Source organism: Chryseobacterium limigenitum, assembly GCF_900114875.1.
GTDB lineage: Bacteria > Bacteroidota > Bacteroidia > Flavobacteriales > Weeksellaceae > Chryseobacterium > Chryseobacterium limigenitum.
The window spans coordinates 1-115,343 of the sequence record NZ_FPKW01000004.1; the positions used below are offsets into that span (position 1 = coordinate 1).

A 115,343-nucleotide genomic window follows, 5' to 3' on the forward strand; every position below is an offset into this window, starting at 1 on the left:
CATTACCTTATGATGCAGCAAGTTTTACCAATTATACTTTAGTGCCTTTTGGAGGTACCACAGGTGAGGTTGTAATTCCAAATGATGGAAATTATATTACAACTGTACGTTGGTGGGGCATAACAGATATTGCATCGGGTTGGACGAGTGCTTATATAAGATTGGTAAAAAAAGATGGAGTGACCAATGCATTATCAACATTGGATGAAATTGAATACTATACACCAGTGAAAGGTACAGCAAATTCAGATGCTTTTACATTTTCGGTTAATTTGGTAGGAGTTGGTTTAAAAGCCGGTGATAAGATAATAATATACATACGCCCTTCAGTTGGTAATGGAAATTGGAAAACCGGATCGGTGGGAACAACCACAGTATGGAATCCTAGTCTGCTGGTAAGTCAGCAATAATGTTATTTTATCATATGATAAGAAAATTTAGTAGACATTTAAATTTTTCGAGGTGTGATTAAATAATTCGAAAAATATTACTAAGACAAAATTCTTAAAATAAATCAAATATTATGTATGCAATTAATCATGCGGCAACAGCCTTGCTCATAAAGAAAAAACAACCGACCGCGCCAATGTTTTTATTACTGGTATCCGTTCAGCTAATGGAAATATTTTGGGTGATTTTTAATTATTTTGGCTGGGAACATTTTTCAGTTTTAAATGGTAAAATGCATCTTGATTTTTTGCCCTATTCACACTCTTTGTTTTCTGGCGTGGCGGTAGCTTTAATTTCATTTGCGATTATCAATTGGGGATATAATAACCGGAAACTTGCAATTGCTTTTTCAATTGGAGTCTTATCACATGTTATTATTGATATGGTATTTCACGAAAAAGATATTCGTCTTTCACCGTTTTCGGACAAACCTGTTTGGGGATTAGGAATTATAGATTATCCACTTTTGAATTTTGTGCTTGAGTTAATGTACGGAATATTCTGTTGGTGGTATTTCAAAGGAAGCAAAGCGTTGCTGATAGTCATTTTGGTATTTAATATTACAGATTTACCAATGATGCTGGGGCATGGCGATGCACTGAAATCTTTTGAGAAATACCCATTTATTCTTCCTTCCTTCATTCTTTTTCAAATTTTAATTACTTGGTATTTTGTATGGAGATATAGTAGAAAACTAAAAGGAAGGCTATAATAATTTCTGTTAGTTGGTAAAAACAGATTTTTTTTAGGAAGAATCCAGCTCATATTTAATTATGGGCTGGATTTATTTATATTACAATTTGTCTTTTTTGATCTACCATCCTAAATAATAATCAGGGCTCAACCAAATCGGACGATGCATTCCAAAATGTTCCTGAAGCATTTTTTCGGCCTCACAGAAAGCGCCTTCTACCCAGCCTTGCTGATCGGAATATGCTTCTCCGATAATATGAATCTGCTCATCAGCAACAGGTTTTCTCATGTATGGCATCACATTTTCAACCGAATATCCTGCTTTCCATGCGTGATATCCTGCGCCGAAAGGTTCATCTGTCCAGTCTTTAAAATAGGTTACGTAAGGATCTGGAATCGTTATATCCGGGCCATGCAATTCTCTAAGCTGATTCATTAATTCATCCACCATTAATTGAGTAGCCTGAACATCATCCAATTGATGCAATTCTTTCAATGATGCAGATTTGGCAGGTTTTACTTCAAAAAGTAGCTTGTCATCAGTCAGTGCTTTCCAGAAAGTCTCGGTTTCCATATCTCCGTAACTTCCCAACAGCATTGAGTTATTAGTTTCAGGATCTGTACCGAAATAATAACATTGTCTCATCGGTAAATCGGTGATAGAATGTCCGGAATCAATTTTTAATTCTTTCCACCAAGGATATTGGAAGCCCATTAATATTTTAAACGCAGGTTCCATAATCACCGAACGAATATTTTTATTGATCACAGAATTTTCATTAATATCAAAAAAGAAATTATTCTGATCTAAAAGCTCCAGAGATTTTCTAGGCATCGCAAGAATCAGCTTGTTTGCATAGACATTCCATGTCGTGTTGGTTTTCAGATTAAGAAAAGTCAGTTGGTATTTATGAGTATTTTTTAAGGCATGCTCTTTGGTGAAAGTAAGTAGCTTATTTTCAGACCAAATACAGGCTCCATCATGCTCCATATAAGAATTGGCGACTGCATACGCAATGCTGTCATAACCTTCTTCAATGGTTTTATAAATAGTTCCGGCAGAGAAATCCCCAACCATGTAAGGAAACGCTTCCGCAGAGTTCCAATTGATGGTGTTTGAGTAATATCCGCCCGCATTGGCTACAAATTCATATCCTTCCTGCGAAATTTGATCTTTAATTAAATTCCAGAATCCTAGATCATTCACTTTACGCTGATCGTAAGGAGAATTAGGAAAATTATAGACCAATTTGGGTTTGATATCATCCCAGTCTTTGCTTGTTAATTTAAAACTGTAATCGTAAACACTATTTCCTTTGATGATTTTATCTGCGTATTTTTTAGCTACCCACGGATCTGCCATTAAAACATCATAAATAATCTTGTTAAAAAGCTGATCTGAACTAAAACCATCATCATCATCATTCAGATAATAACGGGTTTCCAGTTTTTTACCTTCTTTCTGAGCCACATCCCACGCATCTTGTTTGAATCGTTCTTTTCTGAGATACATTAATAGCTTTGTAGGATCGCCCATCGGAAATGGAACGGGAGTCATTTTATCTTTCAGAACGGGAATACGTTTGTCCGGATCTGCTTCAGAAAGAGGGTAGCCTTCAATTAATGTCGTTACAATTTCCTGAGAGGTCAGGTAGCGCATACCTCCCAGTTCGCCCCAGAAATTCATTCCGGGCATCACTACAGATTCTAATCTTCCGCCAAGCTTATTATTCATATCGAAAATTTGTACCTGGTCGGCAGTATATTTTTTATCGGTTACTAAACGGTAAGCGGTGTATAATCCGGAAGTTCCGGCACCGATAATAGCGACTTCAATTTTTAAATCAGGATGCATTCCTGGATTTAATGGGGTGTTTTTATTCATGATGTAATAGTTTTAAATGGCTTTAAAGAATTTGCGTCCTAATTGGAAATGAGAAATATCGAAATCCGTATGTCCGTCCAAGGCAAGATCAGACATGATTTTTCCTAAAAATGGGGTGAATTTTGCAGCCCATCCGGTGGCATATACTACAATGTTTTTATAATTGGGGACATATTTTGGAGCAAAATCAATCAACAGTTCTTTGTTGGGTATGGTACTCAGGGCAATAAGGCACGTTGAGGTATATTCAGGTTCTGTATTCAGGCCTGTCATGTGTTCTTTTATCCATTCAGAAGTATAGGCAAGTTCTTGCGGATTTGGAATTAAAGTTCTGTCACTAGGCTCTTCTAAAGGATTAATAACAAAGTCCGGCGCCACACGAATATATTCCGGATGATCCCACTCAACCGATGGAAAACCATAAAATTCGTTCCCGTTTTTTCCTACAGGATTCTGGAAAACAAACCATGTCGGATATTGAATAGATGGATCAGTTTTTTTGAAATAAGCCGAAGACATATTCCAATACGTAGCTTCTATTTTAAAATCTAATAAATTGATTACACTGTTGATATACGGCCCAGGAATAATTGCCAGTTTTTTAGCAATGTAAATTCCGTTAGGAGTTGTGATTTCAAAGAGTTCACCATTTTGTTTGATGTCAAGTACGGGTGAATCCTCTCTCAATTCAACAGTTTCCTGCTTTTTGCATAAACTTAAAAGCGTTTCAATTGTTGCTTTAAAATTAATACTGGCTCCATCCGGCTGAAAAAGTCCGGTATAGTTTTCAGGTAAATTTCTAAAATGATATTGATCTTCAATTTCCTTTGCAGTTAAGGTTGTGTAAGGAACATTTAAAGCTTTGAGGGCTTTTTCCGCTTCAGCAATATTTCCTTCGGTGGAATGTACTTCTGGATCTCCAAACCAGAGGGTGCCTACTTTATCAAGCAGTGATGTTTCGGTTTCTTTTTCTAATTCATCCCAATAAGGCTGTGCATCCAAGGCCATCTGTACCATATATTCTTCAGGATATGGGATTCGGAATTGGCGCGATACTCCTGCTGAACTTCCAAGTTGATTCACAAAAGTAAACTGCTCAAGAACTAAAGTCTTTGCTTTGCGTTTGCCTAGATGGTACGCAGTGGCCAGACCAATTGCTCCTCCGCCAATAACAATTACGTCGTAGTTTTCAGTATTCATGGTTATTTGTTTTTAGGTTTTATGCTGTTTTGAGACAAGTAAAGAATACAATATTTGAAAGATTAAATTTTAATCCTTATGTACAGGGATTTTCAAGCACATTATTGTTGTCTTTACTGTGTATTTCAAAGTAACAAAGAAGACGGAAAATGTGGTAGAGTAGAAATAATGAATTACAGCTTTAAGTAGAAATACTTAATGAAGTTTGGTAGAAAGAGCGCATGAGAGAAGATGAAAAAGGAATTTTTTTTTGTTGGGACATCGCAAAGGCGCAAAGGTTTTTAATCTTTATGCAGATGTTAAGGCGCGAGAAAATCGAAGATTTTCGACAAGCATTAGATGTAAACAGTACAAATTTTATCGCAGATAAAATCCTTGCGTCTTAAAACAATATTTTATTTATAATTTGCGCCTTTGCGATGTACCAACTCTTCAAAATATAAATTTTAATTAAATATTCAATTTTTACTCCAATTGATTATCAAATTTTCTGAGAGTCTGAATTGTAGGCAGTGGCTTTATGTTGATTTTCCTTTCGTTTTTCTTAATGGTTTTATCTGAACCTAATAATTGGGCTATTTCGGTTCTTGTTCCTTTTATAAGATCAAATTCGGTTTCTGTGGTTGTATTTTTGCCATCCCAACTAACTTTTGCAAGATTGATTAATTCAAATTTTCCGTTATTGAAAAGGAATTTATGTTGATTTTTAACATCTTTAATTTCAGAATAGAGAATGAAATAACCATCTTCAATAAAAACGTCCGGAACTTGATCTCCGCCATATTTGCCGTTCGGATATTGAGGATTCATTATTTCTGTTGAAGAAACTATTAATTTAAATTTTTTATTCGGCTGTTGGAAAAATATTTCCAGTTTTAAAGGCTGTTCAGCATCAATAGTATCCATCGAAATAGTTACTTTATCCTTCAAACCATCTTTATTAAGGTCGCCCAATTCTTCTCGTACTTGCACAAAATGATGCTGTATTTCTTTTTGCTGCGAATAGGTAAGAATTCCGGCAAGAACTGAAATAATCAATACTATATTTTTCATGCTTTTAAAATACATGAAATTATTTCATCATTTTGTGCTTTCTGAATAAATTTGTTAAAGTTGATCTTTAAATCAATTTTGTTCTGGGAACAGAATTTTTTCTTCTTCTGTTCTCTGTACAGCATTAACATACTACAGAAAATGTATTACCCTATACTGTTACGAAATAAAATAGTATTTAATTAAGATCATAATTAGCGATCACTAAACCTAAAATGAAATGAACGTAGTCCTGTTCTGCATCTTTTCTGTTGATCAGTCTGTTTTTATAATCGTAAGAATTTAATACATTTATCAATTTCTGGTAAGTTTCAAAATTATTATCTTTAATTTTTACCCTTACATTCCCGTCCCTTGTTTCGATGATTTCATTCTCCAAAGTTCTGATTTTAAACAGAGCATGACATAATTTTGGAGCGAAACGCATCTTTCCGACATACCTTTCAACTACGTTTACCTTGAATGACTCGAATACGATTGTATTGAAAACAATATTAGAGTTAGGTTCCTGCGTATTGAGCTCAAGTTTATAATTCATTAAATTTATTTTTTACAAATTTAGGTAGAAGTAAAAAAAAAACAAAATAAAATTTTCAATTTAAATAATTGAAAATTTGTATGGGCTTTACAATAAATACAAACTAAATTCTATAATAGCAATTATAGATATCTCTCAGGTTATATTTTAAAAGTGAATAATGAAGTAATTATTTTTATTAAAATCTTTGAAAAGCACCATCAATAAAGAGATTTTAAAGATACTGTTTTTATGTCTGTCTATCATAATATTGAAAATATTCATTAAAATTTGAAATAGGATGTATATATTTTGTCACGATTTTGAACATTTTAAATAGCCTTTTTGATAGTAATAAGATTTTCATTGTTATAATTTTACACTTATAATGATGAAAAGAAAAAATAGAATCTTACTGCTTCATATCGCGTTCCTTTTTGCGGTATTATGTACAGGTTTTCACCTTTTTAAAAGTGAAAAGCATTCTTTTTCTATCAACAATAATCAAGGTAAATTTTTACAGAAAGCAAATACACAAGCTGAGGTTGATGTTTATAATTTATCAGATATACAGGATGAATTTGCGTTGGAGGATCGCGATAAATCATTTATTGATGTTGAGATCTTTTTAGAAAGATGGATTGCGAATATATTTAGAATTCATAATTCTTCTTCCCAGCCTGTTATTGCTCATAACTATTCATTTATTACTTTACCCAGGTATATACTTTACCATTCTTTGCAGATACCTGGCTGTTAATTTCTTTTTATATCCATAACTAATTCCGATTAGTCCGTATTCAATAACGGATAAGGGATTCGTACGTCCAATTTCAATTTTTCTGATACTTTGATTTGCCTTTTCTATGAGGCAGAGAAGATAAGATATGTCCAATTTTAAATAAAAACATTTATGCATTTAACACCAAGAGAAACAGAGAAGCTGATGCTTTATATGGCAGGCGAACTTGCTCTGAAAAGAAAAGCAAGAGGTCTTAAATTAAATTACCCCGAATCCATTGCTCTGATCAGCCATTTTTTACTGGAAGGCGCAAGAGACGGTAAAAGAGTGGCGGAACTCATGCAGGAAGGCGCGCAGATTCTTACGATAGATGATGTAATGCCGGGAGTGGCAGATATGATCCATGATGTTCAGATCGAGGCAACTTTTCCGGATGGAACCAAATTAGTAACCGTGCACAACCCAATTCGTTAATCCAAATTATTATGAAAGAAAAAAATAAAAAAAGTACCATCTCTAATGAAAGTGTAGAGACGGTAGATATAAAAGTAATTAATGCAGAAGATCTTCTTGTTCAGAAAACTGTGATACCGGGAGAAATTTTTGTCAAGGAGGGAATTATTATCTGCAATGAAGGCAGAGAAACCGTAAAAATAAAAGTGATCAATACGGGAGACCGTCCTATTCAGGTAGGTTCGCATTTTCATTTTTTTGAAATAAATAAGGCTATGAGCTTTGACCGGGAAAAGGCTTTCGGAAAGAGACTGAATATTGTTGCAAGTACAGCCGTACGATTCGAGCCGGGAGAAGAAAAGGAAGTTGAGCTTGTAGAAATAGGAGGAAATAAAAAGGCAATGGGCTTCAATAATCTTGTTGATGGGTCTGTAGATTCAGCGACTCAAAAAGAAGAAAGCCTAGCTAAAGCCAATCAATTAAATTTTAAAAATCTGTAACATGAGTTTAAACGTAGACAGAAAACAATATGCCAATATATTAGGTCCAACCGCAGGAGACAGAATCAGATTGGGCGATACAGAACTAATTATTGAGATCGAAAAAGATTTCACCCATTATGGTGATGAAGCCGTTTTTGGAGGTGGAAAAACGGTTCGTGACGGAATGGGACAAAACGTTACTGCCAAAAGAACTGAAGGTGTTTTGGATCTTTGTATCACCGGCGCAACAATTATCGACCATTGGGGAATTGTAAAGGCAGATATCGGAATTAAGGACGGCAAAATTGTAGGAATTGGCAAAGCCGGAAATCCCGACACAATGGATGGTGTAACTCCAAATATGATCATCGGAGCTTCTACGGAAGTTCATGGCGGAAAAGGATATATCGTAACAGCGGGAGGAATTGACACCCATATTCATTTTATCTGCCCTCAACAAATTGAAACATCTCTTTACAGCGGAATTACAACAATGATCGGTGGCGGAACAGGCCCAAATGACGGAACCAACGCAACAACCGTTACTCCCGGAAAATTCAATATGCAGAAAATGTTGGAAGCTGCAGAAGAATATCCTATGAATTTAGGTTTCTTCGGAAAAGGAAACTGTTCTGCAGAAGAACCGATTGAAGAACAGGTAGAAGCAGGAGCATTAGGTGTAAAAATTCATGAAGACTGGGGAGCGACCCCTGCAACGATTGACGCTGCTTTAAAAGTTGCAGATAAATATGATGTTCAGGTGGCAATACACACAGATACCTTAAATGAAGGCGGCTTTTTGGAAGACACGATGAGAGCGATCAACGGAAGAGTAATTCACACTTTCCATACAGAAGGCGCAGGAGGGGGGCATGCTCCGGATATCATCAAGGCAGCGATGTATCCAAACGTTTTACCGGCTTCCACGAATCCTACACGTCCTTATACGATCAATACAATTGATGAGCATTTGGATATGTTGATGGTTTGCCACCATTTAAGTAAAAATATTCCTGAAGATGTAGCGTTTGCAGATTCACGTATTCGTCCGGAAACGATTGCTGCTGAAGATATTTTGCATGATATCGGAGTGTTCAGTATTATGAGTTCCGATTCTCAGGCGATGGGAAGACCGGGAGAAGTGATTACCAGAACATGGCAGACGGCGAGCAAAATGAAAGATCAGCGCGGACAGTTGGAAGAAGATGAAAATACTGCTCATGATAACTTCCGTGCAAAGCGTTATGTGGCGAAATATACCATCAATCCGGCTATTGCTCACGGTATTTCAGAATATGTGGGTTCAATTGAAGCTGGAAAATTAGCTGATTTAGTGATCTGGAAACCTGCATTATTCGGAGTAAAACCTGAAATGATCGTAAAAGGAGGTTTCGTAATTGCTGCAAAAATGGGAGATCCAAACGCTTCGATTCCGACGCCGCAACCTGTTATCTACAGAAATATGTTTGGAGCCCACGGTCGTGCAAAGTATGGAACCTGTGCCAATTTTGTTTCTCAAATTTCAATTGATAACGGAACAATTGCTGAATATAAATTAGAAAAAATGATTCTTCCTGTGAAAAACTGTAGAAATATTTCAAAAAAGGATCTTATTCATAATGATAAAACTCCGGTAATTGAGGTGAATCCTGAAAATTATAAAGTAACAGTTGATGGCGTGCATATTACTTGTGAGCCGGCAGAAAAGTTACCATTAACACAATTGTATTATTTATTTTAAGAACAAACCCTGCCTTATAGGTTGCTAAAGCCTATAAGGTTTATCTCAAAAAAAAAAATTAAATAATAACAGAATTAAAATTAAGAATGAGAAACTTTAATAAAACTATTTTTTCTTTTGCAATAGCAGGAATATCGATGTTATCAGGGAAAATGAACGGACAGTTTTTAGGGGGAATGAGGTTGAAAAGCGATGAAGCAGGCCCAAAAGGACAATTCATGGTTTACGGTTCATTGGATTATTCAAAAATTACAACGCCTTCAAGCACAAGTAGTACAGTTTCAAGTGCGCCAATCGGATTGGGGTATTTTATCAATAACAATGACGTTATCGGGGTAAATTATGCTTACTCACAAAATGCTGTAAATCATAACGTTGTATATAAACAGAATGAAACCGGAATTTGGTACAGTCCATCATTAGCGCTTGGAAAATATTTTTTACTGATTGCTCAGATTGATGCTCACTACGTTTGGGGACAACAAGTTTCAACAACTGTAGAATCAATGGAAAACTTTAATGGATACCGTCTTCGTGCTTATCCTTTGATTGGAGTTGTTCTAGGCGGAGGTTGGGCACTCAAGTTCAAGTTTGCAGAGCTCTCTATGTTGCAGACCAAGGCAAAAGAAGGCTGGACAAAAACTTATGTGGCAGGAATTAGCGGTTCAACATTCGGAGTAGGAATTTCCAAAAATCTTGACTTCAGAAAAAAAGCTAAAAAGGATGATAATTAACGAAACTTTAGGTAACATTTCAGAGAAGACTGTTGTCGAAAAATTAATAGATTATCTTGATCTTGAATGGTTTGAATCCACAAAAAGAATTCAACGTAAAAAAACACGTCAGGGAAAAGATATTGCGATTAAATTTCTTAGAGAGGGTCAGCGCCTCAGAGAAGGCGATATTCTTTATGAAAGTGAAGAAGAGCTCATTGTTGTCAATATTTTGGAGACAGAAGCAATTGTAATTTCTCCGGATTCTATGTTGGAAATGGGAACAGTCTGTTATGAAATTGGAAACAAACATATTCCACTTTTTATACAGGAAAATAAAGTCCTGTTGCCTTTTGAAATGCCGATGTACAGATGGCTGGAAGTAAGTGGTTTTAAACCTGAAAAACAAACTGTAAAGCTGTTGAATCTTCTCAAATCGAATGTAGAACCTCACGGACACGGAAGTTTAGGCTCATCAATTTTTACTAAAATTTTAAAAATGGCAGCTCCAAAAGATGAATAACATGAAATTTTTAGCCAGCTTATTACATATTTCGGATCCAACTTTACCGATCGGAGGGTACACCCATTCCAACGGACTGGAAACGTATGTACAAAAAAGAATTGTACACAACAGAGAAACCGCGCAGGAATTTGTAGAAAATATGCTCAAATATAACCTGAAATACAACGACGGAGCTTTTGTAAAATTGGCGTTTGAAGCTACAGAATCTAAAGATTTAAAAACAATTTTAAGTCTGGATCAGGAATGTAACGCGTTGAAATGTCCGAAAGAAATTCGTCAGGCGAGTCAGAAATTAGGGTTGCGTTTAATCAAAATATTCAAAAGACATGAAAATTTTGAATTTATGGAAGCTTATGAAAAAGCCGTTCAAAATCGTGAAGCGAATTCTCACTACAGCATCGTCTTCGGAATGTATGCGAGTTTATTGAAAATTCCTCTTCAGGAAGCGCTTTTCGGGTTTTACTATACTTCTTCTGCAGGAATAATTACGAATGCAGTAAAGTTAGTTCCTCTTGGACAGCTTGACGGACAAGATATTCTGTTCAAACTATATCCGATAATGGAAGAAACAGCGCAGGAAACGATAGAACTCGACAGAGATTTAGTCGGTCTTTGCAACACCTCTTTCGATATTCGTTGTATGCAACATGAAAGGCTATATTCAAGGCTTTACATGTCTTAAAAAGTGAATTGTCAATCGTCAATTGTCAATGTATGTAAAATTCACTTATTGACCATTCACAATTGACTTCTTCGCTGAGTAAAACGCCCTTGCGAACTTAAAAATATTCATAACTAAAATCAAAAAAATCCTTGCGGACTTTGCGATAAAAATAAAAAACAGAAACAATTTAAAATGGAAAATAGAAAATATATAAAAGTAGGAGTAGCCGGACCTGTAGGTTCAGGAAAAACAGCTTTATTGGAAAGATTAAGCAGAAAATTATACGGAACGTATGATCTTGGAGTAATTACCAATGACATTTATACCAAAGAAGATGCGGAATTTATGGCTAAAAACAGTCTTCTTCCTCATGATAGAATTATCGGGGTAGAAACGGGTGGTTGCCCTCACACAGCGATTCGTGAAGATGCAAGTATGAATCTGGAAGCGGTAGATGAATTGGCAGCCCGTTTTCCGGAGATCGAACTAATTTTTATCGAAAGTGGAGGTGACAACCTATCGGCTACGTTCAGTCCGGATCTTGCAGATGTTACCATTTTCATTATTGATGTGGCAGAAGGTGAAAAAATTCCAAGAAAAGGAGGTCCCGGTATTACGAGATCTGATTTGTTGATTATCAATAAAATAGATTTGGCGCCTCACGTTGGAGCAAGCCTTGAAGTAATGGAAAACGATGCCAGAAGAATGAGAAGCGGAACTCCATTCGTATTTACCAATCTTAAAACTGATGAAGGACTTGATAAAGTGATCGGTTGGGTAAAAAAATACGCCTTATTGGAAGAAATCGAAGAACCGAATCTTGTAAGATAAATGGATAGTCGCTTACATATCATAGCCGGACACAAGGCCGGGAAATCCTACGTGAAAGATCTTTTTGTATCGCCTCCTTTCCGTGTAGTTTCTGTGGGACAGCGGAAAAATGATAACAAACTATATCAGATCATAATGAGTTCTTCCCCCGGAATTCTGGATGGCGACCGCTATCAGCTGGATATTGAGTTGGAAAAAGGTTCTGCCTTACAGCTTCAGTCGCAGTCTTATCAAAGATTATTCAATATGAAGGATGAAGCCGTTCAGCAGTTGAATATTTCTATGGAAGATAATACTTCTTTTGCCTATGTTCCACACCCTGTGGTTCCGCATGAAGATTCGAATTTTAAAAGTAAAGCAAACATCAATATTGGTGAAAACAGTCAGGTAATTATGGCTGAGATCATCACTTGTGGACGAAAGCATTACGGAGAACTTTTCAAGCTTAAAAAATTTCAGAATCTCACAGAAATTTACCATAAAGATAAATTAATGGTGAAAGATAATGTATTGATTCAGCCTGATTTGATTCCTATTAAAAGCATCGGAAATCTGGAAGAATATACCCATCAGGGAACTCTTATTTTTTATACAACTAAAAAGAATGTCGATAAAAACGAACTGATCGAGATCATCTATACTCAAATAGAATCCCAACATGAAATGGAAATTGGTATTTCAGCAATGGAAGATAACGGATTTATCATCAGAGCATTGGGAAATGGCGGAGAAGTAATGTATAATTTTTTCCGTAAAGTTCAGGAAATCCTTTGGGAATTAGAATAAATAAAATTAAAAAATGAATGCAACTATTTGGGCATTAATGCTGAGTGCCATATCCATAAGTTTTATCCATACCGCAACGGGACCGGATCATTATTTGCCATTTATTGTTTTATCAAAATCAAAAAAATGGAGTAGAAGCAGAACTATTCTGTTAACGATTGCCTGTGGTTTTGGTCATGTTCTGAGTTCTCTTGTTATAGGCGCGATCGGAGTTTTTCTTGGATGGCAGCTTAATCAGTTTGCATGGTTTCAGGATATTAGAGGGAACATTTCGGGATGGGCATTACTTATTTTTGGGATCGCTTACCTTATTTATGGATTGATTCAGGCAGCTAGAAATAAACCTCACAAACATTTCGATGTATTGGGAGACGATGTTTACGTTTATGAGCACAATCACACCGAAATGGTAATGCCGCAAAGCAGAATAAAAGTGACGCCTTTTGTCTTGTTCATGATCTTTGTAATGGGACCGAGCGAACCGCTTACTCCGCTTCTTTTTTATTCAGGATTAAACCGTTCTGTAACTGAAATTCTGGCATTGGTACTTCCGTTTACATTAACAACAGTTGCTACAATGTTGGGGATGGTTTTACTCGGCAGATATGGATATTCAACTTTATTCAATACCGAAAAACTGGAACGTTATATGGGCGTAATAAGTGGAGCAGTAGTTACGATATGCGGCGTAGGAATGGTCTTTTTAGGCTGGTAGCGAATGGGGTAATAGTCAAAAGTCAATAGTGAATTTGCTTCGCTTGTCAATACAAGGATCAAATTTACTGGCAACGCCAAATTGACTATTCAACATTCACAATTTTCGTCTAAATCATTTATCATTTATCATCTATCAATTATCATTTATAAATTAAATTATGGATAAATTTTTTGAAAAAATCCCTTTTATAGATAATATTTTAAAAGGAATCGGGCAGATCATGCTTCAGGAAAACAGATGGACAGGCATCCTGTTCCTTATCGGGATCTTTATGGGAAGCTGGGAAGGCGGCATCGCTGTTCTTTTGTCTACAAGTGTCGGAACATTCACCGCAATGAAGCTGAATTACGATAAATCTGAAATAAATGCAGGATTATACGGTTTCAGTGCAGCTTTGGTGGGCGTTGCTTTGTCTTTCATCTTTCAGACAACGATTTTAATATGGATTCTTATTATTTTGGGTGGAGCATTGGCAACAATTATTCAGCATTTTTTTATTGCTAAAAAGATTCCGGTGTTTACTTTTCCATTCATCATTATCATCTGGGCAAGTGTTTTTGTGTTGCATCATTTTACGCATATTCCGCCATCAGAATTGATCAGTGCAAAAGCCGAAAACCTTGATTATGATGAGGTAATAACTCCAATTAATGGTTTTGGAGAAGTTATTTTCCAAGGTGGAATATTATCTGGAATAATTTTCTTTTTAGCCGTTTTCATCAGCTCACCCGCAGCAGCTTTATATGGCTTTGCCGGCTCTGTTTTGGGAGCTTATGTTTCTCATATCAACGGAGAACCTGTTGCGGAGGTTCATATGGGATTATTCGGTTTTAATGCCGTGCTTTCTGCCATTGTTTTTTCGGGTTTCAAAAAAACGGACGGATTTTGGGTGTTGATATCTGTATTAATTACGGTAGGAATCGATGATTTATTGATTGATAATCATGTTCTTACTGAGTTCGGCGGAGTGCTTACCTTCCCTTTTGTTGCAGGAACATGGATTACTTTATTAATTCAGAAAATTTTTATCTCTAAAAAAGAAAATTAAAATATCTAATAATGAGCTTGTTTAAATTTTTATTAACCACAAAAGATACAAAAGATTAACACATTAGTATTTTAAGTTAATTAATAGACCGTAAATAAAGAACACATTAGTTTTAAAAATCTTTGATTTTTATTCTTTTGAGAACTTTGTTTTATGATAATTAAAAAGAAGTTATGTATTCTAATAGCTTTTGTCCCTTTTGTGGTTAAAAATATAAAAGTTTAAGCATGTTTTTAAATCATTCAAAAAGAATATCAATGAAGAGAACTCAAACAATAGTTGCTTTTCTGGCCTTAATGATGAACGGAATTGTTCTGGCGCAGGAAAAAAGCTCAGAAAAGCAACTATTTATTAAAGATACAGACGATAAATTTCCTATTAATGATGCCTTGATAAAATATAATCATGGGAATGACCATACGCATTCGGGATCTGACGGATCATTTAAATTTAATGTTCAGTCATTTCCGGATACTTTGGTGATTAGTCATAGCGGATATGATGAGATTAAATTGTTGGTTAATAGTGATGAAGATAAAAATAAAGTTATTTTTCTTCAACATAAACCTTTTCAGATCTCCGAGGTAGAGATCAGTCACAGTTCGTTTCTTTCGGCAATCACAAAGGTTGATCTGAATAAATTTCCTGTAAATTCTGCTCAGGATCTGTTGCGAAAAGTTCCTGGATTGTTCATTGCCCAACATGCAGGAGGAGGAAAAGCAGAACAGCTTTTTTTAAGAGGTTTTGATGCTGATCACGGCACTGATATCAGCGTAAATGTAGACGGAATGCCTGTGAATATTGTCTCCCATGCTCATGGACAGGGATATTCGGATCTCCATTTTATCATTCCTGAAACGGTTAATAATATTGATTTCGGAAAAGGAGCGTATTACATGGATCGCGGAGATTTTGATACGGCAGGATATGTAGATTTTCAGACATATGATAAACTGAAAAACAGCATGGTAAAGCTGGAAGGAGGTTCTTTTAATTCAAAAAGGATGTTGGGAATGTTCAATATCATCAATGATCCGAATAAAAGACAAAACGCTTATGTTGCCGCAGAATACAATTATACTGATGGCCCGTTTGATGTAAAACAAAACTTCAACAGGGTAAATATTTTCGCAAAATACAACCAATGGATTACCGATAAAGATTATTTTAATATTCAGTTTTCTACATTCAATTCTTCATGGAATGCTTCAGGACAGATCCCTGAATGTGCCATAAATGAAGGTATTATTGACCGATGGGGAAGCATTGATCCTACGGAAGGCGGAAGTACCTCGCGCACCAATCTTCAGATGAATTACAAACATATCATTTCTCCATCTGAACAGATTGAAGCGATGGCTTGGTATTCCAAGTATAATTTTAATCTGTATTCTGACTTTACTTTTTATTTGAAAGATAAAGATCACGGCGATGAAATCGAGCAGAAAGACGGCAGAAATATATACGGAACTGAAATTAAATATACCAAAAGTTTTTCTTTGCCAAACAGCTCATTAAACTGGATATCGGGAGTAGGATTCCGAAGTGATGACATTAATACATTACAGCTTAATCATGTGTATCACAGAGATCTATTATTAGATAAAATGGCTGATGTGAACGGAACAGAAACCAATCTCCATGCTTATTCCGGATTAATCTGGAAAACAGGAAAATGGACGATTAATCCTGCCTTGAGAGTAGATCATTTCATATTCAATATGCATAATTTATTGGATTATGAGCAGCTGCCTTCGGGACAGTCATCTGAGGGAACAAGATTAAGTCCAAAACTTAATTTTTCCTACGCTTCTAATGACAAGATTATGTGGTTCCTTAAAACAGGAATGGGATTCCATTCCAATGATATGAGAGTGGTTGTTCAGAAAAAAGATGCGAAGACTTTACCATATTCTATCGGCGGAGATCTTGGAGTTAGATTACATCCTTTCAAATCATTAATTATTACGCCAACGATATGGTATCTGGCTTTACAACAGGAATTTGTATATGTAGGAGATGATGCGGTTGTAGAACCTTCCGGAAGATCAAGACGGTATGGAGCAGATTTGGGAATCCGCTTTCAACCGTTGGAAAATTTATATTTGAATGCTGATATCAATTATTCTCATGCCCGATTTGTTGACGAGAAAAAAGGAGAAGATTATGTTCCGCTAGCTCCAATAGTAACAAGCACAGGATCTATAAACTGGGATTTTCTGGATGGATTTTCTTTGGGATTACAATACCGTTATTTGGGAGGTCGACCGGCAGTTGAAGATAACAGCCTTCGTACGAAAGCCTATTTTGTGAATGATCTTGTACTTTCTTACAATCGTGCAAAATGGGGTGCCAGTCTGCAGATCAATAACCTGCTTAACGTAAAATGGAATGAAGCACAATTTGCCACAGAAACCCAACTGAAAAATGAAGCCGAACCAATCACGGACATTACCTACACTCCCGGGATTCCTTTCGGAATAAAAATGGGTGTGTTTTATAAGTTTTAAATAGGATTTCAGGAGTAAATTTGTATAACGATAGATATGATAATTAACTGATATGGAGGTACTTTCCAATTTTCAATATAAAAAGCTTTTTCTCCCGAATATTACAGAGAAAATATTGTCTAACAACGCAGATATACAGCTTTACAGGCTTGAGGATTATCTTAAAGGTATTCTCATGCCTGTAATCCCTTACCGGACCACTTTTAATTTTATCATTTTTATTACAAATGGTCATATTAAGCAGTATTTGGACAATCAGGAATTTCAGGCGGAGAAAGGTGGAGTTATTTTTATCAAGCAAGGGACAATTACCGCAACCATAGAATTGTCTGATGATGCTGAAGGTTTTTTCCTGGCGTATGAAAATAATATTGTATCCGAGCAGGAATTGCCCAAGCATAAAACAAGCATTTTTTTCATACCTCCTTTCCTGAATTTGGATACACTTACGTATGTGACAGTCACCCAGCTTCTTACCATTATGGAGCAGGAGTTGTGGCTTAACGGATTAAATCTGAATGAAATAATTATCACGATGCTCCATCTTATTTTAGTTAAAATTTTAAGTACAGATTCCAGTAGCCATCATAGATCCGCCAGCCGTCCAATGGAATTATCTCTTCAGTTTCGGGAGATTCTGTTTAAATATCATGTGGGTGAAAAAAGAGTTGCTTTTTACGCAGATAAACTGTCTGTTACAGAAAATTATCTCACTAAATGTATAAAAAATGTAACCCAAAAGTCACCCAAACAATGGATTAACGAAATGGATATTAATTACAGCAAAGCATTATTGCATTCACGTAAAGATATAGCGGAGATTGCGTATGAACTTAATTTCCATACAGCTTCCCATTTTACACAACTTTTTAAGAAAATTACAGGAATTACACCTAAAGAATACAGAACGCAATTCTTGAGAAATAAAATGATCATCTCCTAAGTTAATTCTAATTAATATTCTTCTTTTTCGAAAATTGATGAGTTTAAGATATAAAGTCTTTAAATAGTAGTATTTAAGGTTTTTTTTATTTGTGAACAATCAATAAAAGATCCAAAAATTGAAGAAAAGATATCATTACAGAATTAATATTCAGTTTTTTATTTATATCAAGGCAATAATTTCGACATCAAAATGTTTTTATTCCAAGTTGATATTTATCTTTGCGGTGAAATATTCTGAAATATGATTGTTAATGAGAAAAACTGACAGTTTTTTGCTCGATTGATTTCCTATTTCATCTATTTAATTAATACCAAGAAACTTTATTAATATTAAAAAAATCTACTACATTAAAAAATAATAAACTGAATGCAAACATCTTTTTTTAAAATCGCGGCTGCTTCGGCTGCGCTCTGTTTCAGTACTTTAGCTGTTGCGCAGCAGAAATATTCGGTAAGCGGAACCGTAAAAGACAAAAAAAACGGAGAATTACTGATCGGAGTGACCGTAAAAGTAGCTGAGGATCCATCAATAAACGTTGTAGCCAATGAATACGGATTCTATTCTTTATCCCTGCCGGAGGGTAATTACAGAATGATCATTTCTTATCCGGGTTACAAAGATTTTGAACAGAATATAAAAGTTGATCAGAATATCAAGCTCGATCTTCCTTTAATTCAGGAAGAAAAACAGGAAAGAACAGCCAATATCGATGAGGTTATTATTTCCGGGGTTAAAAAGGATAAAAACCTTTCGACCGCTCAGATGGGTACGGAAACTTTAAGTATCAAAAATATAGAAAAACTGCCTGTTTTATTTGGTGAAAAAGATGTGATGAAGACGATCCAGCTTTTACCGGGAATTAAAAGTAACGGTGAAGGAAGCAGCGGATTCAGTGTAAGAGGAGGTGCGACAGACCAAAACTTAATATTATTGGATGAAGCGCCTGTTTATAATGCTTCGCATTTGCTTGGATTTTTCAGTACATTTAACAGTGATGCGCTGAAAGATGCAAGTATTATTAAAGGAAACAGTCCTGCACAATATGGGGGACGTCTTTCTTCGGTGATGGATGTTAAAATGAAGGACGGAAATAATAAAGATTATAACGTTAACGGAGGAATTGGTTTAATTAGCAGCAGACTGAGTGTGGAAGGGCCAATTCAAAAGGAAAAATCGTCGTTCATTGTTTCCGGAAGAAGAACGTATGCTGATTTATTTTTGAAATCAACCGACGATTTTAAAGACAGTAAACTATATTTTTATGATTTAAATCTAAAAGCAAATTATCAGGTTAATGAAAACAACCGTCTTTATTTATCGGGATATTTTGGAAGAGATGTGTTGGGAATAGGAAAGACCTTTGCAACAGATTGGGGAAATACGACGGCAACACTTCGTTGGAACAGCATTATTAATAGTAAATTATTTTCCAACACCTCTTTAATTTACAGTAACTATAATTATAAAGTAAGCTTACAAAGCAACGACAATACATTCGGACTGGATTCTCAGATTGAAGACTGGAATCTTAAACAGGATTTCACATGGTTTGCAGGGAATAAACATTCGGTTCGTTTTGGCTTACAGTCTATCTATCATACGATTACGCCAAGCAGTGCTTCAGGGACGAGTGTGAGTAGTTTTCCGAGAAATCCGAGATCTTCATGGGAAAATGCAGTCTATATCAATGATGACTTTAAGGCAACCGAAAAACTGACCGTTAATTATGGTTTAAGACTTTCAAGTTTCAGCGTTTTAGGTGGTGATACATTTAATAGTTATGAAAACGGAGTTCTTACAGACAGCAGATTTTTAGAAAAAGGAAAATTCGGGAAAACATATGTAAATCTTGAACCAAGAATTACAGCAAATTACAGAATCAATGAAGTAAGCAGTGTAAAAGGAGGATACGCCCGCAATACTCAAAATCTGCACCTTTTGAGTAACAGTACCAGCGGAAATCCTACCGATCAATGGATTGGAAGCAGCTACAGCGTAAAACCTGAAATTGCAGATCAGGTGAGTTTAGGATACAGCAGGAATTTCAAAAACAATAATTATGAGATTAATGCGGAGGTGTATTATAAATCAATGCAAAATCAGATCGACTTTAAAAATGGGGCACAGATCTCATTTGATACCGCAGCAGACGTTGAAAGCGAATTGCTGTTTGGTAAAGGAAGAGCCTATGGTTTAGAACTAATTGCTAAAAAGAAAAGCGGTAAACTTACAGGCTGGATTTCCTACACTTTATCAAAAACAGAAAGGAAAATAGACGGTATCAACGATAATGAATGGTATAACGCCAGAATGGATAAAACCCACGATCTTTCTATTGTTGCAACGTATGAACTGAATAAAAAATGGTCTCTTTCAGGATTATTTGTTTACAGTACAGGAAATGCAGTGACTTTCCCAACAGGAAAATATGAGCTGAACGGGCAGACTATATTTCAGTACAGCAGCCGTAATGCTGACAGAATGCCGGCTTATCACAGAATTGATCTGAGCGCAACGTACGAACCGGAATCTACAAAGCGTTTCAAAGGTTCTTGGTCATTCGGAATTTATAATGTTTATGGTCGTGAGAATGCCTACACGATTACTTTTGAAGATAATCCGAACAATCCGGGTACGACTCGCGCTATGCAGACGTCATTATTCCGTTGGGTACCAAACATCACTTACAATTTCAAATTTTAAATCATGAAGAATACATTTTTTATCATATTATCCCTGTTTTTATTAACGTCTTGCGAAAAAGAGATCGATTTAGACCTTGATAACAAAGGCGGAAACATAGTCATAGAAGCCAATATAACCAATCAGCCCGGCCCCTATTTTGTGAGAATAACAAAATCTGTGGCCTTTACAGAAAATAATCAGTATCCTGCAGTTACCAATGCTCAGGTTGTTTTAAGTGATAATACTGGTCAGACAGAAACTTTACAATATGTTGGCGACGGAAAATATAAAACCACAGCTTTCAACGGTGTCGTGGGAAGAACTTATACATTGAAAATTCAGGCAGAAGGAAAAGAATATACTGCCCAAAGCACGATGCCTCAAGAGGTAAATTTCGAAGGTCTAGAGCAGGATTCTTTTGTGTTTGGAGGGACAACAACCTATACACTTTTACCTGTTTTTACCGATCCTCAGGCATTAGGGAACCGCTATCTTTTTAATTTTACAGTTAATGATAAGCCTAAAAAGACATTCGAAGTTTTTTCTGATAACGTGAATAACGGATTGCCAAATCAGCGTCCTCTGTTTCTTCCTAACGATGACGGTGATGAACCGGATGATGTTTTAGTCGTGGCCGGAGATACAATTCATGTTGAAATGCAGAGTATTGACAATAATATTTTCACGTATTACAGCGCTCTTCTTCAGATCTCGGGAGATGGCGGTCCCGGTGGGGGTGTTACGCCTTCCAATCCTCCGAGCAATATTAATAACGGAGCTTTGGGATATTTTTCAGCGCATACGGTTAGTAAGAGAAGTGTTGTGATTGAGTAGTAATATTTTGAGAAAAATTTAATGAGATCCTGACGAAAGTCGGGATTTTTTTATTGAACTTGTTTAAACCACAAAAGGCACAAAAGACTGAACATATTACTTATTTAAGTTCATGATGAACTGCAAACAAGAACACATAAGTTTTTAAAAATCTTTGATTTTTATCTTTTGAGGGCTTTTGTTTTCAAAACGGTTAAATTTTAAAATGTTCAATCATGGCTTTTGTATCTTTTGTGGTTTAAGTAAAAAGTTTAAACGGGCTTATTTTAATCTGAATTAAAAGTTCTAAAACAAAAAATGCCTCCAAATTAATGAAGGCAATTTCTTTTATAATGTTTTTAAAACCTTTGTGGCATTTTCATTTTTAGGATTTATTTCCAATACTTTTTGATAATTCTGTTTGGCTTTTTCCTTTTGTCCGGCTCCCAGATAAGCTTCTCCTAGACTGTCGTATACATTTTCGCTTTTAGGATAGAGTAGAGTATTCACCCGGAAGACATCGATGGCTTTTGTAACTTCTTTTTGTTGAAGCAGAGCGTAACCGACACCATTTAAATAACCTTCGGAAAGCAGATTGTGATCGGTATCTTCAGTTTTTGCTTTTTGATATAATTGTAAACCTTTATCAAAATTTCCTTCCAAAATAAGCTCTAAAGGAGTCTTTTCATCACTGCTCATTTGTGGATTTTTCGACCGGATGGTCTTGTCCCCCAGAATTTGTATCAATTCTCTCTTTCCGGTTTTCCTATTTTTTATAAATTTAAATTGAAAATCCCAATCCCGAATTGCAAAAGTGTCTTCACCTACTTTAATAAGTTCTGTTGGAGTTTCTGTATTATTGATCGCCATTAGCTTTTTATTCTCCTGATAAACTTTATAAAAACCATACTTATCAGATCGGTAACGACCAATATTATTGCTAAAATCTTTTTCAGTTGTAGGCAGTATTTTATTGATTGAATTCACGTAATTCGGCCACTGATAAACGTTTGCAACCGAGCGTACAAGCTCTTCAATAAATGCAGGCTTGTTGGTATTCGTTAAAACGACAATTCCGTCACCGCTGGTTTTATTTCCTATAGATTTGCTGGAAAATCCCTCATTCCAGCCACCGTGACTGAAGTAGACCTTGCCGTTTCTATTTTCCAGAAAAATACCTAATCCCATGTATGGATCAATAAACGGAGTTGTAAATTCGGCAGCTGTTTTTTTAGAAATAACTGTCTGGCTTTTATTGCCCAGCGTATTTTGAATATCAATCACAAACTTTGCATAATCTTCTGCAGTTGTCCACAAACCTGCAGCGGCCAATTCAGGATAAATGTGATATTTTCCTTGAACTCTGGCTCCTTTTTCATCATAAGCTGTAGCCGCAAATTGAGCTTGAGCTTCCGATAAAGGTTGAGAGAAAGTACTGTTTTTCATATTTAGAGGTGAAAGTACTTTTTCAGTCAATATTGATGCAAAATCTTTTCCTTCAAGGTCTATCAAGATTTGTTGCAAGACGCAATATCCACCGCCGGCGTAACGAAAAGGTGTTCCGGGAAGTTTATTGACAACAACTGCCTGAGAATTGGCCGGAGCTTGTCCATTCAAGACCTGTACTAATGTCGGAATAGGTTGGCCAACTTGGTAACCAGCAAATCCGCTTACGGTAAAACCTGCAGTATGACTGACAATATTTTTGAGACTTACTTTCTTTTGCTTTGTGAATTCATTTTCAGGAACTTTCCATGATTTCAGATAAGAATTCACATCTGCATTTGGATCCAGTTTTCCCATTTCCACTTCTTTTAGCGCAGCGTAAGCACTTACCGGTTTACTCATAGATGCCGCCTGAAATAACGTGTTGGAACTCACAGGGGTTTTTGATTCTACATCTGCAAATCCGTATGTTTTGCTCCAGATCACTTTAGAATTTTTAATGACAGCGATGCTTACTCCCGGAACATTGTAATATTTCATACGAGACTCTAAAGTCCAGAGAGGTTCACCCTGAAACCGCACAACAGGCATCAATCCTGATTCTACTTTAGCAATTTCATTTTTTAATTGAGAGTCTGTTTGTGCCGAAAAAGGACTTGCCATCATTCCGAAAACGAGAACAGTATAAAAAGGAGTTTTAGCCTTCATTCTATTTTTAATTTGATTGGCTAAAAATAGATAAGTTTTACGAATATTAAATAAAATGTTTTCTGTGTTATTTTAATAATTGATAATTATTTACTATCATGGAGGTTATCCGAGAAGAATTGTTGCTATTAAAGTTGATTATAAAAGAAAATATTGATAAATCAGGATAATTAACACAACTTTAACTTCTGTTGTCAATTTTCCCGACATCTATATCCGTGCAGAAAGCCGTACTTTGCAATATAATAAAAGAACGATAAAATGGGGTTATTTGATATGTTTACGCAGGAGATCGCAATGGATCTCGGAACCGCTAATACATTAATCATACATAATAACAAGATTGTTATTGATCAACCCTCCATTGTTGCTATAGACAGAACAACAGGAAAGCCCATTGCAGTTGGCGAACAAGCCAAATTAATGCAGGGGAAGACCCACGAAAATATTAAAACAATCCGCCCTTTAAAAGATGGAGTTATTGCCGATTTTCATGCTTCGGAGCATATGATCAAGGAATTTATCAAACAAATTCCGGGGATCAGAGGAAGGTTTATTCAGCCTGCACTTAGAATTGTTATCTGTATTCCTTCCGGAATCACCGAAGTTGAAAAAAGAGCTGTTAAAGACTCTGCATTAAAGGTAAATGCCAAGGAAGTAAAGTTGATCTATGAACCAATGGCAGCCGCTATTGGAGCAGGTATTGACGTACAGAGTCCTGAGGGAAATATGATTGTTGATATAGGTGGCGGAACTACCGAAATAGCTGTTGTTGCGCTTGGAGGAATTGTTTGTGACAAGTCTTTAAAAATTGCCGGTGATGTGTTTACCAATGATATTTCTTACTTTTTAAGATCATATCATAACTTATATATTGGAGAGCGAACTGCCGAAAGAATTAAAATTGAAATAGGTTCTGCACTGGAGGAACTGGATTATCCTTTAGAAGACATTCCTGTACAGGGAAGAGATCTAATTACGGGTAAGCCAAAAGAGATCATGATTAATTATAAAGAGATCTTCAAAGCTTTGGATAAATCTATCATGAGGATTGAAGATGCCGTAATGGAAACACTTTCTCTTACTCCGCCGGAACTGGCTGCAGATATCTACAAAACAGGTATTTATCTTGCCGGAGGTGGTGCTTTGTTAAACGGATTGGCGGACAGACTGCACAAAAAAACAGGACTTCCTGTATGTGTTGCAGAAGATCCTTTGAGAGCCGTTGTTCGTGGAACAGGAATCGCACTTAAAAATATCAATAAGTTTAGATTTTTAATGAGCAGTTAATTTTTTAATAACTTATTTTCGATTTGTACTGTTTTTATTTGATTAGTAACAGGTGTCAACGCGATATTAAAGGTTTATTTTAACTATAATAGAAAATATAAATCCTGACTAAAGTTGGGGTTTATATTCATATGTCTTCTAGCTGAGTGAAATCGAAGATTCGACGTAGTCAAACGCCCTTGCGAACTTAAAAACAGTTAGTAGTCAAAGAAAACATTGCGCTCTTTGCGTTAAAAAAAGCAGATAGAATGATTTTAAGCATATTTTCAAGAAATTCAGTTATTATTTAATGCATAATTAATCGTAAACTCATATTTTTACAGTGAATTAGTTGATGGGAATTTAGAGGCCAAGAATTATTTTAATGAATATAAAAATGATCAAAAAACCTTTACACAATTTCCATATTCCTGTGATGGGATTAGCGTATACGATAGACAGTCCTATTCGTGTCGCGCAATACGGAATTTCTTCCGTTGTTTCTATAATTGATGATGAAATTATAGAGAAAATGAAAAACTTTTATAATGAAAAATTCAATTTAAATTATTCAAGTATTTCAACAAAAATAGACGACTACCGTGCCAAAAGAATTACTGCTTATCTGGACATGGTGGACGACATCGTTAATGAAAAGTTTGACGCTTTCAAAGAAGAGATTGCAAAAAACAAAACAGCTTTGAAGAACTTTGTGGATATGCTTCCCAATACTTCAGAGCTGAAAAACGGGTTACAGAATCTTCTGAATCAAAAAGAAAGTTTTACATCTTCGATCAAACATTTTATTGAAAAAAATCTTGCTCCCGGGAGTATAGATGTCAATATCATGACGAAAGTTGATAAGGATAACTTCAAAAAAAATGAGCAGTTACCTGTCATATACAACGATGCTCATGCTTCTTTGCGCGGTTTTGCCAACAGTAAATTATCTTCTTCCGTGGTGCTTTCCGCGGGAATGAATCCTCGTTTGTACAGTTATATTGAAGAATTTAACGACTTTTTTCCTGATGAAAATGGTTTTCTGAAAAAGAAAATTATCTTGAAGGTGAGCGATTTTCGTTCTGCGATGATTCAGGGGAATTTTTTGGCTAAAAAAGGACTTTGGGTTTCTGAATACAGAATAGAATCCGGTTTAAACTGTGGTGGTCATGCTTTTGCAACAGAAGGTCTCTTGCTTGGCCCGATCATGGAAGAATTTAAACAGAAAAAAAACGAACTGATAGATTCTGCCCATGCTTTAATGCTCAATGCTTTACAGCAAAAAGGGAAAATTACAGTTTCTGAGCCTTTGGAAATGAAAATCACCGTTCAGGGTGGAGTAGGAACATCGGAAGAACATGATTTTTTACTTAAAACCTATGATGTAAACAGTGTCGGTTGGGGCTCCCCGTTTCTACTCGTTCCGGAAGCTACTTCAGTTGATCAGGAAACGCGGGAATTACTTTTAAATTCTAAAGAAAATGATTTTTATTTAAGTAATCTTTCGCCTTTGGGAGTGCCTTTTAATACCGTAAGAGGAACGTCCAACGAGATTTTTAGACAAAACAAAAACAATAAAAAACGTTATGGAAGTTCATGTCCTAAAAAATTATTGGCTTTAAGTAAAGAATTTTCGGCTGAAGGAATTTGTACAGCTTCAAAAAAATATCAGGATATTAAACTTGAAATTTTAGAAGCAGAAAAACATCAAATAACAAAGGAACAATTCAAAAAAAGAAAGGAAGACATTACTGAAAAAGCGTGTTTATGTGTAGGTTTGGTAAACGCTGCCTACATGGAGCAAAAGTTGGAAATAAAAGGAGAAAAGCAGGGCGTGGTGATCTGTCCGGGGCCAAATCTTGCTTTTTTTGATAAAGAAGTTTCTCTTTCGCAGATGGTACAGCATATTTACGGAAATACCAATATCCTTCCCGATAATGCCCGTCCAAATATGTTCATCAACGAATTGAAAATGTATATTGATCACTTGAAAAAAGAAGTTTCAGATTTCTCAGGAACAGTGACAAAATCACAGGATAAAAAATGGAAAACCTTTAAAGAAAATCTGTTTGAGGGAATTTCGTATTATGAAAGTCTGTTTACTCGATCAAATTTCTTTCAATCAGAATTAAATACAATTAATAATCAGCTTCAACACTATAAAATGATGCTTTCGGGGATTGAACTTCCAATATTTGAAAAATAATATAAAATCTTATACTTTAAGTCTGTTTAAACTTTTTGTTTTAACCACAAAAGAGACAAAAGTTATTATTAAACCATTCAAAGTTTAGATATGTTGAAAACAAAAGCCCTCAAAAGAATAAAAATCCAAGATTTTTAAAAACTTATGTGTTCTTATTTACTGTTAATTATGAACTTAAATAAAATAATATGTTTAATCTTTTGCTTCTTTTGTGGTTAAAATAAAAAGTTTAGACAAGTTTTTTATCAAAAAGCAAAACCTTCAAATTAAGATTTGAAGGTTTTTGAATTTCCCATTTAAAGTTCTTATCATTGCACTTATGAAAAAGATGATGTGTATACTGCTGTTTTTTGCGTCTATGTGCGTGTTTTCTCAAATCAAGGCGAAAATTATCGGTATAAAAGATGGAGATACTGTTGTCGCTTTACTGGCAGACAAAACTCAGGAAATTTTACGTTTGGCAGAGGTAGATTGTCCCGAAAAGAAGCAGCCTTTTGGGAATAATGCCAAACAATTTACAAGTTCTGAAGTCTTTGGAAAAGAGGTTATATTTTACAGAATTAAAAAAGACAGATACCGAAGAACAATTGCTAAAATATTTTATGATGACGACAAATATCTTTCTGCTGAAATCATCAAATCAGGCTATGGATGGTGGTATTTTAAAGCTTCAAAAAATAGTAAGCTGAAGGAATATGAAATTTTAGCAAAGAAACAGAAACGAGGTTTATGGTCAGATAAAAATGCAATATCACCGTGGGATTTTAGGAAAATAAAGATAGAAAAATCGAAAGCTGCTAAATTAAAAATAAAAACCTCCGAATTAAATTCAGAGGTTTAGTATTTAAAAATTAACTTTCTTTAAGTCCTTGCGTCACATCTAATCCTTCCATCACATCTAAACTTTGAAACTTTTGTTGCAGTTGCATGGTTTCAGGTACTTTTACCATAGAATTAACCGTAACGTGAGGCCAGTTAACAGGCTGTGCAGATCCTGTAGCCGGGAAAACCAGATTAATCGTCTGAGAATACTGTAATATCTGACTTGGATTTCCTGCGCTGTCTACAATATCTTCAATCCAGAAGGTTGCATCCATTTTTGTAGCGTTTACATTGGTCTGGATAAACGGGATATTCAAAATTCCTCCGTTGGCATCGGGTGTGTCGGTAGACATTTGAATAACAGTCATATTGCTCACTCCGCCTGTTCCTACTAAAGCTTCCAATGTAGATTCAAGGAAAGCATTTGGATTAACTTGATTGAACGGCGCAAACTGCGGATTTCCGATAATCTGATCCGAATAACCAAGCTGAGTGATTCTGTCACCATTCAGTAAAGTTGGAATTGAAGAAGCCGGACTAAAAAAATCTGTTCCCGGATTACCCACCTCAACTGAGCTTCCAAGCGCCAACAATGAATTTCCGTGAGGAATGGTCGACATACGGGCAATCGTGTATCCTCCGTTTGGCTGACCTAAGTTTAAAAATAATCCCGTCTCAACATGAATCGTTGATCCTGCAGGAAAACCACGCTCGTTGCAAAAGCTACTGTCGCAAGCACTTACGATTTGCTGTTCATACAAAAGACCGAAGATCATTTGTTCTACTTGCTGTCCGTTTACGACAGGACCACGATTTCCGGCCTGTACGACAACAGGATTAAAGGTCAGTGTTTCTGTGTAAGGAATGACTTCAAAAACAAATCCTTTATCCTGTCCGGGAACAGAAATAGTATTCCAACCCGCTGAAATAGCTGTTGCAGGAACGTCGACGTTTTTCCAGGTTCCTACCAATGGTGCCAAAGCGCCAAGATCCGAGGCAGAAACTTTTTCAAGAGGAAGGACTTGCGCCCCTAAGGTTAAGCCTCTCATTTTGCTTTCTAGATTCATAATTTTTAGTTTTTAAGGTTAAAAGTTTTTAGTTTACATTAAATATAATAAGCTCTCGTCTGGATTGCAGCCGGAGCCGACATACTCGTACGAACAGCAAAAGCAGGCGTATCTCCGATTAGGAACTCAATATCGGTTTTCATTGGATGATCAGAATTTCCGTAGGTCATTTGTACACGTTTTTTGCTTTCTTCTGAGTTTAAAAAATGAAGATTGGTTGGCTGAAGAATATTCCAGCGGCAGCCGATTAATTTTCCTTCAAACTTTCCATATTCTGTGATAGGAGAGAAAGCTGATATTTCAGGAATTAGATTCGCAACATCTGCAACACAAGTGAAAATTGATTCTTTACTGTCAGTTGGATCATTACAGGTTACTGTCCATGTATTTTGGCCGGGAACGTTTAATGAAGGGAGATTGGTGGTAAATGTAGTTTTGAATTTCGGCTCGCCAAATAATTCGATTCCGGCTTTGATGGCCATATCAGCGTCACAAGGAACCCAAACACGTTTGTGTCCCATTAGCTTTGTCTGTTCTTCACCACGAAGGTATTCTTCTGCAGTTACAAAGGCAACGGCATCTTTTTGAGATTCAGGATAAGAAACGATGTTCAATTCAATTTCCTGAGTGGTGCTTGATCCGTTGGGAAATTGCCCTGTATAATTTTGAAAATTAAAACTTACCAAAGCTTTTCCATCGAAATCTGCGGCGATGAGTCCTGTGTTTTCAAGGTATTTTAAAACTTTTTCGCGGTCAATAAGAAAGGCAACCTCAATATTAAAAAGGGTTGCGTAATAGAATGGTAATCCAAATCCTGATGGAATTGGAGGTAATTGATTGCTCATGATAAATTGGGTTTTTAGTTTTTTAGTTTTAAAATTTAAAAACCTTATAGGTTTCTGAAACCTATAAGGTTGAGTAGTGTTTATTTGAATTAATAATACTAAATCAAAATTTTATTCTTTATGATATGGACATCCTGAAGGTGGATTGGCAATGCGCTCAGAAACTGCAGCAGTTGTTGTCATGCTCATTGCAGGAGGCGCATTGAAAAATTCCTGTTCGATTATTTTTCTCTGATCCGCAGGAATATCCTCGATTTTACGAAGCGTATTCACCTGAATGTGCGGCCAGCTTGTTGTACCGCCATCATTTCCAAAATCAAACTCGAAAAATATAATTTGTTCATATTGTAGCTGAAGAATTTCTTTTCCATCTTCAATTACAGTTTCGATCCAAAGATTAAAATCTATTTCAACTGTCGGTACAAAACGATTAACAAAAGGAACGTTTAAAATTCCACCTTGCGCTCCAGTTTTCATTTTTGATGATAACTGAACAAGTACATAATTGGCGACATTTTGTCCGCTCAATGTGTCTCTTAATCTCATATCCGGTCTTACGCAATAAGGATATAGCTCATCTGCCAATATTCTCTGCGTATAAATTTTGTTTGAGCCCGGGTCATTTTCATCATTTAAAGTCTCGTGAACCCATGCCGGAGCCGGTTCGTCAAGGTTAATAGCACCTCCGGCACCTCCCATTGTCGGGGAAATAGCAAGATGAGGAGGATCCCAAGTTGCAATACCGGTAGGAAATTGCGGAGCGCCGTTTCTAAGGTAATATACTTTATTATCTTTACTTTCAGGGGTAATATCTCCCAATACCGTAATCGTGCTTCCGTGAGGGATAACTCCACTTCTTGAGATCGAATAATCAGGAATAAAATAAGGTCCTGTAATTCCATCCATTGGCTTTATTTCTTGTGCCGGAATAATTTCATAATATTGCTGTCCTTCTTTTAATTGGCTCAAAAGAATGTATGAAGAGTTACCGTTTTCGTCTCTTACTTCAACCAAAGGTTCGTTTCTGTATTCTCCTTTATATCCGTATTTTTCAAAATCTTCATTAGAAAAGGCATGAATTCCACGGTCTCTTTTGATGGTTTCTTCAGTTGCAGCATAATTATAAACGTCGCTTAACCAAAGATACATTCCGTTTTCTTCGTGAATTCCGGCGTATTGTAAATTCGGATTTCCTTCTACTTTATTTACGCTTTTAATGGTTTGATCGTATTTTACAGCACCACAAAATAATTCCGTTGCACCACCACGATTACGAACACCACCGGGAACGATTTCGAATGTTAATTTTTCGATATATTCTTCCGTATCAAAACTGAATTTTCCTGGAATTGTATTTTGGTTGGTTCCCGGAGAAGGCATAATTGTTGTGTGAATTCCACTTCCTAATGATGGACGGTCGATATTTTTATTGTAATTAGCATTATAGCTTACCCACGTTCCATTTAATGCTTCTAAAACACCATACTTTACATTATTCGCAATATCCTGTAAATTTTCTTCTCTAAAAGGCGTAACCGGATCGTCAATCAAAAGTTTCGAGTATCCTTCCATTAAATTGGCAAGATAACCTTGCTGATCCTGACTTGGTTGTGGTGCTCTTAAAAATTCACTTCCTTTTTCAAGACTTTCCTTTTTTCTTTTTAACATGATATATTGTTTTTATGGTTATTAATTAAGTTGTTTAAAACTCGTAAGATTTAACCGCAAAAGAAGCAAAAGCTCTTATTGATTTATTAAAACTGTTATTTAGAAATCAAAAGTTCATCAAAGCATAAAAATCAATGATTTTTAGAAACTTATGTGTTCTTATATACGCTTTAATGATTAACTTAAAATAACTAAAGTGTTAATCTTTTGTTTCTTTTGACTCCGTCGAATCTTCGATTTGTGGTTAAAAATTTTAATAAATTTAAGTTGTTGGATATTCAAAAGTTGGTCCTGCATTGTATTGAGAATCCAATGGTTGGCTCATCAATCCGATAGCCTGCTCTTTCAAAGCATACATATACATAATTGATTTTTCTAACTCTTTGGCGTCGCCTTCCACAGCAGCCTGAATCGCATCCAATAAATTTTTATAGGTTTGATTAAATGCTTTTCCTTGCGCATACAATTGTGGATTCGACTGATAATCTGCCATTTTAGGGTTTGGTTTCATCGGATAGGCAGCGTTCCAATCTACTGGCAGTGCTTTTCCGACAGGTGGAGTAGTGACAGGCATCATTCCGTTTTCGTCCATAAAGGGTTTATAGTTTCCATCCAAATAATAATGTTCATGGAAAATTTCTTTAAATCTGAAATAATGTGCCAATTCCATCCCTTCTTCAAACTGAGAAGGATCAACATCAAAAATGGTATCATCTGCGCCTTCACCCTGACCTTTAATTTCCTGAAAAACAGCAATGACTCCTGATAAAGCTTCAACAGCATGTAATTTTCCGCCACTTCCGTAATACTGCTCCGGACGGATCTGTTTTGCCGGATTTCCTGTGAAAATTCCTCCTGTATTTAATTCTTCAAATGTTTGAGGTAATTTTCCGTTGGCTTTGTAATAAGCAATGATTTGAAAAACAACGATATAAAAGAATAAAACATCATAATATTCACCAATCGTATGAACATTTTCCATGATGAAACCTTTCATATTTTCTAAAGTCCAGAAGTTATTTTCCTCTACTGATGCACTTTTAAGCAAGGATTGATTTTCTTCAATATGATCATATACCGGAGCTTTTACCAATGGGCTGCTCGGACTTTCAATGGCGATAAATGTCGCGATACTGTTTGTAGAAAACGTTTCCAATCCTACGAAGAAATCAACATTCATAGGTAATTTCATTGGATAAGTAGGGTAGTTTTGAGGCTTGTTTACGGATGGCTGAATATTCACGGCATTCATCACGTTACAAACCATGATCATATGAAGCATTTCTTCCACGGCAACACTTCTGATGATTTGTGAAGCTAATAGATTCGTCCCATCTTTAATGGAATACAAAGCCGTAAGATAAGGTGGAATTGTTGAATGCTCAATAAGAATCGCTGTTTGTAAAAGGTCTTGTAAAACAGAACGGTAATTCATGTTTTCTAGACTACTTTTTTTAGATGAGGGAGCTATTTTTGCATCTAATTTGTCGACGCTGATCTCCTGCAAAACTGATCCGAACTGAGAACTCAAATAATCATTAAATTCTTTGGTCTGATTATTCAGTAATAAATTGGTTAATGTTTTACTGTGATATTTTAGTCCTTCCAGCCAATCTTCTTTGCTGATTTTTGTGTCGAATAATAAAGAATGTAAAGAAATTGCTTCTTCAACAATGGTATTTTTGTCGAAAGCACCTTTTAATAAAATTTGTTCAGGTTCTGCTTTATTGATTAATCTTTGTCTCATGGTTTCAGTTTTTAAATTTGTTTTCTAAATCACTCAGAATAGATTCTACCGAACGAATCGTGAATGCTGATAAGGTTAAAGTAGGGTTCGAAGTTCCCAAAGTCGTCATATTTCCTGCACCAACGATGTATAAATTCGGGTGATCCCAAGATTTACAATAGCTGTTGGTTACAGAATCATCTGCATTGTCGCCCATTCTGTGAGTTCCTACGATGTGGCCGGCTCCGTTGTAAGAATACCTTACGTTGTTGTAGATAAAAGTGTTTTTGTCTGCTTCGGTATATTTGGTGAAATCATCGATATTCAACCTTTTAAACATTTGATCGGAAGCTAATTTTGCCTGTTCCATTGCTTTCATTTCATATTCCGTCAGTTCATAATTAATGACAGGACGGGGAATTCCCAAAGCATCCAGATATTGATCATTGATGGTCACTCTATTATTCGGATTGGGTAATTGTTCGATCTCAAAATGAAATAAAACCTGTCTTGAAAGTCTGTAAGTCAAAGCTTCTTTCAATTCAGCTCCAAAAAGACCTTGTCCCAAAAACTCTGAAAGATCTGATCCCGGAGAAAATGCAGGCCAGCTCCATCCCCAATTGTCAAGTGGAGAAATCCACGCTGAGAATTCACTTCTGAAATTCCCGTCACGGAAAGACGAAATATTGGTCGTAGAACCCGGCCCTCTGTATGAATATATCGGCTCTGGAAATAATCCCCAAGTCAGCATCACCATATGATCCATCAAGTTTCTTCCTACCTGATCGCTTCTGTTGGCAACGGTTTTTTCAATTTTTTGTCCGTTTTCGATAACCGTATATTTTGAATTCAGTAAAATTTTCGGATTTTCAAAAGCATTGGCTGCAAGAATCACAATTGAATCTGAGGTGTCAACAACTTCTTCCACAAAATCTGTTTTCTCTTTAGAAATATATCTTCTCAAATGAATTTTTGAAATTTTCTCCCGGTCTGCCTGATCAACACTCAATTTGTACACAACACTCTGTGCCTGAACGCTGATGAATTTGTGTTTTTGAAGATTTTCGTTTTTATTGAACTTATACAATGCTTTTTTCAAGGTTTTCAACGCATTATATTTTGCCTGAACGGGGCAGATTGGAACACATGAAGCATTTCCTTCGCAACGTTCTCCCATGTATGGATTCCAGACAGAGCCCAGTGCTTTATATTCTTCGTTTTCAATATTATTTAATGATAATTTATATCCCGAATCTGTAGAATTGGCTTTAATGATTTTTGCTTTTCCGTAAGCCGGATTGGGCGTAGAATTTCTTCCCTGAGGAGATGGAACCATCGTTAACGGAAACTCTTCAAAATTTAATTGAACACTGGTTCCTGCAAGACCATTGATGATCTTTTGATCCATATAACTCTGAGGAATTTCGTCCATCGGAAAAACATAATCTTTACCGTAATAATCTTCCATACTTTCCGAAATCGGATATTCCTGAGCTGAGACATTTCCTGAAACACCAATCTCAAATTCGGCCATTTCATAGTACGGTTTTAGAGCATCGTAATCGATTGGCCAGTTGATAGGTGTTTTAACCTCAGAATCAGGTTTATTGATTTCAATGCCATATTTTTCAGTCAGTCTGAAATCATTCGGAAGCATTCTTGGAGTGGTTCCCAACCAGTGAAGCGTTGTTCCGCCACCAATTCTGATGGCATCACTTGCAAACGGCATCGGACCAAACTGAACCAAGTATCCTTTTTTATCCGGAAACGGAGGAATAATTTTTTCCATGTCCAAAACATCCGGTGATGGAGCCTGTTTTAAATTTGGATAAGGAGAATTCGGAACTTTGGCTTCCTCCATATAAAATTTACGGATGTACTCGTTGTAGGTTGTCAATGATGACGATGAGTCCAGTTCTAATCCGGCTTCCAGTCCGGCTTCGTACATTAAAATTGATAATTCTCTTACGTTTTCAGGATTGTCAATTTCTGCACGGTAAACCATTTTGCCTTTTTCTGTATCAAAAACATGATCGGTCAGAAGTTTAGCGATCAATGATCCTGCGATCCCCGTTCCTACGATGACCACATCTTTTTTGAATTCTATATTGCTCATGAGTTGCTGTTTACAGGTTGAACGGCCCAAGATTTGAAACCAGGTTGTTTTGCTCCCGGTGGATGGGCGTGCATAACAGTCCAGACCAGACTTTCTTTGTAGGATAATTCATTCACATAAGCGCCTTCCCAAGTTCCCAGATACCACATCGTGATGATATTGTTCGACATATCCTGCATTCCCGGATCTGCCATAATTTCGGATTGGATAGCGTTTCTCAATTGATCCTGACTGAAAGAATTTTCAAGGATAGATTTTGAAACGTTCAGAAATTCTAGGAATGTTGCGGTTTCTATTTGACCTAAAATATGTTTGTAATAGGTCTCCGCCAAACCGGTGGATTGCAGCTCGTTCGCAGAAAATCCGGTGAGAGTTCCTGAAATCGACATAAACACGTCGTAGTAGTAATCATCGACGTTGAGGATTTTGTTAATAATCATTTCGTTTAAATTTTGATGGTTAAAGTTTTTTAAATGACAGTTATCATTTTATATTTTGAAGCATTGCTTATTTGCCATAATTATCAGTTTTTGTTTATTCAAATGTAAAGAGTTGGAATTGTTTTAATTTCAGTATTTCTACTTAATTTGTATCTCCTTAATGTTATTTAAAATCAGTCTAGATAAGGCTTGAATTGAATTTTTCTGTATTAAAATTACATAATTTATCACTTAGTAGAGATAAAAATATTTAACATAATAAATTTTGTTTTTAGACTAAATAAAATTTATTTTCAATTAAGATTTTATGAAAATTAATTAAATTGACCTTAATTTCATAAAAAATGACTTTACATAAAATATCTATTACATTTTTCACAATATTAAGTGATGCAGTTACAGCGCAAAGCAGTAAAAAGCAAATGTGAAAGTTGATTCGGGACGAATTTCAATTTGATGAAAGACCCTATAAATATTTAATGAAAGGCATTTTGCGTCGGGTACTTTTATTTCTTAAAACTTGTTTGTTATGGTAAATTTTTAGTTTTCAAAACTTGCTGAATATATCCGGAAATTATTTTCGTATTTCCACTATAATGATGGTTTCCCGGAATATGTTTCATGTGATAATTATTACTCAAATTGATTTCATGATAAGGAAAATGAGCATATTCAAAATCACTTAGAATCAATGTTACAGGAGCATCAGTCATTTTATTAATCTCAGGAGTGACGAGCATACTGCCTTTTGGCTCCATCCCGAAATATTCATTAAGATGGATTTTAAAATCGGTGGTTTTTGAAGGGCCAATGATAAAAACATGCTGAATTTTATTTTTAAGATCATCCGTAAAGTAGTTGTAAACAAAAGGCGTGACATCGGCTCCAAAAGAGTAGCCTATCAAAATGACCTTTTGATTTTTTCGTCCCTGAAGCTGTTTATCGATGTAGCTTTCAATCGCAGAAGAAGTCTGTTCCGGAGTTTTTTTGTTCCAGAAATAGTTTTTTGTATTTAAACCGAAAACATCATATCCCATCATATAAAAATCATTGGCAAGTCCTTTTGAAAAAGAGTTGAAACCCGCATCACCACTGAGATAAAAGATAATCGGTTTATCCGTATTTGAATTCCATGAAGTGATGTTGAAATCATCTTTGGACATACAGGAGTTCAATAAAAAAAATCCCGCAAAAGAAAGTATTCTCAAAATAAACTTGAATGCATCTTTCATGGTTTCATAACTTTATTAAGAGAAGCAGGAATTTGTATTAAATCGAAATCACTGTTGTACACCAGATATTTATTTTCCCATGTATTGGCATACTTTTCCTTAAAATTTCTAAGGGTCTGATATGATTTAAAGCTTCCAACTCTCTGGTAAACAAATTGTAAGGCATCTTCTGCCGCATTGCTCGGTTCCTGCATTCCCGCCATGGGAGTCATTCCCATATTTATATATTTCAGGTCTTTGATTTTGGCGTATTCCACCAATTTTACGATAAGTAAATCTACGCTGCCACTTGGAGCATCTTCCGTTTTTCGGATCATATCGTAACTGCATTCGTCTGGAGCACAGTAAGGTATGATGTTGAGAAAAGCAACACACTTACGATCAGTATCAAAAATAAGGATAAGGTCCTGAAATTTTGCTGTTTCGGAGTCAAACATTCCTTCCGCAAAAACAATTTCTTTTTTATCGGATTCTGTTAACCAAAGATCAGATACTTTTTTTATTTGCTCAACAATATTTTCGGAGTGGGGAGCATATAATATTTCGGCTTTGTAACCTGCTTTTTCCAAACCATTAATGCCGTTTCGTATTGATTTTCTGTCTTTTCCGGTCAGGCTGAATTTTTCTGCATCCAATATAGCATCCTGCCCGATAAAAAGTTTTTGTTTTTTTAATGGATTAAAATGAATCAATCCGCTTTCATCAACCCGATAATAGCAGGTTTTTAAATTATTTTTCTGGCAGTAATGATCAAACTCATTGATAAGGTCTGTTTTATCGTTTTCGGGGCATACAGGTTCTTCCAGCACAACAGCAAATCCGTTGGCAGTTCTGAAAGCCACAAATCCGTGGATATCTTCCGAAAAATAAAACTGCTTTTCCTGAGTAAGTTTAAAATAATCCAACGAAGAGTTTCCGTATTCTTTAACCAGATTTTCCGCATTACTGGAATTTTCGGAATCGTCTTGTTCTTTATGAATATTCATCCTGTAAAATGAAAAAATAAGGATCAACCAGAAAGCAGCACCTAGAATATAATTAAGATTTTGAAAATCTCTTGCAAATGGAGTGTTTGAAATAAGCCCCGAATCTTTAAATAATAAAAATGTATGTAAAGTATAATAAACAGCTTGTTCTTTGGTGAAATTAATTCCAAAATGATTTTCACTGATAAAATAGAATGCGAGACAGTCAAAAATAAAAATAATGGCAAAAATCCCTAAAAACCTGCTGAAACCTCTATGTATCGACATTCTTTTTGCTCTTAATATATATTCCTTTCGGCTGTATAATAAAAGTCCCAACGTGAGTAGTGCAAATAAAGCTTCTTCATAATCCAGTGCTTTTGTCAGGTTGAAAACTACCGATGTAATTGTAAGAACAACAGCAAAATACCATGCTCTTTTAGATCCACGGAAAAGATTAGCCGAAGTCACCAGAAGCAGAATTCCGGAAATAAGCGTCAGTATTTTGGAAAGATGAATCGCTTCCAGTGGAAGATAGTTTTTAAGAATATGAATCCTGTCTGCAAGAGCCGGAGTGATCACAGAAAGAATATTGATGATTCCTAATAAAAAAATCATAAACACAGGCAATACCCTCGCAAAAAGCTTTCTTCCGCTCCAGAGATAGGAAATAATTCCCAACACAAGAGGAAGCCAGAATTCAAAAAAACGGTATACCAACGTAACGCCCAACCCATCGGAATGACTGTATCCAAAATTAGCGAGGATAAAAGTTAAAGAAAATTCTACCGCTCCCAATCCGCGGAGAAACGGAGAAACGATCATAAGCAATACAGAAACCACATACGAAATCGCCGCCGCAGAAAATGAAGCAGGAACACCAAACGCATACATCGCAATCAAAAGGTGAAAAACACCACAACATTCGATCGCTATTGAAACAAGAACTGTGAGCCAGAAATATTTTTTATCAACTTCACTGTTAAATATTTCTTCCGCAGAATTGATTATTTTAGGAAATTTTTTCTCAAAAAATCTATACGCAGCGTTTTTTCTTCGGAATGAAATAAAAATAAAATAACAAAGTACAAGAACGCCTGTCAGCACTGCAATACCGATCCAGCTGTCTCCGAAATTTTTATTGATAAACACAGCATAAGCAATAAGAGGAATTCCGACGATGAGAACAGTTAACAATCCCACAAAGCCATAAACAACACTCGCCTGATGAATTTTAGAGGATTTATAACCTTTGGTTCGTATATTTCTCGGAAGATAAGCCAGAGAACTCACGCCGCCGGCTGGCAAAAAGATGCTCAGAAAATTTCGTTTTAAAAATAAACCAATGGCGTCAGGTAATTTTACATCCAATCCAGTGCTCCGGAAACTTGTGACATACATTAATCCCTGAAGAGCAATATATATTAATGTTAATGCAGCTCCGGATAATATCCAGTAGAGATCAGCATTACGAAGTTCAGGACCAATAGATGCCATTTCATGTCTTTCACTCCTGAAAAATACGAATGCCAGAAGTAAGATAATAACAGCCAAAGCTTCTTTCCAGCCGACTTGCTTAATGATTTTTGATATTTTATTAATCTTCATAAATGTGTTGGAGTAACGTATGTAAAAACCCTTTAATAAAAATAAATAAAAAATCTTTTAATAATCAATTATCTTTTAATAATATATGCTACTGTTTAGTAATCTTTCATTTTAATTCTAAAATAATAATAATAATAAATTGAATTAACGAACTGTGAAACAGTAATATGTGGCGATTTTATTGTGAGATGAGAAACTATTTATGGATATGATAATTTAATATCAGCATTTTATCAATTATTTTCTCATTTTGATAAAATTCTATGCTTTAGTCATTAAAATGGTGAAAAAAAAATATTGTTTAATGTCATTTTTATACTAAAAAGCATATTATTTTAAAAACATTTTCAAAAAAAATAAAATAATTTCTTGATTTTCTTATCATATTTTTAATGATAATATCAATTTATTTTAGTCTTAATTTATTTTAATCTAAATGTCTATTTATTAATCTCTTTGTAAAAATATATCATCGTTTTTATGATAACCTTATCATATTTTTAATGGTATTGTTATCATAAAAAATAGATATGTAATATGTTGATAAGCAGTAGGTAGTGATAATTTTATTTTTTTATCTCGATTGAATTTTTATATTTGTCATGTTACGTAAATGTTAACATAGAAATGATTCCGAATTTTATTCATACGTATGTTTCTGTCGACTGTGTTGTTTTTGGTTTCGACCTTGAAAATCGACTGAACATTTTATTGGTACAGCGTCGCATGGACGATGTGCCTGCAGAAAGACAAAGAAAATTGCCGGGTAGTTTAATACTCAGCGATGAAGATGTAGACGATGCAGCTCAACGAGTGCTTCATGAATTAACGGGTATTAAGAAAATGGTTCTTAAACAGTTTAAATGTTTTGCAGATCCGTTACGGGCAAGTAATCAGGATGATATAAAGTGGATGGATACAGAGTATAAACATCACATAGACAGGATCATTACGGTGGCTTATCTTTCTCTCTGTAAGATCGACCACAAGATTAACAGTACGAAATACGATACGGTAGACTGGCATCCGATCGATGAAGTTCCGTCGTTGCCGTTTGACCATAATAAAATCATCAGTGAATCTTTAATTGAGATCAGAAAATGGATAGAATCCGACTTCTCAATTATTTTCGAATTGTTACCGAAAAGATTCACGATAAGACAATTGTATCAATTGTATAGCGCTTTAAGTGAAAAACGGATCGACATTAAAAATTTTCACAAGAAGATTTCATCGTTCAGCTACATTATCCCGTTGGAGGAGATAGAAACCAATGTTTCGCATCGCGCTGCAAGATATTACAGATTTGATGCTAAAATTTATAAGAAAAATAATACCAGACTAATAAAATAATACCTTTTTTGAAATTATGTATTTACTAGGATACGACATTGGCAGTTCTTCTGTAAAAGTTTGTCTCATTGAGGCATCCAGCGGAAAAATTATAGCATCAGACTTTTCGCCTAAAAAAGAGATGAAAATCACTGCTGTAAATCCCGGTTGGGCAGAACAAAACCCTGCTGACTGGTGGTTGAATTTAAAGCTGGCTCACGAAGCTGTCATGCATGAATCCGGCATCAATGCAGAAGATATTAAAGGAATTGGTATTACCTGGCAGATGCACGGTTTGATTTTAGTAGATAAAGATCAGAACCTTTTAAGACCTTCAATTATCTGGTGCGACAGCCGTGCTGTTCCGTATGGTGAAAAGGCTTTCAAAGAAATTGGAGAAGAGAAATGTTTATCGCATTTACTGAATTCTCCGGGAAATTTTACCGCATCAAAATTAGCCTGGGTTAAAGAAAATGAACCTGAAATTTTCGAAAAAATTGACAAAATAATGCTTCCGGGAGATTACATCGCGATGAGACTTTCAGGGGAAATCGGAATGACCATTGAAGGTTTGTCAGAAGGAATTTTCTGGGATTTTAAAAACAATCGTATTTCAGAAGACGTAATTAATTACTACGGAATTCCAAAAAGCTTTTTCCCTGAAATTATCCCAACTTTCGGAATTCAGTCAACCGTTTCTGCGACGGCGGCAAAGGAATTAGGTTTAAAAGAAGGAACTCCTATTTCTTACAGGGCAGGTGATCAGCCGAATAATGCATTGTCATTAAATGTTTTCAATCCGGGCGAGATCGCTTCAACAGCCGGAACTTCAGGCGTTGTTTATGGTGTTTTAGATCAGCTTGAATATGATAAATTATCGAGAGTAAATACGTTTGCACACGTTAATTACACGCCGGAACAGACCAGATTAGGCGTTTTATTGTGCATCAACGGAACAGGAATTCTAAATTCTTGGTTAAAACATAATTTTGCGACTTCACTTTCTTCTTATGGAGATATGAACGACTTGGCATCGCTTTCACCGATCGGTTCTAAAGGTTTAAGTATCATTCCTTTCGGAAACGGAGCCGAAAGAGTGCTTGAAAATAAAGATACAAGCTGTTCGATGCACGGAATTAATTTTAATATTCATTCAAAAGGAGATATTCTGCGCGCAGCCCAGGAAGGAATCGTATTTTCCTACGAATACGGAATGGATATCATGCGAAATATCGGCATGGATATTCAGGTGATTCGTGCAGGAAACGCCAATATGTTTTTAAGTTCGATTTTCCGTCAGACACTTTCGAGTGTGAGCAATGCGGTGATTGAGCTTTACGATACTGACGGAGCGGTAGGTGCAGCAAGAGCTGCAGGAATGGGAATTGGTTTCTACGCCGATTCTAAAGAAGCCTTTTCATCCCTTGAAAAAATTGCTGTCATCGAGCCGGAACACGAAAAAAGAGATCAATATTTAGAAGCCTACTCAAGATGGATGAGACATCTTAACGAAATAGTATAATCCACGTTACAACGGAGTTTTCCATTGTACTTACTGACCTTTTCCAGATCAGTGAGCGGGGAATTTCTACGCAAAATTTTAAAACTAAACTAAAAATTAAAACAAAATATATGAGCACTTTAACAGGTACAAAGGAATATTTTCCGGGAATAGATCAAATCAAATTTGAAGGTAAAGAAAGCAGAAATCCAATGGCATTTCGCTATTATGATGCCGAAAAAATCATAATGGGAAAACCGATGAAAGACTGGACGCGTTTTGCAATGGCTTGGTGGCATACGCTATGTGCCAACGGAAGTGATCCATTTGGAGGGTCAACCATTCACCATCCTTGGGACGCAGGAAGTGATGCGGTTTCCAGAGCTATGCAAAAGATGGATGCCGGTTTTGAATTTATGTCTAAAATAGGCTTTCAATACTATTGTTTCCACGATATCGATCTGGTAGATCCTGCCAATAACTGGAAGGATTATGAAAAAAATCTTCAAACTATCGTTAAATACGCAAAGCAAAAGCAACAGGAAACAGGAATTAAGCTTTTATGGGGAACAGCCAACGTTTTTACGCATGAAAGATACATGAACGGAGCTTCTACCAACCCAAACTTTGACGTAGTTGCTTGTGCCGGAACTCAGGTTAAAAATTCTATTGACGCAACGATTGCTCTTGGCGGAGAAAATTATGTTTTCTGGGGTGGAAGAGAAGGTTATATGAGTCTTTTAAACACAGATATGAAGCGTGAAAAAGATCATTTGGCACGTTTTCTTTCAATGTCTCGTGATTATGCCCGTCAGCAAGGTTTTAAAGGAACTTTTTTGATTGAACCAAAACCGATGGAGCCTACAAAACACCAGTACGACTACGATTCTGAAACGGTAATAGGATTTTTGAGACATTACGGATTAGATAAAGATTTTAAATTAAATATCGAAGTGAATCACGCAACATTGGCAGGTCACACTTTTGAGCACGAACTTCAGGCTGCTGTTGATGCAGGACTTTTAGGAAGTATCGATGCCAACCGTGGAGATTATCAGAATGGTTGGGATACAGACCAGTTTCCGATTGATTATTATGATATGGTTCAGGCTTGGTTAGTACTTCTTCCGGCAGGCGGTTTAGGAAATGGCGGAGTAAATTTTGATGCGAAAATCAGAAGAAATTCTACAGATCCGGAAGATTTATTTATCTCTCATATTTCAGGGATGGATGTTTTTGCAAAAGGACTTTTGGCCGCTGCAGATATTCTTGAAAATTCAGATTATAAAAAATTAAGGACTGACCGTTATTCTTCTTTTGACAACGGAAACGGTAAAGCTTTCGAAAGCGGAGCTCTTACGTTGGAAGATCTTCAGAGAATTGCCCACGAAACAGGCGAACCTCAGCCAAAAAGCGGAAAACAGGAATTGTTTGAAGCGATCGTGAATATGTATATCTAATATCAGTAAAAAGGCTGCTAAACACTAAGGATTTTTACAAATTACAATAAGTGAGCCTATTTAAACTATTAAAATTTAACCACAAAAGTCACAAAAGTTATTTGGATAGTTAACTGTTTTAAATGATTAGAAAACAACAGTTAATCAAAGAATAAAAATCGAAGATTTTTTAAACTTATGTGTTCTTATTTGCTGCTTATTGATAAGCTTAAAAAGCAGTAAGTTAATCTTTTGTGTCTAAAATAAAAGTTTTAAAAAGCTTATTAACAGCCCTTTTTATTCAACCCTAATTTTTAAAAAATAATAATTATGAACCGATTTTATTTTGCCAAAACAAATAAGGCTGCATTGTTTTTTGCAATGGCTTTATTGCCTTCTGGCTTAGTGTATTCCCAGGTTAAAAAAGATACTGTTGAAAAAGAGAAGAAGATAGATGAGGTTGTTATAATAGGATATGGAAAGCAGAGAAAAGAAGCCGTAACGGGGTCTGTAGTATCTGTGAAAGGTGATGTGATGAGAGAAGTACCTTCTGCGAATGTGAGTCAGGCATTGCAGGGAAGAATAGCAGGAGTTGATATTGCGCAGACTTCCAGTAAACCGGGAGCTCCGATGCAGATCAGAATCCGAGGAACGCGTTCTCTGACGGCAGATAACGATCCGTTAATTGTATTGGACGGAATTCCTTTTCCGGGATCATTGGCAGATATCAGCCCAAACGATATTCAGAGCATGGACATCCTGAAAGATGCTTCTGCAACGGCAATCTATGGATCTCGTGGAGCGAATGGAGTAATTTTAATTACAACTAAAACAGGAAGAAAAAACCAAAGAGCAACCTTCAGTTATAATACGTATACAGGAATTACATCTGTTTTTTCTAAATATCCGATGATGGATGCGCAAAAATTCATGAAACTTCGTGATGATGCCGGACTTTTCACGCAATACGGAGCCGATGAATCAAGAGATACCAATACAGACTGGCAAGACCTGATGTATAAAAACGGGATCGTTACGAATCATGATATTGGAATTTCCGGAGGTACGGAAAAAAGTTCGTACAACTTTGGAATGAGCTATTACAACGAACAATCTGTTCTTCCCGGACAAAATTTTGAAAGATTTAATATAAGAGGAAGTCTTGATCAGGATTTGGGTAAATATTTCAGGGTGGGGATCACAACAAACAATGCGTATACGGTGAATAATGGGGGGAATTTGGGTCTTTACAATACATTAAGCACAACCCCGATCGCTAATCCTTACAGAGCCGACGGAAGTCTGAAAGAACGCGTTGTCATGTCTGCAGATACCCAATATGTGTATACAAGAGACGGCATCGAAAATTTAGGAGATGCTTGGGTTGATAAGGCAATTGCATTCAGTTCTTACAACAATTTCTTTGGTGAATTTAAAATTCCTTGGGTTAAAGGCTTAACATTAAGATCTAATGTAGGTTTAAACTTTAAAACAACCAATACAGGAAGCTATACGGGGCAGGGCGTTTTCAGTTCAGAACCTAATAACTTATCTACAGCTTCTATCGGAAATTCTTTATTAACGCATTGGGTAAACGAAAATATTTTGACGTATGACAGAACTTTTGCAGGAAAACATAAAGTGAATGTGGTTGCTTTACAGTCTCAGGAACAGAGAAAATACAACAGCTCTTTTATCTCAGCAAGAGATATCCCTGCGGATGCATTCCAGTTTTATAATTTGGGACATGCAGAAGGAGAAGTTACAATAAATCCGGATTATCAATCCTATTATAAAAGAGGCCTTAAATCCTGGATGGGACGTGTAATGTATGATTATGACGGGCGTTACATGTTTACAGCTACCATTAGAGGAGATGCTTCTTCAGTTTTGGCTCCGGGGCATCAGTGGAATATCTACAACGCATTTTCTGTAGGCTGGAATATTTCAAAAGAAAAATTCTTAAGAGATTCTAAATTTGTTAATAATTTAAAACTTCGCTTTGGATATGGTGAAACTTCCAATCAGGCAGTTCCTCCTTACTCAACATTAGGGCTTTTATCTACTTCGCCCTATAACTTTGGAAATGCCAATGCTATTGGATATTATGTATCTCGTTTACCTAATCCCGAATTAGGGTGGGAGTTTTCTGAAACATTGAATTATGGTTTAGACTTCGGATTATTTAATAACAGATTAACCGGTACGGTCGAATATTATACAACGAACACTAAAAATCTGCTTTTGGATGTTAAAATGCCTGCTTCTTCAGGAGTTGATGTTTATACAGGAAACGTAGGTTCTACCAGCAATAAAGGAATTGAAATTTCATTAAATGGATCGATCATAAATAATCCTAATGGCTTTTCATGGGATTTTGGAGTTAATTTTTATGCCAATAGAAATAAAATTACCTCTCTGTCTTCCGGAGAAACCAGAAATGCAACAAACTGGTGGTTTGTAGGGCAGTCGATCAATTCAATTTATGATTATCAGTACGTTGGATTATGGCAGCTGGGCGATCCTTATATGAGTATTTTGGAACCCGGAGATCCTAAACTTATTGAAGGTTCCATCAAAGTTTTATACACAGGAGGGTATAATGCAGATGGTACTCCGATGAGAGCCATCAATGCAGATGACAGACAGGTTATGAATACAGATCCCGATTTTCAGGGAGGTTTTAATACAAGATTGGCATACAAAAACTTTGACTTAAGTTTTGTCGGAGCTTTCAAAAGCGGAGGTATCCTGATCAGTACATTATACGGAACAACAGGTTATCTGAACATGATGAACGGACGAAGAAACAACGTTGATGTAGACTATTGGACTCCTGAAAACACCGATGCCTACTATCCAAGACCGGGAAGTATTCAGAGTAATAACAACCCTAAATATGGCAGCACACTGGCTTATTTTGATGCTTCATATCTTAAGATCAGAACAATAACTTTAGGATATAATTTTACTCAGGGAGTTTTCAAAAAAGCAGGAATCAGCAAAATGAGAATCTATGCAACGGTCACCAATCCATTCGTATTTTTCTCACCTTATCATAAAGCTTCAGGAATGGATCCTGAAACAAATTCTTATGGTAACGAGAACCAGGCAGTTACGAATGAAATTCCAACAAGATTCTTAACCATCGGAACCAATACACCGTCTCTTAGAAACTATATGATTGGTTTAAACTTAACATTCTAAAAATTAATCAAATGAAAAAGTTCAGAATAAATACAGCCGCAAAAATCTTGTTATGCACCGTAGTACTTTCAAGCTGTTCAGATATATTGGAGGAAGAACCGAGAAATATTTATACACCGGAATATTTTGAGACAGAATCCGGGGTTTTAGGAGGAGTTACCTCAATGTATGCCCATTTACGATACATTTACGGAAACGGATATTGGTTAAATGCCTGCGAAACGGGAACTGACGAATACACCTACGGCCACGCCGGAGACGGTAATTTCAAAGATATGGATATGTCAGGAGCAGGAAATTTAACTCCCTCTTCCAGCCGTGCTGATGTTTTGTGGAATAATGCTTTCAGAAATATCAATACCGCCAACGGAGTGATCCAGAAAGGTTCAGGAGTCGGAGTTTCAGATGCAATCATTGCAGAAGCAAGGTTCTTCAGAGCATTTGATTATTTGATGTTGGCTCAGACATTTGGAGGAGTTCCTTTAGATTTAGGTTCGGGAGAATTGGCTTTTAATATCAGTACTTTCAGAGGTTCAAAAAGAAATACGGTTTCTGAGGTTTATACTAAAGCAATATTTCCGGATCTAATAAAAGCAGTTCAGGATTTACCTGTTGGAGCACGTGTTACAGGCGGAGTAACGAAAACTGTGGCCAGATTGTTTTTGGCTAAAGCTTATCTTACTTACGGATGGTGGCTTCAGAATCCAAACGGAATTCCGACCTATCCTCAGACGGATAGAGTAGATCCCAACGGTCACAATCCGCAATGGTATTTCCAACAGGCTTATGATATTGCTTTGGAAGGTATCAATGCACCAGGAGCATATGGTTTACAGGCAACGTATTACGATGTGAATTTAGCTCAGAATGACAGAAATAAAGAGATGCTTCTTTATGCAGATCACACAGAATCTAGTGAATATTATGATGGATCAAGCCATTCATACAACACAGGCGCCTCTCCCGGAAATTTTGCAGCTTGGATGACAACCTGGGATTATACTTTCCTTGAAAGTTCACCAACTCCGCAATGGACAGGCTCTCCTGTAAGAACTGTACAGCGAGAAGCAGCACAAGCATACGGAAGACCGTGGAAAACAATGGCTCCAACCATTGAAGTGGTGAAAAATACTTTTGCCAATAAAACGCAGGATTCAAGATATGACGGTACTTTTGTGACTACTTTCCGCGGAAACTGGAACAAAGCCGGAATTTCAACTCCAACATTATACAATGCCAACGGATTACCTGTACAGCCGGGAAGCGCTGTCCTTACTTTCTTAAATGACGATCCTGCTCAAACCATTGATTATTCTAATTCTGTCTACAAAAGCAACGTAGGTGCAGGAGTTCTTCCGGGAAGAGCAGATTATGTGATCGCTCCAAGCGGAATCAGCAGATATGCTTACCCAAATCTCTGGAAAATAGGAACCTACAGAACTGACAACGGAACAGGCCTTGGACAGCCAAACGGTGGAATTACACGTCCGTTTCCTGTTGCAAAATTCTCTGAATTTTACTTCATAGCAGCAGAAGCAGCGGTAAAAGGGGCTTCAGGAGCAGTGAGCCCTAGAGATTTAATTAACGTGATCAGAGCAAGAGCCGGAAAATGGCGTTGGGACAACAACGGAAATGTAGCAAAAGTAGAAGATAACAGTGGCGCAATGATCGCCGCAACGCCTTCAACAATCACCATAGACTATATTTTAGCTGAAAGGTCAAGAGAATATTACGGCGAGGGTTACAGATGGTTTGATCTGGTACGAACTCAAAGATGGAGTGATATCGCAAAAACATACAGCATCGGAGGAACAGCAGTTGGAAATCATACCGCTCAGACGTACACCAGAAACATACCGAATTATCTGTATTTAAGACCAATTCCCCAGGGACAGATGGATGCCATGGATATGAGTTCTGCAGAATTGGCAGCTTATCAGAATCCCGGATATTAGATAGATTTTAAAATAAAATTTTTACATTCATATCAGCAGCAAAGTGGGCGATTCATTCCCGCCTGCTTTGTTTAATGAATAAAATGCTTGAAAATGATGAATATCTACAAAGAGTTATCATTGGAAAATCTTTGTGAACCTTGTTCAATAGAACGCCTTTGCGAAATTAAAAACATAAGTAATTCAAAGAGAATCTTGTGTTAAAAATAATTAAAACAGATATTCAAAAAAAGTTTAGATAAAATTGAAAATCAAAAATTATGGAAAAAACATGGCGTTGGTTTGGTAAAAAAGACAAGATTAAATTAAATATGCTTCGTCAGATTGGTGTTCAAGGTATTGTTTCGGCACTTCATGACGTTTCGAACGGAGAAATCTGGTCTTTTGAAGCCATTAATGAATATAAAAACTATATCGAAAGTTTCGGACTTCGCTGGTCGGTCGTAGAAAGCCTTCCCGTAAGCGAATCCATCAAATATGGAGGTGAAAACAGAGATCAGTTGATTGATAATTACATCAAAAGCCTCGAAAATCTTGGAAAAGCAGGCGTTACAACCGTCTGTTACAACTTTATGCCTGTTCTCGATTGGGCGCGTACCGATCTTTATCATGAATGGGAAGACGGTTCGTCATCTTTATATTTCGACAAAGCCAAATTCGCTTATTTTGAAATTTATATTTTAGAAAGAGAAGGAGCTGCAAAAGATTATACTCCTGAGATTCTTGCTAAAGTTGAAGAGTTAAAAAAGATAATCACTGAAGAGCAAAAAAACAATTTAATTGATTCAATTATCGTTAAAACACAAGGCTTCGTCAACGGAAATATTAAAGAAGGCGATCAAAATCCCGTAGCTATTTTTAAAAATTTACTTTCATTATATGATGGAATTGATAAAGATCAGCTTCGTCAAAACATGAAATATTTCCTCGAAAAAATAATGCCTGTCTGTGAAAAATGGAATATCCAAATGTGTGTACATCCTGATGATCCGCCGTTTTCTTTATTAGGTTTACCAAGAATCGTGACTTGCGAAGAAGACATTGACTGGTTTTTAAACGCCGTCGGCAATCCTCACAACGGATTGACATTCTGCACAGGTTCTCTTAGCGCAGGATTACAAAATGACGTTCCGAAATTGGCTCAAAAATATGCTTCCCGTACAAAATTCGTTCACCTCAGAAGCACCAATGTTTTTGAAAACGGAGATTTCATCGAAGCCCATCATTTAGAAGGCAGAGGAAAAATCATCGAAGTCATTCGAATATTTGAAAAGGAAAATCCATCCTTACCTATGCGTATCGATCATGGTCGATTGTTAACCGATGATATTGATAAAGGCTACAATCCCGGCTATTCATTTCTGGGAAGAATGCTTGCTTTAGGACAAATTGAAGGAGTAATGGCAGCCGTAAAAACCGAAATTAAATCAAAGTAGGTAGTTCCGAAAGGGACGAATTAACAAAGAATAGATTGCTATCCTATCAAATTTATAAGATCAAAAACCATCAACCATTAACCATCAACTAACAACTACAAAGCAATGAACGAAATATTCAGCATAAAAGATAAAGTAGCAGTCATCACAGGAGCTTCCGGAGTTTTAGGCGGAACTCTAGCCAAAAGTTTCATTAAGGCAGGCGCAAAAGTAGTAGCTTTAGGAAGAAATCAGGAAAAATTGGATGCTCGAGTGAAAGAATTAAAGCAATCTGGCGGTGAAGCTTTTGCCGTTGAAGCCAATGTCATGAATATCGAAAGCCTTGAAAATGCGTCAAAAGAAATCCTTGAAAAATATGGTAAAATAGACATTTTGCTCAATATTGCAGGTGGAAATATTCCTGCGGCAACACTTTCTCCCGATCAGTCATTTTTTGATCAGAATTTGGATGGATGGGATGAGGTGACCAATCTCAACATCAACGGAACTGTTTATCCAAGTTATGTTTTCGGAAAAGTGATGGCAAAACAGGGAAGCGGAAGTATTGTCAATATTTCGTCGATGGCGGCGTATTCTGCGATTACGAGAGTGGCGGGATATTCTGCTGCAAAGTCGGCAATTACCAATTTTACGCAATGGCTGGCTTCAGATGTAGCCTTGAAATTTGGAGATAAAATTCGCGTAAATGCCATTGCACCAGGATTTTTTATAGGTGATCAAAATCGTGCAATCTTATTAAATCCGGACGGTTCTTTAACGGATCGAAGCAAAAAAGTTATCGCAAAAACCCCAATGGGACGCTTCGGTGATGCCGAAGAGCTGAACGGAGCGGTACAATTCCTTTGTTCGGATGCTGCAAGCTTCATTACAGGAGCTTTATTGCCTATTGATGGAGGCTTCAGTGCATTCAGCGGAGTGTAAATTAATCACAATCAATTTTATATAGTTACAAACAAGGTCATTCATTTTTGCTTTACTAGACCTTGTTTTTTTAAACGACGACCTAAGAAGCTGGAGCGTAAAGAAAATTCAAATTTAATCCGTTAAAAAATTCCCACTGTTTGAGTGCGGGACAAAAATTTTGACGAAGAACAAATATTAAATCCGCACGAGTTTTGGGAATTTTAGGAGTAAATTTTAATTTTTAGTGGAAGATTCTAGTCTTGAATTTTTGGTTCATTTTGTTTCAAGACAAAAGAACTGATAAAAAATAAAACAAACTATAAATTATATGAATCAGTTATTTGTAATAAATAAATTGGCTTTGGTTGCTGTCTTTGCTTTATTTTCATTTGAAAATATTTCTGCACAAATTTTCTCAGATTTTAACTACAAAGGAAGTGACAAAATATATTCAGAAAATCCTCTTAATGAAGATGAATTTTATTCCCCGATTCTTCAGGGTTGTTATCCAGATCCGAGTATCACAAGAAAAGGGAGCGATTATTATATGGTAAATTCTTCATTTTCAATGTTTCCGGGAGTTCCGATTTTTCATTCTAATGATTTGGTGAATTGGAAGCAAATCGGTCATGTTTTGGATAGACCTTCTCAGTTGAAAGTAGAAAAAGCCGGATTTTCTGAGGGAATTTATGCTCCGGATATCAAGTATAATCAATACAACGACACTTTTTACATGGTTACCACTCAGATTGCGAGTGGAATCGGAAATATGATGGTAAAAACAAAAGATCCAAAAAAGGGATGGAGTGAAGTTCAAAAACTGAATTTTGATGGTATTGATCCTTCCATTTTTTTTGATGATGACGGAAAAGCGTACATCGTTCATAATGACGCGCCACCAAGAGGAACCGAGCAATACAGCGGTCACCGCGTGATCAAAATTTGGGACTATGATTTGGGAAAAGACCAGATTGTTGCCGGAAGCGATAAAATCATTGTGAATGGTGGAGTAGATATCACGCAAAAACCAATTTGGATCGAAGGGCCGCATCTTTACAAAAAGAATGGGAAATATTTTCTCATGTGCGCAGAAGGTGGAACAGGAGGAAATCACAGCGAAGTAATTTTCATGAGCAACAGCCCGAAGGGGCCGTTTATTCCGGCTGGAAATAATCCTATTCTTACACAACGATATTTTCCAAAAGACAGAAAAGATAAAGTAGATTGGGCAGGTCATGCAGATTTAGTAGAAACTCCTGATGGAAAGTATTACGGAGTCTTTTTAGGCGTTCGCCCCAATGAAAAAAATCGGGTGAATACGGGTAGAGAAACCTTTATTCTTCCAGTAGACTGGAGCGGAACGTATCCTGTTTTTCAAAATGGGTTGGTTCCGATGAAGCCTATTTTAAAAATCCCAAACGGAATTAAAAACCAAACAGGTCAAAACGGATTTTTTCCGAACGGGAATTTTACTTTTTCAGATCATTTAAACAATAAATTGGATGATCGTTGGATTGCCATGCGAGGTGCGCGTGAGAATTTTATAAATATTACTAAAAATGGAGTTAAAATTAATCCTTTCACAACTAATATTAAAGCTAAAGCTCCTGTTTCTGCATTATTTCACAGGCAGCAACACGCTTCTTTTGAAGCAACGGTGAGTCTGGATTTTAAGCCAAAATCAGAAAAAGATTTAGCCGGAATCACTTGCTATCAAAGTGAAAATTCTAATTATGTTTTCGGGTTGACGAAAAAAGACAAGGATTTTTATCTGGTATTGGAAAGAACGGAAAAAGGAAATTCAAAATTGATTTCGAGCGAAAAAATTTCACTTTCAAAAAATATAAAACTTCAGGTTGTTGCGGAAGGAGATGATTATCAATTTAATTATTCTCTGGATGGAAATAATTTCATCAATCTGGGCGGAAAAGTTTCGGGTGATATCTTGTCGACGGATGTTGCAGGTGGTTTTACAGGCAGCTTGATTGGCTTGTACTCAACTTCATCGAATGATATTCAACCTTAATTTTTTATTAATTCATAAATTAAATAGTATGAATTCTTTATTTAAGTCAGTTACAATGTTAGTTTTCATTTTATTCTTTGGAATTAAGATAAAATCTACACAGCCATTTATCACCACAGAAAAAAGTTCAGAAACTATTGTATTGGAAGATAAATCGGCAAAAATTTCATTCTATTCAGACAAAGCAATTGATAAAGGAATTTTAAGAGCTATTAATAATCTTCAGTCTGACTTTCAAAAAGTAACAGGCAGTTTGCCTAATCTTTTAAATCAAATTCCAGCTTCTCAATCTCCGTTGATCATCATCGGAACTGTCGGGACAAATTCGATAATTGATGAATTAATTAAAAAGAAAAAAATTAATGAAAATGAACTAAAAGGTAAACGAGAAAAATATATCATTCAGAATATAAAAGATTTCAACGGAGTTTCAGAAATGATCGTTATCGCAGGAAGTGACAAGCGCGGAACTATTTATGGAATTTATGAATTTTCAAAGCAAATAGGCATTTCGCCCTGGTATTATTGGGCAGATGTTCCTGTGAAACAAAAGGAAAGTCTCTATTTCAAAAAAGGAATTTATACAGACGGTGAGCCTGCTGTAGAATATCGCGGAATTTTTTTAAACGATGAAGAACCTTCTTTGGGAAGTTGGGCGAGAGCAACATTTGGCGGGATTAATTCTAAATTTTACGAAAAAGTTTTTGAATTAATTCTCCGATTAAAAGGAAATTACATTTGGCCTGCAATGTGGGGGAAAGCTTTCTATGATGATGACCCCGAAAACGGAGTATTGGCTGATGAAATGGGAATTGTCATGGGAACTTCACACCACGAACCAATGGTATTGGCACAAACCGACTGGCATCGATACATCAAAAAGAATAATTTACCGAATATTTGGGATTACGCTAAAAATTCGGACGTTCTTCAGCAATTCTGGAAATCAGGAATCGAACGAAGTAAAAACTGGGAAAAGCTTGTCACGGTTGGAATGCGTGGTGATGGAGACGAAGCAATGGGAGACAAAACCAATATTTTATTATTGGAGAAAATTGTAAAGGATCAAAGAAAAATTATAGAAAAAGTTACAGGAAAAAAAGCAGAAAAAACAGCGCAGGTTTGGGCTTTGTATAAAGAAGTTCAGGATTATTTTGATGAAGGAATGAGAGTTCCGGATGATGTAATTTTACTGTTCTGTGATGATAATTGGGGGAATGTCCGAAAACTTCCAAACCTGTCTAAACCTTTACACAAAGGAGGTTACGGGATGTATTATCATTTTGATTACGTGGGCGGGCCAAGAAATTCGAAATGGATCAATATAAGTCCGATTCAAAGAGTTTGGGAGCAAATGAATTTAACGTATGAACATAATGTCAATAAGCTTTGGGTAGTAAATGTGGGAGATTTAAAACCAATGGAATTTCCAATTAATTTTTTTATGGAAATGGCTTGGAATCCCAATCAATTCAATGCTGAAAATCTTTTAGAATACACTGAAAAATGGAGTTCGGAACAGTTTGCTTCAACATATTCTAAAGAAATCGCAAGAATGATCAATTTATACGCAAAATACAATCGTCGTGTAACTCCGGAAACTTTAAATTCCGAAACCTACAGTCTTGAAAATTACAATGAATTTGAAACGGTTGTGAATGATTATGAAAAACTGTCTCTTGATGCAAACAGGCTTTATAATGAGCTTCCTAATGAATATAAAGACGCTTATTTTCAATTGGTTCTTTATCCGATCGATGCCTGCAGTAATTTGTATGAGCTTTATTTTAATGTGGCAAAAAACCATCAATTAGCTTCTAAAAAAGATATAAAAGCAAATGATTTTGCAGATAAAGCAAAGAAAAACTTTGAATATGATTCTATTTTACAAAATAAATACAACAATAAAGTTTCTGACGGAAAATGGCAGCATATGATGGATCAAACCAGAATTGGTTATACAAACTGGCAACAGCCGGATAAAAATACAATACCTGAAGTATTTTACGTTTCCAAAAGCGAAAAAAATACAGTATTTAAGGAAAAAGATGGCTACATTTCCATTGAAGCTGAAAATTTTTCACATCAGAATAATTCAGACAGAATTCAGTGGAAAATCATTCCCGATTTTGGAAAAACATTGTCCGGAATTACCACTTTTCCTCAAAATATTAATCCAAAAGAAAATGAAGATATCTATCTGGAATATGATGTTGATTTTACTTCAACAGGCACTTTTGAAGTTCAATTATTACTTGCGCCAACACTTAATTTCAACAATAACAAAGGACTTCGATATGAAATTTCGTTTGACGGAGAAAAACCACAGATCGTCAATTTTAATGAACATTATCGTGGCGAATTGGGACAATGGCAGTCTGAGCATATTATAAAATCCTCTACAAAACATACCATAACAAAATCGGGTAGGCATACTTTGCGTTTTAGGGTACTGGAAGCAGGAATTGTTTTAGAAAAAATCCTGATCAATACTGGAGGATTGAAGCCTTCATATTTGGGAGCTCCTGAAAGCGTCAATTAAATTAAAATTCAATATCCAAATAAAAATTTATCAAGAATTACTCAAAAAATGGAAAAAATTAAAGTTTCAGATTTTGGAATAACAAAAGAAGGCAGCCAAATAAAGAAATATACCCTAACCAATAAAAATGGAATGAAAGTCGAAATCATCAATTATGGTGGAATCGTCATCTCACTTACAGCTCCTGACAGAAAAGGAAATTTCGAAGATGTAGTTTTAGGCTTTATAAATCCTGAAGATTATTTTAATGAAAATTCTTACTTTTTCGGAGCAATTATCGGAAGATTTGCCAACAGAATTGCACACGGAAAATTCAGTTTGAATGGGAATATTTTTAATTTAAATAAGAATAATGGCGAAAACCATCTTCATGGCGGAGATAACGGATTTTTTACAAGAATTTGGAAGGCAGAAATAATTCCAAACTCTCAAACGCTTAAGCTTTCATACATCAGTAAAGATGGAGAAGAAGGCTATCCGGGAGAACTTGCGACTAATGTTTTTTATACTTTAACAGATCAAAATGCGCTCAAAATTTCTTATGAAGCAACGACGGATCAGCCTACGGTTGTTAATTTGACGCATCATTCATATTTCAATCTTTCGGGGGATCTTTCACGAGAAATTACAGATCATGAGCTTCAAATTGATGCTGAGCAATTTATTCCCATTAACAAATCGTCTATTCCTGAAGATGATTTTGAAAATGTTGCAGAAACACCTTTTGATTTCAGAAATTTTAAAGCGATCGGGAAAGATATTGATACTGAAAATGAGCAGTTGCAACGAGCAAATGGCTATGATCATTGTTGGGTTTTGAACGGAAATGGAATGAGATCGGTTGCTTCGCTTTATCATCCTAAAACTGGTCGGAAATTAAATGTATCAACAGATCAGCCGGGTATTCAGGTTTATTCCGGGAATTTTTTAGATGGAAAATTTGAAACGAAAACGGGCGGGAAAAATAATCAACGAACAGGAGTTTGTCTTGAAACACAGCATTTTCCGGACTCACCAAACAGAAATTCTTTTCCATCTGTAGAGCTTAAACTGGGAGAAAAATATTCAACAACAACAGTTTATCAATTTTCAGTAGAATAATATCATATGAAACATCTGAATTTTGGACTTGCTGTATTAGTTTTCAGTGATTTTTAACAGAGTAATTAATGAAAATTTTGTTTGAAATTGATTAAAATGACATGAAGTAAATGTTAAATTAATGTTAAAATTCTGTTTGAGTAATTGACTCTCTTTAAAGCCCAAATTCATGACGGTTATTGTTAAAAATATGATAAGCTGGTCTGTTAAATTTTGAAGCATAAGTTTAAAATATTTGTAAGTGTATTTTCTAATGCAGAATTAGGGTTTTTCAATGTTTAGCCTAATCTTATTTTTAATGATAAGTCAGACGTCATTTATGAATTTTTTTGATGATTTATTTCTAGAATTTGACTGCAAAAATATTCACGAGACAAAAACAGTTTTATATATAGATACTTTCTTTTATTTTTAAAAAACTTGAAATATTTATTTAATTAAAATGAATTTTAGAAAATGTTTTTAAATATTATTTAATTTTTTGATGAATTTGATAAAAAGGTTATTAAAATAAGATATCCATATTATGAATGTAAATAAAGCTTTTATCCTTTCCGGAATTTTTCTTTCGTTTTTTATACACGCGCAGGAAATTCCTCGTTTGCAGAAAAAGGGTACGGCGACACAGCTTGTCGTGGGTAAAAAACCATTTTTGATTTTAGGGGGTGAGTTGGGAAATTCTTCCGCATCATCTTTTCTGGATATCGAAAGAGATTTTCCGAAGCTTCAGCAAATGGGACTTAATACGGTTTTGGTGCCTGCTTACTGGGATTTGATTGAGCCTGAAGAAGGAAAATTTGATTTTGGTTTAATTGATAAAACGATTGATCAGGCAAGAAAAAACAATCTGAAAGTTGTCTTTTTATGGTTCGGTTCTTATAAAAATTCGATGAGCTGTTATGCTCCGCTTTGGTTAAAAAAAGACTACAAAAAGTATCCCAGAGCGTATTCAAAAGTGGGAAAACCAATGGAAATTGCAAGTTCATTCTCTGAAAATGTTTTAAAAGCAGACAATAAAGTTTTCTGTGAATTGATGAAACATATTTCTTTGGTTGATAAAACGCAGGGAACGGTAATTATGGTTCAGGTTGAAAACGAAATCGGAATGCTGGAAGGGGCACGAGATTATTCAAAAGAAGCGAATGCAACTTTCAATAATCAAGTTCCAGAAGCACTGATGAAATTTTTAACTAAAAATAAAAAAGAACTTCATCCTTCATTGCTTGAAAAATGGGGGAAGCAAGGTTTTAAAACCAAAGGAAACTGGCAGGAAATTTTTGGAAATGATTTGTATACAGATGAATTATTTACGTCTTATTATTATGCTCAATATGTAGAAAAATTAGCAAAAACAGCCCGTTCCATTCATAATATTCCGCTGTATGTAAATGCCGCTATGAACAGCAGAAACAGGCTTCCGGGAGAATATCCTGCAGGTGGGCCACTGGCTCATTTAATTGATATTTGGCATGCCGGAGCACCGAGTATAGATATGCTTTCTCCGGATTTATACGATGGAGATTTTACAAGTTGGTCGGCAAAATACAGACTTCACCACAATCCGTTGTTTGTTCCGGAGATTAAAATGACTCAAAATAACGGGGTGCAGGCTTTCTATGCTTTTGGTGAACATGATGCGATAGGCTATAGTCCTTTTTCTATAGAAAATAATTCTGAATCAGGAAGTAAAAGACTGTCAGAAGCTTATTCAAAATTAAAACAATTAATGCCTGTTTTGACTAAATATCAAGGACAAGGGCAGTCAAAGGGTTTATTATTCGACCAGAAAAATACTGAACGAATGATCAATTATGATGATTTAAAAATTACAGCAAGACATTTTTTTAGTCTGCCTTGGGATCCTCGATCAAAAGATGGAAGCATCTGGCCTGAAGGCGGAGGATTAATTTTAAGACTGGCAAAAGACGAATATATCGTTGCAGGAAGCGGAATTGTCGTGGAATTTGACAAGGAAAACGAGAAAAAAGAAATTCAAACTAAAGATTTGGGTGAAGACGGGTTTGCAGCTCAGGGAGGGAAAAATCAGACTCAAAATACTTGGAACGGAGGAAAAAGAGTCGGGATTGGGTCTGTAGATGAGATCAGTATTGATGAAACCGGAAAATTTATCCCGATAAGAAGATTAAATGGTGATCAGACACACCAGGGAAGGCACGTCCGTATCGGCGTTGATGATTTTCAAATTCTTCATGTAAAATTGTATGAATATCAATAAAGAGTGCCAAAGGACGATTTAACAAAGAATAGGATAAAATCCTATTAAAAAGAATAAACAATGAATAAAATTAAATTTTTCAGCATCATACTATTTTTCATCAGCATTTGCTTTGTTGATGCTAAAATACAACTTCCCGCTTTAGTTTCAGACGGGATGGTTTTACAGAGAGGTCAGAAAATAAAGATCTGGGGGCAGGCTGATTCAGGAGAAAAAGTTGAAGTAAATTTTCAAAATAAAAAATATAATACGGTTGCTGACAATTCTGGAAGCTGGAAAATCACACTTCCTGAAATGAAATCTGGGGGGCCTTTCACAATGACCATCAATGAAATTATACTGAAAAATATTTTAATTGGTGATGTGTATTTGTGTTCCGGTCAGTCTAATATGGAGCTTCCGATGCGCAGGGTAAAAACTTTATATCCGCAGGAATTGCAGAATGCTGATACCGAAAATATTCGCTTTTTTACGGTTCCTCAAAAGTATAATTTTAAAATAGCTCAGGAGAATTTGGATGGCGGTGTTTGGCAAGAAACAACTCCTCAAAACATTCAGAATTTCTCTGCAGTAGCCTATTTTTTTGCAAAAGAAATGTATCAGTATAATAAAGTTCCGGTGGGAATTATTAATTCGAGTTTGGGCGGGTCACCCATTCAGGCTTGGATGGATGAATCTTCACTCAAAAAATATCCCGAATATATAATAGAAGCTCAAAAATGGCGAAATGATGAACTGATTTCTCAAACCGAATCTTCAGAAAAAGCGTTGAGTAAAGCTTGGTATGCAGAATTAGACAATTTAGATGCAGGAATTAAAAATCATTGGGAAAAGTTTGATTTAAATGATTTCGACTGGAAAAAAATGAATGTTCCCGGCTCTTGGGAAGATATAGAAAAACCGTTTGATGGAAGTATTTGGTTCAGAAAAGAAATATTTCTTCCAAAAGGAGCTGAAAAAAATACAGCATTTCTAAATTTAGGAAGAATTAAAGATGCTGATGTAACTTATATTAATGGTAAAAAAGTTGGCAATGTTACTTACGAATATCCTCCGCGTTGGTACGATATTCCAGCCGGAGTTTTAAAGGAAGGGAAAAACATTATCGCAGTAAGAATCACCAATGGAAGCGGAAAAGGAGAGTTTATAAAAGATAAAGACTATTTTCTGCAAATCCGTTCAGAAAAAATAGATTTAAAAGGTGAATGGAAATATAAAATCGGAGCAATCATGAACAGACCGGCTCCAGGACAGACTTTCATCAGATGGAAACCAACGGGATTATATAATGCTATGTTGAATCCTTTAATCCAATATCCAATAAAAGCAGTTTTATGGTATCAGGGGGAAAGTAATACGGCAAAACCTCTGGAATACCAGGATTTATTATCTACCATGATTGTAGATTGGCGAAATAAATGGAATCAGAAAAGCTTACCTTTTTTCATCGTTCAATTAGCCAATTTTATGGAAACAAAATCTGAGCCAGCAGAAAGTAATTGGGCGGAATTAAGGGAGCTGCAAAGAAAAGTTTCCCAAACCATTCCAAATACCGGACTTGCCGTAACCATCGACATTGGAGAATGGAATGATATTCATCCGTTAAACAAAAAAGAGGTTGGGAAAAGACTTTCATTGCAGGCTGAGAAAATTCTTTTTGATAAAAATATTATCGCAGAAGGACCCGTTTATCAATCAATAAAAATTGAGGGAAATAAAATAATTCTTTCATTTAAAAAAGAAACAGATAATTTTTCTTCCGTTTCAGAATTAAAAGGTTTCGCTATCAAAGAAAAAGAAGGGATTTTCAAATGGGCAAAAGCAAAAATGGAAGGCAATAAAATCATCGTCTGGAATGATGAAATTAAAAATCCGATTGCAGTCCGATACGCCTGGGCAGACAATCCGGAAGGAAATCTGAAAAATAAAAACGGTTTACCCGCATCTCCTTTCTCCACAGAATAATTAGCAGAAATAAAATCGGATCAATAAAATATATAAAACAAAATAGACTTTAGATTTTAACGGACTGTTTTTTAGTCTGATATCTAACTTCTATTGTCTAAAATCTAAATTTATATGAACAATTCACAAAAAATATCGGTAGCCGAAAAAATAGGGTACAGCTTAGGTGATCTGGCTGCCAACCTTGTATTTCAGACCTTGGTAACTTATCTGGCATATTTTTATACTGATATTTATGGCTTAAAACCTGAAGATGCTTCAGTCATTACATTGATTGTAGGATTGATCGCGGGCTTTGGTTTCAATCCGCTGATTGGTGCTTTGGCAGACAGAACGCAGACAAAATGGGGCAAGTTCCGTCCATGGATCTTGTTTACAGCTGTTCCGCTTGGTGTGGCGGCAATGCTGGCTTTCAGTACACCGGATTTCTCGTATAAAGGGAAAATCATTTACGCTGCGGTTACTTATTCCATTTTATTGCTTTTATATGCTTCAAATAATTTGCCTTATTCGGCATTAAGTGGCGTTATTACAGGCGATATGAGCGAAAGAAATAGTATTTCTTCTTACCGTTTTGTGGCAGTAATGTTTTCACAGTTCTTTGTTCAGGTTTTCATGTTACCGATTATTTTATCAATCGGAAACGGTGACAAAGCGGCTGGAATTGAGGTTGTAATGACTTGGCTCGCCATAATCGGAAGTGTGATGCTGTTGATCACCTTTTTTACGACAAAAGAAAGGGTAGTTCCCAATGCAGATCAGAAATCAAACTTAAAAGATGACTTAAAAGATTTATCTAAAAATAAACCGTGGATCATTATGTTAACGGTTACTGCTTTGATATTCATTACATTGGCGATGAAAGGAGGTTCGTACGTCTATTACTTTAATAATTACGTGGATGAAACGAGTTTAAAGAATTTTATTTCTCCAATTACCTCGTTTTTTGATTCTATTGGAATGAACTTTTTTGGTGAAAATGCTAAGTCTGCAGGATTTGGATTATTCAATGCAGGTGGGATCATCATGATGATCGTAGGAATTACATTTTCTAAAAGATTTGCCGATAAATACGGGAAAAGAGATGTGTTTATGGCATCATTATTTATCTCAACATTATTCGTTTTGGTATTTATTTTATATCCTCCAAAAGCAGTTGGAATGATGTTTTTATCACAAATTGCACACGGCTTTTTCTATGGAATCAGTACCCCTGTTTTGTGGGCGATGATTGCTGATGTAGCCGATTATTCGGAATGGAAAAATAAAAGAAGAGCAACCGCCATTATTTTTTCTGCGATGATGGTCGGGTTAAAAGTTGGCTTGAGCATTGGAAGCTCATTAGTTGCTTTAATTATTGGGAAATACGGCTATATTTCTACAAAAGGAAATCAAAATGTCATTCAGCCGGAAACCGTTGCAGCAGGTGCTAAAATGCTGGTGAGTATATTTCCTGCTATTCCATTTTTCCTCGCTTGCGGATTGCTTTTCTTTTATAAGATCAACAAAAAATTGGAGGTTCAGATTGAAAAAGAATTAGCAGAAAGAAGAAATAAAAATTAGAAACATGAAACGTATTATTTTATTTGGCTTAATGACTTTGGCAGTTTCAAATGTAAATGCTCAAAAGTCTGATATTTCTTTAAAAAAAGCTTTTCAGGATAAATTCTATATCGGAACGACGATGAATCTTGAACAAATTCATGGAACAGATCAAAAATCAATAGATATTATTAAGAAACAGTTCAGTTCTATTGTGGCTGAAAACTGTATGAAAAGTATGTATCTACAACCTCAGGAAGGGAAATTTTTCTTCGATGATGCCGATAAATTCGTTGAGTTCGGAGAGAAAAACGAGATGTTTATCATTGGTCACACGCTGATCTGGCATTCCCAGGTTCCCGATTGGTTTTTTGTTGATAAAAACGGTAAAAATGTTTCTCCTGAAGTCTTAAAACAGAGAATGAAAAACCACATTACAACCATTGTTTCACGATACAAAGGAAGAGTAAAAGGTTGGGATGTTGTGAATGAAGCGATTATGGAAGACGGTTCTTACCGAAAATCTAAGTTTTACGAAATTTTAGGGGAAGAATTTATTCCATTAGCCTTCAAATATGCTCAGGAAGCCGATCCAGAAGCAGAATTATATTACAACGATTATAATGAATGGTATCCTGAAAAAGTAAAAACGGTCACTCAAATAGTTCAAAATTTAAAATCAAAAGGAATCCGGATCGACGGAGTGGGAATGCAGGCCCATGTCGGAATGGATTCACCCTCAATCAACGAATATGAAGAAGCAATTGTTGCCTATTCCGAAAGTGGAGTAAAAGTAAATATTACCGAATTGGATATCAGCGCACTTCCTTCACCGTGGGGAACTTCTGCAAATATTGCGGATAAAGTTGAATATGACGAAAAAATGAACCCTTATAAAAAAGGTCTTCCGGCTGATGTACAATCAAAATGGGAAAACCGGTATCTTGATTTCTTTCAATTATTTTTAAAACATAAAAAGGACATCAGAAGAGTAACATTATGGGGCTTAACGGATTCTCAATCCTGGAAAAATGATTTCCCCATAAAAGGCAGAACAGATTACCCATTATTATTTGACCGTCAGTACAAAGCAAAACCTATTTTCGAAAAAATAATAAAACTATCAACAGAAATTAAATAGAATTAAAATTTGCGCTCTTAGCTAAGTGAAACGCCTTTGCGAACTTAAAATATTCTCAATATTAATAAAGAAAACTTTGCGCCCTTTGCGTTAAAAAAAGACACTTAAAATATAAAATTTAAAAATGAACAAATCAAAATACCTATTCCCAAAAGACTTCATGGCAGATCCATCCGTACACGTTTTTGAGGGAAAACTCTATATTTATCCATCCCACGACAGAGAAAGCGGAATTGAAGAAAACGACAACGGCGATCATTTTGATATGAATGACTATCATGTTTTTTCTCTGGATGATGTTGAAAACGGAGAAATTACAGATCACGGAGTTGCTCTTTCTGTGAAAGATATTCCATGGTCGGGTCGACAGTTGTGGGATTGTGATGTGGCTTTCAAAAACGGTAAATATTACATGTATTTTCCTTTAAAAGACAAAAACGATATCTTCAGAATTGGGGTAGCGGTGAGCGATAAACCTTTCGGACCTTTTATTCCTGAAAAACATCCGATGATGGGAAGCTATAGCATTGATCCCTGTATTTTCGAAGAAAACGGAAAACATTATATGTATTTCGGTGGAATTTGGGGCGGACAATTACAACGTTACCGAAATAATAAAGCATTGGAATCTGCTGTAATTCCACATGAAGACGAGCCTGCAATTCCGTCAAAAATAGCTTTGTTAAGTGATGATATGCTGGAATTTGCAGAAGAGCCAAAAGATATTTTAATTCTTGATAAAAACGGAAATCCTTTACTTCACGGCAATGAAAATCGCTTTTTCGAAGCTTCATGGATGCATAAATACAATGGGAAATATTACTTTTCCTATTCAACAGGCGACACACATTTGTTGTGTTATGCCATCGGGGATAATCCGTACGGACCGTTTACCTATCAAGGTGTAATTCTGACTCCGGTTGTGGGTTGGACAACCCATCACAGCATTGTTGAATTCAAAGGAAAGTGGTATTTATTTTTTCATGATTCCGTTCCAAGTGGCGGAAGAACGTGGCTTCGAAGTATGAAAGTTGTTGAATTGGAATATAATGAGGACGGAACTTTCAAAACAATTGAAGGCTTGGATAAATAACCATCAATTCCATAGAACCCGAAGGGTTCAATATCAATAGCCTTAGGTGAAACCTATGGAATAAATATCAATTAACGTAGGGAAAACCTACAGTCAAAACCATTTCAAATGCAAAATTTCCGTATTTATATTATCGCTTTTCTTCTATTTCCGCTAAGTTTTTTTGCAGAAGACGGCAGTCAATTATGGCTTCGTTTCCCCAATGTTAAAAACGGAATTTCATCGGATAAAATCATTTCAAAAGGTAAAAACCCAACGCTTGAAATTGCCAAAAAAGAATTAAGAACGTATTGGCAAGGTCAGGCTGTAGAACTTCGTACGGAAAAATCTTTGAAACATCTTAAAGACGGTTACACCATTAAATCAAATTCAGATAAAATCATTATTTCTGCAGCTAAAGAAACCGGTTTACTGTACGCAGTTTATCATATTCTAAGACTTCAACAGACAAAATCTGATGTTAATTATTTAAACATAACAGAAAAACCATCGTATGACGTTAGAATTCTGAATCATTGGGACAATCTGGACGGAAGTGTAGAACGAGGTTACGCGGGAAAGTCGCTTTGGAAATGGGAAGATTTACCGAATAAAATTTCGCCTAGATATGAAGAATATGCTAGAGCTAATGCGTCAATTGGAATTAATTCTGTTGTATTGAATAATGTGAACGCTTCTCCAAATATGCTCAGAACAGATTATCTTCAAAAGGTAAAAGTTCTGGCAGACATTTTCAGACCATATGGAATAAAAGTGTATTTATCAGTCAATTTTTCTTCCCCAAAAGTACTGGGCGGACTGGAAAATTCAGATCCTTTAAATAAAAATGTTCAAAATTGGTGGAAGGATAAAGCATCAGAAATCTATACATTGATTCCCGATTTTGGTGGTTTTTTGGTGAAAGCCAACTCGGAAGGGCAACCCGGACCGCAGGATTATGGAAGAACCCACGCCGATGGTGCCAATATGATGGCTGATATCTTGAAACCGTTTGGCGGAATCGTCATGTGGCGCGCTTTTGTGTACAGTCCGAGCAAAGAAGATCGTGCAAAACAGGCTTATTTGGAATTTCTTCCTTTAGACGGAAAATTCAGAGATAATGTCATTGTTCAAATTAAAAACGGGCCGATTGATTTTCAACCTCGTGAACCATTTAATCCATTATTTGGAGCGTTGAAAAAGACTTCGGAAATGGCCGAATTTCAGATCACTCAGGAATATTTAGGGTTTTCAAATCACTTGGTTTTTCTGGCTCCCTTGTTTAAAGAAACGCTGGAAAGTGATACGTATGCTGATGGAAAAGGTTCAACCGTAGCCAAAATTACAGATGGAAGTGTAAGGAATAATAAGATAACAGCCATTGCGGGCGTTGCCAATATCGGTGAAGATGCGAACTGGACAGGAAATATCTTCGCCCAAGCCAATTGGTACGCTTTCGGAAGATTAGCATGGAATCATGAATTAACTTCAGAACAAATCGCTGATGAATGGATCAAAATGACTTTTACGAATGATCAGAAATTCGTGAATCCTGTGAAAGAAATGATGCTTACATCCAGAGAAACTGCGGTAGATTATATGATGCCGCTCGGTTTGCATCATATTTTTGCATTCGACCATCATTATGGGCCCGAACCTTGGGGAGATATTCCGGGCGGAAGACCGGATTGGATGCCTGTTTATTATCACAAAGCTGATGAAAATGGAGTAGGATTCGACAGAACAAACACAGGAAGCAATGCTGTTTCGCAATATTTTTCACCATTAAATAATACGTTCGGAAATATAGAAGCCTGTCCGGAAAATCTTCTTCTTTGGTTTCATCATGTTCCGTGGAATTACAAAATGAAAGACGGAAAAACGTTGTGGGAAGAATTGTGTTTTAAATATGATTCTGGTGTAAAAAATGTTCGGGAATATCAGAAAATTTGGGACAAAATGGAACCTTATGTTGATGCTGAACGATTTAAACAGATTCAGTCAAAACTAAAAATTCAGTCGAAAGATGCCGTTTGGTGGAAAGATGCTTGTCTGTTGTATTTCCAGACGTTTTCAAAAATGCGGATTCCGTATGATATTGAAAGGCCTATTCATGAATTGGATGATCTGAAAAAGATAAAACTAGATCTTAAACATCATAATTAGGAAAAAAATTGAGGCAACTCATTCTTCGTGATTTAAAAAAGAAAAGTTGCCTCAATAAATTGATTGTACGTAAAATTTTAACTCCAATATAAATACGAAAAATAAAGGAATCCTCTTAATTTTAGTTAAGAGTAACTATTTTGTTAAAAACATTTCCCTTTTCCTCAACACTGATGATGTATCTGTCAGAAGTTTTAGGATCGAGATCAAAAGTCATATTAAGTTCTCCGTTAGCTGTATTTTTTGTTGTATTGTAATAAACATTTCCTGCAAAATCAGATACAGAAATAGTTGCGCTGTTTTTCAAACCCGAAAGATGAAGTTGTGCCATATTCCCTGAAATTATGTATTCAGGTTTATTAATTTCTGAAAATGGAGTTTTTTCAATCTCAACTTTGTTGTTATAACTGATGTTTATTTTATATTTTTCAATTTTCTGATCAGATTCTGCAACCAGATAATAAGTTCCGGATTCCAGGTCTTTCAGATCATAAGATTTTGTTACATTATTTTCACTTTCCAATTTTTCAGAAAATAATTCTCCGTAAGCATCATTGTAGATAACTAAGGATATGTTTTTTCCATTCAGAACGTCAAAACTTATAGTTTTTGCTTCTGTTGTTTTAATTGAAAGAGAAAAATCCCTGTCTTTACTCATCAAGCTTGCCGAGATAAATAGAGACCCTACGAGAAAAGCAGATTTTAATAATTTATTCATAATGATAAGTTTTATACTGCAAATGTATAACAGGTAATTGGCTTAATCTACAATACAATTTTCATATATATGTTCTATATTAACTTTAAAATCATTTAATTGTGAATTAATTGTTAATTTTGTGCATGAATTAATTTGTTAAAATGAAACATTCACATCCAGCCTTTGAAGCGGTGAAGCCCAATATTGGAAGCAGTTTCACAAGTCTGAAATTTTTCCGGAATGAAAATATCAAATCTCATGTATGGCATTATCATCCTGAGGTTGAGTTAATTTTTGTTTGCGGAGGTTCGGGAAAAAGGCAGATTGGGAGTAATATTTCCTATTTTTCGGATGGAGATCTTGTGTTGATGGGAAGCAATTTGCCACATTGCGGAATGACCAATGAAAATACGAATAACGATTACGAAATGGTCATTCAGTTTAAACCTGATTTTTTGGGCGAAACCATTTGGGAACTGCCTGAAATGCATAGAATTGCCCAATTACTCGAAAGGTCAAAAGCCGGCATTGTATTTTCGGAAAATATCAAGAAAAGCATCGGTAAAAAGATTGTGGAAATGTATGAATCTTCTTCTTTGGAAAGGCTTGTCAAGTTTATAGAAATACTTGACACATTGGCTTCTACTCAGGATTACAGGATTTTAAATGCAGGAAAATATTACTTGCAAACGCAGGTTGAAGATAATGAAAGGATCAACCTTATTTTCAATTATGTGAAGGATCATTTTAAGGAACAAATTACTTTGGAAGAAATTTCTGAACTGGCGAATATGAGAGTCCCGTCTTTCTGCCGTTATTTTAAAAAGATCACCAACAAGACTTTCACTCAGTTTGTCAATGAATACAGGATTACCCATTCATTAAAACTGTTGGCGGAAAAACCGATGAGCATTACTGAAGTTTGTTTTGAATCGGGTTTCAATAATTTCAGTTATTTTAATAAAACGTTTAAGGAATATATTCAGAAAAGCCCGTCACAATACAGAAAAGAGTTTAATTTTTTTATGGAATAAATTTTGGTTGGAGAATCGCAAAGGCGCAACGGGCAAAAAACGATGTAAAATTTAAGGCGCAAGAAAATCGAAGATTTTCAGCAAGTATAAACATTACAAATTTTATCGTAGATGAAATCCTTGCGCCTTAAAAACAGTGTTTAAAACAATTTGCGCCTTTGCGATTGACTAACTATGAAATAAAAAAACGTTATCATAAAAAAAGAATAAAAGCGCTTAGAAATTAAAAATTTAAAAATGAATTCAGTAGTTTTATACCTGAAATCTGCGGATAGATTAGCATTATGAAAGATATTAAATTAATTGTAACCGATATGGACGGAACATTTCTGAACTCTTCACACGAAGTAGGTCCTGAGTTTCCTGAAATTTATGAAGAACTGAAAAAAAGGAATATTTTATTCGTTCCTGCGAGCGGAAGACAGATGTTGGGGATCACCAAATATTTTGGAGATATTGAGAATGAAATGGCTTTTATTGCAGAGAATGGGGGCTATATGATCTACAAAAATGAAGAATTATTTGCAGATAAACTAGGGTCGGAATATGTTGCTGAAATCATCAGTACAATACGTAATATTCCTGGGGCAACGGCTGTGTTGTCGGGGAAGAAAAAAGCATATTACGAAACGGATAATCAGGGTTTTGTAGATTATATTTCACAATTTTATACAGGAAATGAAAGGGTTGAAGATTTGACGCAGGCGTTGGATGACAGTGTTTTTAAAATTGCTGTTTATCATCCCGAAGGTTCAGAAGAGCATTTGTATCCTTTTTTAAAGCAATTTGAAAAGTATGATCTTGAAGTTGTAGTTTCAGGTCAGTATTGGCTGGATATTATGAATAAAAATATCAATAAAGGAAATGCGTTGGAGAAACTTCAGAAAGTATTGAATATCACTCCCGAACAAACCATGGTTTTTGGAGATTATATGAATGATATTGAGATGCTTAAAAAAGCACATTTCTCTTATGCAATGAAAAATGCGCATCCTTCCGTAAAAGAAGCTGCAAGTTTCGAAGCCTGTTCTAATGATAATTTTGGAGTGTTGGAAACAATTAAAAGTTATTTGAATAATAATTAAAGTTCAATTTTTTCTTAGATCTAAATTTGAGCAAAATATTTTAGATTAATTTTTTGAAATTCCGGAAAGTTTCTATAACTCCTTTTGGTTTTTCATTTTCAAAAATATTTGATTGATACACTCTTTCAAATGTTTCGGCAGTTCCTGATGCGATAATGTTGGGTAAGTTTTCACTTTTTAGCATTTTGGTCAAGCCATTCATTTCATCAATTCTCCTTAAGATATGCCGTGGATAGGTTGGGGTAGTTTTTATAAGATCCTGATACGTTCCGGGGAGGAAATCCTGAAGACTTTCATTCAGTTCATCAAGGATTCCGAAATGGGCAGCGGCTGTCATTGTTTCAAAAAATAAGGCATTTATTCCTTTATTTACCATCGAAAACAACAATTTATAAGCTGATGCTGCTTCTGTTTTCTCACCGGCATCTTTTATCTTGAAAACTTTTCCAAAAAGATCCAAGAAAAGATTTCTATGCATTCCGCTTACAACCAAAACTCCATTTTCAGGAATATCTTTGGAGGCTCCCATGACAGCACCGTTAACAAATTTGATGTTTGCTGATAAAAGCAATTCTTCAATAGATAAAGCCATTGTGGGAGTATTAGAATTTAAATCAATATAAATTGGACGGTTTGAAGTATTTTTTAAACACGAAATAATATTTTCAGCAAGTTTTATACTTCCTTCCGGACTTGTAAGAGAAAGAATTACATGAGCTTGTTCCACTGTATTTTGAAGTGAACCAGCATCTTCAATCCCTGCATCCTTAATATTTTGTAGCGTTTTCTCAGATCTTCCTTCTCCGGAAGTGATTACTTTAAAGTTACTTTTTATAAGTGCTTTTGCTATTTGAGTTCCCATATCTCCCGGAGAAAGTAGGGCAATTACAGGCTGAGTCTGCATTTTTTGTGATTTTTAATTGTTTGAAAATAGTAAGAATACAAATTTCCTTAATTTTTTTTAATCTGTAAAACGTTTTGTTTCGATAAGATTGATTGTTGAAACCGATGGATGAGTTTAATACCTAAATCTAAAATTACCCTGTCAAAACCTATGAAAATATCAATGTTTTAGGCCTGCTAATAACTTTTTCTTTTTAATAATCTATAGTAGAGGTTAATATTATTGGTCTATCTTTAACCTCGAAATAATATTTTAATAAGCAACACCATATCATTTTTATATACTCAAATTTATACCTTATTATAATTTATTTTTCGTTCCCCTGTTTTTGGGGAATTTTTTATTCTTCCTTTTCTTGTTTTTTTTAATGAAAATTTCACGCAGTATTTAAGATAAGCAATTTATTTAGTTGTACCTTAGAAAAATATTTACGTTACGTGAAGCTGCTAATATTTGATTATTGAGTTTTTGTTGCCATTCGCTTCGCTTTATTATATTGTTGTATAGATGGCATGCAGCGCTAAATTTCAAATCTATTATGAATGGATCCGCATCTGAAACACCTTATTCGGAGTTTCTCAACGGTTTTTCAACTTCTCTTCACAATCTTTTTCAAAAAGAAAATATTGATAAGCTAAGTCTTTCCAGAGGTCTTCCACCACATGTCTGGAAAGAAATAATGAATCTGAAACCCTTATCTGTAGCCATTCCGGAAGAGTTTGGAGGAAGAGGAGTAAAGGTGAAAGAGTGTTTGGGTATTTTATCGGCTGCATCTTATGAATCGCTTTCGTTGTCATTGACATTTGGGATTAATATTGCCCTTTTTCTTGAACCTGTGGCCAAATACGGAAACGATCTTGTAAAAGCAGATATTTTTAAAAATTTCCTTGATCATGGCGCAATGGGAGGTTTAATGATCACCGAGCCGGAATACGGAAGCGATGCCTTAAATATGAAAACCCAGAATACATTAATAGATAATGAATATCATATAAAAGGAACAAAACACTGGCAGGGATTGACAGGGTTGGCGAATTATTGGCTAATTACCTCAAGAAATGCAAATTCTGAAGGGAAATTGTCCAGAGACGTAGATTTTTTCATTGCAAATACACATTATAGAGAACAGAATATTGAAGTTTTAGAATATTACGACAATCCGGGATTGTATATGATTCCTTATGGATTAAATAAAATTGATATCCGAGTTCCTGAATATAATAAATTAACTCCCGAAACAACAGGTCTGAAAATGATGCTCGACACGCTTCACCGCAGTAGACTGCAGTTTCCGGGAATGGGAATGGGTTTCCTGAAAAGGATGCTGGATGAAGCTACAAAACACTGTCAGGAAAGGGTAGTGGGGGCTTCTAATCTTTATGCTTTAGATCAGGTTCAATATCAATTGACAAGAATGCAGTCGTTTTTCACGCTTTGTTCTGCCATGTGTGCGAAAAGCTGTAAAGTAAGCGGAATTGATCATGATGTTTCAGGAAGCGGCGCTCATGCGAACAGTATGAAGGCTTTGGTGACAGATATGATGCAGGAATCTGCACAAATCCTTGTTCAGCTTTCGGGCGGAAAAGGATACAGAACAACTCATATCGGAGGACGCGGAATTATGGACAGCCGACCTTTTCAGATCTTTGAAGGTTCTAATGAGATGCTTTATACACAAATTTCGGAAGGAATTTTAAAAGATATGAAGAAGAAAAAGATCGAAAATTTTGCGGAATATCTTGCTATTAATGAATTGACCAATAATTCCGTTAAACTATATGCTAAAGAACTGGATTTCAATATCAATACAGCTCTTTCTCAGCGTAAGATGATTGATCTTGGAAAAGTTCTTGCCAGAGTAGTTACGGTGAATGATTTGTTGGAATTAAATAATTCAGGATTCAGTCAGGAACTTACAGATAGTGCTGCAGAGGTTGTGAGACAGGATATTGTAACGCTTCTTAGCTCGATGAATCAGCATCAGAATTTAAATATTGTAGAACATAATAACGATAAAAGTGATTGGATGAAGTTTTCGTAAATAGTTCGGAAAACTGAAGGATAAGTATTAGGTTTTAATATATTTTTGATAATCAATTAATTAAAATAGTAGTTATTCGGTTTATTTGTTGTATATTTGTACAATAATTAATAATTAGGCCTTTGCCTTTGCTTTCTGTTACAGATTAGAATTAACCATTTTCTTCTTTCAGTTTTTGCTCTTTCAGCCGCCGGTTTTATAACTTGCCAACTGAATTTCAAACTACCGAAAACAATTAGGAAACCATTCCTTAAAGCTTTATCCTTTTTAAAAATTATTACCAGCAAGTTTATCAGTTTAAAAATTGAAGATTTGTAGAAGTGCCCGATGAAAAGGACATAGAAAGTTATTGCAGGAGTCAATACTATTGATGAAAGCAAAAAAATGGATGAATAAAAGAAAGTTGATTTTTCTCTTCCAATTATTCTCAAAAAAGATGATAATTTTAGATTCCTTAAAAAGTATTTGATCTTATATAACGTCGGGAGATCCGGCAAAACCCCATGAATGAATTTTAAAAATTTAAATTTAATAAATCCAATAATTCGTGCCGTTACAGAAACGGGATATTCACAACCTACAGAGATACAAAGTAGTGCTATTCCACATATTTTGGCAGGTAAAGATATCATGGGCTGTTCACCGTCAGGAACAGGGAAAACTGCAGCTTTTGCAATGCCTGTTCTTCAATTATTAAAAAAAAGAGCTCCGGAACATAAAGAAATCCGAACTTTAATATTAACACCGACTCGCGAGTTGGTAACGGAAATCGAAGAAAATCTTAAATTGCACAGCAAATATCTTCCATTATCTCAGCTTTCTATTTACGAAGGCGTTTCATTGGGAGGGCAGCTGGCAGCATTGAGAAAAACAGTTGATGTTCTAGTTGCAACACCGGGGAGATTATTGGAGTTAACGAGTCAGAGACATATTGATCTTTCCAAAATCGAGATATTGATCTTGGACGATACAGACAAAATGCTTGAAATAGGTTTTGGAAATGATGTGAAAAAAGTAATTAAACTGATTTCTCAGAAAAGACAAACCTTATTATTTTCAGCAACAATGTCAGATAATATCCGAAGTTTTGCGAGTACTATTCTAAACAATCCTGTTGAGATTATAGTATCAGCAAAAGCAGGAGTGAAAGGAAAAACAAGTTCATTTGAAGAAAATGAGCGTATGGATCTTAAAAACATCCAAAAGCAGACAGGTTTTACATTGCCGGTAAGCAAGCAAGGTAAACAGACATTTCAGTACAGTAATTAAAATATTAAAAAAATTTATGGCAGATTCTTTCTCTAAAAAGGAAAATTTCAAGAAAAAAATTCAAAAACAAAAAGAAAAAGCGATAAGACGCGAAGATCGTAAGACAAATAATAATAAAGGAAAAGGTCTTGACGATATGCTTACTTATGTGGATTCATACGGTAGATTAACTACCACACCTCCAGAAGAAAGAATGGAGATTAACCCTGAAGATATTCAGTTAGGAGCAGCTCCTATTCCTGTAGAGGAGTTAAGAAAATCAGGTATTGTTACTTTTTTCAGTGAAAAAGGTTACGGATTTATTACAGAAGACAATAGTAAAGAGAATGTATTTTTCCACAGTAACAACTGTATACATCAAGTAAAAAAAGGAAATAAAGTTTCGTTTGAAAAAGAAAGATCTCCAAAAGGATTTTCGGCTATCAATATCGAACTTGTAAAATAGAAAATAAACAACAATTTTTAATACAAATACAATGCAACAAGGCACAGTAAAATTTTTTAACGAAACAAAAGGTTTCGGATTTATCTCTCCAGCAGACGGAGGACAAGACATTTTTGTACATTCTTCAGGATTAAAGACAAGAACAATTCGTGAGAATGACAAAGTGGTTTTTGATGTACAAAAAGGTGAAAAAGGACTAAATGCAGTAAATGTAACTTTAGCTTAATTTTCAATTAATATATCGATTCAGGTAAAGCCCCTTTTTGGGGCTTTATTTTTGTTTTCAGATGAAAAGGTAATATTTTTTAATTTTATCTTGAAAATATTTTGTCAGAATCAAAAAAAAATCTATATTTGCACCACTAAAAACAACGATATAATCGACGTTTAAGGAGAGATGGCAGAGTGGTCGATTGCGATAGTCTTGAAAACTATTGACTGTAACAGGTCCGGGGGTTCGAATCCCTCTCTCTCCGCTAAAAGGGTCTTCAACATGAAGACTCTTTTTTTTTTCATATACAAGAAGGCCTTTGTCTTTCATTTTCAAAGAATTATGAGAGAAGATACCAAGCATAGTAGGTGTTCGATAGATACCGTTTTCATAATAAAGGTTGCTGTCGAACACCAAGTTTACGAATTCCCTTTTTTGTATCGTATTTGCCTTTGAATATATTTGTCTTATGTCATTTAAAGAGTTGAGATTTTTCTCTAAGATTTTATATGCTTTATTCTGATTGGTACTTAATCTCTCAATACTTGTATTCAACACTCTAATCTCGGTATTATATAAATTTGACCATCTCTCAAAAGTTTCCTTATTAATATCATTTTTTATCCACTTATCTTCTACTGAATATAAGTTTTGTTCAGTCTCTGATAATTTTTTCTGGTTTTCCTTAAGAACAAGTTGGTTCTCCTTCAGTTCTAAGTCAAGTGATTTTCTGCATGACAATTTAATTTTCGTTATGTTTTCAATAGACAAACTCATGAGATCACAGATTCTTAAAAACTGCTCATGTGACTTGATAGCACTTATATTGTTATGCTTCGAATGTTTGCATTTATAATAGTAATAATACCTACCAGCTTTGCCTCGAGAAGGCGCTCCGGATAAAGGTTGCCCACAATGACATTTTAATACGCCTCTAAGTGGTATATTATCATCTATTACAGTTTTAATCTTCAAAGGACGTTTCATCTTCTCTTGAACAATCTTCCACGTAAGCAAATTTATTATTGGTTCGTGAATACCCGGAAACAGACCCCCAGCATACTCTTTGTATGATTCTACTTTTAACAAGCCTGCATATACAGGATTACTTAGAACTCTTTCCACAGCCATATTCCCTTTTCTATTGAAACCTATACTCAGAGCATTTTCTTTTATTAGATATAAGGGCGTACCTCCTAAGTATGAATCATAAATAAAACGAACTATTTTTGCTTCTGCTTCATTAATTACTAATTTTCTATCCTTTCTTTCACCTTGCTTTGTATAGCCGAAAGGAGCGTTTTTGTATACAAAACGACCTTCTTTTGCTTTTGCAGTGTAAATTCCACCCTTAACTTTTATGCTTCTGTTAATATTATCTTCTTCAGCTAAAAGCAATTGAAGACCTGCACGAAAAAAACTTCCAGGAGTATTATAATCGAAGGTAATACCTTCAGTAACACTAACAATTTGTATATTGTATTTTTGTTGTAAAAGTTTCACTAAACTCATCGCTTCACCAGCATCGCGACTGAATCTATCAAGTTGGTCAACCAAAAGATAATCTACTGAACTGTGATGTTTTGTGATGAATTCTCTTAATTTGTTAAAATCAGGACGATCAAATGTTCTAGCACTTTTACCTCTGTCAATAAATGTATCAACTAGCGTTACATCATTAAATGCTAACCATTGATTTGTATAAAGCTCTTGTCTTTCAATGGAGCCATTACTTTGTCCCAGTTGACTGAATCTTAGATATCTTATCGCACGTTTCATAATATTCTTTTAAGGTAATAGAAACAATTATTCTTACAATCAGCTTATTTAACAGCTCCTCTTTCTCCTCTTCTTTTTTCTGTTCGAAGGTTAAAATATTTTTTTCTATAAAAGAGTTATCTTTTTTATCATTATTTCTTTCCATTGCTTCTGACATTTATGTTAGCAAATCCATAGTAGATATCTAACATACTTAGAAAGGTGACACTTGCACTGACTATGGCATTATAGAGTCAATGTTAGGTATTGAATGGCTTTACCATACAAAAAAATCTCAAATATCAACTTACATTTCATTGCTCAAAGAAAAAAATGAGATACATAAATCTTGCTAAGTTATTTATAATCTGAATATTATACAATACTTTGTGTCGTAATTAAAAAAATAAATAATATATAGATGTTCATTAAAATTCATGGAGACTCATTTTTTATCTATTGAATTGAATAGATATTTTCAGAATAAATCGTACAGCTGGCACCCCGTCATTCAGAGCCAAAAACAAATGGCATAAACTGTTTCGTCCCTTAAGGTACTATCGAATATTCCCTTTCTTTGCATACCTCCAATTGTTTGATAAGATCATGCTATTTCTTTTTTCCGGTTTTTCTTTCGAAAAATATTAGCGAAGCCCAATCGGGACCATAGTAAAACCCTTTAATACGATGATCTTCAAGGGTTTATTTTTTATAGGGGGTTAAAGAGGGGGCTGGGATTTAAAAGAAAATCTTGATCATCCATAAAATTCACGTAATATCTAAAAAGAATTTATCTGTTTTAAAATAATACGCTCGTCTTGGGACCAAGACGAGCGTATATTCAAACACTTTTATCGATGATTTGGTTCGGTTGAGTCAAATTAAAAATCAATTACAAATCCCAATCTTATCAAAACAACTCTTTTAGATTTTGTTTAATGCAATTTAATTTCCAAAACTTTTATTAATCAATATTGGAATAGTAATTCTTCAATTGGCTGTCCCAGTCTTGTACTATAACCGAAGAGATATCGAAATATTTCGTGGGAGATTTAGAAAGAGTTTCACAATTATCAGGAAAAAAATATTCAGCTTTATTTCAAAATTTTAAATAAAAAAATATAAAAGGTCAAAAGAGGGCGAGCGTCTACACAAACATCTCTTTTCTTAAAGTTTCGCTTCACTTTGTTACAGTCAAAAATTATTAACCATTATTTCTTTAATGAAATTAAACTAGTTATATTTTTTCAGAAAATAGTCAGAGTAAATTTGTTTCAATATAAAATATAGATATTATGAACAAATCGGTACAAGAAATGATCAGCAGATATGTTTCTGCTTGGAACGAACAAGATCTTACATCTTACAAAGTTGAATTTGAAAAGTGTTGGGCAGAAGATGCTCTTTACTTAGATCCCTATGGTGAATATAAAGGCGTTGATGAATTGGCAAATTTTGCATTTAAATCATTAGAGATAGTCCCTCAAAGAAAATTCAGTATATTCGAAGAACCAGAATACCACCACGGATCAGGGCGATATGCCTGGAAAGTTGAGATCGAAGGGCAATCTAATGTTGGCTATGATTATTTTGAATATAATGATAACTTCAAAATTACACGTTTGGTGAGCTTTTTCAAATTGCCGGCAGATTATCCATTGGAAAAACTTGGTTAGAATCTGATCCTTGCACTTAGTTTGCTTCCCAAAGTTCGTGCATTGCTTAAATTAATTACAATGCACGAACTTTTTTTTAAAAATATTGCAAAACATATCGATCTGGAAGATTTCGAAAAGGATCTTATCAAAAGTAAACTACACTTAAAGATGGTAAGGAAAAATGATGTGCTGTTGGAAAGTGGTTCCTATTGTAGGGAAATTTATTTTGTGACCAGTGGCTGTTTACGGATTTTTCAACACCACGAGGACGGCACGGAAACAAGTGTGTTGTTTTGTCCGGAAAACTGGTGGGCATCCGATATAGTAAGCTTTTCCCAGGGTCAACCATCAACTTTTTCTATAGAAGCACTTGAGGATGGCGTGGTGACGACCATCAATGCTGTAAACCTGGAAGAACTTTACAGGCAGATCCCTAAGCTGGAAAGGTTCTTTAGGATATTGTTTCAGAATGGGTTTGCATTGTATCAACGCCGTCTCACACTTGCTCTTTCCAGTTCCGCAGAGATACGTTATAATCTTTTCAGTAAGCAATATCCAAATCTGATTAATAGGGTAGCATTAAAGCATATCGCCAGTTATTTGGGGATTACTCCTGTTTTTCTAAGTATCATCAGGAAAAAATAAGTTCTGACCGATGTAGATTTATTTAAAATAATGGTAACTATGATTTAAGGCAAGTATGTGAAATGGTCGAGGTTGACATATTTTTAATTAGTAAATAATCAGGAGATTAATTCAGAGATAGAATTTGCTACACTAAATATATTTTCACGTAGCCTACTTTATTTCTTTAAGCTTAGATAAAACGAGAGGTAGTGTATTGATACCCCAATGCTCAATGTATTTGCCGTTTTTTATTTTTACGATGTCTATCACATCAATACTGATTTTTTGTCCCGTTGGCGCAAAGCCCATTAATTCTCCGGTTTGTGTGCCGGAAATATTTTTACGTGTCGTTACAAGATCTCCTTCTGCAACTTGATCATAGATTGTTACTTTCATATCAAGCATTGCTGGACGCATGATGTTATTAAAAGTATTGATCATACCATTTGGACCATTATCGGCTCCGGCTGGGGCAGAGTGATTGATAAACCGATCATCCATCAATTCTCTGAAAATTTCTACATTTCCTTTTTCGATGACCTCTTCATTGAAACGAATGACGATGCTTTTATTGGTTTCTATTGATGCTTCCATATCATTCTTATTTATGTCTTAAAAAGTGTTGTTTATTAACCATTATTATCTCAACTTCATTGACATTTTGTCTAGAGCAAAGATACAATATATGAAAGATCATCAAATAAGGCTAAAAGGTCAATTGCTATTTTAAAACGGTCATATATTGTTTACGATACTGACTTGGAGTAAGTCCGAAATGCTTTCTAAAAGCTTCTGAAAAGCTTGAATGATTTTCATACCCTACTTTGAAATAGATCTGAGAAGGTGTGGCGTCTGAAGCGCGCAGTAATTCTGCTGATAACTTCATTCTTTTATTCAATAACCATTTTTGTGGAGAAGATCCGTATAGATGTTTAAATTTCCGTTGAAATGTTGAATGGCTCATATTACATAGAAAAGCTAATTCATCTACAGTGGTAGGCTGTTCTACAAATCGTTCGACCACTGCTTTCAGGTGCAGGCTATTCTGGTCTTCGCTAAGGATCCGGAGCGATCGCAGTTTTGTGCTGTCACTTTGTAAAAGATATAACAGAAGTTCCTCTAATTTTATTTGTTTGATCTCGGCAGTTAAAGTTGATGTTTTTTGTAACAATAAAAGTATTGAATTGATGTAAGAACTGATAAATTCGTCTTGTTTGTAGATGAGGTAAGGCGTACTCGAAGTTGATAAAGAATCTGATAGAAGATATTCATATTTTATCCAAAAACGATTCAGGACCTCATTACTAAAGTAAATGATAAGACTTCTAAAATCATTAAGTTCAGAGGTCATTTCCGAGGTAAGTATGTTTCCTTTAGATAGAATAACAAGTTCTCCAGCCTTAACATCTACAGATTTTTCAGGATGATCGACGGTCTTATTTCCATCGATGATAAAACTGATCATATTACGGTTCAGAATGATCTTGTTTTTCAAACTCTTATGATCGGATCGGTAATATCGCATGATGACCTCATTCTGATCTTCAGTAGTTTCAAAATAATCTGGTAGTTGATAGGTTTGCAAGCGAATGTATTATTGGAAACTAAAGTTACTAAATTTTAGAAGAATAAAGCATCTAGCCGGTCTGATTTAAAATAGGGTATACCTTTAAAATTAAAAGTAATGGCTATCAATTCGCTTTAGCAATTCCTGCATTTGCCTAAAAAATCTCCAGCAAATATGGAGAGATTCACTGGAGATATTGTTCTTAATGATATAATAATTTTGCTGCAATCTAATTAAACTTGGCCTTAAATTCCATCGGAGACAGATTGGTCTTTGCCTTAAAGAGTTTGGTGAACGACTGTGGATGCTCGAAGCCTAATTCGTAAGCGATCTCACTTACCAATAGATCGGTCGTCGAGAGCTTGGCCTTGGCCTTTTCGATCAGTTTATTATGGATATGCTGTTGTGTGGTTTGACCTGTCAGATTTTTCAACAAACTGCCTAGATAATTTGTTGATATATTGAGAGAACCTGCAATATATTGAGCTGTGGGCAATCCTTTGCTTGCGATCTCATCACCAGTAAAATAGTCTTCCAATAAATTTTCCAGACGTTCCAAAATATGATGGCTGCTTTTCTTTCTTGTGATGAACTGCCTTTGATAGAATCGTTCACAGTAATTGAGTAGCAGCTCGATTTGAGCAATGATAATATTCTGACTGAAGTGATCGATGTTAGAATTGTACTCACGCTGAATGTTCATAAAGATGTCGGTGATGATCATCTCCTCTTTTTCAGACAAAAACAGGGCTTCATTGACTGCGTAACCGAAAAAATCGTAATTCTTGATATTATTCGCCAGGGAAGTATTCCAAATAAAATCGTTGTGGATCAGCAATAAAAATCCTGATGGTCTTGGTGTTTGGATTTCAGTGGATAGATTTACCAATTGACCAGGCGAAACAAATGCCAATAATCCCTCATCAAAATCATAAGATTGTTGTCCATAAATAAATTTTCCCTGTATATCTCTTTTTAATCCGATCGTATAAAAATTCTGCAGCCAGGTGATCTCTTTTTCATCCGTCTGATAATTGATCAAGCCATAATCAACTAGACTTACCAATGGATGCTCAGGTTTTGGCAAACCACTCATTTCGTGAAATTTGCTGATCGTATCGAAGTTATAAATATTGTTTTTCATAGGTAGATCCAATGTTAACTGTTGCAATATCGATTGCGGAAGTCATTAAATTACAATTCAAAAATACTGTTTTATATGGTATGAGATATTGAAGTCTGTCTTTTATCAGCTATCAAATCGATAATCAGCTTAAAATAAAAGCTGCTTAATTTTAAATAGGTTTTGCACCTTCGGCCGGATTGAAAAGCTCATCCAAAGTTATTCTATTTCCCAAAACGCCCCAATCCTCTGTTTCATTTTCCCGAATTAAAATGTATACAGGCGTTGAAGTTGGCGTGAAGCGTTGTATGATCTCTGTAAAACCAGATATCAGAATTCCCTTGCGCTGAAAATCTAAACCTCCTTTGAAAACATTGATCTCCACAGTGATACCATTCGCATTGAGAGGTTTCCCTCCCTTGAAGCAATTCGTCTGATCATATTCGTGGATGTAGGTCCAGGCCGTACTCCGGACGAAATCATTATCTGGTAGTCCTTCAATTTTTAATGCAATGGTAGTCAATTCTGCTACCATTGCATTTTTTGCCTCATTATCGAATATTCCGGAAGGACAATGGATATATGTTAGTGGCATAAATTAAAAATCAGTTGATTTACTTAGACTTTCGTTTTCTTTCAGGTCTTTTTGTACAGCTTCAATTTTATTGGCTGACATTGCAAAAGAGTCACTTCCCATAAAAAAATGTAACGGTGCCGATTCTAAATTGGCCAGCTCAATAAAAGCCTGCGCTGCTTTTTCCGGGTCGCCTGTCTGATTACCAATGATGTCTTCCACGTGCATGCGTTCAACTTCCCTTGCTTCTTTGTAGTCTGCTATGGGAGATTTTGCCAAATTCAAAGAGCCTTCCGACAAGAAATTGGTTCTGAAATATCCGGGATAAACAATGGTCGCTTTAATTCCCAAAGAAGCGGCTTCTGCAGAAAATGCTTCGGTTAGTCCTGCCACTGCAAATTTTGTAGCATTGTAAATGCCCCAGCCAGGGAAAGTTCCCAAAAATCCTGCGATCGATGAAATGTTCATAATGTATCCTTGCCCTTGCTTACGCAGATAAGGGAGTACATTTCGCATTACATTCAACAACCCAAAGATGTTAACATCAAAGTTGTTACGTGCATCCTTATCGGTCAATTCTTCGATCGTACCCAATTGTCCGTATCCGGCATTGTTAACTACAACATTGATTTCTCCAAATTTTTCAACTGTCCTGTCGATAGCAGATTTTACGCTGGACTCATCGGTTAACTCTACCTCCAGCGGTAAGAAATTTTCATTTGGTTCAATTGATCGGGTCAAGCCCTCTATTGTTCTGGATGTTGCAGCTACCTTGTAGCCTTCATCTAATAATTTTTTTACCAACGATAGGCCTAATCCTTTTGATGCTCCGGTTACGAACCATACTTTTTGTGTGTTCATTCTGTATATTTTTATTTACTATGCAAAATTGTCCAAAAAGTACTGCATCCACATTGCCAAATCAATGAATGACTTAGCCAAATCAATGAATGTTCATTAGTTAGTTTCTAAAGCGAGAATATAAAAGTGTAAGAAGGTATAGAACCACCTATTACAGGTCAACATATTCTTCTCCCCATTTGTGCAGATCGTCAATAATGGGACGTAGTTTTTCTCCCTTCAAGGTCAAAGTATATTCAACTGTTGGTGGAACTGTCGCATATGCTTTTCTGCTAATGATACGGTTGGCCTCGAGACTCTTTAATTCTTTTACCAGCATTCTGGTATTGATGTTATGAACTGCTCGCTCCAACTCCTTGAATCTCATCGTTCCCTCGGACAAAGTATAAATGATAGGAATTGACCATTTACCGCCAACAATGTCCAAAACATCTTTTAAAGTACATTTATGCTCAACCTTTTCAATTTTTTCATTTTTTTTTGTTTCCATTAGCGCTCTATTTTATTAAATGCTTTACAATATGTTACTACTGTACATTTGTGTAACTACTTGCAAAAGTACAGTAAAGGATTTAAATTTGTACTATAATTTTAAAGAATATATGAAAACGATCAAAAAAAAATTACAAGCTAAAATTTTAAAACTATTTTTTCTTGGAATCATTATAAGCTGGGGATTTATAGATAAGGCAAAAGCACAGAATACTGAGGATACTACTTTTAAAAACCCACCAGTCAATGTAGAGGCTTTGTTTAGTAATCGTGGAATGACCTTTCAGGCAATTATCGATAAGAAGTTTGTCAGTGCACCAAAATTTGGATTCTTCAGCGTTACAAACCTTGTTGGAGAATGGGATACCAATCAAGTAAATGATTATATGACGCAGGCAAGTTTGACCTATGATCTTTTCAAAGGATTCAAGCTGACAGGAGGATTTCATACCTCATCTGGGACAGGAATAAGACCCACGGTAGGCGTAATGTATAATTATGCAAATCAAGACTGGCTGGTAGTGGCCTATCCGCGTGTAGATCTATCAAAAGATTCCAATGTTGAAGGTTTAGTTCTTGTTGAATACAAACCGAAGATCAATGACAAATGGCGGTTTTACTCAAGAATTCAAGGTTTATATGCTTACACAATGAATATTGAGAAACATTCAAGAAGTTACATTCAGGCAAGAGCGGGTCTAAGTTATAAAGAATTTACATTCGGAGTAGGAACCAATATCGATTATTATGGTCCAATAAGACACAATGAGAACAGCTTTGGTGGATTTGTAAGTGTCCTATTGTTTTAAGACCATTATTTATAAAGTAAAATCGTATTAAAAATACATTCAAAACAAATATTAATAATTAAAATCAAACAAAATGAAACAGTTTAAAAAAGACGACACAGTGATGTTGTTAATCGATCACCAAGTAGGTACACTAAATTTCACTGCAAACAGACCTCACGAAATGATAATCAGCCGTACAAGAGCTTTGGCGAAATTGGCAAAAGCACTTGGTGTCCCAGTTGTTTTGACAAGCAGCCAAGAGGATCACGCACAGGGACCACTGATCGATGATTTGAAAGAAATTCTTCCTGAAGAATTTGAAAACAGAGTGAAAAGAGCAGGAATCACGAATGCCTGGGATGATGATAATTACAAACAAGCGGTATTGAAAGCGGCTGACGGTAGAAAAAATGTGATAATGGCTGGTCTTACCAACGATGTTTGTATCGTTTGGCCATCGATCTCTATGCAGGAAGAAGGTTTTGACATCCAAGTAGTGATCGATGCCGGAGGTTCACCTTCACAGATTGCAGACGATATCGCTAAACAAACCTGGGAAAGCCACGGTGTTCGTACAACAACGATCAATCAGCTGATCTCAGAATTAGTTCACAACTGGGCTACGGAAGAGGGTCAGAATGTTCTTCCAATTATGTTTGAAGAGGTAATGTCTAAAGTTGGACAGTTCTCGTAATTAAATTAACCATAACCAAAAGACTATCTCGAAGTCTTTTGGTTTTAAAAATTTAGATATGCTTACTAAAATCAGCGATACATTATTCAGAGGTCACGGTCCTATCAAGATCCTATATCCTGGTCTGGCAGTTTCAAAAACAGATACAGGGATCGGAAGTATCGGAAGGATAGACCATCCTGAGATTCACGGCAACACGATCATCAAAATGCATCCTCACGTAAATGATGAGATACTTTCTTATTTCAGAAGCGGACGGGCGGAGCACAAAGATTCCGAAGGATTTGAAAAAACGATAGGAAAGAATACTTTAATGTTGATGAAAGCCGGAAAAATGTTCTACCACGAAGAACAGATCATTGGCGAAGGTGAACCTTTGGAGGGACTACAGATCTTCATCCGTCCGGGTAAAAAAGATCTGAAACCCGAAGTGATATTCCGTGAATTAGAAGAGGTTCACAGCGAAAATGAATGGAGACTTTTGGGTTCTCCTACAGCTGAAACCAATTTTCAGTTTAGCAGCCAGACCTGGCTTTATGATACGAAACTTTTGAAGGATGCAACCATAGAACTTCCAAAATTGGAAAGAGAAGGTCTTACCTATCTTCTGTATGTCTTCAACGGAATATTGAAGGTCAACGAGGACATTGTTCTGAAAAAGAAAGAAGGTCTGATCATCAAGGATGAGTTGATCGATATCAAAGCAGATGTAGATTCTGAACTGGTACTCTTCATCACCGATGAGAATGGTGAGATCTTTAAAGGCGGAATGTACAGCGGAAATCAACAATATTTCTCTTAAAATTAAATTTCAAAATAACAAAATCCAACCATTCGTAAGATGTTTTACTGTGGTTAAATATTAATTATCAATCATAAAAAAATGAAATTACTACAAGAAGTTACGTTAGGGAAACAGACTTTAAAAAATGCACTTGCAATGGCACCAATGACCAGAAGTCGTGCAGATGAAAAAGGAGTTGTTGGAGATCTTACAGTTTTATATTACAAGCAGAGAGCCAGTGCAGGTTTGATCATTGCGGAAGGGATCAATATCTCAGAGCAGGCTTTAGGCAGTCCTTATACGCCGGGATTATTTACCCAAGACCAAATTGATGCCTGGAAGAAAGTAACAAAAGCAGTTCACGACGAAGGCGGCGTGATCTACGCCCAGCTTTGGCACACAGGTCGTGTAGGACATTCTTCGGTTAAAAATGGTGAATTGCCTGTAGCACCATCTGCGCTTCCTATCGTTGGGCAGCAGCATTTTACAGGTCAGGGTATGGCAGATTACGAAACACCAAGAGAACTGACCACTGAAGAAGTGAAGCATATTGTAAAAGATTACAGACAGGCCGCAATCAATGCAGTGGAATCTGGTTTTGATGGGGTAGAACTGCACGCTGCTTTTGGATATCTTCCAAATCAGTTCCTTGCAGAAAGCTCCAACCAAAGAACGGACGAATACGGAGGAAGCACAGAAAACCGTAACCGTTTCGTATTGGAAGTGATCGCAGAATTGGCCGATGCTATAGGTGCTGAAAAAGTGGGAATCAAATTATCACCTACGATCCCTTACAACAGTATTCTTAGTGATGATCCAAAAACCCAGTTCTCAGCTTTAATTGAAGGTTTGAATGTATTCCCTCTTTCATATGTCCACCTGATGAACGGGCTTTTCCCTTTAGATAAATTGCCACATTATCCAACCAATGTGATGGAGACTTTTGGAACATTATCAAGTAGTACAGTGATTGCCAATGGTGGTTATAACAGAGAAACCGGTGAAGATGAACTTGAGAAAGGTATTGCAAAGATCATTGCGTACGGAGGACTGTTCTTGGCGAATCCGGATCTTCCAAAACGTTTTGAACTGGATGCAGAACTTAACAAAGCAAACCAAGCAACCATGTATGGCGGAGGCGCAGAAGGCTATGTAGATTATCCTTCGTTAGCAGAAGCTTAAGATCATCACATATATTAATAATAAAAAAATCAAAATATGTCAAACAAAGGAACAGCTGTCATTACGGGCGCAGCTAACGGAATAGGGCAAGCTTATGCAGTGAGACTTGCTAAAGACGGTTTCGATATTGCAGTAGCGGATGTGGTAGAAGCAGATAAAACCAAAGAATTGGTTGAGGCAGAAGGAGTAAAATTCTTTTCAGCCGTTGTAGATGTTACTTCTCCGGAAGCAACGATCGCATTTGCAGCGCAAGTTCAGAAGAATCTGGGCTCAATTACAGCATTGGTCAATAATGCTGGGATCTATCCTTGGAAAAGTTTTGAAGAGACAGATTATGATACCTGGCGTAAAGTGATCGGAGTTAACTTGGACGGTCCTTTCTTAATGAGCAAAGCTTTTGTGCCTTATATGAGAGAGAATAAATATGGACGCATTGTAAATGTTGCAAGTACCACTTTCTTCCTGAATGCTCCACAAATGACAGCGTATATTGCTAGTAAAGGTGGTGTTATCGGATTTACAAGAGCATTGGCAAGTGAAGTGGGGGCAGATGGAATTACCGTTAATGTGATTGCCCCAGGATTGACCAATACTAAATCTATGAGAAGCGAAAACGCTGAGATATACGAATTTCTTCCAAAAATGCAGGCGATCCCAAAGGTTATTGAACCTGAAGACCTGGTAGGTGTTGTATCATTTTTGGTTTCCAAAGATTCATCATTTGTAACTGGTCAGACCATTGCAGCAGATGGTGGGCAGGTAAGAAACTAATTATGCTGTTAAATTGTTGTTAGAAAAAAAATGTAAATAAAAATGGCGCCAACTGTCTTTAGTTGGCGCCATTTGGCTTTTAGTGACCAAGACGAGCGTATCTTCAAACACTTTTATCGATGATTTGATTCGGTTAAGCCAAATTAAACAAGAATTGACTATTATTAATTTTTTGTATTTATAAAGTTTTTTGCAATATAATTTTAAACATTTGAAATAATTGATGTTGACGTATTTAGGCGTTAGTTTACTTCGATTGTCGTGTATAATTACAAACAAATAAAATTTATTTGGTATACTAAAAGATGTAGTTACATATTTTATATAACAAGTTAGATTTGAATTGACATTAAAAAGAAAACATATTAAAATACAATTAAATAAAACTTAAAATGGGCATATAATTAAAGATATGTCCATTTTTAAGTTTTGCTTTTATTATAGCTTAAAGTGAAATAAATTCGAGTACTCTCCCAATAAATTGATGTGCAGAGGCTCCTGATTTATAACTATCAGCAATTGTTATTAAGTTACTTGTGGTACCAGTAGTATTTATTAGGAGGGCTTCTAATTTATCTAACAATGTCTTTTTATTTGAGGCTTCTCCAGTCTTAACAACATTTAGAAGCTCATTTAAAGTTTCCTGTAAATTAACAAGATCGACCTGATTAAATGTTTGGTTGATAATTTTTAAATCGTCGGTCGTAATTGCTGGTGTATCCAAAAACTCCCTACTTAGAGTAGTATCGAATAGATCATCCTCTAAAACATTCTCATATCTCGGAAACTCGCTGTCGCTCACCACTTTTGCTATGCACTTGAATCCAAATGCAATATGATGATGGATATTAAAAATTATTGAGCATCTTTTTTCCAAATGATTGTACAAAATTTGAATTTGTCCGGGAGGATTTGTTGTTACCTGTCCAGCCATACCAACTGGAATGTAAGGCTTATCTTTAAATTTGATGATATCGGGAATGTAATTCTTTGGAAACAATACAGCTATAACAGTACCGCTAGGAACGCAGTAATCATCGTAAAAAGACAATTTTTGATTCTTAATGAAAGACCTGGTTTCTGCGCCGGGATTTCTTTTTAAAATATTTACATCCCCGTTTAAAACAAATGGAAAATACTCCTTATCTGTATTGATTTTGGTCCTTCGGTTTTCAAATGTCCATTGAAAATTTTCTGATTGAATCTGGAAAACGTTAATATTGCTGTTTTCATCAATTTTTTGAATAACTAATAATTTGGTTATCATGTTTAAGAGCGTTTTTGTCAAAAAGATGGTAAATAATTTTATAAACTTTTATAAAGAGCCAATAGATCTATATTTTGGGCATAATCCTGTAAAACGGCTTCGATAAGTGTTTTCGCAGTAATATTGCCACCTCCACCGCGAGTCAGTATTCTAATTGCTTCTACCCATTGTCCTTTACCACTTTGAGCTAAGGGTATAAGCGCTAGATTACCTCCTGCGTTTTCCCAAATTCCATTTTCTCTCAGACCACCCGGATAAAGCTTGGTCATAATTTCTGTAAGCTTGGAGGTAGGAGTTTCGCTTTGTTCATTGCCGAAGTTAATATTGTCAATCACTCCAAACAAGAAAGCAGAAACATTTTGAGATGCATATGGCTGTGAACCTTTGCTATCCATCGTCGTTTTATCTTCCACCATATCAGATATTCCCCTCAATAAAAGGCTTTTTACTGTCGGGCGAGTTCTACATACTTCCAAAAAACCCAAGCCTTCCATTTCAATTGCCAGAGCATGGCTGGCGTTTTGCTCAATACGTTTGTGAAGGTCAGATTCTATTGATGCATCAACTTTTTCGCCTGAGGCTATCGTTCCGGTAAATACTTTAATTTCAGGATTAAATTCGGCATCCAGCAATTCCTTTGCTCTGTTTTTCCAAAGTTGGCTTGTCGAATAGTTTGAAGCTAATCGCTCCAGTTCATACGATGAAGCTCCAAATTGTGGTCTGGGAAAAAAGGTATCTTTCTTTTCTTTCCCTCTTTCTATCCCGATAACATTCTGTCCGATTACGATATCTCCGACACCAACATCTTTTAGCCCTCCGGCAACACCAGAAAAAAATATATATGCAGGTTTATAATATTCCAATGCTCTTTCTGTTTCCAGAGAAGCATTTACGTTTGTCTGATCGGTTCTTCCAACAATTACGGAAACGGCTGTGCCATCGCCCTTAATGTATTCCCCTTTTTTATAGTCTGTTCCGGTAGCAGGGTGGTTTTCAGTTTCAATATTTGTTAAATGTTTCTCTATTGCCTGTCTTTCAACTTCGAGAGCAGTTAAAATTAAGATTGGTTTCATATAAGTTGTTTAAGTTGTTTCAAAGATTCATCGTGAGAAAAATCTTCTATCATACATTTTAATAAGTTTTTTGCTTTCGGATTTCCTCCGTTTTTTATGTGGGATATTGCGTTTTGCCAAATCTGCCTGGCAGAACCGTATACGTAAAGATCAGACTTATGGCCTCCCGATCTTTCCCATAAACCGTGTTGATTTGGTCCTTCTGGATATAGTTCTGTCACTTTAAGCACAAGTACTTCCCAGACCTCATCTTTTGAAATAATTTTTGGATCAAAACCGTTTCCAGTGAGGAATAACCGATCCCAAAAACTTAATAAATGAGCACATTTTTTTAAAATAGGGTCTAAATCAGGTCTGTTTTTTCTTACTCCAAAAATATATTGAACTAAATTCCTCCAGCTGGATTTTGATATTAATGAGGCTATTTTTTCTGATGTGGATTTGGTAAAGATATTTTGCTGGATGAGCAAAATTGCATCGTGTTCCGAAAAAGAATTGAAGTATGGGATTAGTTCCAGTTTGGTATCAATTGAAATCCCTTGAATTCCAGTTATTTCATTAATCATCTGAGAAGATTTTAAACCACTTAATAACGGCTGTTCTAAGTCGTTTATTTGAAGGTTTATGCTGTCAGCATTCAATAGGCAATCCACTAATGTAGAGGCTATGAACTGGGATTTACATATTGCTGGAAGAAACGGCCAGATAGCTTCTCTTTGAGGGTGATCTTTCAGACTGCTATTTCCGGTTTTTGCAATCTCATTTAAAAGATCATCTTCAAAAACCTCTCCCTGAATGAGTAAATCCATTATTTGATATAACTGAGCTTTTGGATTATTAATTCCCTCCCAAACATCAAGTCCTTCGTCAATCGACCTAATCAAGATTTTTTGCCAGCCGGAATTTTGAAGGAGCTGCTTCTGTTTAAGTGCTGGCTTATTTTTTATTTTGTCTACTGCAATGGCTGTCATCCTGATGTCATCAAGATCACAAGCGCAGGAAATGAAATCTTTGGAAGAGATCTGGTCTGACATTGCCTTTAACACCTGCTCATCGATATTGAAAGATTTAACAGCAAGAATCTTACTAAATGCCTCGATTGGTTTGTATTGTTTAACTGCCAAAATTCCGTAGAGTGTCATCCACAGTTTTTGCTCTGCTAAATCTATTATGATATTGCCTTCATCGGTAGAGAGGTCTGGCAAAGATTTCACAAGATCTTTTTCAGCTTCTTCGGGTATAATTGAAAAAATTTTGGGAATTACATCATTATCACAATTAATCCATTTCCAGATCTCTTTTGAATAAACAGGTTTCCAGTTTTTTAAGGATGCTCGTATAAATTCATTCACTGAATCATACCAGATGTTTTTTTGGGAAGAAACTAAAGCTTTGATTACTATTTCCGTATTTTTCAGATCGTAGAGTTTTTCGTGAAGCCATCTGGATATAGCCGAGACTAAACTGCTTTTAAGATAATCTTCATCGAAACCAATCCAGTTCTGGCCCTGCAGATAATAAAAATCTTTGGCGGAAATATTTTCAACTGATTTTGAAAGTGCGTCCAATAGCTTTTTTTTTGCTTTTACTGCAGATTTAATATCAGAATTAAAAGCTGATACAATTGCCGAAAAGCGTAAAAGATCCAGGTAATTTGGATTATTGTCTATTTCTTCATATAGATCCGAAAATTGGGCAAATACCTTTAAATCATCAATTTCACTTATTTTAGGTTCGAAATCGCTAAGTAGTTTTTTTATATTTTCGATATTATCCGGAATGCCAAGTATATAATTCTCCAGTTTATCGGTAATTATTTTAAATTTTTGGTTATCGATGATGCAATATTTATCCTTGCTCCAATTGGAATTCATTTCATCAGGAATTAACAATAGAAAAAGATGGTCTCCCGAATAATGTCTGGAGTTAAATGCATTACCAATCTGTGTCTTTTCTCTGACCGGTTTTGGCAAGTTTGACCAAATTCTACCAATCCAGTTCCAATACTCATTTTCATTTGTCCACGCTATAACATTTTGATAATCCACATGATCGATCAGTCCAGCAGTGGCATAACGTTCTTTAGGGCTCGGGCTGTTTTGAATTACCGCAGGATTATTTTCGTACTCAATTACATCGGGAGAAAAAGATTTATCAATCTCATCTAAAAAGAGACGACGCAGGTCACTGATATCCTTAAGTTCCAGATAGTCCCGAACTTTTAGAATAAGTGCATGTGAAAAAACCCTGCCAGGTCTCCCGCTCGGATCTGTAAACGATTTTATGAACAGGTAATGATCCTTAACAATAAAACCTCTGATTATAGGGGATGAAAGAGTCCCGATATTTGGACGGTCAATAACATCTGTAGAGCCAAATATTTGACCTGCAAGATTGTTTATTTCTTTTGAAGCTTTTAACAGTGAATGTCCCTGATCTCTACCCTGTCCAAAAATTGCTTGATGGATTTCTATCATAACTCTAAGGCTATTTCAATTAGTTTGGTTAAATCTCTTTCTTTAGTTTCGGAATCCGTAACTATATAACCAAATGACTCTGGGAGATCATCTAAATACTTGTCTTTTGCTTCCTGGTTATCAAGACTGAACTCCTGAGCAGACAGACCTACAATAGAAAGCGATTCTTCTGCCCATATAGTGCTTATGAACTGGAGAAATAGAGGCATCTTTTGCAACAAAATATTATTTGGGGTTAATTCTGTATTTAATTCATCCCAGCATGTCAAAGCAACAACCAGTTTGGGAGATTCTATGTCAGTTTTTATTCCAATTGCTCTTGCATGTAACAACGCCTGCACAAGTTCAATAAAGATGTATTGATGTGAAAGGTCGTTATGCCAATTATCAGATTCACTGGCTGGATCAACATCTGCATAACCGGTAACAGTTAAATCATAATGGTGATAAATTTCTCCAGGCCTAATAAACAGAATCCATCTATCGTTATCTTTTGTTCTATTTTTCCATACCTTATCATATGCAAGTTGATTGATAATTTCATTTACCTGTTCCCCGCCATAATCTTTAAAAGTTAGGTCCAGTTCTTTCTCGTTCCATTTTATAGGTATTGTTATTTCACGGTTATCCGTTGCTGGGGTGGACTCCGTTTCATCCCCATTTGCCAGCCTATCATACGCTTTCTCAATTGCAGTTATATTTTTGGGCGTACTGCGAAGTTTTATTACTCCTGCATCACTTTGTATTCTGCCATATAACTGAGCAAAAAAAGTTGTTTTTCCAGAATTTGGGGGCCCGATAATTAGTATATTGTTATTGATTTGATGTTCCATAACTGAAGAAAAAATCTGGGGAGTTAGAAATTATTGGAGTGAGACGAAGTTTTTGAGACTGCGTAATTTTATCTAATATTGTTTCGGAAGTTGCAAGATTATTTACATAACAGTATTCATCATCCGGACTTGCAGAAAAGTTACTTATATAAAGGTGTGGCGCATTGGGGAAAAATCTCTGAAGACCTTCATCTATCGATTTTTTTAATGGAGCACTTATTTCATTTATTTTCTCGGCTTTTGACCACACTACAACTACTTTTCTTGTGCCCAAATTAGATGATATCTGACCCGCTAGCTGTAAAATAGGTCGCCTGGCACCGCCTCTTCCAATAATAAGAGCTTCACAGTCAACAAAAAAAATAAAGCCGTCAGAGTTTTGGTATATCCATTTTGCATTTTCAGCTTCGGAGTTTTCGGTATCAGTTGCCCATTTGGTAAATACTTCGCCCGATGAATCTGCAAAGAGAATATCGTACAAACGCTTATCTTTTTTTAATGCCAAATGATAGAGACTATAATAATCGGGATGCGATGGAGTAGATTTGGGAAAAGGAACTTTACCCTTTGAGTTAATTTTTAAACTCTTCGCCTGTGCTTCCCATGCATTTAAAGTATAACTGCCGGCAAAACTCCAGTTATTAAATTTTCTTCCGTTAAATAAAAGAGTATAAAGCATTCCGATATATGAGGTTTTACCCGCGTTTGCAGATCCAATTAGCCCAATAATAATAGGGGAGGAGCGATGTGATAAAAGACCGATATCTTCGGGAGTAAGTTCCATACCTGTCCAGGGAATGTTGGTTTCAATAGATGAAGATTTCCCTTTATCAGCTTTGTCTTCATCTATAGATCTCCATTCATCACATTCCTGATAATCGGAACTCATGGAGTTTTTGCACAATCCTTTAGGCGCATCACAACCTTCAATAGAGCATTTTTTTCTCATTACTATTTATTTTTGTGATGATATTTTTTTTGCTTGAAAATCCTGAAGAATCCATACTGCTAAATCAGACAGTGAGATTTCTTGAGCGGAATCTATACCCGTTTCCTGAGTTAGATTATTCTCCAAATTATTATGCAATATGTTTGCTACAGCGGTTGACAAGGTTTTTCTATTGGATGAAGAATCAACAAGATCTTTTAAAAGGGATTTTCCTGCCTCTGCCTCTGCTTTTGCTTTTTCAATCCAAAAGTCAAATGTTTTAGGCGTATCTACATGCTCCCCATACATATCGCGAAGTGCTTCTCTCAATAAATAGTTTACACTTTCAGGGTACATTAAACCTATCAATTGGGACAGGTCATATGCCATACCCATAGCGTTTTTAATTTCGTTCTGTTTTCTGTATGAAATATTTAGTGATGGAGAATAAAGCGTTTGTTTCCACCAAAGTAGATTTCCACGTTTGTTTGTGGCTTCGCTACTTTGGTTTATCATAAGAGATGCATCTTCAAAAAAATCTTTAAACTGAACAAAATATTCGTTAATCGAAGTTTGAATGCCTTCTGATATTGAAGTTAAAGATTGATCCTGATTTATAATTGCAGAATTTATTAGCTCTGTTATAGCGGCACCAGCTTTCTGCGAAAATGACTTTTCCCACTCCCAATTACCGTGACTAGCATATGATGGGTTTTCACCTGGAACACCCGCCCCAGCTCCATTTGCCCAGCCAGTATAGATTGAAGCCTTGTATAGATTATTAGTTAAAGTTTTGTCATCTACTTTATTACTTTTTAGCTCCGGAAGAGCGATAGTTAATTCCTGAATATTCTCTATCGTAGGTTTGGATATTTCCCAATATTTTCTGCTGTTTTGTTCAAACAAAGTACCTATGTCTATTAAAAGTTCCGAAAGCGGTTCCTGTTCTTTCTGTAACTGATAATAAGAAACTACATTCCTGCCGGTTAACCATATAATTGCACCTAATTTTTCATCACTTGCAATTTCTGACAATGCTTCCAAAATTACAATCCTGATATATGTAGTTGCCTTATCATCAGTAGAAGTACTATTCTTAAATGTAGGCCAGTTTTTAATAATTACAGTTTCAACTTCTGCAACAACTGGATCCTTTTCAGAAATTTGGGGATCAAGTGCCACAAGAGTATATGGAATTATAAGATGTTTTTTAGCAATAAGCAACTTTTTAACCACAGCTACAGCCTTTTTCAGACTTTCAATATTTGTAACTTCTGAGGTCTTAATAAATTGTTTGTTGAGAAATGTTTGAAGTATATTTTCTTTCATTATTCAGATTTTTTTAAAGATTTCAATTTTTATTCCATTTAGAATATGTGCCAGACTGTCACAATTTAGTGATTTTCAGTATAAATCAGGATATTTTTAACCGGAAATATTAATAAAAAGTCGTCTAAAAATTGAGACGACTTTGCAGTTTTATTCACTTTGTACTATATGCTTTAAGTCTAAATTATTCTGTATCCTTTCCACGATAGTAGAAAGTATAATATCAAACTTTATCTATTTGCATCTGGCATAAATGGTAGCTTTCATAATATCGTTAGTATTAATCAAAAATATATACTTCTAATAGATCAAAAATAAATAAGTTTCAATTATAGTAAGATACTTGACAGGATTTTCAAACTTTGATCTTCCTCGATATATAAATGACTGATTATCAGTATTTTGTTATACGTGTTTTAAAAAAGTAAAGAATAGAACGGAAATTTATCAAGAAATATAAATTTACAACAATAATTTTACATAACAGATTATCAGTTTTAAATATTGAAAATGGCACCAATTGTTTTCAATTGGCGCCATTTGGCTTTATGTGTGACCTTGACGAGCGTATCTTCAAACACTTTTATAGATGATTTGGTAAGATTGAGTCAAATAAAAAAAGAATTACAGAATTCATTTTTAACAACTAATTTCTTTTAGTTTGTGACTAATGCAAGTTAATCTTAAAAACGGATAAGGATTTAGTTTTGTAATAGAAAGTCTTTATTTGGCTATTCTTGTCGTATAAATATATTTACGGCGGTAAAAGTGAAAGTGTAATTTTAAGTTTATCAGTAAGAATTTTCTATATTTTTTGCATTCGTGATAGTTAATTTAATAATGGATTTAAACATTGAATTTTGAGGTCCAAAGGTCAACATCTTCTGCGGGAACCGCTAATTGAAGTATTTTTCTTGGTCTAGTCATACCAACATAGATAATTCTTAATTCTTCCTGTTCTTTTTCGCTCAGGGCACTTTTATCTTTTTTAAGCATGGTTGCGTAATTGAACCCCGATTTCTTAGATAGTAAAATAAGAACGGCATCAAATGACCTTCCTTTGACCGAGTGAATTGTACCATGGTAAAATTCAAATGGTTGAACATTCGTATCAGTATCTCCAAAATATTCTGAAATTAAATCTTGTCCCATTCCAGTCTTGATGACGAGTGGTTTTCTCAAATTACGATTTGCTTCTTCTAACCATGCGAAAATAGTTTTGCCTTTTGTTGTCGGTAGTTTATCCATCACTTGATGAATTCCTTTCCGATATGTCATGAATCCTTTTTCATTGATTATCGTTTGCACATACTCACTACTAGCGATAAGGCTATTTGTCTCATTTTGCCTTTTGTATTCTATCAAACCTTTTTCCATGAGTTTATAGCCTTTTACGAAAAGTCCTGAATCATATAAAAACTTACCTCTAATAATTGTTTTTACAAAAAGATTTTTAGGTTCCCAACAATCCATACTGTTATCGTAATGGATAGGAGTTAATCCGAGAAAATTTACTTTGGCTTTGCCACGATATAAAACTGCAACACTCTTTTGCGATATTTCAATGCCGTTCTCCGTGCATCGTCCTAAGAAAGTTTCTAAAATACTTTCAAAAGAAGCTATACTTTCCTCGATGGTGACTACAGAAGGATCTTTTTGAGATGCTTTCTTCTCTTTTAAGTAACCATTAACTAAAGGCTCAAAACTAAGATCAAAAATTCCCGGTGTAATTGCGACTGTCGAATCGAATGAAGATAGATATTTAGTAAAATCACATATCAATTGTGAACTTCGTCTGTTCTCAATCAATTCAATTTTGTTCCATGCAAGATACTTTTGGTCAAAAAGATGGGGCTTGGCATTGTTCCATTCAAAAATCGCTTGATCTCTATCACCAATCAACATAATATTTTCCGCTCCTTTTGAATTAAAAATATTAATTATTTCCATTAAGATTTCATCAGTATCCTGAGCTTCATCAATTATAAAGTATTCGAACTTCTTTGCTATAGTCTCAGCTATTATGGGATACTTTTTTAATATTTTTAGAGAGAGGTAGTTAGCGTCTGATTGAGTCGCAAAACCCTTCCTGAAAAACTCCAATTTTGAATTTATAATATTTTGAATGTTACCATTGACAGCCCCGGAGTTGGTATAATATTTCCACAAAAAATGAAAGGACTGCGGAGGTGCAATTTGAATCAAGTTATCATTTATATCGAAAGTGGTTTTATCAAAATATTGAGCGTAATCTTGAGCATATCTTTTAATGCTCCATGTAGAATGGGGTTCACCAACCAATTCAGGTCTATTTGCACATCCCATAATCAAATGTCCAAAAGGAAGAAAAATGAATTGATTAATGAAGCTGTCTAAGGTACCTAGATAATGAGGATGGCTAAATCCATTAAGAGAAAAATTATCGGATAACTTTTCTTTTATTTCTTCAACGGCAACATTTGTAAATGATAATGCAGCGATTCCTTTTTTGCTAAAAGGATTTTTAGACAATAATAAAGCAATTCTCGAAGCAACGGAATATGTTTTACCACTACCTGGGCATGCTCGAACAACGCAAAGACCTTTATCAAACTGAGCAATTTTCTTTTGCTCCTCAGATAGATTAGATAAAATTTCAACTACCTTATCCATCTATTAACCAATTTATTCCATCAACAATATATTTAGGGGCGACAAACTCATTCCAAGTCGATTCATTATCAATATTGTAGGCAATTTGCTGAGCTAATTCTGACTTATCCTTAAAATTATTTAAGAAAATAAGAATCTCTCTTGCACGTTCTTCTTTCGAATGAGTTGTATCTAAGAATGTAGTACCAGTATGCATAGTTGCGTAAAGATTTGAAATTAGATCAATATTATTCCCAGAAATCATTAATTCGTATTCAAAAGTAATCTGTGCAGTTACTGTTTTGAGATTATTCTTTTCGAAGCCGCTTGCCTTAGATGCTCTTGCTGAAGGCGCACTATTTTTCGCTTCTATTTTAGATCTAATAAAAGGCATTTTTTCAGTTAGATTAGGTATCACAAGTGCAGAAATGTCTGCTCCGTATGCCATCCTATTTGTCTCATCTAAGAAATCAATGCTTTGAAGATGTTTAATAATCGCTTTAGAAGTGTCCTTATCTATATTTTCTTCATTAGATTGAAAGTCAATAGCTGATATTATTCCCCTGTCATCATCTGTGACAATCAGACACTTTGTAGCAAGTCTTTTAGTATTATCATTGGAATTGTATAATCTAGCAAAAGGCTCGAATGCAACACCATCGATATTGACTAATTCGATTCCATTTTTCTCTATACTAAATTTTCCGTTTGGTATCATTCTCTTTGAAAGAACTGGAAGTAGCAATGCTTCAGAAATTCCTTCAACTAGAATTGTCCCATTTGAGAAGAATAACTGAGATTTGGTAACATCAAGAAACTTTCGTAGATAACTAGTTTCTTTAGGTTCTAAAACTATATTTTTCACACTCACTACTTCGACATCATGATTTATATTTTGTAGAACATGAAGGTTTTTAATTGACGTCTTAGCAGTTATAGTTGGCGAATGACATGTCATGAAAACTTGTACTCCGAAATCCTTAAGTTCATTGAGATAGGTAAAGAAGGTATTCTGTCTTTGGGGATGAAGATGTGCTTCAGGTTCCTCAATCAGCATTGCATAATAATGCTCTTTTTTTTCTATCCTTCTATTTTCAATATCACCAAAAACTGTTGCGGAAAAAATGATGTTGTTTTCTCCAAGCCCATTTTGAGATATATCAAAATATCTTTGCTTACTTATGTCGGAAGCAACAACGGAATCAGAATAAATCTGTTTACTGGTTACAACTCCTTTCACAATATTGTTATACTTGAAGTTTATCAACCCAATTTTAACCTTTGGATTCCTGTTTGCTATATCAGACTTCTCCAAATGTTTGTTTACTAAAGTTTCTCCTGATTTTATTAATCCAGACCATTCGTCATCATTAACAACATTTTCAAGTTTCGTAGCAAGAGCAATTTTGTGGTCATCATCTAAAACTTGGTCAACTATTGATGATAAACCTTCAACAATTTGCGTTTTTGAATATTTAGACATTTCTCTAAACAGGGATGATACTTTGTTGTCTTTGGAATAAGGACGAAGCTCGTATTCAGCATTTCTTAGTGGTGCTAAATAAGTGTAATACAATAACTGCAGTTCATTTGAATCTAGTTTGCTTGATTCCCCTCCCCAATGTGACCATTTTAGACGTTTTCCACTACCATTAGTTTCAAGCCAGTACTTCAAGTTTAATCTCAAGTCGATTTCTTCTGGGATGTCGGGATTTTGCCATAATAAACTCGTAAAGTATTCACGATCTTCTTCACATTCAATTTCAAAGATTAACTGAAATTCAATCGGCTCCAATTGGTAATCAGGATTAGATGTATCCAGGTAGAAATCCTCATCATTCCTTATTCCAATTTCTCTAATTTGACTTCCCAATCCTAAACAAATTCTCAATGCGTCAACAATCGCTGTTTTTCCCGCATTATTGGGACCAATTATGACATTTAATTCTTTGTTGAAAGATAAATTAAGTTCTTTTATAGAACGAAATCTTTTTATTAATAGATACTTGATATACATTTGAAAGGGTAGTTTTTAATGCAGTGAATAAGTTTCTTTCATAGCAGATATTCTTATATTTTCTGATTCACCAATATTAGAATGAGGCTAAAAAACGAATATATTTATACTTCTTAATGTTAAAATGTGCGGAATATTTTTTGAAGATGATTTCAAGAAATTTCTATTGAAGCATATTATTGTAATCTGGAGTTAATAATTGGTTCTTAGCGGATAAGTTCTGCCAATTGTTTATTATACACTACGACATCTTCAGCGATAAATTTTGTTCCTAATGGAAATTTTGTTGTATCACTGTATTCTCTCGAACACTCAATAACTAAATCTGCGGGTATTCCCTGATTATTTGAAGGTCTAATTCTTACGCGATTTGTTTCTATATCCAAAAAGCTTTTGCATTCTAAATTTCTAATGTAATTTCCAATTATTAACATGATTACTATATTCAATGGTTATTATCTAAAATTATAATTATTTTTGAGATAAATCATTCCTATACATAAAAAATTGCATTTAATGTATACAGTAACTGTTCAGATTTGTTTTTTACAAACTCGTACCATAGACCAATTAATGTCGATTAAAGATAATTGAATAAATTTTTTAAAACTTTTTACCGCTTCTTCAAATTCATTATTATTTCGATACTTTTCAATCATAAACAAGATATGACCAGATGTATAATACAGCAGAAAACTATATTCTCCCCGCCACGTTTTTCCAATTACAGCATTATACAATATTTCTTTAAAATTATCAGTCACCTCTTTTTTTTCGAACATTTCAAATAGCTCTGTAAAAACCAAACTGGATGATTCACTATCTGCAAATTTAGCTGCATCTATGGAGCTAATTTTCCTTTCTTTAATTAAATCAAAATCACTAGGGTAAATGTAGCCTTTGTTAAGTCTTTCATCACTTGTTTCATTGTATCTATCTTTTTCTTTATCTACATATACCTGAAACAATATTTTAGAATTTTTTAGTTCTCTAATAATATTGTCTGATTTTTCTACTCTTATTTTTGTTTTAATGATACTAAATTCCAGTTCAATATCTTTTAATCGAGTAGAAAGCAAGCCATTTCTTATTTCATCAATTTCAATCGATCCACTTCTATTATCTTTTAATAAATGCTTGATAGCGAAGTTATACACTTTATCTGAAAAAGAATTAATGTATTTAATGGGAAGCAGAAACCATTGTAATGAAAGCTGACTTAGGCTAAGCTTTTCAATGCAAGTCATTATTTCAGAGGGTTGATACAATTCTATAAATTCCCCTAGTAAATACCGGTAACCCTTCTCAGAAATATTTTGGATTTTTGTAATCGTAAAAATGCATTCATCCAGTGTCAAAAAATTATTTGTATGGAGTGCCTTTAATGCTTTAGGTAATCCATATAAAGTATAATCTTTTCTGTTATAATATTTAGTCCAGAATAACGATATACTTGCCAGATCTATTTTCTGCTTTCGATGTAAGGCTAATCTAATATATTCATGAATTTTATTACCTAAAGTGAAACTTCCGATCTCTTTATTTTTTAATATGAGTTCTTCCAATGATAAATAATTATATTCATTCTTTTCAATATTGCTAACCTCATGACCAGCAGCGATCAAATTCTTTTTAACATCATTTAAATACCAGTCAGCATAATAATGGGAATCAGGATAATTATCTAAAAACTTAGCTAATTTAATTGCACCTTTTGATTCAGAACCTTCCAGATAAATATTGAGTGAGTCACTTAATTCTTCAAGCCCCGCATACCTCTTTTGATGCATGAATAGATTTTCCATGATCCATTTCAAATAATCACCAAAATACCGTCTATCTTTCAGAGCTTTAATGATTTTTGTTTTTGTAATGGCTTTTTCATTCTTGCTAAAAAAATATTCTTCTTTATCAATATCTCCTTCCAATCTCATATGAAAATGGTCGGTGGAGTAATTATCGTTTGATACCTTATTATAAAGCAAAATTGGATTATTGCTTCTTACACAAAACAACATTCCAAATAAGTATCCTGAGCTGGTGATGTCCTCCTCCGTATATCCGTTAAAAAATAGTGATTGTGTATAAGTGTAGAGAAAGCCATCCGGTGTTGAAATGTGATCTCTATAAATTAAATTTATAATAAGTGAGAGATCATAGTAATGTGAGATTTCAAAATCATCAAAGTTATAGTTAGACATCAAGTCTCTTAAATCAAAATAAAAAGTACGTATGGCTTCAATATCTATGCAGTCTCTTATTATTTCTTCAAAAATGGCTATATTACAAAATTTCCTTGCTATTTCTTTTGTTTGTCGATTAGTCATTTTAAACAGAGAAAACCTTGAAAGAAATCTTCTATCTAAGCCCATTATTGATTCATATACCAAGTCGGCAGCCTTGTCATTTAAAATTTTGTAACTGGTCGACCTGTTGCGAAGATATGTGTTGAAACTGTCGTGAAATAAAGCGATTCTGTTCAGCTTGATGTCAAATAGATAAGGGTGTTCCTCTATGAACTCCTCGACGTAAAATTTAGCTTCTCCTAAAAAATGATCTAATTCTGAATACATTATGTACGAATTTGTACATAGGAATATAGAAAGAGAATATTTTCCTTTCTCATTTTTGATGATGCCCTCATAAAAACTGTCAATATCTTTAAGTTGACCTATCTCCGGAAGCTTCTTATTTAATTTATAAAATTCTGCAACATATTTTACAAGAATCGGATAGCCTTGGGTTATGTGAAAAATTTCGTCCTGAATATTGTAATCTGTAATATGAAACAATTCCTCCAAAACAAATTCAGTTTGCTTTTTATTCCAGTTTTCCAAAATATATTTTTGCCAATCTAACTTGGCGACCAATGGTCTTGATAGTACGATAACTTTGCAGTACTCTTTTAAATCTTCCAAGAATTTTATAAATCTAGGGAGTTCATTGCTATTATAATTTTCAACATGATCTAAACCATCGATGATAAGAGTTAGTTTTCTTCTTTCAATTTCTTTGAAAAGATCAGTAATCTCTCTGCTTTTTAGATCATGAAACAGTTTAACGTTTAAATCACGTAAAAAGTTTTGAAATTTTAATCTCTCCAGATAATCGGATTCCTGGTTTCCTACCCAAAATCGATATAATATATTTTGAGGATATTCTTCAACAAGTGAATTTACAAAATGACTTTTCCCAACTCCGGGCTTACCTTCGATCAATAATAACTTTTCAAATTCAACAAGCGTATGATTAATTTTTACAGATTCTTGTTGAAGATCCGTGCTATAAGTTTTTAAGCTGGGAAGATCAAACCTTTCGATCAGCCATATCCTTTTATCCAGTGTTTCACTTAGATAATTTTCAATCTCATATTTCCTGTTTAAGTTTCCATTATAAAGATCATCAATAAAGAGATCTGCATCAGTCCGACTCATTGATATGATATGCAAATTGCCATTTTTCAAGCAGTCAAAATCTAAAATTTTCGCATTGGGAACAATGTCGATATGCTTAAAAAAAACAATATTTCTGCTCTTTGAAAGTTTGTGAGCTTTACCTTTGATTATTAAATTTTTATCCTCGATAAAAAGTTGATCCAGTTTAACGTTTTCAAAATCCTTAATCTGAAAATTATATTCTTCATTATTGATCGAAACTAATAAATCGTCGAAATTGTTATCAATTTTTGCTTCTATTTCAATTTTGGATATTTGCCGCTCTACATCCATAATGGACAATAGAAGCTGAGTTATATGTTTTTGATAGGTATAACCACTGTAAGCATTTCTCATAAATTTACTTTAATAGATTTTTGTGTTTTAAATTTAGTAGTCATTACTACTTTCCTACGTTTCGTTTAATTGTTGTGATAAACATTTAAGCAAAGGACTTTAAGATAAAACCATATCTTAGATATTACTACAAAAGGATTCTTTTGTGCATCAAAATTGTTTTTCTTTTTCTTTGACCATTTCTACAAGATCATTGGTTTCCTCCATGATCCATGAATCATTTGAAATAAGATCTTTGATTAAGGATATCTCTAATTCGTTATAATTCATTATCTCTAATCCGGAAATTTGATTTTCATTCGTTTTCCAAAAACTTTTATGTTCTGTCTCAACAATTGATTTTCTGATACCGTTTGGATATAGGAGACGGATTTGCGGGATAATTTTTTTGACCATTTGAAATATTTGTAATCCATCATAATCCCAGTCGCAAGAGTAGTAGATAGGAAATTTAATTTCTCCTGAAAAATTTAATTTTGCAACATTTTTTCCTCCCGCGTACCATAATTCAATATGATGTTTACGCGGTTTAGAAGGACGTTTAAGAAAATCTAAATTTTCACATAAAACAATTTTTGTTGGATTGTCACATTGTAATACATACTTGTATTGTTGGTCTTTGTCGTTAGCTAGAGAATCGATATTGAGTATTGTTTTTACCGCAGAGAGTAAACTTTCTGATTTCTCCAGATATTTTTCATTTTTGAAAAACATCTGAGAGACACCTCGAACGGTTTCTTCTGCTTCTATTATACTGTCTCGAACAGGAATCAAATCTCCCGAGTCCATACCATTCTTTAATTCCATTAAAATTTTGATATCTGATTCTTGAAATCGAATTTGAGGGGTAAGAAGTCCATTGTTATTTAAAAATTCAACATATTTATTAAAATTGTGCAGATGCTTCTTTTCATATAATTTCTTGAAGTCAATACCTTCATTGATTCGGCCAATACCTTCTTTCAATTCCCCAGTCTGCTCTAAAAGAAATTGAATATCGCTGTCATTAATAAAGCTTGCTCGCCTAGCTGTAAATCCTTTGTTGTAGACTTCATTTAACGCCTTCAAAACTGTCCAATTCATCGTTGTTTTTCGTTCGGTTATTTAAATATATTAATAGGTCTTGTTTAGTGAGGTTTGTCTTGAAATAGCTCGAGGGCACAGGATAATTGATATCCGAGTTCTCTTTACCTGGCAATAGGTGATGCAGATACCAACCTTGATCTGAATCTGCCCCAAAAGGCTTTGGGGTCATTGTTATGATTTGATAGCCAAATTCGTCAGCAATTTCTGGGAAATTATTGAAATTGGTCTTATCTAAATTCGCTGTTTCTTCAAGTATAATAAATCTTAATCCCGGTCTATTTTGAGATTGAACTTTCGAAAGTCTTCCAATTCCCAAGAGAACTTTTGCAGTGTATGTTTCACCAGTGCTTCCTGAAATTTCATTACCTTTTTCATCTGAAAGCCCAGCATCTAAGGTAAAATAGGTTCTGGGATCCAGAAGTTCACGAAAGCCAACTTTCTTTTTATAGTTAGCCGCTCTTCTGAAAAAATCCTCTACAAAACTTTCTACAGAGCTTCCCATTGGTAGCTCACCGGGTTTATATGCTTGTTGAGATTGGCTCTGAAGCTGGGTAATCCAGGAAATTGGTATTTCCTTATTAGGATGAAACTCGACTTGGAAATAATACTTCTTACTAATTTTTCTACCTTTAAAGAAAAGATTTAAATCTCTGATCTGTCTTTCGTAAATATCATATTTGTTTTTCGTCTGGGCGAAAATCTTTAGCATCGTCTCATGAATTGAATCGATAAGATTATGTCTGGATCTGTTTGCGGTTCTAAGTTCCTCACTAATATCATCTTTAAAATGAATTTTCCCAAGTAATATTCTTTCCAATAGTTCAAACCTAAAGTTACCTTCATCTATTTCGGTTGTAATTTCATTATTCCTTCTATCCTTTGTCTCATCAAATTTTTCACAGGCGTTTTGGTACAGAGTGCGATAATTAGCGCGGTCTGAACTGGACTGCTCTTGTGCATCCCTCATTTGAGTTTCAGTACACTCTACGGCCTCAGCCTCCAATTGGTCCCCATATGCACCTTTTAAGTCAGTCTTCAATGCAACATAATCCAAATGGGCTTTACGTTCTTGCTGTTGCTTTTCATCCAAATCTCTTTTCACACCTGGAATGGCTATTGTTGTTAATGTATTTAGCGTCGCATCGTCTCTGGTGTATCTTTGTTTAAATGTATCATGTTTTTTTTCTCGCGCCAGCGTAAGGATATTTTCTTTTTTTTCTAACGAGACGAGATCTGCATCTTTCTTGATATTTTGTGACTCTAAAAGTATAGCAAGCTCTCCATTTACTATTTCCCGCTGAATTGTAAGGGTTTTGATTTTATGTTCCAGCTGTAAGGTGAGTTGTACGGTTAGCTCTATGTTTTTTAGAACTGCAAGATTATTTAATCTATTATCCAGATCAGATAGGAGAGGTGCTGATACTATATCGTAAGTGTCACCACGCTCAAAACCTCGAATTTGTTCCTGTTCCGATCTAATCTTTTTGAGAGCCTGCTTATTTTTGTTAATCAGCTCTGATATAGCGTTATCGCGAACTGTAGCATCTTGTAAGATCGGTTCATGATCAAGAGGTTTGATATAGATATTCAAATCTTTAAAGCGTAACCAATACCCAGAAAGATTCTCATCTTTGATGATGTTTTCCTCATCAAAAAAGTCAAAACCGTCAGCGAAAAAATCAACAGATGCAGATTCTGGCTTCTGCCATCTTGCTTCAATAAAATGAAATAATACAGCCTCTTGTGAAATACTTATGTCAATATTTGATTTCAGGACATTTGCTATTAACGAATTTTCAGTTAATTCTGCAAAAAGTATGTTTACCATCTGGAGGTACTCAGCCTGAGCTAAGAGTTCAGCTTTTCTACTGTCAATTTTCCGCATTTGATCCTCTAATTGAGTTTCAATTGCGGAAAGGCTTTCATAATCACTGTAGATAGGTAGGAAATCTTTGCAGTACTTGATTATTTGCTCATCTGTATAATCATCGATTACAAACAACCCGGTAAATGATTCTTTGATAATGGGTGGATCTTTGATTTCGAATTGATCGCTACGTTCTTTTAATTCTTTGATTTGTATTGACAATTGTTGCGCCTCTTGGATAATTGTTACTCTATCTTTACTCCATTCGTGCATTTTTTGATAGCTCGACGCAAGCGATTTAATTCGTGGTAATTCAATTCCTAATCTATCAATGGTATCTAAATAGCCGGAATATTCATTTTCGATTTTATCAAGACCAATTTTGTTTTTTCTCCAAATTGAAAGATAATAGCCTGTTTTTTTAAACAAATATTCTTTATGACTGTTCTTGTTTCTATTTTCATGAATTTTAAGTTCATCCAGAATTCCCTGCTTATTTTCAAGATCAGTGATAAATTTTTGAAGTTCTTCAAAGTCATTTAACAGTTTTTCAATTTCATTCTTGTGCGTATCAAAAGATTCTTCGAGTTCTTTCACATTACCGTCAAAAAGAAATTCTTTTAATGCATCTGATTTTTCACCCTCACTTCTTGCTCTGGAGAATGACTGGATAATTTTAGCAAAGGCCTTGAGGCTGCTGGGGACGCTCAGGTTTATAGGAAGAATGTGTTTGTCGAAGAGGTTGGCGTAATGTTCGTCTTTTTTGTCTCGTGTTGGAAAAGATTCAAAATAGAGATCATACTTATCTCTGAATCTTTTACTTAACTCATCAACAATACAAATCTGTCCTCTTTCATTGATAAAGCTAGTAAAATAGGGGATTTTGTCTGCAGGGAATGCTCTGTCCTTAAAATCTTTACTGTTGTCAGGGTCTGAAGTTATTAAGAATGGCCTTATAGGTCTACTTGTTGTGTTTGGTATACAAACCCCCAAACATATGAATTTACCTTGCTGAATTTCTATGGTTAAAAATGCATAAGCATCCCTGCATTTGTAAGCAAGTTTATGAATTTGACGGACTTCTTTTTTATATCCCTCAGTGCCAAACTGGAAGAGCGGACGTTCATTGATGAATATCAATTGAAACAGGTCAGCAATTATAGATTTTCCAACACCATTTGATCCGGTGAAGTCGGTACGTTGTGGATGGATAAGGTAATCCTGATTATAATGTTTTAAAATCCCAACAGTCGAAAGTGAGTAAATTAACGGATTTTTCATTTTTTGTTTTTCTTTTGCATGATCTGTTCAACGAAATTTTCGAAATGACGAATCTCATATTGATAAATGTTAGCGAATCTATTGATGCTTTCTCTGATAATAAATAGAATATCACCATCACCCTCTTCTGCAGGCAAAATTTTGACCCATCCGAGTTGGTCTAGCGTACGTAGTGCTCTTTTATAGTTATCCATAGCCGTTTTCCACTCGGGATCACTGTAATTATCCCGAATAGAATTGTTGAAAAATATTTTTTTATAGTGTAGAGAAAGATCACTATTCAAAATTTCATTTTCTATAGCTGGTCTGTTGATTGTTTTTGTACGATCGAACAATCGGTCGTAATACATGTTTAACAACATAAAGGCAATAAGAGAATCCCATGAGGTCATTTCTCTATGTCGGTCACTTGAATTTAATTTACCTTTTCCTTCTTCAGAAAAATCCAGATAATAGTACTCGACATTTTCGGTCTTTTCTCTCTTCAGTTCCAGACCATATAATGATCTATAGTAAAATGTAAAATCCGAAACATAATTATTGACCAAGGTAAAAATATAGCTTTCACCGGTTTGTATATGTCTTCCACGCAATAACGAAATGTTGAGGTCAGCAAAATGAGCCTGGACATCAGAGTAATTCAAAAAGTTAAAGTCATGGTTTATTTCTTTTTCTTTATATTCATTGTCCATGTGATGATTGGTTTATTATAATATTGTTTATTCACTTTTCGATCAATAAGTAATTGGAATTTCTTACTGTCGTGAGCATATTGGCTAATCTCATAAACAACTTGTAAAGCCGTTTCTTCATCATTTTCTTGCTCTAATATTTTGTAAAATTCTTTGTTTATATCTACAACCTCGTTGTTGTCTAATGTATTTTTAAGTTGAGCAACCAGAACGGCTGTTCGTTGCTGTCGCGTCAATTCGGCTTCAATTAATATGATTTCAGACCGATGATATGCTTTATCCTCTGGAATGTGGATAACTAAATTACTTTGTGATGATTTGTTATCTAGGTCAGGCATTACACTTAGCCTGAATTTTTCCTGTACAATATATTTTTTTGTGAAATGCTCAGGGAAACTTAGTTCAGATTTTTGCACTTGACTATTTTCCATAATATACTCAAATAGTCTCCGTAAATTCTGTCTAAACTGACTCTGATACCGTAAATAATCCTGAAGTTCATTCAACTTTGTACTCGCATACTGAATTCGTTCTCTTAATTGACCGAGCTTATTGTCGATGATTTCAAAAAAAGACAAAATCTCTTCCTTTATATCAGAAGCTCGTGAAAATGCATAATGCAGTTCGTTAAAATCAGCTTTCTCAATGTCAGTTACCGGAGTTCCATATTCCTGTGTTTTCTCATAAAAGTGGGAAACCACAAGATCTATTTCATATTGTAGGTTATTCCCTAATCTAAGGGTGTCTCTGATTTCATCAGCTTTTTCTGCAAGATCTGAAAATACTGCTGAGAATTCTGAAACGACAGCTATCGGATCAACATCATTTGCATACAGTAATTTGTTAAGTCTTACTATCGCTTCCGTAACCTGATTTTTCAATTCTTCAAGGTGGTCAAAAATATTTTCTCTTGTTGTCGCCTGAAAGCCTTGATTGAACCAGCTTTCAAATTGATTAATCTGCTTTATATCTGCTGCAGAAAAATTAGTATATCTTTTGAAACTCTCTCTTAAGGGGAACTGGCGGTATGGGCTATCTAATTTATGTTGCAGTAATAGGACAAACTTTCTCGAATACTCTGTAAGCGTATATAAATTTTTTTGTTCAACAGGTCTTTCAATAAAGTAGGTCAATAGATTTTTTAAAAGCCTTTCTTTATTAGGTGTGTTTGTATATGAAGGTAGATATTGTGTGTTTTCTTCAATTGTTCGCTGTATATCTTTATTAGAAAAATTTACATCAATATCGCCAGTTTTAATTTTATCATACAGAGAGATTATCAACAAACCTTCTTCAATTGAGGGAATAAGTTGATTATATGATTCGGCTATCTGAATAGTAAGAATCCGTTTTAACATCTATTTGTTAGAATTGAGTTTAAAAATGGTTACTGGCAGTTCGTTAACTGGTGTTAAAATAATGATAATTGATAACAATTCACTTATTATACGACAATAAATATCGAATTGATGTAATTTGCTTTATAATTGTAATTTTTTTTAGTTCGGATTATTTTACAACTTACAGCAAAAAGATATGTATTAGTAAGGGTTCAATTAAATATAGACCTTAAAAAATATATTTGATAAAAAGAACAGTGAGAAGGTGAATTAACATCTCTTTCCGGTCTTGTACCCATAACCGAAGGAATATCGAAACATTTAATCGAAGATTTGGAAAGAATTTCTCAAATTTCAGAAATTTTATAATCCTGTCTGTAACCAAGACGAGCGTATCTTCAAACGCTTTTGTCGATGATTTAATTCGTCTGAGCCGAATTAAACAAGAATTACAAGGTTCTTTTTTTATTAAATAATTCTATAGATTAAATTCTATGTAATTAAACTCTAATTATTAAAAATATAAAAATTTGTCTTCAATTTTCATTATTTGGCTATTCTTGGCATATACTGTTTATAGAAAAGATGTCGAATCATTTTTGTTAATTTCGATCTGGGTTTTTGCTCTGATTCCAGCGACAGCCATAAAGATCGGGGTAATTATTGGTGGGATACCTTACTGATGTGAATGTTGGTGGCTGCGTTAATTAAGTTGGGTAGGTTGTACTGTATGCTGTTAATTAACTAATTATTATACTGATATTATTAAAAACGAATCTAGAATTATGAAGGAAAAAATCAGGAACTGGGTAGAAGGTTTAAATGCCTCTTATCAACCCACAGAAGATAAATCGCTGGTTAAAATTGCAGAATTGGTATTGATCTTGCCAGCTTTGGGCCTATTTTACATCTGGGAATATTTTAACAACTATAAAATTGAGTACTATTTATATTTTGAGTTCGAAGATTCTTTGGCGGTATTATACCAGAATCTGATGCCTGTCATATATGTTGGGGTTATTCTGTCTTTGTTACTTACCATGTTGCTCCCTTACATAGTAAAAGTGAAATACAACGACGGTACTACTGATACTCAAATTACAGGCTCACAATCAGCTGTGCAAAAGAAAGGGTTTCCTAATTTTTTAGTTATTTGTGTCATTTCAATTGCGCTGACAGGCTTCTATGTACTGCTTCAAGCCTATCAATTTACGCTGGTATCTATTGTTATTTTTTTAGGATTTGCTGCTTTAGCAAGTTATCTTTATCTGTTTGTTCATAAAAATATAGGATTCGGCGTAGCAATATTATTGGTTTTTATGTATGCAGAGAAAAGGGCAAATATAGATGCTCAATTTAATCTAACCAATAAACCTACTTTGAATATTGTTCTGAAACAACATGCTGATTATCCGATATTGACAGAAGGTGATAAGTTTAGATATCTTATTTATAAAAGTTCCAATTATTATTTTATTAAGAATGAGCAAGAAAAAAGAATCTATGTCTACTCAATTTCAACGGAGGAAATGACCAGTTTTAAAACGGAATGAAGACTATTAATCAAAAGGAAATTTCACCCGATTCTTTATAACCTATTTTTTAAAATTATCGGGGACCATCATTTGTCAATATTCATCAATAATTGGTCAGAACAATACCTAAAATTATTCAATAGTAAGAATTATCCTGATCAAGTTCTTTTTCAATTGAAATTAATAAGAAATTTAGTTTAATAGTCAACCATTTGATTTTCATATCTTAAAACTAAATATTTTGTAATTTTTTTTCTTTTGACAAAATGAAAAAAAATGCTTTCTTTAATGCAATAACCAATAAATATATAAATGAAAATAGCACAAGAAAACGAAGCCTTTGAAGTCAGTGCCAGGGACATATTCAAAGATATTAGCAGATATCGAGAATCTGATTTTTCGGCAGAAAAAGATGAACATGAAATCCATGACTTTCACAGGAGCGTTTTAGAAGGATTTAAAGTTGGTCAGAAGAAAATACTTTTAGAGCTGCAGCAGCTGCAAGGGAGATCTAAGGAAACACAACAGGAACTCAAGATTGCTAGACAGAAACGAAATAAAGAGTTAGTTGAGGAAATTTTAATAAAAGTTAAGACTATAGATTATCAGGAAAGCATTTTCAAAAACCTAGCCGATTCTGTAGCTTGGCAGATGGTTAATGGGGAACATTATTTATATCGTAGACTGTATACGGGCGAAGAGGGTGTCAAAGACCTATTGGACAAATCATTTGAATATGTAATTGACTTTTCAGATCAGGTCAACGCTGATCCAGATGCATTTTGTCTGATAAGTGATATTACAAACAATATTCAGTTAGGAGACTGTCTTATTACAGATAAGAAGGCATAAAGGTTTCAGAAATTAAGTCTGGTCAGATGAACTTTAAAGCGCTTGATATCATTGCTGAAAGAAAACTAACAGATGATGATTTCGATGAAAAAAAACTATCTGAGGAGTTCGATGCTAAGTTCATGAAGCAGATCAAAAGAATGGTTGTACAGAAAGGTAAAACAGAGCGTGCAGCAAAAATTTTACAGGATCATAAAGGGCCGGATCCGAAATATAAGGACACCACTATTTTCATCGTTGAGAATGATTTTCCACTAGAAACCTACCACGGAGATTTAATAAATCTTTCCAGACAGCTTGAAACAAAAGATTGGGCTTATGATAGTGTAGGAGCGATTGTAAATATAGGCATGTATAAAAATGAATGGAGAGCATATGGTCAGTTTAGTATGAAGCAACTCTGTGATCCTTTTCCATTTGTAGATTTAATGGCGAGCAGGGGTATACTAATCTGTGAACCCATTTTCCTAAAACCTTTGCCAGAAGATATTATCATGGACATTGTTCTGGGTAGGATAAAAGTTTATATTGGTATTGATTACAATAATTTTATTAAATTTTCTAATGATTTAGGTGTTAAGGCATCTTGGTCAACGCCTAAAGAACTACAAAAATATCTTAAAGATTATCCGCACGATCGTCGAGAAATATTTTCTTTTGATAATAAGGGTCTTAAGATAGAAATTGATGGTAATGAAATTTTTGTAGGGCATGGTTTCTTCACAAAAATACTCTTTGATCATTTTTTACCTGAAACAATGATATTAAAATACAATGGAATGATAGAAAATTTAGGTGATTCAGAACAATAATAAAGATTCAAAAGTTTAAGTCCCCATTTATTAGATTCATGTAAAAATGATGTTAAAAAAATAATTACCAAATAAACTGTACAAGGTAAAAACAAAAGCTTGAAAAGTTATTCGTGTGGATCATGATTTTATATTTTAGTGAAAAATGAAACTGATGTACAAAATAGACTGGAATTCTTTTAAAGTTAAAAATGAAAATTATACTCAGGCTTTTGAAGATTTAAGCTATCGCCTTTTTTGCCGAAAACATAATTTTCCAGAGGGTATAAAGGCAGATTTTAATCAAGCGGGGCTTGAAACTTATCCAAAGAAATCTTATGCAACGGATTTAAATATAGGATTCAGTCTAAATTTTTCTATAACGGTATCGGCAAGGCGGTGATGATTAGAAACCCTTGTATTTGCAGGCCATTACGTCCTATCATAAGGATCAGGAAAAAGCTGAATATGTATAACAGGAGGCATGCAGTTCTGGGAGGAAAGCTTCAGTCGGAGATCAGAACCCCTTCTGATTTTGACACCGCGGCAGAAAACATTACCATAGAACAGGTAAAGGAGGTCATCCGTATTTCTTCGGACCCGCAGGACCATCTTGAATGGCTGCGTGAATACAGCAGTTCTGGGTTCTCAAAGATTTTCATTCAGGATGTTTCCGATGATCAGAGTTCTACCATCAGAATGTACGGTCAATTGCTGAACAATGTTTAGTGCAAAAACCAAATAGCTGGTTAAAATATTAAAATTCTTCAAAACCTGATTACTTTGGAACAGCTTAAAAAGTCACCTTGATATCAACCGGCTTTTTCATTTTGATGGTGATCGTTTCCAAATCATCTATAACTTCAAACTTTGCATCACATGAATTTCATCAATTTTTCCTGTACTTTTCTTTCTCCAAATATTCCTCTTTTGAAGTATCAAGGTTAATCATTTGTTCTGATCTAGTGTTTTATAACCATTAGTAGATAATTACTTTTGCTTTAGTAAAAAATAATCTCATTACGAACTTATTTATAAGTGTGAAAATATATTGTAATACTCTGTTAAAAAATATACCACATATATAGGTGAATTTTGGAATAGTTGTAAAAAAAATGTTTTATGGTTTGTTGTTTGATATTCAATTTAAACGGTTTAATTCTTATAAAATCACAAAATTATGCTGATCCAAGAAGAACTTTTAGTAATATATGGAGCTATTTTTGAAAAGTATGAGCTTAATGACGAAATTTTCACAGAAGGCAGTTTTTCAAAATACTATTTTCAGATACGTACCGGAATCGTACATCTTAATAACTATGATGAAGACGGAAGAGAATTTACCCAGCAAATATTGTCAGACGGAGAAAGCATAGGGGAATCTTTCCTTATCGGCGAGCTGCCATACACTGTTAATGCAGTTGCAAAGAGTAGATGCGAGATCATTAAGATTTCAAAAACTACATTTACAAAAATATTGAATGAAAACCCGGAAATATCTTTAAGATTGTTCAAGCAGGTAGCGGATAAGCTATCCGACAAGTATTATTTGATGTTTACCCTTATTTCCCAAGATCCAATGTATAAAGTAGAATACATCTTAAACCATCTTAAAAAGACTTCAGACTTTCACCGACCTTATTCCTATGAAGTCCCACTGACTAGGCAGCAGCTAGCGAATCTTACAGGTCTAAGAGTTGAAACGGTAATCCGTACAGTTAAAAAGCTTGAAAAAAACAATAAAATAAAAATTAGGAGCAAACGAATCTTTTGTTAAGTTTATATATTGTATAATCATAAGTCTAGCAATTCTTATTATTTTTTTACATTAAGAACTGAGTTTG

General features: G+C 35.0%; 91 protein-coding genes, 1 tRNA gene and 1 pseudogene. 56 read left to right on the forward strand and 37 right to left on the reverse strand.

Annotation, left to right across the window (positions count from 1 at the left end):
* Nucleotides 1–410 (forward strand): hypothetical protein (locus BT156_RS22035; protein ID WP_170857276.1); only part of this gene is annotated, 410 nt, incomplete at its 5' end.
* A gap of 113 nt (nt 411–523) precedes the next feature.
* The gene (locus tag BT156_RS06650) at nt 524–1,162 is read left to right on the forward strand and encodes a hypothetical protein (RefSeq protein WP_072408436.1); all 639 of its coding nucleotides are present in this window, start codon (nt 524–526) and stop codon (nt 1,160–1,162) included.
* Nucleotides 1,163–1,264: 102 nt separating this feature from the next.
* Here the strand turns inward: BT156_RS06650 and BT156_RS06655 are convergent, their stop codons facing one another.
* The 4 genes from BT156_RS06655 to BT156_RS06670 form a co-directional block, all read right to left on the reverse strand.
* On the reverse strand, nt 1,265–3,028 hold the full coding sequence (locus BT156_RS06655) for a flavin monoamine oxidase family protein (protein WP_072408438.1): 1,764 nt from the start codon (nt 3,026–3,028) through the stop codon (nt 1,265–1,267).
* Between the two features lie 12 nt (nt 3,029–3,040).
* A complete protein-coding gene (locus BT156_RS06660; RefSeq protein ID WP_072408440.1) occupies nt 3,041–4,228 on the reverse strand; it encodes an FAD-dependent oxidoreductase in 1,188 nt (395 codons plus the stop codon).
* Nucleotides 4,229–4,693: 465 nt separating this feature from the next.
* Nucleotides 4,694–5,281 carry a hypothetical protein gene (locus tag BT156_RS06665; RefSeq protein WP_139255428.1) on the reverse strand — a complete coding sequence of 196 codons (588 nt, stop codon included), beginning with the start codon at nt 5,279–5,281 and terminating at the stop codon, nt 4,694–4,696.
* 178 nt (nt 5,282–5,459) lie between these two features.
* On the reverse strand, nt 5,460–5,819 hold the full coding sequence (locus BT156_RS06670) for a prevent-host-death protein (protein ID WP_072408444.1): 360 nt from the start codon (nt 5,817–5,819) through the stop codon (nt 5,460–5,462).
* Between the two features lie 370 nt (nt 5,820–6,189).
* Between BT156_RS06670 and BT156_RS06675 the strand changes: the two genes are divergently transcribed.
* The 15 genes from BT156_RS06675 to BT156_RS06745 all read left to right on the forward strand — a co-directional run bounded on the left by BT156_RS06675 (nt 6,190) and on the right by BT156_RS06745 (nt 21,477).
* Nucleotides 6,190–6,558 carry a hypothetical protein gene (locus BT156_RS06675; protein WP_139255429.1) on the forward strand — a complete coding sequence of 123 codons (369 nt, stop codon included), beginning with the start codon at nt 6,190–6,192 and terminating at the stop codon, nt 6,556–6,558.
* Between the two features lie 153 nt (nt 6,559–6,711).
* Nucleotides 6,712–7,014, forward strand: a complete 303-nt coding sequence (gene ureA / locus BT156_RS06680) for an urease subunit gamma (RefSeq protein WP_072408448.1) — start codon at nt 6,712–6,714, stop codon at nt 7,012–7,014.
* A 110-nt stretch (nt 7,015–7,124) separates the two neighbouring features.
* Nucleotides 7,125–7,493 (forward strand): urease subunit beta, encoded by a 369-nt coding sequence (ureB, locus tag BT156_RS06685; protein ID WP_072408887.1) that lies wholly within the window; start codon nt 7,125–7,127, stop codon nt 7,491–7,493.
* Nucleotide 7,494: 1 nt separating this feature from the next.
* Nucleotides 7,495–9,216, forward strand: a complete 1,722-nt coding sequence (ureC, locus tag BT156_RS06690) for an urease subunit alpha (protein ID WP_072408450.1) — start codon at nt 7,495–7,497, stop codon at nt 9,214–9,216.
* A gap of 86 nt (nt 9,217–9,302) precedes the next feature.
* A complete protein-coding gene (locus BT156_RS06695; protein WP_072408451.1) occupies nt 9,303–9,950 on the forward strand; it encodes a hypothetical protein in 648 nt (215 codons plus the stop codon).
* Complete coding sequence (ureE, locus tag BT156_RS06700; RefSeq protein WP_072408453.1) at nt 9,940–10,452, forward strand: urease accessory protein UreE; 513 nt, start codon at nt 9,940–9,942, stop codon at nt 10,450–10,452. The genes BT156_RS06695 and ureE overlap by 11 nt, the downstream gene beginning before the upstream one ends.
* Before the next feature lies 1 nt (nt 10,453).
* Nucleotides 10,454–11,137, forward strand: a complete 684-nt coding sequence (locus tag BT156_RS06705) for an urease accessory protein UreF (protein ID WP_072408889.1) — start codon at nt 10,454–10,456, stop codon at nt 11,135–11,137.
* 174 nt (nt 11,138–11,311) lie between these two features.
* Entirely contained in the window at nt 11,312–11,950 is a 639-nt protein-coding gene (gene ureG, locus BT156_RS06710) for an urease accessory protein UreG (RefSeq protein ID WP_072408455.1), read from the forward strand.
* Nucleotides 11,951–12,736 carry an urease accessory protein UreD gene (locus tag BT156_RS06715; RefSeq protein WP_072408457.1) on the forward strand — a complete coding sequence of 262 codons (786 nt, stop codon included), beginning with the start codon at nt 11,951–11,953 and terminating at the stop codon, nt 12,734–12,736.
* A 13-nt stretch (nt 12,737–12,749) separates the two neighbouring features.
* A complete protein-coding gene (locus BT156_RS06720) occupies nt 12,750–13,451 on the forward strand; it encodes a hypothetical protein (RefSeq protein ID WP_072408459.1) in 702 nt (233 codons plus the stop codon).
* 160 nt (nt 13,452–13,611) lie between these two features.
* Entirely contained in the window at nt 13,612–14,502 is an 891-nt protein-coding gene (locus BT156_RS06725) for an urea transporter (protein WP_072408461.1), read from the forward strand.
* A 257-nt stretch (nt 14,503–14,759) separates the two neighbouring features.
* Nucleotides 14,760–17,012: a TonB-dependent receptor gene (locus tag BT156_RS06730; protein ID WP_072408891.1), complete on the forward strand. Its 2,253-nt coding sequence runs from the start codon at nt 14,760–14,762 to the stop codon at nt 17,010–17,012.
* Nucleotides 17,013–17,064: 52 nt separating this feature from the next.
* On the forward strand, nt 17,065–17,955 hold the full coding sequence (locus BT156_RS06735; RefSeq protein ID WP_072408463.1) for a helix-turn-helix domain-containing protein: 891 nt from the start codon (nt 17,065–17,067) through the stop codon (nt 17,953–17,955).
* 369 nt (nt 17,956–18,324) lie between these two features.
* Nucleotides 18,325–20,661: a TonB-dependent receptor gene (locus BT156_RS06740; RefSeq protein WP_072408465.1), complete on the forward strand. Its 2,337-nt coding sequence runs from the start codon at nt 18,325–18,327 to the stop codon at nt 20,659–20,661.
* Nucleotides 20,662–20,664: 3 nt separating this feature from the next.
* Nucleotides 20,665–21,477 carry a DUF4249 domain-containing protein gene (locus BT156_RS06745; RefSeq protein ID WP_072408467.1) on the forward strand — a complete coding sequence of 271 codons (813 nt, stop codon included), beginning with the start codon at nt 20,665–20,667 and terminating at the stop codon, nt 21,475–21,477.
* A gap of 327 nt (nt 21,478–21,804) precedes the next feature.
* Here BT156_RS06745 and BT156_RS06750 read toward each other — a convergent pair whose 3' ends face one another.
* Entirely contained in the window at nt 21,805–23,610 is a 1,806-nt protein-coding gene (locus tag BT156_RS06750; RefSeq protein ID WP_072408469.1) for a serine hydrolase domain-containing protein, read from the reverse strand.
* Nucleotides 23,611–23,871: 261 nt separating this feature from the next.
* Here BT156_RS06750 and BT156_RS06755 point away from each other — a divergent pair, with 261 nt between their 5' ends.
* From BT156_RS06755 to BT156_RS06765, 3 genes are all read left to right on the forward strand, one after another.
* On the forward strand, nt 23,872–24,900 hold the full coding sequence (locus tag BT156_RS06755) for a rod shape-determining protein (protein WP_066749971.1): 1,029 nt from the start codon (nt 23,872–23,874) through the stop codon (nt 24,898–24,900).
* Nucleotides 24,901–25,276: 376 nt separating this feature from the next.
* On the forward strand, nt 25,277–27,085 hold the full coding sequence (locus tag BT156_RS06760; RefSeq protein WP_072408893.1) for a hypothetical protein: 1,809 nt from the start codon (nt 25,277–25,279) through the stop codon (nt 27,083–27,085).
* Between the two features lie 328 nt (nt 27,086–27,413).
* Entirely contained in the window at nt 27,414–27,926 is a 513-nt protein-coding gene (locus BT156_RS06765) for a thermonuclease family protein (RefSeq protein ID WP_228430030.1), read from the forward strand.
* A gap of 10 nt (nt 27,927–27,936) precedes the next feature.
* Here the strand turns inward: BT156_RS06765 and BT156_RS06770 are convergent, their stop codons facing one another.
* The 8 genes from BT156_RS06770 to BT156_RS06805 form a co-directional block, all read right to left on the reverse strand.
* Entirely contained in the window at nt 27,937–28,974 is a 1,038-nt protein-coding gene (locus BT156_RS06770; protein ID WP_072408474.1) for a heme-binding protein, read from the reverse strand.
* A 38-nt stretch (nt 28,975–29,012) separates the two neighbouring features.
* Nucleotides 29,013–29,819, reverse strand: a complete 807-nt coding sequence (locus BT156_RS06775) for a hypothetical protein (RefSeq protein ID WP_072408476.1) — start codon at nt 29,817–29,819, stop codon at nt 29,013–29,015.
* Between the two features lie 111 nt (nt 29,820–29,930).
* Nucleotides 29,931–31,487, reverse strand: a complete 1,557-nt coding sequence (locus tag BT156_RS06780; protein ID WP_228430033.1) for a peroxidase, FMP-type — start codon at nt 31,485–31,487, stop codon at nt 29,931–29,933.
* Nucleotides 31,488–31,749: 262 nt separating this feature from the next.
* Complete coding sequence (locus BT156_RS06785; protein WP_072408478.1) at nt 31,750–33,234, reverse strand: ferritin-like domain-containing protein; 1,485 nt, start codon at nt 33,232–33,234, stop codon at nt 31,750–31,752.
* A 4-nt stretch (nt 33,235–33,238) separates the two neighbouring features.
* Nucleotides 33,239–35,329: a GMC oxidoreductase gene (locus BT156_RS06790; protein ID WP_072408479.1), complete on the reverse strand. Its 2,091-nt coding sequence runs from the start codon at nt 35,327–35,329 to the stop codon at nt 33,239–33,241.
* Nucleotides 35,326–35,769 carry a sugar dehydrogenase complex small subunit gene (locus tag BT156_RS06795; protein WP_072408481.1) on the reverse strand — a complete coding sequence of 148 codons (444 nt, stop codon included), beginning with the start codon at nt 35,767–35,769 and terminating at the stop codon, nt 35,326–35,328. Before BT156_RS06795 ends, BT156_RS06790 begins: the two co-directional genes overlap by 4 nt.
* 527 nt (nt 35,770–36,296) lie before the next feature.
* Entirely contained in the window at nt 36,297–37,001 is a 705-nt protein-coding gene (locus BT156_RS06800; protein ID WP_072408482.1) for an AcvB/VirJ family lysyl-phosphatidylglycerol hydrolase, read from the reverse strand.
* The gene (locus BT156_RS06805) at nt 36,998–39,574 is read right to left on the reverse strand and encodes a phosphatidylglycerol lysyltransferase domain-containing protein (RefSeq protein ID WP_072408484.1); all 2,577 of its coding nucleotides are present in this window, start codon (nt 39,572–39,574) and stop codon (nt 36,998–37,000) included. Before BT156_RS06805 ends, BT156_RS06800 begins: the two co-directional genes overlap by 4 nt.
* Before the next feature lie 627 nt (nt 39,575–40,201).
* On the opposite strand from BT156_RS06805, the gene BT156_RS06810 reads away from it, so the two are divergent.
* From BT156_RS06810 to BT156_RS06885, 16 genes are all read left to right on the forward strand, one after another.
* Nucleotides 40,202–40,927, forward strand: a complete 726-nt coding sequence (locus tag BT156_RS06810) for an NUDIX hydrolase (protein ID WP_072408487.1) — start codon at nt 40,202–40,204, stop codon at nt 40,925–40,927.
* A 16-nt stretch (nt 40,928–40,943) separates the two neighbouring features.
* On the forward strand, nt 40,944–42,428 hold the full coding sequence (locus tag BT156_RS06815) for a xylulokinase (protein WP_072408489.1): 1,485 nt from the start codon (nt 40,944–40,946) through the stop codon (nt 42,426–42,428).
* A 110-nt stretch (nt 42,429–42,538) separates the two neighbouring features.
* Complete coding sequence (gene xylA / locus BT156_RS06820) at nt 42,539–43,867, forward strand: xylose isomerase (protein WP_072408491.1); 1,329 nt, start codon at nt 42,539–42,541, stop codon at nt 43,865–43,867.
* 309 nt (nt 43,868–44,176) lie between these two features.
* The gene (locus BT156_RS06825; RefSeq protein WP_072408493.1) at nt 44,177–47,053 is read left to right on the forward strand and encodes a SusC/RagA family TonB-linked outer membrane protein; all 2,877 of its coding nucleotides are present in this window, start codon (nt 44,177–44,179) and stop codon (nt 47,051–47,053) included.
* An 11-nt stretch (nt 47,054–47,064) separates the two neighbouring features.
* Nucleotides 47,065–49,008: a RagB/SusD family nutrient uptake outer membrane protein gene (locus BT156_RS06830; RefSeq protein ID WP_072408496.1), complete on the forward strand. Its 1,944-nt coding sequence runs from the start codon at nt 47,065–47,067 to the stop codon at nt 49,006–49,008.
* A 260-nt stretch (nt 49,009–49,268) separates the two neighbouring features.
* The gene (gene uxuA / locus BT156_RS06835; protein WP_072408498.1) at nt 49,269–50,444 is read left to right on the forward strand and encodes a mannonate dehydratase; all 1,176 of its coding nucleotides are present in this window, start codon (nt 49,269–49,271) and stop codon (nt 50,442–50,444) included.
* A 105-nt stretch (nt 50,445–50,549) separates the two neighbouring features.
* The gene (locus BT156_RS06840; protein WP_072408500.1) at nt 50,550–51,365 is read left to right on the forward strand and encodes an SDR family oxidoreductase; all 816 of its coding nucleotides are present in this window, start codon (nt 50,550–50,552) and stop codon (nt 51,363–51,365) included.
* Between the two features lie 310 nt (nt 51,366–51,675).
* The gene (locus BT156_RS06845) at nt 51,676–53,373 is read left to right on the forward strand and encodes a glycoside hydrolase family 43 protein (protein WP_072408502.1); all 1,698 of its coding nucleotides are present in this window, start codon (nt 51,676–51,678) and stop codon (nt 53,371–53,373) included.
* Nucleotides 53,374–53,401: 28 nt separating this feature from the next.
* Complete coding sequence (locus BT156_RS06850; protein ID WP_072408504.1) at nt 53,402–55,915, forward strand: glycosyl hydrolase 115 family protein; 2,514 nt, start codon at nt 53,402–53,404, stop codon at nt 55,913–55,915.
* 48 nt (nt 55,916–55,963) lie between these two features.
* Nucleotides 55,964–57,016: an aldose epimerase family protein gene (locus BT156_RS06855; protein WP_072408507.1), complete on the forward strand. Its 1,053-nt coding sequence runs from the start codon at nt 55,964–55,966 to the stop codon at nt 57,014–57,016.
* A gap of 526 nt (nt 57,017–57,542) precedes the next feature.
* Nucleotides 57,543–59,252 (forward strand): GH35 family beta-galactosidase, encoded by a 1,710-nt coding sequence (locus tag BT156_RS06860; RefSeq protein WP_072408509.1) that lies wholly within the window; start codon nt 57,543–57,545, stop codon nt 59,250–59,252.
* Between the two features lie 60 nt (nt 59,253–59,312).
* On the forward strand, nt 59,313–61,217 hold the full coding sequence (locus BT156_RS06865) for a sialate O-acetylesterase (RefSeq protein ID WP_083582308.1): 1,905 nt from the start codon (nt 59,313–59,315) through the stop codon (nt 61,215–61,217).
* Between the two features lie 114 nt (nt 61,218–61,331).
* Nucleotides 61,332–62,780 carry an MFS transporter gene (locus tag BT156_RS06870; protein WP_072408511.1) on the forward strand — a complete coding sequence of 483 codons (1,449 nt, stop codon included), beginning with the start codon at nt 61,332–61,334 and terminating at the stop codon, nt 62,778–62,780.
* A gap of 4 nt (nt 62,781–62,784) precedes the next feature.
* Complete coding sequence (locus tag BT156_RS06875; protein WP_072408513.1) at nt 62,785–63,900, forward strand: endo-1,4-beta-xylanase; 1,116 nt, start codon at nt 62,785–62,787, stop codon at nt 63,898–63,900.
* A 124-nt stretch (nt 63,901–64,024) separates the two neighbouring features.
* Nucleotides 64,025–64,993 carry a glycoside hydrolase family 43 protein gene (locus BT156_RS06880; RefSeq protein WP_072408515.1) on the forward strand — a complete coding sequence of 323 codons (969 nt, stop codon included), beginning with the start codon at nt 64,025–64,027 and terminating at the stop codon, nt 64,991–64,993.
* A 108-nt stretch (nt 64,994–65,101) separates the two neighbouring features.
* Nucleotides 65,102–67,138, forward strand: a complete 2,037-nt coding sequence (locus BT156_RS06885; protein ID WP_072408516.1) for an alpha-glucuronidase — start codon at nt 65,102–65,104, stop codon at nt 67,136–67,138.
* A 121-nt stretch (nt 67,139–67,259) separates the two neighbouring features.
* Here the strand turns inward: BT156_RS06885 and BT156_RS06890 are convergent, their stop codons facing one another.
* Nucleotides 67,260–67,856 (reverse strand): hypothetical protein, encoded by a 597-nt coding sequence (locus BT156_RS06890; RefSeq protein WP_072408518.1) that lies wholly within the window; start codon nt 67,854–67,856, stop codon nt 67,260–67,262.
* Between the two features lie 143 nt (nt 67,857–67,999).
* Here BT156_RS06890 and BT156_RS06895 point away from each other — a divergent pair, with 143 nt between their 5' ends.
* Both BT156_RS06895 and BT156_RS06900 read left to right on the forward strand, forming a co-directional pair.
* Complete coding sequence (locus tag BT156_RS06895) at nt 68,000–68,872, forward strand: AraC family transcriptional regulator (protein ID WP_072408520.1); 873 nt, start codon at nt 68,000–68,002, stop codon at nt 68,870–68,872.
* Between the two features lie 284 nt (nt 68,873–69,156).
* Nucleotides 69,157–69,957 carry a Cof-type HAD-IIB family hydrolase gene (locus BT156_RS06900; RefSeq protein WP_072408522.1) on the forward strand — a complete coding sequence of 267 codons (801 nt, stop codon included), beginning with the start codon at nt 69,157–69,159 and terminating at the stop codon, nt 69,955–69,957.
* Nucleotides 69,958–69,997: 40 nt separating this feature from the next.
* Here the strand turns inward: BT156_RS06900 and BT156_RS06905 are convergent, their stop codons facing one another.
* The gene (locus tag BT156_RS06905) at nt 69,998–70,861 is read right to left on the reverse strand and encodes an NAD(P)-dependent oxidoreductase (protein WP_072408525.1); all 864 of its coding nucleotides are present in this window, start codon (nt 70,859–70,861) and stop codon (nt 69,998–70,000) included.
* A 538-nt stretch (nt 70,862–71,399) separates the two neighbouring features.
* Between BT156_RS06905 and BT156_RS06910 the strand changes: the two genes are divergently transcribed.
* From BT156_RS06910 to BT156_RS06935, 5 genes are all read left to right on the forward strand, one after another.
* A complete protein-coding gene (locus tag BT156_RS06910; protein ID WP_072408897.1) occupies nt 71,400–72,902 on the forward strand; it encodes an acyl-CoA dehydrogenase family protein in 1,503 nt (500 codons plus the stop codon).
* A 507-nt stretch (nt 72,903–73,409) separates the two neighbouring features.
* A complete protein-coding gene (locus tag BT156_RS06920; RefSeq protein WP_083582309.1) occupies nt 73,410–74,171 on the forward strand; it encodes a DEAD/DEAH box helicase in 762 nt (253 codons plus the stop codon).
* A 16-nt stretch (nt 74,172–74,187) separates the two neighbouring features.
* Nucleotides 74,188–74,616, forward strand: coding sequence for a cold-shock protein (locus tag BT156_RS06925; protein ID WP_066749907.1), 429 nt, complete (start codon nt 74,188–74,190; stop codon nt 74,614–74,616).
* A 31-nt stretch (nt 74,617–74,647) separates the two neighbouring features.
* Nucleotides 74,648–74,842 carry a cold-shock protein gene (locus tag BT156_RS06930; protein ID WP_054510986.1) on the forward strand — a complete coding sequence of 65 codons (195 nt, stop codon included), beginning with the start codon at nt 74,648–74,650 and terminating at the stop codon, nt 74,840–74,842.
* A 165-nt stretch (nt 74,843–75,007) separates the two neighbouring features.
* A tRNA-Ser gene (locus BT156_RS06935) sits at nt 75,008–75,092 on the forward strand.
* 725 nt (nt 75,093–75,817) lie between these two features.
* Here the strand turns inward: BT156_RS06935 and BT156_RS22590 are convergent.
* A pseudogene (locus BT156_RS22590) lies at nt 75,818–76,606 on the reverse strand (recombinase family protein); the annotation flags it as partial.
* A complete protein-coding gene (locus BT156_RS06950; RefSeq protein WP_139255430.1) occupies nt 76,557–76,751 on the reverse strand; it encodes a hypothetical protein in 195 nt (64 codons plus the stop codon). The pseudogene BT156_RS22590 and the gene BT156_RS06950, both read right to left, overlap by 50 nt.
* A gap of 1,129 nt (nt 76,752–77,880) precedes the next feature.
* Between BT156_RS06950 and BT156_RS06955 the strand changes: the two genes are divergently transcribed.
* Together BT156_RS06955 and BT156_RS06960 are read left to right on the forward strand one after the other, a co-directional pair.
* Complete coding sequence (locus BT156_RS06955) at nt 77,881–78,261, forward strand: nuclear transport factor 2 family protein (RefSeq protein ID WP_072408532.1); 381 nt, start codon at nt 77,881–77,883, stop codon at nt 78,259–78,261.
* A gap of 60 nt (nt 78,262–78,321) precedes the next feature.
* Nucleotides 78,322–78,888 (forward strand): Crp/Fnr family transcriptional regulator, encoded by a 567-nt coding sequence (locus BT156_RS06960; RefSeq protein WP_072408534.1) that lies wholly within the window; start codon nt 78,322–78,324, stop codon nt 78,886–78,888.
* Nucleotides 78,889–79,041: 153 nt separating this feature from the next.
* Here the strand turns inward: BT156_RS06960 and BT156_RS06965 are convergent, their stop codons facing one another.
* The 6 genes from BT156_RS06965 to BT156_RS06990 form a co-directional block, all read right to left on the reverse strand.
* Nucleotides 79,042–79,464: an ester cyclase gene (locus BT156_RS06965; protein WP_072408536.1), complete on the reverse strand. Its 423-nt coding sequence runs from the start codon at nt 79,462–79,464 to the stop codon at nt 79,042–79,044.
* Nucleotides 79,465–79,591: 127 nt separating this feature from the next.
* The gene (locus BT156_RS06970) at nt 79,592–80,455 is read right to left on the reverse strand and encodes a helix-turn-helix domain-containing protein (protein ID WP_139255431.1); all 864 of its coding nucleotides are present in this window, start codon (nt 80,453–80,455) and stop codon (nt 79,592–79,594) included.
* Nucleotides 80,456–80,666: 211 nt separating this feature from the next.
* Nucleotides 80,667–81,581 (reverse strand): helix-turn-helix domain-containing protein, encoded by a 915-nt coding sequence (locus BT156_RS06975; protein WP_072408540.1) that lies wholly within the window; start codon nt 81,579–81,581, stop codon nt 80,667–80,669.
* 151 nt (nt 81,582–81,732) lie between these two features.
* Nucleotides 81,733–82,155 (reverse strand): hypothetical protein, encoded by a 423-nt coding sequence (locus BT156_RS06980; RefSeq protein ID WP_072408542.1) that lies wholly within the window; start codon nt 82,153–82,155, stop codon nt 81,733–81,735.
* A gap of 3 nt (nt 82,156–82,158) precedes the next feature.
* Complete coding sequence (locus BT156_RS06985; protein ID WP_072408544.1) at nt 82,159–82,995, reverse strand: SDR family oxidoreductase; 837 nt, start codon at nt 82,993–82,995, stop codon at nt 82,159–82,161.
* 151 nt (nt 82,996–83,146) lie between these two features.
* Entirely contained in the window at nt 83,147–83,485 is a 339-nt protein-coding gene (locus BT156_RS06990; protein ID WP_072408546.1) for a winged helix-turn-helix transcriptional regulator, read from the reverse strand.
* 112 nt (nt 83,486–83,597) lie between these two features.
* On the opposite strand from BT156_RS06990, the gene BT156_RS22290 reads away from it, so the two are divergent.
* From BT156_RS22290 to BT156_RS07015, 5 genes are all read left to right on the forward strand, one after another.
* The gene (locus BT156_RS22290) at nt 83,598–84,296 is read left to right on the forward strand and encodes a hypothetical protein (RefSeq protein WP_072408548.1); all 699 of its coding nucleotides are present in this window, start codon (nt 83,598–83,600) and stop codon (nt 84,294–84,296) included.
* A gap of 73 nt (nt 84,297–84,369) precedes the next feature.
* On the forward strand, nt 84,370–84,972 hold the full coding sequence (locus BT156_RS07000; RefSeq protein ID WP_072408551.1) for an isochorismatase family protein: 603 nt from the start codon (nt 84,370–84,372) through the stop codon (nt 84,970–84,972).
* A gap of 58 nt (nt 84,973–85,030) precedes the next feature.
* Nucleotides 85,031–85,774 (forward strand): pirin family protein, encoded by a 744-nt coding sequence (locus BT156_RS07005; RefSeq protein WP_072408553.1) that lies wholly within the window; start codon nt 85,031–85,033, stop codon nt 85,772–85,774.
* An 81-nt stretch (nt 85,775–85,855) separates the two neighbouring features.
* Complete coding sequence (locus tag BT156_RS07010; RefSeq protein WP_072408555.1) at nt 85,856–86,938, forward strand: alkene reductase; 1,083 nt, start codon at nt 85,856–85,858, stop codon at nt 86,936–86,938.
* 36 nt (nt 86,939–86,974) lie between these two features.
* A complete protein-coding gene (locus BT156_RS07015; RefSeq protein WP_072408557.1) occupies nt 86,975–87,709 on the forward strand; it encodes an SDR family NAD(P)-dependent oxidoreductase in 735 nt (244 codons plus the stop codon).
* Nucleotides 87,710–88,154: 445 nt separating this feature from the next.
* Here the strand turns inward: BT156_RS07015 and BT156_RS07020 are convergent, their stop codons facing one another.
* From BT156_RS07020 to BT156_RS07085, 14 genes are all read right to left on the reverse strand, one after another.
* The gene (locus BT156_RS07020) at nt 88,155–88,976 is read right to left on the reverse strand and encodes a hypothetical protein (protein ID WP_072408559.1); all 822 of its coding nucleotides are present in this window, start codon (nt 88,974–88,976) and stop codon (nt 88,155–88,157) included.
* Nucleotides 88,977–89,014: 38 nt separating this feature from the next.
* Nucleotides 89,015–90,049, reverse strand: a complete 1,035-nt coding sequence (locus BT156_RS07025; protein WP_072408561.1) for a 5'-methylthioadenosine/S-adenosylhomocysteine nucleosidase family protein — start codon at nt 90,047–90,049, stop codon at nt 89,015–89,017.
* Nucleotides 90,046–92,526 carry a GAP1-N1 domain-containing protein gene (locus BT156_RS07030; RefSeq protein WP_072408563.1) on the reverse strand — a complete coding sequence of 827 codons (2,481 nt, stop codon included), beginning with the start codon at nt 92,524–92,526 and terminating at the stop codon, nt 90,046–90,048. Before BT156_RS07030 ends, BT156_RS07025 begins: the two co-directional genes overlap by 4 nt.
* Entirely contained in the window at nt 92,523–93,359 is an 837-nt protein-coding gene (locus tag BT156_RS07035) for a TRAFAC clade GTPase domain-containing protein (RefSeq protein WP_072408565.1), read from the reverse strand. Before BT156_RS07035 ends, BT156_RS07030 begins: the two co-directional genes overlap by 4 nt.
* Nucleotides 93,340–94,308, reverse strand: coding sequence for a TRAFAC clade GTPase domain-containing protein (locus tag BT156_RS07040; RefSeq protein ID WP_072408567.1), 969 nt, complete (start codon nt 94,306–94,308; stop codon nt 93,340–93,342). Before BT156_RS07040 ends, BT156_RS07035 begins: the two co-directional genes overlap by 20 nt.
* A gap of 6 nt (nt 94,309–94,314) precedes the next feature.
* Complete coding sequence (locus BT156_RS07045; protein ID WP_072408569.1) at nt 94,315–95,616, reverse strand: GTPase-associated system all-helical protein GASH; 1,302 nt, start codon at nt 95,614–95,616, stop codon at nt 94,315–94,317.
* Nucleotides 95,617–96,462: 846 nt separating this feature from the next.
* On the reverse strand, nt 96,463–98,268 hold the full coding sequence (locus BT156_RS07050) for an ATP-dependent helicase (protein ID WP_072408571.1): 1,806 nt from the start codon (nt 98,266–98,268) through the stop codon (nt 96,463–96,465).
* The gene (locus BT156_RS07055) at nt 98,261–100,264 is read right to left on the reverse strand and encodes an ATP-dependent nuclease (RefSeq protein ID WP_072408573.1); all 2,004 of its coding nucleotides are present in this window, start codon (nt 100,262–100,264) and stop codon (nt 98,261–98,263) included. The genes BT156_RS07050 and BT156_RS07055 overlap by 8 nt, the downstream gene beginning before the upstream one ends.
* A 206-nt stretch (nt 100,265–100,470) precedes the next feature.
* A complete protein-coding gene (locus BT156_RS07060; protein ID WP_139255432.1) occupies nt 100,471–100,650 on the reverse strand; it encodes a hypothetical protein in 180 nt (59 codons plus the stop codon).
* A 147-nt stretch (nt 100,651–100,797) separates the two neighbouring features.
* The gene (locus tag BT156_RS07065) at nt 100,798–104,055 is read right to left on the reverse strand and encodes an NACHT domain-containing protein (RefSeq protein ID WP_072408581.1); all 3,258 of its coding nucleotides are present in this window, start codon (nt 104,053–104,055) and stop codon (nt 100,798–100,800) included.
* Nucleotides 104,056–104,205: 150 nt separating this feature from the next.
* Entirely contained in the window at nt 104,206–105,138 is a 933-nt protein-coding gene (locus tag BT156_RS07070; RefSeq protein ID WP_072408583.1) for a hypothetical protein, read from the reverse strand.
* Nucleotides 105,107–108,289 (reverse strand): hypothetical protein, encoded by a 3,183-nt coding sequence (locus BT156_RS07075; RefSeq protein WP_072408586.1) that lies wholly within the window; start codon nt 108,287–108,289, stop codon nt 105,107–105,109. Before BT156_RS07075 ends, BT156_RS07070 begins: the two co-directional genes overlap by 32 nt.
* Nucleotides 108,286–108,981: a condensin complex protein MksE gene (locus tag BT156_RS07080; protein WP_072408588.1), complete on the reverse strand. Its 696-nt coding sequence runs from the start codon at nt 108,979–108,981 to the stop codon at nt 108,286–108,288. The genes BT156_RS07075 and BT156_RS07080 overlap by 4 nt, the downstream gene beginning before the upstream one ends.
* The gene (locus tag BT156_RS07085) at nt 108,951–110,339 is read right to left on the reverse strand and encodes a hypothetical protein (RefSeq protein WP_072408595.1); all 1,389 of its coding nucleotides are present in this window, start codon (nt 110,337–110,339) and stop codon (nt 108,951–108,953) included. Before BT156_RS07085 ends, BT156_RS07080 begins: the two co-directional genes overlap by 31 nt.
* A 767-nt stretch (nt 110,340–111,106) precedes the next feature.
* Here BT156_RS07085 and BT156_RS07090 point away from each other — a divergent pair.
* From BT156_RS07090 to BT156_RS07115, 6 genes are all read left to right on the forward strand, one after another.
* Complete coding sequence (locus tag BT156_RS07090) at nt 111,107–111,874, forward strand: hypothetical protein (RefSeq protein WP_072408597.1); 768 nt, start codon at nt 111,107–111,109, stop codon at nt 111,872–111,874.
* Between the two features lie 294 nt (nt 111,875–112,168).
* On the forward strand, nt 112,169–112,708 hold the full coding sequence (locus tag BT156_RS07095; RefSeq protein WP_072408599.1) for a hypothetical protein: 540 nt from the start codon (nt 112,169–112,171) through the stop codon (nt 112,706–112,708).
* 26 nt (nt 112,709–112,734) lie between these two features.
* Nucleotides 112,735–113,520 (forward strand): hypothetical protein, encoded by a 786-nt coding sequence (locus BT156_RS07100; protein ID WP_072408601.1) that lies wholly within the window; start codon nt 112,735–112,737, stop codon nt 113,518–113,520.
* Between the two features lie 154 nt (nt 113,521–113,674).
* Nucleotides 113,675–113,902 carry a hypothetical protein gene (locus BT156_RS07105; RefSeq protein ID WP_139255433.1) on the forward strand — a complete coding sequence of 76 codons (228 nt, stop codon included), beginning with the start codon at nt 113,675–113,677 and terminating at the stop codon, nt 113,900–113,902.
* A 65-nt stretch (nt 113,903–113,967) separates the two neighbouring features.
* Nucleotides 113,968–114,228 (forward strand): hypothetical protein, encoded by a 261-nt coding sequence (locus BT156_RS07110; protein ID WP_072408605.1) that lies wholly within the window; start codon nt 113,968–113,970, stop codon nt 114,226–114,228.
* Between the two features lie 451 nt (nt 114,229–114,679).
* The gene (locus BT156_RS07115; RefSeq protein WP_083582310.1) at nt 114,680–115,276 is read left to right on the forward strand and encodes a Crp/Fnr family transcriptional regulator; all 597 of its coding nucleotides are present in this window, start codon (nt 114,680–114,682) and stop codon (nt 115,274–115,276) included.
* Nucleotides 115,277–115,343 lie beyond the last annotated feature (67 nt).

Bases quoted from the DNA above. Each gene is read 5' to 3' on its own strand.
- BT156_RS06975 (WP_072408540.1), bottom strand. From the start codon at position 81,581: ATGAAAAACAATATTTATAACTTCGATACGATCAGCAAATTTCACGAA.
- BT156_RS06790 (WP_072408479.1), bottom strand. From the start codon at position 35,329: ATGAGCAATATAGAATTCAAAAAAGATGTGGTCATCGTAGGAACGGGG.
- BT156_RS06825 (WP_072408493.1), top strand. From the start codon at position 44,177: ATGAACCGATTTTATTTTGCCAAAACAAATAAGGCTGCATTGTTTTTT.
- BT156_RS07090 (WP_072408597.1), top strand. From the start codon at position 111,107: ATGAAGGAAAAAATCAGGAACTGGGTAGAAGGTTTAAATGCCTCTTAT.
- BT156_RS06930 (WP_054510986.1), top strand. From the start codon at position 74,648: ATGCAACAAGGCACAGTAAAATTTTTTAACGAAACAAAAGGTTTCGGA.
- BT156_RS06750 (WP_072408469.1), bottom strand. From the start codon at position 23,610: ATGAAGGCTAAAACTCCTTTTTATACTGTTCTCGTTTTCGGAATGATG.
- BT156_RS06655 (WP_072408438.1), bottom strand. From the start codon at position 3,028: ATGAATAAAAACACCCCATTAAATCCAGGAATGCATCCTGATTTAAAA.
- BT156_RS06890 (WP_072408518.1), bottom strand. From the start codon at position 67,856: ATGAATAAATTATTAAAATCTGCTTTTCTCGTAGGGTCTCTATTTATC.
- BT156_RS06720 (WP_072408459.1), top strand. From the start codon at position 12,750: ATGAATGCAACTATTTGGGCATTAATGCTGAGTGCCATATCCATAAGT.
- ureA (WP_072408448.1), top strand. From the start codon at position 6,712: ATGCATTTAACACCAAGAGAAACAGAGAAGCTGATGCTTTATATGGCA.
- BT156_RS06695 (WP_072408451.1), top strand. From the start codon at position 9,303: ATGAGAAACTTTAATAAAACTATTTTTTCTTTTGCAATAGCAGGAATA.
- BT156_RS06665 (WP_139255428.1), bottom strand. From the start codon at position 5,281: ATGAAAAATATAGTATTGATTATTTCAGTTCTTGCCGGAATTCTTACC.
- BT156_RS06765 (WP_228430030.1), top strand. From the start codon at position 27,414: ATGATGTGTATACTGCTGTTTTTTGCGTCTATGTGCGTGTTTTCTCAA.
- BT156_RS06870 (WP_072408511.1), top strand. From the start codon at position 61,332: ATGAACAATTCACAAAAAATATCGGTAGCCGAAAAAATAGGGTACAGC.
- BT156_RS06770 (WP_072408474.1), bottom strand. From the start codon at position 28,974: ATGAATCTAGAAAGCAAAATGAGAGGCTTAACCTTAGGGGCGCAAGTC.
- BT156_RS07030 (WP_072408563.1), bottom strand. From the start codon at position 92,526: ATGATAGAAATCCATCAAGCAATTTTTGGACAGGGTAGAGATCAGGGA.
- BT156_RS06800 (WP_072408482.1), bottom strand. From the start codon at position 37,001: ATGAAAGATGCATTCAAGTTTATTTTGAGAATACTTTCTTTTGCGGGA.
- BT156_RS06980 (WP_072408542.1), bottom strand. From the start codon at position 82,155: ATGCCACTAACATATATCCATTGTCCTTCCGGAATATTCGATAATGAG.
- BT156_RS06810 (WP_072408487.1), top strand. From the start codon at position 40,202: ATGATTCCGAATTTTATTCATACGTATGTTTCTGTCGACTGTGTTGTT.
- BT156_RS06760 (WP_072408893.1), top strand. From the start codon at position 25,277: ATGATCAAAAAACCTTTACACAATTTCCATATTCCTGTGATGGGATTA.
- BT156_RS06660 (WP_072408440.1), bottom strand. From the start codon at position 4,228: ATGAATACTGAAAACTACGACGTAATTGTTATTGGCGGAGGAGCAATT.
- BT156_RS06740 (WP_072408465.1), top strand. From the start codon at position 18,325: ATGCAAACATCTTTTTTTAAAATCGCGGCTGCTTCGGCTGCGCTCTGT.
- xylA (WP_072408491.1), top strand. From the start codon at position 42,539: ATGAGCACTTTAACAGGTACAAAGGAATATTTTCCGGGAATAGATCAA.
- BT156_RS06955 (WP_072408532.1), top strand. From the start codon at position 77,881: ATGAACAAATCGGTACAAGAAATGATCAGCAGATATGTTTCTGCTTGG.
- BT156_RS07110 (WP_072408605.1), top strand. From the start codon at position 113,968: ATGTATAACAGGAGGCATGCAGTTCTGGGAGGAAAGCTTCAGTCGGAG.
- BT156_RS06920 (WP_083582309.1), top strand. From the start codon at position 73,410: ATGAATTTTAAAAATTTAAATTTAATAAATCCAATAATTCGTGCCGTT.
- BT156_RS06965 (WP_072408536.1), bottom strand. From the start codon at position 79,464: ATGGAAGCATCAATAGAAACCAATAAAAGCATCGTCATTCGTTTCAAT.
- BT156_RS07065 (WP_072408581.1), bottom strand. From the start codon at position 104,055: ATGAGAAATGCTTACAGTGGTTATACCTATCAAAAACATATAACTCAG.
- BT156_RS06865 (WP_083582308.1), top strand. From the start codon at position 59,313: ATGAATAAAATTAAATTTTTCAGCATCATACTATTTTTCATCAGCATT.
- BT156_RS06905 (WP_072408525.1), bottom strand. From the start codon at position 70,861: ATGCAGACTCAGCCTGTAATTGCCCTACTTTCTCCGGGAGATATGGGA.
- BT156_RS06950 (WP_139255430.1), bottom strand. From the start codon at position 76,751: ATGGAAAGAAATAATGATAAAAAAGATAACTCTTTTATAGAAAAAAAT.
- BT156_RS07070 (WP_072408583.1), bottom strand. From the start codon at position 105,138: ATGAATTGGACAGTTTTGAAGGCGTTAAATGAAGTCTACAACAAAGGA.
- BT156_RS06775 (WP_072408476.1), bottom strand. From the start codon at position 29,819: ATGAGCAATCAATTACCTCCAATTCCATCAGGATTTGGATTACCATTC.
- BT156_RS06755 (WP_066749971.1), top strand. From the start codon at position 23,872: ATGGGGTTATTTGATATGTTTACGCAGGAGATCGCAATGGATCTCGGA.
- BT156_RS06895 (WP_072408520.1), top strand. From the start codon at position 68,000: ATGAAACATTCACATCCAGCCTTTGAAGCGGTGAAGCCCAATATTGGA.
- BT156_RS06780 (WP_228430033.1), bottom strand. From the start codon at position 31,487: ATGTTAAAAAGAAAAAAGGAAAGTCTTGAAAAAGGAAGTGAATTTTTA.
- BT156_RS06845 (WP_072408502.1), top strand. From the start codon at position 51,676: ATGAATCAGTTATTTGTAATAAATAAATTGGCTTTGGTTGCTGTCTTT.
- BT156_RS07095 (WP_072408599.1), top strand. From the start codon at position 112,169: ATGAAAATAGCACAAGAAAACGAAGCCTTTGAAGTCAGTGCCAGGGAC.
- BT156_RS06880 (WP_072408515.1), top strand. From the start codon at position 64,025: ATGAACAAATCAAAATACCTATTCCCAAAAGACTTCATGGCAGATCCA.
- BT156_RS07005 (WP_072408553.1), top strand. From the start codon at position 85,031: ATGCTTACTAAAATCAGCGATACATTATTCAGAGGTCACGGTCCTATC.
- BT156_RS06745 (WP_072408467.1), top strand. From the start codon at position 20,665: ATGAAGAATACATTTTTTATCATATTATCCCTGTTTTTATTAACGTCT.
- BT156_RS06875 (WP_072408513.1), top strand. From the start codon at position 62,785: ATGAAACGTATTATTTTATTTGGCTTAATGACTTTGGCAGTTTCAAAT.
- BT156_RS06730 (WP_072408891.1), top strand. From the start codon at position 14,760: ATGAAGAGAACTCAAACAATAGTTGCTTTTCTGGCCTTAATGATGAAC.
- BT156_RS07015 (WP_072408557.1), top strand. From the start codon at position 86,975: ATGTCAAACAAAGGAACAGCTGTCATTACGGGCGCAGCTAACGGAATA.
- BT156_RS06805 (WP_072408484.1), bottom strand. From the start codon at position 39,574: ATGAAGATTAATAAAATATCAAAAATCATTAAGCAAGTCGGCTGGAAA.
- BT156_RS06900 (WP_072408522.1), top strand. From the start codon at position 69,157: ATGAAAGATATTAAATTAATTGTAACCGATATGGACGGAACATTTCTG.
- BT156_RS06830 (WP_072408496.1), top strand. From the start codon at position 47,065: ATGAAAAAGTTCAGAATAAATACAGCCGCAAAAATCTTGTTATGCACC.
- BT156_RS07105 (WP_139255433.1), top strand. From the start codon at position 113,675: ATGTACAAAATAGACTGGAATTCTTTTAAAGTTAAAAATGAAAATTAT.
- BT156_RS07020 (WP_072408559.1), bottom strand. From the start codon at position 88,976: ATGATAACCAAATTATTAGTTATTCAAAAAATTGATGAAAACAGCAAT.
- BT156_RS06650 (WP_072408436.1), top strand. From the start codon at position 524: ATGTATGCAATTAATCATGCGGCAACAGCCTTGCTCATAAAGAAAAAA.
- BT156_RS06795 (WP_072408481.1), bottom strand. From the start codon at position 35,769: ATGATTATTAACAAAATCCTCAACGTCGATGATTACTACTACGACGTG.
- BT156_RS22290 (WP_072408548.1), top strand. From the start codon at position 83,598: ATGAAAACGATCAAAAAAAAATTACAAGCTAAAATTTTAAAACTATTT.
- BT156_RS06850 (WP_072408504.1), top strand. From the start codon at position 53,402: ATGAATTCTTTATTTAAGTCAGTTACAATGTTAGTTTTCATTTTATTC.
- uxuA (WP_072408498.1), top strand. From the start codon at position 49,269: ATGGAAAAAACATGGCGTTGGTTTGGTAAAAAAGACAAGATTAAATTA.
- BT156_RS07040 (WP_072408567.1), bottom strand. From the start codon at position 94,308: ATGAGAAAAAAATGCTCTATTGAAGGTTGTGATGCGCCTAAAGGATTG.
- BT156_RS06840 (WP_072408500.1), top strand. From the start codon at position 50,550: ATGAACGAAATATTCAGCATAAAAGATAAAGTAGCAGTCATCACAGGA.
- BT156_RS06715 (WP_072408457.1), top strand. From the start codon at position 11,951: ATGGATAGTCGCTTACATATCATAGCCGGACACAAGGCCGGGAAATCC.
- BT156_RS07010 (WP_072408555.1), top strand. From the start codon at position 85,856: ATGAAATTACTACAAGAAGTTACGTTAGGGAAACAGACTTTAAAAAAT.
- BT156_RS07115 (WP_083582310.1), top strand. From the start codon at position 114,680: ATGCTGATCCAAGAAGAACTTTTAGTAATATATGGAGCTATTTTTGAA.
- BT156_RS06735 (WP_072408463.1), top strand. From the start codon at position 17,065: ATGGAGGTACTTTCCAATTTTCAATATAAAAAGCTTTTTCTCCCGAAT.
- BT156_RS07045 (WP_072408569.1), bottom strand. From the start codon at position 95,616: ATGAAAGAAAATATACTTCAAACATTTCTCAACAAACAATTTATTAAG.
- BT156_RS06705 (WP_072408889.1), top strand. From the start codon at position 10,454: ATGAAATTTTTAGCCAGCTTATTACATATTTCGGATCCAACTTTACCG.
- BT156_RS07080 (WP_072408588.1), bottom strand. From the start codon at position 108,981: ATGGACAATGAATATAAAGAAAAAGAAATAAACCATGACTTTAACTTT.
- BT156_RS07025 (WP_072408561.1), bottom strand. From the start codon at position 90,049: ATGAAACCAATCTTAATTTTAACTGCTCTCGAAGTTGAAAGACAGGCA.
- BT156_RS06960 (WP_072408534.1), top strand. From the start codon at position 78,322: ATGCACGAACTTTTTTTTAAAAATATTGCAAAACATATCGATCTGGAA.
- BT156_RS07035 (WP_072408565.1), bottom strand. From the start codon at position 93,359: ATGGAACATCAAATCAATAACAATATACTAATTATCGGGCCCCCAAAT.
- BT156_RS06725 (WP_072408461.1), top strand. From the start codon at position 13,612: ATGGATAAATTTTTTGAAAAAATCCCTTTTATAGATAATATTTTAAAA.
- BT156_RS07055 (WP_072408573.1), bottom strand. From the start codon at position 100,264: ATGTATATCAAGTATCTATTAATAAAAAGATTTCGTTCTATAAAAGAA.
- BT156_RS06860 (WP_072408509.1), top strand. From the start codon at position 57,543: ATGAATGTAAATAAAGCTTTTATCCTTTCCGGAATTTTTCTTTCGTTT.
- BT156_RS06985 (WP_072408544.1), bottom strand. From the start codon at position 82,995: ATGAACACACAAAAAGTATGGTTCGTAACCGGAGCATCAAAAGGATTA.
- ureG (WP_072408455.1), top strand. From the start codon at position 11,312: ATGGAAAATAGAAAATATATAAAAGTAGGAGTAGCCGGACCTGTAGGT.
- BT156_RS07050 (WP_072408571.1), bottom strand. From the start codon at position 98,268: ATGGATAAGGTAGTTGAAATTTTATCTAATCTATCTGAGGAGCAAAAG.
- BT156_RS06910 (WP_072408897.1), top strand. From the start codon at position 71,400: ATGAATGGATCCGCATCTGAAACACCTTATTCGGAGTTTCTCAACGGT.
- BT156_RS06670 (WP_072408444.1), bottom strand. From the start codon at position 5,819: ATGAATTATAAACTTGAGCTCAATACGCAGGAACCTAACTCTAATATT.
- BT156_RS06785 (WP_072408478.1), bottom strand. From the start codon at position 33,234: ATGAGACAAAGATTAATCAATAAAGCAGAACCTGAACAAATTTTATTA.
- BT156_RS06990 (WP_072408546.1), bottom strand. From the start codon at position 83,485: ATGGAAACAAAAAAAAATGAAAAAATTGAAAAGGTTGAGCATAAATGT.
- BT156_RS07085 (WP_072408595.1), bottom strand. From the start codon at position 110,339: ATGTTAAAACGGATTCTTACTATTCAGATAGCCGAATCATATAATCAA.
- BT156_RS06675 (WP_139255429.1), top strand. From the start codon at position 6,190: ATGAAAAGAAAAAATAGAATCTTACTGCTTCATATCGCGTTCCTTTTT.
- ureC (WP_072408450.1), top strand. From the start codon at position 7,495: ATGAGTTTAAACGTAGACAGAAAACAATATGCCAATATATTAGGTCCA.
- BT156_RS06815 (WP_072408489.1), top strand. From the start codon at position 40,944: ATGTATTTACTAGGATACGACATTGGCAGTTCTTCTGTAAAAGTTTGT.
- BT156_RS06885 (WP_072408516.1), top strand. From the start codon at position 65,102: ATGCAAAATTTCCGTATTTATATTATCGCTTTTCTTCTATTTCCGCTA.
- BT156_RS06925 (WP_066749907.1), top strand. From the start codon at position 74,188: ATGGCAGATTCTTTCTCTAAAAAGGAAAATTTCAAGAAAAAAATTCAA.
- BT156_RS07075 (WP_072408586.1), bottom strand. From the start codon at position 108,289: ATGAAAAATCCGTTAATTTACTCACTTTCGACTGTTGGGATTTTAAAA.
- BT156_RS07100 (WP_072408601.1), top strand. From the start codon at position 112,735: ATGAACTTTAAAGCGCTTGATATCATTGCTGAAAGAAAACTAACAGAT.
- ureE (WP_072408453.1), top strand. From the start codon at position 9,940: ATGATAATTAACGAAACTTTAGGTAACATTTCAGAGAAGACTGTTGTC.
- BT156_RS07000 (WP_072408551.1), top strand. From the start codon at position 84,370: ATGAAACAGTTTAAAAAAGACGACACAGTGATGTTGTTAATCGATCAC.
- BT156_RS06855 (WP_072408507.1), top strand. From the start codon at position 55,964: ATGGAAAAAATTAAAGTTTCAGATTTTGGAATAACAAAAGAAGGCAGC.